An 81,021-nucleotide genomic window follows, 5' to 3' on the forward strand; every position below is an offset into this window, starting at 1 on the left:
CTCGTGCAGCGGATGCGCATCTACGCCCACCACGGCTACTTCCACCCCGACGAGATGGACGACCTCATCGAGGAGGCTCGCACCGCCGGCGTCGACGACGTGCCGAGCCGCATCCTGGCGAACTTCGTGCGCGAGTTCCGCTCGGCCTGAGAGGGCTCAGGGCTCCCGGTCGCGGGCGATCTGTTCGTGGTGCCGCACGACCTCGGTGACGATGAAGGTGAGGAACTTCTCGGCGAACTCGGGGTCGAGCCCGGCCTCGTCGGCCAGCCGGCGGAGGCGCTCGATCTGGCGACGCTCCCGGTCGGGATCGGCGGGCGGCAGCCCCCGCGTCGCCTTGAGGACGCCCACGCGCTGGGTGATCTTGAACCGCTCGGCGAGCAGGCTGACCAGAGCGGAGTCGAGGTTGTCGATGCTGGCCCGCAGCGCGGCCAACTCGGGCGGGACGTCGCTCATGGGCACACCCTAACCGCTGGTCCCGGCGCGAACACCGGGCGGAGGGCACAATGGAACGGTGGCAGGGCACAACGATCCGTTCTCTGACCCCGAACCGACTTCGCCGCTCTGGGTGATCCTCAACCCCAAGAGCAAGGACTACGTGCGCGCCCGCCGCGCCGTCCTAGCCGGCTGTGAGACATCCGGGCTGCCCATGCCGCACATCGTCACCACCACGCTCGACGCCGCGGGCGGCCCCCAGGCACGCGAAGCGCTCGCCGGCGGCGCCCGCACGGTCATCGTCGGGGGCGGCGACGGGACGGTCCGCGAGGTCGCCGGGGCGCTCGCCGGGTCGGGCGTCGAGCTCGGCATCCTTCCCATCGGGACCGCCAACCTGTTCGCTCACAACCTCGGCCTGCGCACGCGCGTGTTGCGCCTCGCCGTCCGGCGGGCCCTCACCCCCGGCGGCACGCCCACGGATGTCGCCTGGGCCAGTTGGCGCGCCACGGACGCCGCCGGCGCGGTCGCCGCGCCGTCACGCGAACAGCCGTTCCTCGTCATGGCCGGAGTCGGCCATGACGCGGCGACCGTGGACGCCACCGACCCGAAGAACAAGGACCGCATCGGCTGGCTCGCCTACCTGACCGCCGGCGTGGCGCGCCTGCGCGAGCGGCCCCTCGACATGCGCGTCTCGTTCGACATGACGCCCGCCCGGCGCATCCGCACGTGGACGCTGATCGTCGCGAACTGCGGCGCCATCCCGGCCGGTGTGCGGGTGGTGGCCACCGCGTCGCCGCACGACGGCGTCCTCGACACCCTCGAGGTGCCCCTGCAGTCGCCGACGCAGTGGGCGTCCGTGGCCGCGAAGGGCTTGCTCAAGCACTCGCGCGAGGTCGGGGCGCTGCGGTACGGGACCGCCCGGACGGTCTGGGCCGTCCCCGACCATCCGACGCCCCTGCACCTCGACGGAGACGTGGTGGGCGTCGTCGCCGACCTGCGTGTCCGCATCCAGGCGGGAGCACTGCTGGTCCGGCAGGGCTGAGCCTGCCGGACGCCGGGCGCGGCGTCTGCCAGAATCGGGAGCCATGAGTCAAACCCCCGCGACCCTCGACCGTGCCCTGTGGTGGCTGCTGCGTTCAGAGTGGCGCCGGTCGGCGGCGGCGAGCGTCCTGGCGCTGGTGGTGGCCACGGTGGTGGTCGTCGGCACGACGCCGCCAGAGGCGGGCGAGGTGTTCGCCAAACGACTCTCGCTCGCCTGGCTGGCGCTGTACCTGCTCTCGTACCTCGCGGTGACCTTCGTCCTGCTCCGGCAACCGTGGGAGCGGCTGGCACGGTGGGCGGAGACCTCACGCGACGCCTCCTGGGTGCGGCGCTACCTCCTGCTCCTCGAACCCGGCGCAGGGCTGGCCGTGCTCGTCGCGTTCCTGGCACTGTTCTACTCGGTCCTGCTCGTCGTGGAACGGACGACCGACGTCGTCCTCGTCTTCGGAACGGTCGTGCTCGTCGCCGCGAGCTGGCTGACGATCCTGGTGTCGTTCACGCTGGACTATGTGCGCACCGACGCCCGCCACGGCTGGTCGCTGCTCGACTACCCCGAAGCCGCCGACGGACTCCGCGGCGCGCGCATCGACGACTACCTGTACTTCGCAACCTCGGTGTCGACGACGTTCGGCACGACCGACGTCACCGTCCGCGGCTCGCTCATGCGCCGCCGCGTCGCCGTGCACGGCATCATCGCGTTCGTGTTCAACACCACCGTGATCGCCGTCGTCGTCAACGCCATGTCCGCGCTGGGATCGTGACCGGCGGCGTCCGGCCTGGTCGCTAGGGTGGCCCCCATGGCGTCCGAACCCACCCTCCTGCAACGCCTCCTCCGCGGCCGCACCGACCCGGCCGAGGAAGCGCAGGTGCTCGCCCTGCTGCGAACGGCGTCCGGGCGTGAACTGGACCAGATCCTGACGGAGACCGATGCGGCCGTCCTGATCGGCTCGCTCGACAACTATGCGTTCGGGGCACGCAACCGGGACGCCGTGCGCGAACTCCTGGTGGGGAGGCTGGGCGAACTGGGCATCCAGGCGCGGGCGAACCTCGCCTACGGGTTGCAGGCGGGCTGGACGACCGTGGCCGACGCCTTGGCCATCCGGGAGATCTTCTGGAGCGCGGGCGGGCTCGAGCTGACCAGGCTCAAGAACGCGATGAACATGCGCACCGACGCCCACGACCTGGAAGGTCTCGTGTACGCCGACGTCAAGAGCCCCGCGCTGCGAGCGGACATCCTGGAGCACATCGCGGCCGAGGCGTCCGGGTTGGAGGCGGCCGAGGCGAAGGTGTTGTGCGACATCGACGATACGGTCGTGTGCGCCCTGCACGACCGGCGCTACCCGCGCGGGACCATCTATCCCGGCATCCTGGCACTGCTGGACGCCCTCGACCGCGGCCCCGGCGACGAGCCGTTCTCGATGGGCGATCTGACGTTCGTGACCGCACGCCCCGGGGATGCGTTCGGGCTGATCGAGAACTACGCACGCGCGTCGCTGCGGCGTGCGGGAATCGCGCAGCACTCGGTGCTCACGGGCACCGTGCAGGCCATGTTCACCCTCGACTTGATGGCCGGTCGCAAGATCGCGAACATCCAGCACTACCACGCGCTGTTCCCCGAGTACCGGCTGGTGTTCATCGGCGACTCGGGGCAGGCCGACATCAAGGTGGGCGAGCAGTTGTGGCAGCGGCTCGAGCACGTCCTCGACCTGGTGTTCATCCACGACGTCGTGCACACCCCCGAAGACGAGCGGGGGCGCCTCCGCGGCGAGCGCATCCACCTGGTCGACACCTATGTCGGCGCCGCCCGGCTGGCGTACGAGCGACGGCTCATCAGCCGCGTCGGGTTCGAGCGGGTGATCGAGGAGTCCTTCGCCGCGCTGGAGCGGGTGCGCTGGTCGTCGCCGGAGCAGGAGCGCTCCACCCGCGCCCTCTTCGACGCGGACGCCTCCGTGCCGGCCTGAGCGCCGCGTCTCCCACCCGACGGCGTACCCTGCGGTCATGGAACCCCGCGCGGTCACTGCGTCCCCCGTGGTCACCGAGTCCCGTGTGATCCCCGTGCGGCGGTACCCGGTGAAGGCCATGGGCGGAGAGTCGCTGCAGCACGTCGAGGTGGACGCCCGCGGGCTCGTGGGCGACCGCTGGTTCGCGGTGACCGACGCCGACGGCAAGATCGCCACCGGTAAGAACAGCCGCCGCTTCCGGCGTCACGACGAGGTGTTCAGCTACGCGGCACGGACGGACGCCGAGGGCGTCCGGGTGCGTGGGCCGGGAGGCGAGTGGTCCGTGGGCGAGGCGGCGTTGGAGCCGCGCTGACCGCAGACCTGGGAACGCCGGTCCGGGTCCTGCCGGAGGGTGCGGTCCGGCACCAGGACGGCGGCCAGGTGTCGCTGGTGGGGACGGCGTCGCTCGCCTGGTGCGCCGAGCGGTGGGGGTTGGACGCCGACCCGCGCCGCCTGCGGGTGAACCTCCTCGTCGAGACCGACGAGCCCTTCGTGGAGGAGACGTGGGTGGGCGCCACGCTGGCGATCGGGTCCGCGCGGTTCGAGGTCTCCGAGCGCATGGTGCGGTGCCGGATGGTCGACGTGCCGCAAGACGGCGCGGCGGCCGAGCGCGGGCTCCTGAAGCCCTTGGGCGAGGAGCGGGACACGTCGTTGGCGGTCTACCTGTCGGTGATCGTGCCGGGCGAGGTCGCCGTCGGCGGCCCGGTGGTCGTCTCGCGGGCCAGCTGAGCGGGTCGAGGCGCGCGTAGCTCAGCGGGCGGCGGTCAGGAACTGCTGCGCCACGGCGAGGGCGTCGGCGGAGCCGCCGGGGGCGTCCTCGATGAACACCGCCAGCGCCAGATCGCCCTGGATCACCGTGACCCAGCCGTGGTAGCGCACCGGGCTCCCCCAGCTCGCCGTGCCCGTCTTCGCCGCCGGCTCGCCACCCAGCCCCTGCAGGGCCGTCCCCGTACCGGTGGTCACCACCCCACGCATCAGCCCCCGCAACACGGACGCCTCGTCCTGCGTCAGCGGGGTGGCCGGCGCGTGCGTGACGCGGCCCGGTTCGACCACCAGTACCGGATCGACCGTGTGCCCCGCCGCCACGGACGCCACCACCGTCGCCATGCCCAACGGCGACGCGAGCACCCGACCCTGCCCGATGAACGCCGCCGTCTGCTCGACGGTCGTCCCGTCCGTGGGCACCTGCCCGGCGAACGCCCCCACGACAAGGTTCTTCTCGACGATGAGGCCGAGGGAGCCGGCGGCGTCCGCCAGTTGCTCGGGCGTGAGCGAGCGCGCCTGCGCGAGGAAGGCGCTGTTGCACGAGTGGGCGAACGCGGTGCGCAGCGGCACGTCTCCCAGCTCGGTGGCCGGGTAGCCCTCCCAGTTGTCGAAGCGGTAGCCGTCGACGGTGGAGCCGTCGGTGCAGGGCACGAGCGTGTCGGGCGTCGCGCCGGCGCGCATCATCGCCAGGGCGGTCACGATCTTGAACGTCGAGCCCGGCGCATACTGGCCGAGCGTCGCCGTCGAGTAGCCCTCCGACGCCGGCCCCGACGCCACGGCCAGCAGCGCCCCGTCCGACGGCCGGATCGCGACGACCGCGCTCGCGGACGCCACCCCCGCCAGCGCCGCCTCGGCGGCCTCCTGCAGCCCCACGTCGATCGTGGTCAGTACCGGCGCTCCGGGCAGGGCGTCCACGCGGAAGAGTTCCAGCCCCTGCCGGTTCGTCATCACCTTCTCGACGACGAACCCGGTCGTGCCGCCGAGCACGTGCTGGCGCGCCTCCTGCAGCCCGCCGCGTCCGACGAGGTCGCCCGCGCGGACCGACCCTCCCGACGCGTCCACCTGCTCCGCCGTCGCCTCGGCCACCACCCCGAGGACCGGCCGCGCGAACGACGAGCTGAGCGCCAGCGGACGGGTCGTGTCGATCACCCGGACGCCGATCCAGCGCTGCGCCTGCTGCGCCAGCGCCGCCTCATCCGGCGTCTGGGCGCGCAGCACGCGCGCCTCGAGGAACGCCCGCGGCCCCGACCCGCGGATGCGCTCCACGAACCGGTCGGCGTCGATGCCCATCAGCTCGGCCAGCCGGGCGCCGGACGCCTCCGCCGTCGCCTGGTCCGTCAGCGTCTTGTCGATGCCGACGCGGTAGGCGGGCTGGTTGTAGGCGAGGTACAGCCCGCCCTGGCCGACGATCTCCCCCCGCGTGGCGGCCAGCCGGCTGGCGCGCAGCGTCTCGCCCTCCTGAAGCGTCGGCGCGACGGACGCCGGGGTGTACACCGCCTTCCAGTTCGGTCCGTCCGCGCGCGCCAGCGCGACGGTGGTGTCGTACGCCCACGACTGCTTGCCCTCGTGGATGACCCACTCGAAGTGCAGGTGCGCGGTCTGGGCGCTCCCGTCGACGGGCACGAGGTCGGTGAGGGTCACTGTCGGCCGCAGATCCCCCATCCCGCCGTAGACACTCGACAGCCGCTCGGCCGCCGGCTCGGTGAACATGGCGTCGTCGGCCACGCCCGACGCGAACGCGGACGCCACGGCCTCAGCCGTCGCACGCGCCCGCTGGCCGGGCTCGAACGCGAACCACCACGTGGCCACGCCGGCGCTCGCCGCGAGCAGGACGGCCAGCACCCACGCGACGACCTTCCCCCGGCGGCCCACGACGTCCTCAGGCGTGGACCACGATCTCGACGCGCTGGAACTCCTTCACCTCGGTGTAACCGGTGGTGCCCATCGCCTTCCGCAACGCGCCGACGAGATTCATCGTGCCGTCCGGCGTGTGCGACGGCCCGAGCAGGACTTCCTCCAGCGTGCCCGCCCGGCCCATCCGGACCCGCTCGCCGCGCGGCAGTCGCGGGTGCCAGGCCTCGGGGCCCCAGTGCCAGCCGCGTCCGGGCGCCTCGGCGGCCCGGGCCAGCGGCGTCGCGACCATGCAGGCGTCCGCGCCACAGGCGATCGCCTTCGCGATGTCGCCCGACCGGCCGAGCGCCCCGTCGGCGATGACCTGCACGTAGCGGCCACCCGACTCGTCCATGTAGTCGCGCCGCGCGGCCGCCACGTCGGCGATCGCCGACGCCATCGGCACCTCGACGCCCAACACGTGCCGGGTGCGGCCCGTCGCGCCGCCGCCGAACCCGACGAGGACGCCGGCGGCGCCGGTCCGCATGAGGTGCAGGGCCGCCTGATAGGTGGCGCAGCCGCCGACGATGACCGGCACGTCGAGCTTGCGGATGAACTCCTTGAGGTTGAGCGGCTGGGCGTCGTTGGACACGTGTTCGGCCGACACCGTCGTGCCCCGGATCACGAAGAAGTCCACCCCGGCCGCCTCGACCGCCGACGCGTACTCCTGCGTCTGCTGGGGGCTCAGCGCACCGGCGACCGGGACGCCGGCGTCCCGGATCTGCTTCATGCGCGCCGCGATGAGCTCGGGCTTGATGGGTTCGGCGTAGAGCGCCTGCATGCGCAGGGTGGCAGCCCCGCCGTTCTCGATGGCGGCCAGTTCCTCCAGCAGCGGCTCGGGGTCGTCGTAGCGAGTCCAGAGCCCCTCGAGGTTGAGGACGCCGAGCCCGCCGAGGCGCCCGAACGCGATCGCCGTCTCGGGCGACATGACCGAGTCCATCGGTGCCGCCATGAAGGGGAACTCGAACGTGAGGGCGTCGATCGTCCAGTTGAGCCGCACGTCCTCGGGCGACCGCGTGCGCCGCGTGGGCACGATCGCGATGTCGTCGAAGCCGTACACCTGCGTCGCGCGCTTGGCGCGGCCGATCTCGATCAAGTCAGTCTCCTCTGCGGTGCGTCCCCGGCCGTCACCGGTTGGACGAGTAGTTGGGTGCCTCGACGGTCATCTGGATGTCGTGCGGGTGCGACTCGCGCAGCCCGGACGCCGTGATGCGGACGAACCGGCCCTTCGCCTGCAACTCGTCGATCGTGCGGGCGCCGGAGTAGAACATGGACTGACGCAGCCCACCGACGAGTTGGTACGCGACGGCGGCGAGCGGGCCGCGGTAGGCGACCTGACCCTCGATGCCCTCCGGCACGAACTTGTCGTCGGTCGTGGCCGCGGACTGGAAGTAGCGATCGGACGCGTACGAGCCGCTGCGCCCCCGTGCCTTCATCGCGCCCAGGCTGCCCATGCCGCGGTAGCTCTTGAACTGCTTGCCGTTGATGAACACGAGCTCGCCCGGGCTCTCCTCGCACCCGGCCAGCAGCGACCCCAGCATCACCGCGTTGGCGCCGGCCACGATGGCCTTCGCGATGTCGCCCGAGTACTGCAGCCCGCCGTCGCCGATCACCGGCACACCGGCCGCCTTCGCGGCCCGCGCGGCCTCGTAGATCGCTGTCACCTGTGGCACGCCGACGCCGGCGACCACCCGGGTGGTGCAGATCGAGCCGGGCCCGATACCCACCTTGACGCCGTCGGCGCCGGCCTCGATCAGGCCCTTGGCGCCCTCGAAGGTTGCGATGTTGCCGCCCACGATGTCCACCCCGGACGCCCTCGGCTCGGCCTTGAGCCGGGCGATGAGCTCCATCTCGGCGCGGCTGTGGCCGTGCGCGGTGTCGGTGACGATCATGTCGACGCCCGCCTCGACGAGCCCCATGGCGCGCTCCCAGGCGTCGCCGAACGTGCCCACCGCCGCACCGACGCGGAGGCGTCCGTGCTGGTCTTTCGTGGCGAGGGGGTACTTGTCGGACTTCACGTAGTCCTTGAGGGTGATGAGGCCCGTGAGGCGACCGTCGGCGTCCACGAGAGGCAGCTTCTCGATCTTGTGCTTCGCGAGGAGCGCCAACGCCTCGTCGGGGGCGATCCCGGGATGGCCGGTGACGAGCGGCATGCGGGTCATGACCTCGCCCACCGGGCGGTTCGGGTCGTCCTCGAACCGCATGTCGCGGTTGGTGATGATGCCGACGAGTCTGTCGTCGGCGTCCACGACGGGCAGGCCCGAGATGCGGTAGCGGCCGCACATCTCGTCGACCTCGCCGATCGTCGCGTCGACCGTGGTGGTGATCGGCTGGTCGACCATGCCGGCCTCGGAGCGCTTCACCCGGTCGACCTGACCCGCCTGCTCCTCGGCGCTCATGTTGCGGTGCAGGATGCCGAGGCCGCCCTGACGGGCCATGGCGATAGCCATGCGCGACTCGGTCACCGTGTCCATCGCCGCCGACAGCAGCGGCACCTTCAGCGTGATGCGCCGGGACACCCGCGTGGAGGTGTCCACATCGGAAGGGTGCACGTCGGACTCGTTGGGCTGCAGCAGCACGTCGTCGAACGTCAGGCCGAGCGGGACGAACGGTTCAGGGACTCCGGCAGGGGTCAGATCCTCGAACGGCATGCGGCGCAGCACCTCTTTCTCGACCGTGAGCGGCCAGTGTATCCCCCGCCCCGGACAGTCTCCGTGGGCTCCCGAGGCACGGCGGACCCCGGCCTCAGCGGCGCGGCCCCACCCGTTCCAGGACGGCGGACCCCGGCCTCAGCGGCGCGGCCCCACCTGTTCCAGGACGGCGGCGATACGCTCCAATGCGGCCAGCATCACGGGGTGCGGCAGGGCGAACACGAACCGCACGTGCCCGGCACCCACCGCGCCACACATCGTGCCCTCCGTGCACGACACGGCCGCCTGTTCGAGCAGGAGCGGGCGCACCTCGGCGGGCAGGTCGTAGGCGCCCAGGTCGAGCCAGGCGATGTAGGTGCCCTCGGCGTGCGTCACGCGAGCGAGCGGCATCCGCTCGGCGACGAACCGTTCGAGGTCGTCGCGGTTGCGCTCGAGATAGGCGAGCACGTCGGCCAGCCATGGCCCGCCCTCGGTGTAGGCGGCGGTGGTGGCGCCAGGCCGAGGTTCGCGGCCCCGTGCATGGCGAGCATCCCCACGTCGAGCCAGGAGGCCTGGTCGGCGTCATTGGCCGTGATCAGCTGGGCGCACTTGAGGCCCGGCAGGTTGAACGCCTTGGACGCCGCCGTCGCGGTCACCGTGTGACCGGCGGCCACCGGCCCGATCGACGCGTAGGGGACGTGCGTGTGGCCGGAGTACACCAGTGGCAGCCAGATCTCGTCGCTGAACACGCGCCCGCCCCTGCGGTCCACGAGCTCCTCCAGGGCGGCCAGCTCGGCACGCGTGAAGACGCGACCCGTCGGGTTGTGCGGGTTGCAGAGGATCAGGAGGCGTCCGCCTGCGTCGAAGGCGCGCTCGATGGCGGCCAGATCGTGGCGGAAGGGGCGACCGACGGCGTCCGCAATCATCGGCACCTCGATGACCGCCCGACCCATCGCCGGCGGCACGAAGAGGAAGGGCATGTAGGCGGGCGTGGGGACGATGACCGCACCGCCGGGCTCGCAGAAGTGTTCGATGGCCGCCCGAAGGCATGCGATCACGTCGGGCATCTCGTGGATGCGTTCCGGAGGGACGTGCCAGCCGGTGGTGCGCTCGAGGAAGCCGACGCCGCCCGCTGCAGTCCGGTCCTGTACCGCGGCGGCAGGTAGGCGAACAGGCCCTCGTCGACGGCGGCGTGCAGGGCACGCGTGACGGCCGGCGCGACCCCGAAGTCCATCTCGGCGACGAACGCGCCCGTGGCACCCTCGTCCGTCGCCCATTTCAGGCCGCCCGACCTGCGCAACTCGTCCTCGGTGATGCGGTCCAGTTCTGCGAACGTGGGGATGACTGCCTCCTCTCACGCCGGCGCGGGAACGCCGTGCCACACGACGGTCTGGAAGGCGTTCCAGACCAAGAACGCGAGGGTGAACCCGGCGAGCCAGCCGAACTGGCGGCGGCTGAGCGGCACCAGACCGAGGAGGGCGAGGCTCCACGGCACGTACCACGGGTGCAGCGCCTGCCCGAGCACGGCGACCGCCAGCGACCCCCAGCCGACGGCTGCGACGGGCCGGTCGCTGAAGCGGACCACGATCCAGGCGAGCGCGACGAGCAGCACGGCATTCGACCCGAGGCCGACCACGGCGCGGAACCCCGCCGGATCGACACCCAGGGCCGCGAGGCCGGCGCCGCCCCACTGGCCCAGGATCGCGAACGGCGCCACCGTGCCCGCCCCACCCATGAGCGACAGCCACGCGACCCAGCCGAACCCCTTGCCCGTGACCACCCCGAGCGCCACGAACGTGGCGACCGCGACGGCCGTCACGCCGAGCGTGCGGACGCCGAGCCGCACCACTCGCCGCCCGAGCGGCAGGCGCTGGAGTTCGGCCAGGATCGGCAGGCCGGCGACGGCCAGCACGGTCAAACCGGCTTGCTGCTTGAGCGCCATCGAGACGCCCACCAGCATCGGCGCGACCAGCCACTGCAGCACGGCCGAGCGTTGCCGGACGCCGACGAGCACCACCCAGATCGCCAGCACCGAGCAGCCCACCATGAGCGCGTCGTTGTGGGCACCGCCGACGAAGTGCACGACGAGCAGCGGGTTGAGCAGCCCCCACCACCAGGCGCGCGCGGCGGCGTCCGGTTCCTCGGGCCACAGGAGACGGGCCACCCGGGGCAGAGCGAACGCGAGCAGGGCGACACCGGCGATCGCGGGGAGCCGCATCGCCAGCACCGACCCGTAGGCGGCATTGCCGGTCGAGGCCACGACCGCTTGGTTCACCAGAAGCGACAAGGGCGGATAGGCGACGCCTGTGCCCGACCACAACGGGTCGACGTACGGTGCGAACGGGCCGCCTGCGCTGGCAAGACCGTCGCGGTACACCGAGCCGTTGGCGTTCTCGATCCAGCCGGAGTCGGCATAGAGCACCGCGTCCGCGCTCAGCACGGGTGGGCACCACAGGAGCGGCACCGACCAGAGCGCCAGCAGCAACCCGGGTCGGTCGATCCCCCGGGCACCGCCGGTGGGCCGGAGTTGCCACCAGACCCAGCCGAGCAGGGCGACGCCGACGACCACAACGATGCGGTCGAGGGGGAGGACGGCGGCGAGTCCGACGGCGTTCACCCACCCAGCCGGCCAGCCGGCGCCACCGAACGCGAACTCCGGGTGCGCCGAGCCCCACGCAACCAGCGCACTGCCGAGGACGCCGAGTCCGGCGGCGAGGCTCCAACCCAGTCGGGGGCTCATCGTGTCGTGATCTCCTTGCGCAGCCGAGACCACCAACCTAGCCGCACCGGCGGGCCGGTGGGGGTCCCGGAAGGAGTGTCCGACGGCTTGGTTAGGGTGGTTCCCATGACGGACGACCGCCCGCACACGCCGCCCGCTCCACCCCCTCCGGTCGCTCAGACCGCCCTCCCAGCACAACCGTCGCACTTCGCTCCCGGCCCCTTCGCTCCCCCACCCCCACCGCCCTGGTTCCGGCCACCGGCGGCGTCGGGTCGCTCCCTGGCGCCCGACCTGGCCCGGGGCTTCATGCTGCTGCTCATCGCGGCGGCGAACTCCACGTACTACCTGTGGGGCCACGACGCGTCCCTCTACTCACCGCACCCCCGCGACGGGAGCCCGCTCGACCGGGCGCTGCAGTTCCTCATGTCCGTGGCCGTCGATGGCCGGATCTACCCCCTCTTCGCCCTGCTGTTCGGCTACGGGATGGTCCAACTCGCCCGCAGCAGGGTGGGCCGCGGCTGGCCGCCGGGCGCGATCCGCCGCGCCCTGAACCGACGCCATACGTGGCTGCTGCTGTTCGGGTTCGTGCACGCCCTGTTGCTCTTCGGCGGCGACATCCTCGGCGCCTACGGCCTGACCGGCCTGATCCTCGTGGCACTGCTGTTCAACGCCAAGGACGCGACGATCCGCATCGTGATCGTCGTGTGCGCGGCGCTCTCGCTCGGCGGGGGCCTGCTCTCCGCCGCCACCGCCCTCGGGCTCGGCCTGTGGTTGGCCAGCGACCCGGTGCTCGCCGCGGAAGTGGCGCAGAGCCTGGAGACGAACTGGTTCGGGTCGATGGCCGACAGCGTGTCGGGCCAGTCGAACTACGCGATCGCTGCACTCTTCCGCGTCGTCATGTGGCTGGTCAGCACGCCGGGCGTGGTCCTCGGCCTCACGGTGCCCGCCATGGTCCTGCTCGGTTGGCTCGCAGCGCGACACGGTGTCTTGGAGAACCCCGCGGCGCACCGCACGCTGCTCCGGCGCGTCGCTCTCTGGGGAATCCTGATCGGCTGGGCAGGGGGCGTCCCGATGGGCTTGGTCCACGCCGGTGTCTGGACCCTCTCCGACACCGTGGGCTGGGGCCCGCTCGTGCTCATGTATGCGCTGGGGCCGTTCGCGGGGGTCGGGTATGCGGCCGCCTTCGCCTTGCTGGCGCTGCGCCTGGGCGCCAAGCCCGGCCGCCTGGCGCCCGTCGCGGCCCTCGGCCGCCGGTCCCTGTCGGGCTACCTGGCCCAGTCGCTCGTCATGGCACCCCTTCTGGCAGCGTGGGGGTTCGGTGTGGGCACCCAGGTGAACACCACCGGCGGGCTCGCCATCGCTTTGGGAGTCTGGCTGCTGTCGGTCGGGTTGGCGTGGTGGCTCGAGTCCACCGGCCGCCCAGGGCCGTTCGAGACCCTCCTGCGCCGCCTCATCGGCCGTCCGGACGCCGTCGCTGCGCCTCCCGCGCCGCCCCCGCACCGGCCCGTGGCGGGAGGCCCTGCCGGAGCAACGGGCGCGTCCGGTAGCCGATGACCTCGCGCAGGTAGACGCTCGTCGACGTGCGCAGGATGCCGGGGCAGAGCCGGATCTCCTCGGCCACGCGGTACAGGTCGTCGGGGTCGCGAGCGGCGACGCGGACGAGCAGATCGGTGCTGCCTGCGGGAGCATGGCACTCGAGCACCTCGGGGATCTTCTTCAGGCCCTCGATGGCGGCGTCCAGGCTGTGCTGATCGAGTTCGGCCGCGACCGTGGCGTCCAGCCCGCGGCCGAGCGCCGACGGCGGCACGAGGGTACTGGCCAGCCGGAGCAAGCCCGCCGCGCGGTAGCGGTCCAGGCGCGCTTGGACCGTCCCTCGCGCCAAGCCCGTCCGCTGCGCGAGCAGCAACACCGTCATGCGCGGGTCGTGGTCGAGTTCGAGGAGGATGCGCCGGTCGGTGTCGTCCAGGGTGCACATGGTCCTCCTGCCCAGATCGCCCCCTGCGCGGCGGCCGGGATTGATCAGATTGATCACTGTTTCCACACACGATTGTGCACGACACGTGCTCTGGTGTGAACTGATGGTCATCGAGAGCTAAGGCCCCACAAGGGCCACAGCTCCGCCGAACGGCACGGACCGGCGATCCCGGCGGCCACGCGGAACGCGGAAGGGCCCCGCACCCTGATGGGTGCGGGGCCCGTCCGTCGATGGCGTGGACTCGGCATCGCTCGACCGCGGAGCCGCGGGTCGAGCCCGGCCAGATCCAGCCTCACTCAGTGCTGATGGCCGTGCTCGTCCTCGTCCTCGGGCTTGTCCACCACGAGGGTCTCGGTCGTGAGCAGCAGCGCGGCGATGGACGCCGCGTTGGCCAGCGCGGAGCGGGTCACCTTGACCGGGTCGATGACTCCGGCCGCGACCAGGTCGCCGTACTCGCCGGTGGCCGCGTTGTAGCCGTTGCCGGGCTCCAGCTCGCTCACCTTGGAGACGATGACGTAACCGGGGACGCCGCCGTTCTCGGCGATCCAGCGCAGGGGCTCGCCCAGCGCCTTGGCGACGATCTGGACACCCGCCGCCTCGTCGCCGGACTTGCCGAGGCCGTCGGCGAGCACGCGGCCCGCATGCACGAGGGCGGAGCCGCCGCCGGCGACGATGCCCTCCTCGATGGCCGCACGCGTGGCCGACACGGCGTCCTCGATGCGGTGCTTCTTCTCCTTCATCTCGACCTCGGTCGCGGCGCCCACCTTGATGACGCACACGCCGCCGGCGAGCTTCGCGACCCGCTCGGAGAGCTTCTCGCGATCCCACTCCGAATCGGTGCGGGCGATCTCGGCGCGCAGCTGCTCCACGCGACCCTTGACGGCTTCGGGATCACCGGCGCCGTCCACGATCGTCGTGTTGTCCTTGGTGACGACGACGGTGCGAGCGCGGCCGAGCACGTCCAGACCCACCTGGTCGAGCTTGAGGCCCACCTCGGGGGCGACGACCTGCCCACCGGTCAGGATGGCGATGTCCTCCAGCATGGCCTTGCGGCGGTCACCGAACGCCGGCGCCTTGACGGCGACCGACGTGAAGGTGCCGCGGATCTTGTTGACGACGAGCGTGGACAGGGCCTCGCCCTCGACGTCCTCGGCAACGACGAACAGGGTGCCACCGGCGCCGATGACCTTCTCCAGCAGGGGCAGGAGGTCGTTCATCGAGCTGACCTTGCCCGAGTTGATGAGGATGTACGGGTTGTCCAGCACGGCCTCCATGCGCTCGGGGTCGGTCACCATGTACGGCGACAGGTAGCCCTTGTCGAACTGCATGCCCTCGGTGAAATCGAGCTCGGTGCCGAACGTCTGGGACTCGTCGACGGTGATGACGCCGTCCTTGCCGACCTTGTCGAAGGCGTCCGCGATGAGGCGTCCGATCTCCTCGTCCCGGCTCGAGATGGTGGCGACGTTCGCCATGTCGTCGGTCGTCTCGACCTGCTTGGCGACGGCGGCGAGCTCGTCGCTGACGGCCTCGACGGCCGCCTCGATGCCGCGCTTGAGGCCGACCGGGTTGCTCCCGGCGGCCACGGCGCGCAGGCCCTCGTGGACGAGCGCCTGCGCCAGCACGGTCGCGGTGGTGGTGCCGTCACCGGCGACGTCGTTCGTCTTGGTGGCGACCTCCTTCGCGAGTTGCGCGCCGAGGTTCTCGAAGGGATCGGTGAGCTCGACCTCCTTGGCGACGGTCACGCCGTCGTTGGTGATGGTCGGGGCGCCCCACTTCTTGTCGAGCACCACATAGCGGCCCTTCGGGCCGAGCGTCACCTTCACGGTGTTGGCGAGGGCGTCCACGCCGCGCTCGAGCGAGCGGCGCGCCTCCTCGTCGAACTGAAGGATCTTGGGCATGGGTTGATCAGTCCTTACTTGGTGACGACGGCGAGGATGTCACGGGCGTTGAGCAGCAGGTACTCGTTCCCGTCGTACTTGACCTCGGTGCCGCCGTACTTGCTGAAGATGACGACATCGCCCTCGGCGACGTCGAGCGGGACGCGATTGCCGTTGTCGTCGATGCGGCCTGGGCCGGTGGCGATGACCTTGCCCTCCTGCGGCTTCTCCTTGGCAGTGTCGGGGATGACCAGGCCCGAGGCGGTGGTGGTCTCGGCCTCGAGGGGCTGGATGAGGATGCGGTCCTCGAGCGGCTTGATCGTGACGGCCACGATGGTGCCCTTTCCTTGTTCGATCGCCCGCCGGTCGGCGGACGGGATTCTTCACTTGTTGCGCCGCCCAGGCGTCGTCGCGGTGCCGCCGTGGGCTGGCAGACTCGGGTGTCGAGTGCCAACGTCGACGATATACCCGGGTTAGCACTCGTTCAACCTGAGTGCTAACGGGCAGCGGCGGTGTCCAGGATCGCGTCGCCGGACGCCGAGGACATCGCCCAACGAGACGCGCGGACCGAACCTCCCGCTGACCCCTACGGATCGGATTTAATGGAGTGCCAAGCCGCTGAAGGGACACCGATGACGGAACCGACCGCCGCCACGCAGCGTTTCACCGCGCGCCACGCCATGGCCCTGGCGGGCGCCGGCCTCCTCGTGGCCGCGGCGATGCTGTTCTTCATGAGCGGCAGCATCCTCCTGCCGCCGCTGGCCGCCGACCTCGGCGTGGGGCTCGGCCAGGTGATGCTGTTCGTCACGATCACGTTCGCGGTGTCGGCGGTCGTGATGAGCGTGGGTGGGCCGTTCTTCGACCGGTTCGGGGCACGGCGACTCGTCATCGTGGGCGGACTGTTCTCGGCGGCGATGTTCCTCGGGGTGTCGTTCGTCAACGGGCTGGGCATGCTGTACGCGTTCGCCGCGCTCGCGGGGGCACTGTTCCTCGCGTCGACGCAGATGGCGGCGACGATGATCGTCAACGCGTGGTTCCATGCGAACCGGGGCATGGCGATGGGCGTCATGCAGGCGCTCGGCGGCCTGGGCGGCATCGCCGCCGGCTCGCTGCTGCCCGTGGTGGTGCAGACAGGCGGCTGGCAGCTGGGGTTCCGGACGGCGGCCGGCATCGTGGCGGCCATCGCCGTGGTGGCTGGGCTGCTCGTGCGGTCGCGGCCGGCCGACGCCGGGCTGCACCCCTACGGTCTCGAGACGATGCCGACCGACGACGTGGAGGAGGTCGTCCGGGAGGATGTCGTCGAGGAAGCTCACGACGCTGGCATGGAGCCGGCAGACGCGCTGCGCTCACCGCGGTTCGCTGCCCTCGTGCTCGGCATCTTGCTGATCAACCTCGTGAACGCCATCCAGCAGCACTTCGCGCCACTCATGGAGGGCAACGGCCTCGATCTCACCGCGGCGGGCTCGCTCATCTCCATCCTCGCCATCGGGAACGTCGTGGCGACCCTGCTGCTCGGCACGCTCATCGACCGGTGGGGAGCCCTGCAGACCGCCCTGCTGTCCATGGCGCTCATGATCGGGGCCATGCTCGCCTTCTGGCTGACGACCGGCTACGGCGGCCAGCTCGCCGGCATCCTCCTGTTCGCCGTGCCGTCGGTGCTGTCCCCCGTGGTCGCGCCGCTGATCGTGCGCCAGGTGTTCGGCGAGCGGGCGTTCAACACCCTCATCGGCATCGGCATCGCCGCCATGCCGCTGGGCGTCGCCATCGGGTCGCCGCTGTGGGGCGTCCTGTACGACATGACGGGCGGCTACACCGTCCAGCTCATCGGCAGCATCGTGGCCGCGCTGCTCGCCTGCGTCTTGTTCGCGTTCACCCTCAGCGGCCACCAGGGTTCCGCGGGCCACGCCCGGGGCTGAGGCCCGCTCGGTCCCGCAGATGCGCCGGTTGGGCGCACAGACGCCACTTCGGCGCAGAAACGCCGGTTCGGTCCGCTCACACGCCGCTTGGGCGCAGAAACGCCGGGTCTGCGCGGCGTATGTGCGCCCAACCGGCGTGCCTGCCCGAACGCGGCCCTCAGCGCACCCGGTCGGCCACGATCGCCACGGCGCCGTCCGGGGTGGGCGTCAGGATCAGGGTCGCGGACGCCGCCCCCTTCGGCTTCAGCCGCCTCCGGAGCGCGGCGGGGTCGACGTCGACACCGCGCTTCTTGATCTCCAGGACGCCGACGCCCTCGGCTCGCACCCACGCCCGCAGCACCTTTTCGTCGAAGGCCAGCACGTCGCGCACCGCGAAGCACGTCGCGAACGGCGTCGGCATGACCCAGTCCGCGCTGAGATAGGCGAGGCCGGGTGCAACCCGGTGCCCGCGCACCAGGCCCGCCACCTCGTCGACCAGCCCGGCGCGCACCACGGCCCCGTCCGGCTCGTAGACGAACGCCCCGACCGGGCCCACCTCGGCCGGCGGCCGCCCGGAGGCGACCAGCTCCACCCCGTCCACCACCGCCGCGCGCCGGCCGGCGACGGTTCCGGGACCCGCCCACACCGCGCACTCCACCACGCTGCCGCCCTCGGAGACCCACTCGGCCTCCACGGCGTCCTCGAGCAGGTCGTGCGGCACGCCGGGCCCGAGCTTCACGCACGCAGGATGGCCCCCGCTCAGCAACGACTCCACGAACGGCCACGGAGGGCTCAGGTCCTCGACCCGCCACGAGCGGCCCGACGCCGTCCGTCGCGCCGGGTCGGCGAACACCCCCAACCCCGCGGCGTCCGGCCCGGACGCCGTCCGCTCGGCCCACCACGCTTGCGCGTCGGCCACCGCCACCGGACGCCCCAGGTTCGCTGCCGCCAGCACCGCGGTCGCCTCGTCCCGCTCGACGGCCTCCGCGGCGATGCCCGCGTCGATCAGCGCCAACGCGTCCGCGCCGAGGCCGCAGCCGAGGTCGGCCACCACAGCTGCCCCAAGCGCGGCGAAGCGGCGCGCCCGCCGCGCGGCGACGGAAGCCCGAGTGGCCTGCTCCAGCCCGTCGCGGGTGAAGAACAGTCCCTCGGCCCGCTCGCCGAACTTGGCCCGCGCCCGGCGCCGCAGCGCCACCTGCGTGAGCACCGCGGCGGCCCGGTCGGGTTCGACGAGCGCCCGCAGCCGGGTCGCGGCCCCCAGCGATTCGGGGTCGGCCTCGGCCGCAGCAGCGCGCAAGGCAGCACGGGCGTCGTCCGAGACGAGCCAGCGGGCGAGGTCGGGCTGCATCAGCCGACGATGTGGAGGACGACGACCCCCTCGGGGGACGCCGTCCCGCCCAACTCCCAGGCCTTGTCGACCAGCCCGGCGAGCTTCGCCCCGGCGCCGTACTTCGCGTGGATCGCGGACTTCACGGCCGCGAACTCGGGGGCGTCCTCGGCGACCAGGTGTCCACGGCCCTCGAGCACCGGCTCCTCGCGCAACGCCTTGCCGCCCCGGCCGGCGGCCTGCAGGGTCACGACGTCGGTCAACGCGAACCGCTCGGCCCACGGGGCGGCGTGCGGCGTCCAGAAGCCGACCGTGTCGTGGTCGACCTCGACGACCCACTCCGAAGAGACGGTCTGCGCGCCTGCGGCGTCGAAGGTGGTGACGACGATGCGGTCAGCGTCGGAGAGTTTCATCGGGCCTCGGGGCGATCCGGGTCGATGGCCGTCCGCTCGGCGGCGACGGCGCGGTTGCCGATCTCGTTGGTGCGGCGGGCGTTGGCCTCGTCGAGCGTCGCGCGGCGCACCTGGCCCGCGGTGCGCCCCGGCAGGCCGATGGCCAGCCCCAGCGCGAGTCCGGCGGCGGCCGCGATGCCGGCGATGAACGAGGTGGACTGGAAGGGATCCGGGATGGACCGGTCGGTGTACCGGGCCGCCGCCCCCACGAGTTCGCGCGCGTCGAGCGCGAACTGGGCGAGCAGCACCCCGGCGTAGACGACTCCGGCGACGGCCACGCCGGCGAAGAGCACCTTCAGGATCTTCATGCGGGCACTCTAGGGCCTGGCGAGGCGAATCACCCGCCCCCGCGCGGGCGACCAGCTCACGCGCAGGCGCGCACGAACCCCTCGGCGACGGCCCGGCCGACGGCCACGATCTCGGCATCGTTCGCCCGCAACCCGGCGACCAGCTCGGTCGTGTCGTTGCCGTCCGCCTCTTCCCAGCGACGCACGAGCTCGGGGCTGGCCTCGGGGTGGAACTGGACGCCGACCGCCGAGCCCACGCGGAAGGCTTGGTGGGGGTACTTCTCCGACGACGCCAGCAGCACCGCACCCTCGGGCAGGCGGGTCACGACGTCGTGGTGCGACTCGGCCACCGCCGTCCCTACCCCGGCTGCCGCAGCCAGCACGGGGTCGGACGCCGCCGCCTCGGCCCATACGACCTGGGTCGCCCCAGTCTCGCCTCCCGCCGGATCGGCGACCGTCACCTCACCGCCCAGCGCGTCGGCCAGGATCTGGTGGCCCAGGCAGATGCCGAGCACGGGCAGGTCGATCTCGATCACGTCCGCGAGCAGGTCACCGACGGCCGACAGCCAGGGGTGCTCGGCGACAGCGTGGGCGTCCATCCGGCCGCCGAGCACGAGCAGGCCGTCGCCCACGGCGTCCGCACTGGGAACCCCCCGCTCGGCCACCGGCACCACGCTCAGCCGGGCCCCCGCGGCCCTGAGCCAGCCCTCGAAACGGTCGAGGGGGACGGTGGGATCGAGCTGCAGGACGGTGATGCGTGGCATGGGACGAACCTACAAGAAAGGGGTTTCCTCGCCGTTACGCCCCGTCCGCGGTCCCGACGACGCTGGTTCAGCCTGTGCGTTGCTAGCCTGTCGGTGTCGGAAGGAAAGTCATGCGCGTGCTCGTCACCGGTGGCGCCGGATACATCGGCTCCCACACCGTCCTCGCCCTCCTGGAGACCGGGCACGATGTGCTCGTCGTGGACGACCTCTCGAACAGTTCGGAGGAGTCCCTGCGCCGGGTGGCCGAGTTAGCCGGGCGCGAGGCGCGCTTCGTGCAGGCGAACGTGCGGGACGCCGCGGCGCTCGACGCCGCCTTCGCCGGCTTCTCCCCCGACGCTGTCATCCACTTCGCCGGCTGGAAGGCGGTGGGCGAGTCGACGCAGATCCCGCTCACGTACTACCGCGAGAACCTGGGCTCGACCTTCACCCTGCTCGAGGCGATGGCCGCCCACGACTGCCACCAGATCGTGTTCAGTTCGTCGGCCACCGTCTACGGCGAGTTGTCCGAGCCGCCGTTCACCGAGGACTCCCCCACGGGCGCCACCAACCCCTACGGCCGCACGAAGCACATGATCGAGCAGATCCTGGCCGACGCAGCGGCAGCGGACGCCGAGCTGCGCGTCGCCGTGCTGCGCTACTTCAACCCCATCGGCGCGCACGCGTCCGGGCGCATCGGCGAGGATCCGAAGGGCATCCCGAACAACCTGCTGCCGTTCGTCGCTCAGGTCGCCACCGGACGCCGCGACAAGCTGATGGTCTTCGGCGACGACTACCCCACCCCGGACGGGACGGGACTGCGCGACTACATCCACGTCGTCGACCTGGCCGCCGGGCATCTCGCGGCCCTTGACTACCTGGGCGGGCACGGCGGCTTCCACGTGTGGAACCTGGGCACGGGCGACCCGAAGTCGGTGCTCGACATCGTCCACGCCTACGAGGGGGCCTCCGGGGTGGCGATCCCCTACGAGATCGTCGCGCGGCGTCCGGGTGACGTGGCGGCGTCCTACGCCGACGTCACGCGCGCCCACAAGGAGCTCGGCTGGCAGGCCCGGAAATCCGTCGAACAGGCGTGCGAGGACACCTTCCGCTGGCAGTCGGAGAACCCCGACGGCTTCGCCGACTCCTGATCAAGCCGTCAGTCGGAGAAGATCAGCTCCGGGTAGACCGGCTGCCACATGGCGTCGAACACCTGCTGGATCGGGTCGGTGAGCGGCCGCTCGGCGACGCCCTCGGCCTCGGCGGCGCGCGCCACCGCGATCGCGACGGTCGCGGAGACCCGCCGCAGGTCGCCCACATGCGGCAGCAGTGACTGCCCCGGGCGCGTGATGCGCACCAGGGACGCCACCGCGTGGGCGGCGGCGGCGATCATCGCGTCGGTCACCCGAGTCGCCCGGCACACGCTGACGCCCAACCCGATGCCCGGGAAGACGAACGCATTGTTGGCCTGCGCGACCGCATAGGTCGTCTCGTCGAGGGTCACCGACCCGAACGGCGACCCCGTCGCGACCAGCGCCCGGCCCTCGGTCCAGGTGAGCACGTCGGTGGGGGTGGCCTCGGCCAGGATCGTCGGGTTGGACAGGGGCATGATGATCGGCCGGTCCACGTGGAGCGCCATCTCCTTGATGACGGGCTCGGTGAACGACCCCGACTGCCCCGAGGTGCCGATGAGCACGGTCGGGTGCACGTTCCGCACGACGTCAGCGAGGTGGTAGGCGCCCGGCGCGTCGGTGGCCCAGCCCGTGAGCTCGGACGCCGCCCGCGCGTAGGGCCGCTGGAAGTCGCGGAACCTCTTCGTGGGCTCGTCGGTGACCAGCCCCCGGCTCGAGGTGGCCCAGAACCGCTGCCGTGCCTCCGCAGGTGTGAGCCCCTCGGCGACCATGAGGTCGACCAGGAGATCGGCGATGCCGATGCCCGCGGTGCCGGCACCGTGAATGACGACGCGCTGGTCCGAGAGCCGCTCCCCCTTCGCCCGCACGCCCGCGATGAACGCCGCCGCCACGACCGCCGCCGTCCCCTGGACGTCGTCGTTGAACGTGCAGATGCGCTCCCGGTAGGCGTTCAGGATGCGGTGGGCGTTGTCGGCGCCGAAGTCCTCCCAGTGGATCATCGCGTGTGGGAACACTCGCTGCGCGGCCTCCACGAAGGCCTCGATGAACGCGTCGTAGCGCTCACCGCGCACGCGGGCGTGCTGCAGGCCGAGGTAGAGGTCGTCGTTGAGGAGTTGCAAGTTGTCGGTGCCGACGTCGAGCACCACGGGCACCATCCGGTTCGGGTCGACGCCGCCGGCGGCGGTGTACAGGCTCTTCTTGCCGAGGCAGATCTGGACGCCGCCGACGCCTTGGTCGCCGATGCCGAGGATGCCCTCGGAGTCGGTGACGATCAGCATGTCGACGTCGTCGGGCTTGCGGTCGATCGAACGCAGCGCCTGCTCGATGCGATCGGGCGCCTCGATCGAGCAGAAGACGCCGGCGATGCGCTGGTACCACAGCGAGAACTCCTGGATGGCATCGCCGATGGTGGGCGTGTAGACGATCGGCATCATCTCGTCGAGATGCTCGCTCAGCAGGCGGTAGAACAGCACCGTGTTGCGGTCGCGCAGGCCCTGCAGGTAGGCGAACTTCTCCAGGTTCGAGTTCGCACGCAGGTAGCGCGTGTAGGCGCGGTGCAGTTGGGCGTCCAGCGGGGTGACCGCCTCCGGCAGCAGACCCTCCAGCCCGAGCTCGCGGCGCTCGTCGTGGGTGAACGCGGTGCCCCGGTTCAAGCGCGGGATGCGGAGAACCGCACTGCCCCGCGCGCGCACGCGGATGCGCTTGCCGTGGTCGCCGGGGAGGATGTCGTACGGACGTCCGGCCATGGCAGCAGGTTATCGGCCGGACGCCGCCGGTGCAGTCCGGCGTCCGGCTGGCTGACGAGTTCAGCCGTAGGTGCCGAACGCCATCGCGAGGATGGCGATGCACACGCCGGCGGCGATGATGGGCACCGCGCCGAGGGTGATGAGGATGCCGGCACCGGTGCGGCGGAGGTGCGGCTTCGAGATGAGCCAGACCGACAGCGTGACGACGCCCCCCAACCCCAGCACGGTGACCAGCCCGGACACGATCGCGGCGACCTCGGGGCTGACCGGGTCGAGCGCCGTTCCGATCGCGCCCGCCAGACCGAACGGCACCGGCCAGGCGACCAGGCCGATCAGCGCTCCGAGCAGGTAGGACCCGCCGGACTTCCGGGCAGGAGGGATCGGCGCCGGCCACGCCTGCGGGGGCGGCATCTGGCCCTGTGGGGGCGGCATCTGGCCCTGTGGGGGCGGCTCCGGGCCCTGTGGGGGCGGCTCCGGGCCCTGAGGCGGCGGCCCGCCCGGAGGCGTCGGCCCACCACCGGGGGGCGTCGACCAGGGCGGGGTGCTCGGTTGGGGGCCGAAGGGGTTCGGCTCGGGGGGTTGGTCGGACATCACTCACCTCCTGTTCGGGCGACGGTGCGGCATATTCTGGCACGCCGAAGGGCCAACGCATCGCGAATCACGCGCGTCAAGCGCCACACGAGCAGCGGTAGCAGGATGAGACAGAGCACCTGCGGCCCGCTCAACCCCAGCCAGAAGGGCTCGTTGCCGCGGACGAACTCGACGGCGAACCGGAACAGCGCGTAGGCGGCGACGTAACTGACGAACAGGTCGCCGGGGCGGGCGAGGCGTCCGCGCAGGCGCCACAGCACGGTGAACGCGACGGCGTGGAAGGCCACCTCGTAGAGCAGCGAGGGGTGCAGCCCGACCCCGGGACGCGCGCCGACCGCTTCGGCGTACGGGCTGGGCAACGTCATGCCCCACGGGCCGCCCGTCGGCGTTCCGGGCAGTTCGGTCAGAGCGCAGCCGAGGCGTCCGATCGCCATGGCGAGAGCGACCGCGGGGGCGAACAGATCGCCCGTCGACGGGACGTAGCCGGTGGCGCGCTTGCCCACGTGCACACCCACCCACGCGCCGAGCAGACCGGACAGGATGCTGCGGTTGCCCTCGGTCCACCAGTCCCACAGGGGGATGGTCGGATCGGAGAACCACGTGCCCAGGCGCGCGCCCAGGGCGCCGAACGCCAGCGCGCAGCCGGCCACAGCCCACAGGCGGTCGTCGTGGAGGCCGAGGCGACGCTTCTCGCGTGCGAACACGACCCCGGCGGCGACCAGCCCGAACGCCACGAACAGGCCGTGGACCCACGGGTTGCCCGGGAACGGGACCTCGATCATGCGCCGCCCTTCACGCCATGCCGGCGAGCCGCGCCACCCACCACCCGGCCCCGACCAGCCCGGCGACGGCCAGCACCGCCAGGTAGGCGAGAACGAGCCTCGTGTCACGCAGGTAGCAGCGCGACCGCGTCAGGCCGGCGCGGCGGGCTCGGGCGTAGCCGACGAACCCGATCGTGGCGAACACCACCAGCGCGGCCGGGCCGAACACCCACCCCAGCAGCGCGATCGTCGCGAAGATGCAGAGCCTGAGGGGGTCGAAGGGAGCCGGTCCGTCGGCGGTCTGCACGGTCTGGTCGGGTCCGTGTCCGGCGAGGAACGTCGACGGAGGCGGCCCGGCGGCGAACCGGCGGGCGTCCGCCTCGCCCGTGGGATGGGGAGCGCTCATGCCACCATTGTCCGCCCTCACCGCAGCCCGGCGAAGCCGAGACGCTGGCGTCCGAGCTCGGGCCAGGCCTGCACGGCGCAGAACGGGGCGCACTGGTGGACGCCGCCACCCGCCTCCGCGCGGACCGTCCCTACGTGGACACAACACTGGACGAGCCGCTCCTCCAGCAGGGTGTTGACGTCCATGAAGGGCTTGACGGTGATGCGCTTGACCCGCTCGGCGAGGAGTCGGCGCATGCGGTCCTCGCCGCCCGGGAGCTTGCCCGCCGCGAGGGTGGCCAGCGTGCTGATGCCGAGATCGCACGCCGTGCAGACGTTCTTCCAGAGCTCGAGGGTCCGAGGATGGGTGAGCGTGGCCTGCTCGCTCATCAGGTCGAGCAGCGAACTCTGCAGGGCGGTGCGCAGGTGGCGCGGCAGCTCGGAATCGGCGACACGGTTGGCGATGAGTTCGGGTTCGAGTTGCAGCCATTCGGCCAGCCGGTCGTGCCCGATGATCCCGACGAGCGAACGCCACGTGCCGTCGTCCCCGCGCAGCAGGTAGCCAACGGACGCGCAGTGGGGGTGCGAGCACGGCAGGCCGATGAGGTCGTGCCATCGCACGACGCCCCCGGTCTGCGGCTCCAGCCGGGCGAGGACGCCGCCGTGCGTGACCCGGTCGTCGGGGTCGACGCCGGGGTTGCGTCCCGACCCGAACACCGGCTGCAGGGCCACGCCACCGACGAAGGGCGTCTCCAGCGCGCGCAGCACCGTCGCCCCGATCGCGTCGTCGTTCACGCCCTTCGCGATCGTCATGACGAGCGTGGTGAACACGCCGGCCTCCGACAGCCGCGCGATCGCAGCGTCCTTGTGCCGGGTCAGGTCACCGCCGCGCAGCGTGGTGGACGCCGCGGCGTCCGCCCCGTCGTACTGCAGGTAGACCTCGACGCGCTGCCGATGCCGGCGGAGGACGTCGACGAGCGCGTCGTCCGTGGCGATGAGGAGCCCGTTCGTGTTGAGCATGATCCGCACGATGGGCCGCTCGGCGAGGGCGTCGAGCAGCTCGGGAAGCCTCGGGTAGAGGGTCGGCTCGCCGCCCGAGAGCATCAGCACGTCGATGCGGTTGCCCTCGCGGGCGAGGCGGGTGTCGACGTTGGCGAGCACGGCGTCAAGGTCGGCCACGCCCTTCAGCGTCGGCCCGGACGCTGTGAAACACGTGGGGCAGCGCAGGTTGCAGTGCTCGATGACGTCCTCGAGCAGGATGCACGTGTGCTGCGTCTGCGTGGGCGGCAGACCGTACTCATAGGCGGCCGGAACGGGCCGGAAGTTGGTCGGATCGTCGGGCACATGCTGCTTCGTCGGGGCCTGCCAGCGCTCGAGATAGGCCACGATGTGCGGTTCCTCGTCGTACAGCGTGCGGACGAGGCCGTGCCGCGGGCACCCACGCTGGAGCCAGAGGCGTCCCTCGGACTCCACGAGTGCGCCCGAGAGCCGCTGCGCCGCGGCGAGCGACGGGTCGTCGACGTGGCAGCGTGGGCACCAAGCGGTCACGTACCGATGGATGCGATCGGTCCGCAGTGGCCGGCCGGGTCCGAGAGGTGTGCGCATGCTCCTCCTTCAGGGCGTCGCCACCCTAGCCGAGAGGCGGTCTCGACAGGCTCGCCCAGCAGGTATGAGCCCACTCACCGACAGGTCACAGCCCGGCACGCTCCCGGCTGGCGCGCTCCTGGGCGCGGAACTGGCCGAACCGCGGCAGGAACTTGTCCCAGTCGATCGCGTGGCCGTCGATCTCGGGGCCGTCGATGCACGCGTGCTTGCGGGTCAGCTTGCCGTCCTCGGTGACCGGCACCATGCACGCGCCGCACATGCCCGTGGCGTCCACCATGATCGAGTTGAGGCTCGCCACGGTGTGGACGCCGTAGCCGCGGGTCAGCGCGCACACCGACTCCATCATCCGCGGCGGGCCGATTGTCACCACTTCGGCGAGGCGCCGCGTCGACGAACCGGCGGCGTCGGCGTCCAGCATCTGGCGCAACGGACCCGTGACCAGGCCCGGGACGCCGAACGTGCCGTCGTCGGAGGTGAACACGATCTCCACCTGGTCGCCGAACCGCTTCTTCAGCGTCTGGAGCCGCGCTGCCTCGCCGTTCCAGAACAGCAAGCTCTCGGACCGGAAGCCGACGATCAACGTCACGTGGTTGCCGAGTTCCAGGTGCGCCCTCGCGATGGGGTACACCGGCGGCAGCCCGACGCCGCCCGCCGTGAACACGACCGTCTCGTCGTCGCCCACCCGGCGCAGCTCGCTGGGTTGCCCGAGCGGACCGGCGATGCCCGCGTAGGTCTCCCCCACGGCCATCCGGTTCATCTTGAGCGTCGACGTGCCCATGCCCTGGATGACCAGCGTGATCGTGCCCGCCTCGGCGTCCCAGTCCGCCAGGGTCAGCGGGATGAGCTCTCCGTCGGGCCAGCCCAGCACCCGCACGAACTGGCCCGCCCGGGCCGCCCGCGCGATCACCGGCGCGTACACCTCGAACTCGACGATGCCCGGCGCCAGCGGCGTCTTCGCGACGATGCGCGGCTGCGCCGAAACCAGGTTCGTGTACCGCTTGGCGCGGCCCACCCGGTCGCGGATCTGGGCCGCCGGCATGGACGCCGCCAGCTGCGCCATCGCGCGCGCCGCGGCCTGGCCGTCGCCGGCCGCGCGGATGGCGGTCGACCCGCCGCGCGCCGCGTCGCCGCCGGAGTGGACGCCCGCGATCGACGTCTCCTGCGACCCATCGCTCACCTGGATCGCCCCGCGCACGGTGACGTTCAGGTCGGGCTGGCTGTCGCGGATGATCGGGTTCGACGTGTTGCCCAGCGCCATGATGACCAGATCGGCGGGCAGCGTCTCCCGCTCGCCCGTCCGCACCGGCGAGCGGCGGCCCGAGGCGTCCGGTTCACCGAGCTCCATGACGTCGCAGACGGCAGCCCGCACCCAGTGGGCCTCGGTGCCGACGAACTCGGCCGGGGAACGCAGCGGTGCCAGCCGGACGCCCTCTTCGAGAGCGTGGTGCAACTCCTCCACGCGGCACGGCATGGCGTCCTGCGTCCGCCGGTAGACGATCGTCACCCGGCCGCCGAGGCGCAGGGCTGTGCGGGCGGCGTCCATCGCGGTGTTGCCGCCGCCGATGACGAGCACCTTGCGCCCCGCCACGTCGGGCAGCGGCGTCTCGTACTCGGGCGAGCGCGCCCGCATGAGGTTCACGCGCGTGAGGAACTCGTTGGCGCTCATCACGCCGAGCAGGTGCTCCCCCGGCACGTTCATGAACTGCGGCAGCCCGGCGCCGGTGCCCACGAAGACCTGCGCGAAGCCGGCGGCCTTGAGGTCGTCGAGACCAGCGGTCTTCCCGACGACGAAGTTGGTCACGAAGCGCCCGCCGAGCAGCTTGATCGTGCCCACCACGTCGTCGATCAGCTCGTTCGGCAGCCGGAACTCCGGGATGCCGTAGCGCAGCACCCCGCCCAGCTCGTGGAAGGCCTCGAACACCGTCACGGGGAACCCGTCGGCGGCCAGCAGGAACGCGTTGATGAGCCCCGACGGGCCCGACCCGATGATCGCGATCGGCGGCTTCGTCGCCGCCGCCCACGGGTCCGGACGCCCCCCGTACCGCTTCGCGATCTCCTCCGGCGTGACCTTCTTCTCGCGCTGCGGCAGGAACCACTCCAGCTGGCCGATCTCGATCGGCCGCTGCTGGTGGGCGCACACGCCCTGGCACTGCAGCTCCTGCGGGCAGACGCGGCCGGTCACGTTTGGCAGCGGGTTGCACGCCTCGAGCAGCGCGAGCGCCTCGGCGAACTTGCCCTCACCGAGCAGGTCGAGCAGCGACGGGATGTGGATCTGCACCGGGCAGCCGCCCTTGCGGGTGCCGTTGTGCAGGAGCTCGCCCAGCTCGCACGGGCTGTCGGCGCACTGCTTGTCCCGGAGCGCCTCCAGCCACACGAACAGGTCCACCTCGCGCTGGCTGTACCCCTGCGTCAGGTAGCCGAGGTAGCCGGTGTTCACCAGCTCGAAGTCGCGCGCCCGCTCGGCCGCCGGCCGGATGAAGGGCCGCACGTTGTTGGCCGCGGGCCAGTTCTGGCTCAGCCCGGCGAACATCGGGTAACGGTCGCGCAGATGCTCGTCGAGACCCGCGACGAACCGTCGCTTGAGCCGCAGCGGCGCGCTCCACAGGAACCGCATCGCGACCCTGCTCGCGTCGTCGTCGCGCAGCAGCGTCGACCACAGCTGCCGCGTGAACGCGGCCGTCAACGGTCCCGCCGCGAAGGCCGCCGCCACCTGCTGGACGCCGTCGCGCAGGAACAGCTCCCGGAACTGCCGCGGGTTCGCCGCCAGCTGCCGCTTGAGCACCTCCACCTGCGCCTCGAACGCCCCCACCGCCGGGTCGGACGCCAGCGCCGCCAGTTGGGCTCGGGAGGCATCCAGGGCGGCCTGTGCGGCGAGGTAGGACTCGACTGCAGTCGTCATCGGATGATCTCGCTGTCGCAGTTGTCGATCACCTTGCGGATCCGCGCCAGGTTCTCGGGCGTCAGCGGCAGCTTCTCCAACGCCCCCGGAATCATCCGGGCCACATGGGTCACGTGCCCGTCCACGATGACCTCCTCGCTCTCGAACAGCTCCGGCATCTCCTGATAGCAGGTCTTGCAGTCACTGCACAGGGTCCTGTCGTTCTCGAGCAACTCGACCACGGCCGTCTTCTCCGCCTCCGCCAGCGCCTGTCGAGGGGCGCTCAGCGAGTCGAGCCCACCCGTGGAACGAGAGGGGGTCAACGACTCGAAGTGACCCTGCACCAGGGCGCTCGGCGCGCTCGTCGTGGGCGGCAGGGCGCCGGGCCCGGACGCCGCCAGCTCGCTCAGCGCGCGGGCGATGTCGTCGATGGAGGTCTCACGCTGTGCGCTGGCCTCGTCGAAACGGGCCTGCAGATCGGCGAGCGCCTTGGCGTGGTCGGCGCGCAGGTCGGCCTCGACCTGGCCCGACAGGTACTGCAGCAGCTCCCAGTTGCGGCGCCGGTCCTCGACGAGATCGACGATGCCCTGGGCGCACGCCACCTTCACGAGCCGCAGGTCGGCGTCCGTGGAGTACACGAACGGGATGCGGCCTTCGCGGTCGGCGGCGTCCAGGTCGACGTACTCGTCGATCACCAGGCCGGCAGCCTCCTCGTCGGCCCGCAGCGGCCGGAACTGCTTGGCGAACCGCACCTCGCCGAGAGCGAAGTCGGCGGGTGTGAGGGCCACGGACAACTGCTTGAGCGAGCCGTCGGCGTCCGCATGGTTGAGCTTCTGCGTCACCCAGAGCGCCCCGACCTCGGGGTTCCCGTCGATGCTGAACCGCTCGAACACCGTGTCGCCGCGGCGCGGATCGTGCACGAACAGCGGCGACATGCGCGACCGCACGGCGAGACGGCCGCGGTTGGCGGCCTGCTCGTCGGCGATGCCCTGCTCTCCCTGGCACGGCGTGTAGACGTCGAGGAGGGCCGCGCCGTCGGCGTAGGTGAGGAACTCGACGGTGTTCTTCAGGAAGTGCGCCTGCATCGCGGTGGCCGTCTGCACGACGAACACGTGCGGGTGGAAGGACGCGAGCAGACCGAGTTCCTTGCGGGCCTCCGTCTTGCCCGGGTGGGCACGCCCGGCACGGGCGAGGTCGGAGTCCTGCCCGATGAAGCTCGATGTGGACGCCTGCCCGCCGGTGTTGCTGTACACGCCGGTGTTCAGCACGAGTGCCTTGATGGGCGTGCCCGAGGTGAGCACGCGCGACAGCGCGCCGAAGCCGATGTCGTAGGTCGCGCCGTCGCCGCCGATGGTGAGGAAGGTGGGCAGCAGGTCCATCTCCTCGGGCGTGAACTGCTCCCAGCCCAGCAGCGCGAGCGCCTGGTCGTCGCGGCCCTCGCGGAAGCGGTCGTCGAGCTCCAGCCGGGCGGTGCGCAGGGCACGCACGGCGTCCAACACCTGGGCGGCGATGCCCTCGAATAGCCCTTTGGCCAAGGGTTGTGCGTCCTGGAACAGGCTGTTCACCCACGGGTCGTTGTACGGGTTGTACGGCATCGTCGACGCGTAAACCGACGAGCAGCCGGTTGCGTTGGCGATCACCGTCGAGGCGGGTCCCTCACCTGTCGGGCCGCCCTCCAGCAGGTAGAGATGTCGTTCCAGACCCGCGATCGCCTGGTCGAGGCGGGCGAGCCTGGCCGCATCTCCTGCTCCGACGGCGTCCCGCTTCGCGACCAGGCGGTCGAGCAGGTCGGACGCCTCGGCGATCTGGGCCGCCGTCCGCTTCTCGCCGAGCGCGTGGCTGGACGCGATGACGAGCCGGATCGCCGTGACCTCGCCACAACCGCGGCAGCCGCCATGGCCGCCCGTGGAGGCGTAGTAGTTCTCCCGATCCAGCAGCATGCGCTTGAGGTCGCCGCCTTCGCCCAACGCCGCGGCGTGGAACCGCTCGGGCGTGTTGGGCGTCTCGGCGAGGAACGCGAACCGGTCCTCCAGGACAGACCGCACGGCGGCGTCCTGCTCGGTCGCCACCAGCGCGTGCGGGCCGCAGATCTCGACGCACTCCAGACAGCCGGTGCACTTCCACGGGTCGATGGTCGCCGCGAACAGTCCGCCGGAACCCGGCTGCTTCTTCTCCAGCGCGTCGAAGAACGCGCGGCTCCGGGCGACCGGGTAGGTGCGAAGATGAGCCACCAGGGCACCCAGCGCGCCCGCGTGTTCGTCGCTCACGACGCGGGCGCCCGCCTCGGCGACGATGTCGGCGAACATGCGGTCGTCCTTCTTGGCGCCGAGGTAGGACGCCCGCACCGCCGCCGCCAGTTCGGGGACGGCCGCCTTCAAAGCGGCCTTGCCGTCGGCGTCCAGCACCGTGCCGCGGATGCCGGTGTGCAGCAGGTCGTCGAGCTCGAAGGCCGCATTGGGGATGGCGGCGTCCGGGCACACGAGGGCGCACTCCATGCACCCCGTGCACAGATCGGGCTGGAACATCGGCACGGTCCGCCGGAAGAGCCCCTTGTCCTTCGTGGCCGCCGTCCCCGGGGGCACGAACAGGCCCGCGCCCGGCAGCACCGGCGCCTCCCCGATGGTGCCGTCGCGGAAATGGCGGCCGCTCATCAGGTCGTAGTAGCTGTAGTCGAACAAGCCGGACGCCGAAGCGCACGTCGCGCCGCAGTCGGCCATCTGCGCCGAGAGGGCGACCGTGCGCAGCGGCAGCGGGGCGGCGAGGTCGCTGATGGTGGCCAGGTCGGGCCCGTCGTAGTCGACGGCCACGGTGGCGTCCGCCCCGTCGAGCACGACGGCCATGTTGGCGTCCATGATCGCCTCGCCCTTCGCACCCCACTTCTTGGCGATCTGGGCGCGCACCTTGGCCATGATCTCGTCGCGCGGCGCCCCGGCGGACACCTTGTCGACGTTCGCGACGACGGCACCGATGAACGCGATGCCCATCATGCGCGTCTGGAGCGCGGGATCCGGGGCGTGCTTCTTCGCCACGTCGAACGCGTCGATGACGTAGAACCGAATCCGCTTGTTCCGGATCGTGCGCCGGGCGCGGGTGGGCAGTTCGCGCCACACCTCGTCGGGGGCGAGGCTCGACTGGAGGATGAACGTGCCACCGTCGACGAGGCCCTTGAGCGGGTCGGCGTGGCTGAACACCTTGTGGTCGGGGCTGATGACGACCTCGACATCCTCCAGCTCGGCGTTGGTGACGAGCACCGGTTCGGGGCTCAGGGTGATGTAGTAGTTGGTCGCCGCGCCGGATTTCTCCGAGCCGTACTTGGGCGCCGACTTGGAATACATGCCGAGCACACCGGCCAGAATGTCGGTGAGCAGCTTGCCGGTCGCGATGGTGCCGTAGCCGCCGACCGAGTGGAAGCGAAGCCGCAGCGCGGCGTCCGGAAGCAGCGCCGGGTTGGGCTCGGTCTCCAGCGCCATCTGCGCGGTGAGCGGGTAGGCGGCCCGGAGCCGGTCCTGGATCTTCTTGAGCTCCTGGTCGGGGTCGGGGTCGAAGAACTGGCTGCCGAGGTAGATGAGCGGCGGCACCGCCTGAGCGTCGAGCGCCTTGAAGGCCGCCACGAGGTGCCGTGGCTGCAGATCGTGGCCGCCGAGGCCGAAGATCGCGCTGGAGAGGTCGGGCACCGGGTGCTGCATCGCCGGAATGCCGTCGTGGCGGACCTTCTCGATGTTGTCCTGCCCCTTGTAGACGGCTGCGGTCACGAACTGGGTGAGCGCCATCTGGTCGGACCGTTCCAGCACGAGCACCGCCTTCTTGCCGTCCAAGGCGGCGACGAGTTCGGCCTCGGGGAAGGGCTGGAGGCACTTCACCGACACGAGTCCGGCCTTGATGCCCAGGCCGCGCACGACCGGCAGGACGGCGCGCACGTCGTCCGTGACCGAGCCGAGCGCCACCATGACGACATCGGCGTCGTCGCAGTGATACGTCATGATCGGCGCGTACGCCCGTCCGGTGAGTTCGGCGTACTCGTCCATGGCGCGCCGGACGAGCCCGGGCACGTCGGCGGCGAAATGGGTCCGGTGGTCGACGGCCCCGGCCTGGAAGTCCGGCTGGTTCTGCACCGGGCCGGTGAGGCCGGGGTTGTGGGGGTCCACGAGCGCGGGCACCAGCTGGCGGGTGCCCTTCGCCGCGGCCTGGCGCCACTGGCGTCGCCAGGCGGCCTGCAGATCGGCCGGGATCCACCGCAGTGTGGCCCGGACGCCGTCGCCGGCGGCGTCCGCCTCGATCGCGTCGGCATTGGCCTCGAGGTGCTCGCGCAGGGCAGCCAGGGCGGCGGCGTCGAACCGACGGGCGCGGCGCGCTGCCCAGGCGTCCAGTTGCGCGACGCGCCCCTTGGCGCCGAACAGGATTTCCTGGGCGACCGTCGGGCAGGGGATGCGGCCGGCGGGGTCGCCGAGGTATTCGCGCAGCAGCGCGGGCTCGGGCAGGAACGCCTCGCTCATCATGTGGCTCGTGGAGAAGCCGTCCATGGCGTTGGCGACGGGGATGAGGCTGAGCGCCGAGGTGCGGTACGAGATGGCCGCGAGATCGGCCGCCTCCTGCGGGTTGGCGCCGAAGAGCACCGTGTAGCCGGACGGCAGCAGGGCGTACACGTCGTCGTGGCCGGCCATCACGTTGAGCGAGTGCTTGCTCACCACGCGCGCCGCCACCTGCAGGACGAACCCGCCCACCTTCTTGCCCACCGTCACGAAGTGGGACTCCATCGCGTAGAGAATCCCCTGGCTGGAGGAGGCGTTCGAGATGAACTGGCCACCCGTCAGCGCCGCCCCCAGCGCGCCCGACTGCGCCGAGTGTTCCCCCTCGGGTTCGAAGAAGAACGGGTGCTTCCCGAACACGTTGACGCCGCCGGCCGCCCGGGCCGCCTCGAACGTCTCCGCGATCTCGGTCGACGGGGTGATCGGGTAGCCGATCACGCCCCCGCAGACATGGCGCATGACGTGGGCGACCGCCCCGTTGCCATGGATGACCGACCTTGTCCCGGGGTACTTCGCTTCGCTCATGACCGTTCCTCACGCCGAGCACCGATGCTCTACTACGGGCCATAGTACGAGCGTCGGCGTCGCGATCGGTCGACGTCTCGTCCGTGGACGGCGCCGACGGCCCCCGCACCGTGCGACCCTCCGATTCGGACCTCCCGACTCCGTGCAGGTGCACCGGGTCGGGAGGTCCGAATCCGGCGGTCAAGAGCGGGCCAGCACGTACACCGCCCGGTTCTCTAGGTGCAGGACGCCGCCGCTGCCCGCTGCCTGCTCCCGGGCTCGTGCGCGGAAGGAGCGTTCGACGGCGGCGCGCACCGACGGCGTCTGGACGAGGTAGCACTGCCCCACCGTCGCGACGCCGCCCGCGATACCGGCCCAGCGGTTCACGCGCCCCATGATCGCGGCTCAGGCAGGCAGGATCGACACCTGCCAGCCTGCGGGCCGGCCGTCGGCGTACGGCATGACGCCGTGGAACTGCGCGACGGTCTCGTCGAAGACGAGACCGAGCCAGTGATGATCGCCCTCCCAGAGCGGCAGACCGGCCAGCTCGGCCTGCGGGATCCAGTGCAGGGTGCCCTCGTCGTTGGCGGCGGGCGGCTCGCCGGTGAAGGCGTCCACGACGAAGACGAACGCCAACACGCTCTCGCCGTCGGCGCCGAAGCCCGGCCAACTCACCGTGCCCCGCAGCCGCCACGCGCTGATCTCGATCCCCGCCTCCTCCCGGAGCTCGCGACGCAGCCCGGCTACGACGTCCTCGTCGGGCTCGAGCTTGCCGCCGAGGCCGTTGTATTTGCCGAGCGCGGGGTCGGCGTCCTTGAACGAGCGGTGCACCATGAGCACGTCGCCGCCGCGTCTCACGTACGCCAGCGTCCCGACCACGGGGGTGTAGGCCATCGGGTCCTCCCTCACTCGTCCCGCAACGCCGTGGACGGCGGCTCGGGGACCGGGACGAGACCCTCGCCCGCCCGCTCGGCGCGCGTGGGCACCTGCGCCAGCAGGATGCCCGCCATCATCAGCCCGGCGCCCACGAGACCGGTGAGGGTGAACCGCTCGCCGAGGAACAGCGCGCCGCCCACGGCGCCCCACAACGACTCCAGCGCCATGATCATCGCCGCGATGGACGCCTTCGCGTGCCGCTGCCCGACCACCTGCAGGGTGAACGCGACGCCGGTGGACAAGATGCCTGCGAACGCGACCGCCCCGAACGCGGGCCACAAACCGGCGAAAGCGTCCGGCTCCGCAAGCGACGCGAAGACGTGCGACAAGACCGCCATCACGACGAACTGCACCACCGACAGCCGGATCGGGTCCACCTGCTTCGCGAACCGGCCCACGCCGAGGATCTGGAACGTCCAGAACAGCGTGCCGACGAGCACCAGCAGGTCGCCGACCCCGATGCCGCCCCCCGTCCACGTCAGCAGGAACAGCCCCGGCACGGCCAACGCGATGCCGAGCCAGGTGAACAGGGTCGTCCGGTGTCCGAACAGCACACCGGCCAGGGGCACGAGCACCATGTACAGCCCGGTGACGAACGACGCGTTGCCCGCGGTCGTCTGCTCGATGCCCAACTGCTGGAGCGTCTGCCCGCCGGTCAGCATGACCCCGATGAACGCGCCCGGCCTCACCACGGCGCGCCACGCCTGCAGGCGTTCGTGCGGGCTGCGGGCGGCGCGGGCGTCCAGGAACCAGATGAGCGGCAGCAACGCCAGCACACCGAGATAGCCGCGCGCCGCGTTGAACGCGAACGCGCCGAGGTGCTCGGCGCCGAACCGCTGGGCCACGAACGTGAACCCCCAGATCAGCGAGCAGCCGAGCAGGAGGAGGTAGGAGCGGGTCTCGACGCGCACGGCTCGCCCGGATCAGACGAGCACGGTCGAGACGGGCAGGCCCGGGTCGGCGCCGATGTCCAGCGAGCTGGGCCGGTGACCCCGGCGGACCACCTCGGCGCCGAGCGCAGCCATCATCGCGCCGTTGTCGGTGCACAACCCCGGCCGGGGGCGGCGCACGACCACGCCGACGGCGTCCGCCCGCTCGGACAGGAGCCCGCGCAGCCGTGAGTTGGCCGCGACGCCCCCGCCGAGCAGGAGCGTGTCCAGCCCGAAGTGGTCGCAGAGATCCATGGCCTTCGCGGTGAGCACGTCGGCCACGGCCTCTTGGAAGGACGCCGCGACGTCGGCCACCGGCACCTCCAGCCCGTCGCGGCGCCGGAGCTCGACCCACCGCGAGACGGCCGTCTTGAGTCCCGAGAACGAGAAGTCGAAGCGGTGCTGGGCGAGGTCGCGGGCGCTGGTCAGCCCGCGCGGGAACGCGATGGCCCGCGGGTCGCCGCCGGACGCCGCCGCGTCGATCACCGGCCCGCCGGGATAGCCCATGCCGAGCAGGCGGGCGACCTTGTCGTACGCCTCGCCGGCGGCGTCGTCGATGGTCGCGCCGACCTCGGTGATCGAACTCGTGATGTCGTCGACGACGAGCAGGCTCGTGTGCCCGCCCGAGACGAGCAGCGCGCAGAACCGCTCGGGCAGCGGGCCATGGTCGAGCAGATCGACGGCTACATGGCCGACGAGATGGTTGAGGCCGTAGAGCGGCTTGTCGAGCGCCACGGCCAGGGCTTTGGCGGCCGACAGGCCCACGACGAGGGCCCCCATCAGCCCCGGACCGGCGGTGACGCACACGCCGTCGATCTCGGTGAGGTCCACATCGGCGGCCGCACAGGCGCGCTGCAGCGTCGGCACCATGGCCTGCAGGTGCGCCCGGGAGGCCACCTCGGGCACCACCCCGCCGAAACGGACGTGCTGCTCGACCGAGCTGGCGACCTCGTTCGCGAGCAGCTCGTGGCCCCGTACGAGCGCGACACCCGTCTCGTCGCAGCTCGACTCGATCCCGATGACGAGCGGTTCGCTCATGGGTTCACCTCCATCACGAGGGCGTCCTCACCGGCGCCGTAGTAGTGGGCGCGGCGTCCGATGACCCGGAAGCCGCGATCCTCGTACAGCGCCCGCGCGGGCGCGTTGGCCTCGGCAACCTCGAGCAGGACGCGCTCGGCGCCGGTCTCCCCGGCCCAGGCGAGGCCAGCGTCCACGAGGCGGCGGCCCAGCCCGGAGCGCTGGTGGTCGGGTCGGACGATGACCCTGTCGAGGTCGACGACCTCGGCGACGCCGCTCAGCGCGATGACGCCCACGACCTCGCCGGCCGCGCGCGCGACGAGCACGTCGGTGCGCGGCGAGTCCAGCTGCTCTGCCCACGCCTCACGGCTCCAGCCGCCGTCGAACGCCTCCGCCTCGAGGGCGGCGATGGCGCCCAGATCGACGTCGGAGACCGGCAGGACGGTGATCTCATCAACCACGCGGCCCCCCGAACGACAGGCGCGCCTGGGGCAGTGCCGACTTGGGCGCGCGGGGCACGTCGGCATCCGGACGCCGCAGGTACAGCGGCTCGTGGCCGGCGTCGGGCAGGTCGAAGCCGTGGGCGGCGAGGATTCCGGCGTCCAGGCCGGTCGGGCCGCTCGGCTCGCCGACCAGGTGCGCGCCGGGGCCGGCGAGCGGCAGCGGTGGCACGTGGCCGGGCGCAGTGACGTGCGGCCCGTCCACACGGGCTCCGCCCGCGTAGCGCGCCCAGTAGACCTCGCGCCGGCGGGCGTCCGACACGACGACGAACTCGCGGGGGGACCGGCCCGAGCCGGCCCATTGGGCTGCCACCACGTCGAGCGAGCAGACGCCGCGCACGGGCACGCCGAGCACCTCGCCGAGGGTGAGGGCAGTGACGACGCCGACGCGCAGGCCGGTGAACGGGCCGGGGCCGACGCCGACCGCGATGCCCGTCAGGGCGGCGGTCGTCAGACCCCCGTCGTCGAGAAGTCGTCGGACGAGCGGCATGAGTTCCTCGGCGTGGGCGCGGGTGTCGTCGACGGCGACGTGGGTCGGCTCCCTGCCGGTGACGGCGAGGCCTGCCGCCACGACGGTGGAGGTGTCGAGTCCGAGGACGGCGTTCATGCGGGCTCCTTGACGGCAGCGACGAGGGCGGCGCGGTCGAAACGCGCGCCGATGGGCGTGACGAACACCCAGCGGGTCTCGTCGGCCGGGTCGAGGCCGCGGCGGATGTCGATCTCGAGCCGTTCGGACGCCAGCGGCTCGGCCACGCCGGCCCCCCACTCGACGAGCGTGACGGAGTCGGCCAGGGAGGCGTCCAGGTCGAGGTCCTCGAGTTCGGCGAACGAGCCGAGCCGGTAGGCGTCGACGTGCACCAGATCCGGGCCGCCGACCGCCGAACGGTGGATGCGGGCGAGGACGAACGTCGGCGAGATCACGGGGCCCTCGACGCCGAGCCCGGCACCGAGGCCCTGGGTGAGCGTCGTCTTGCCGGCACCGAGATCGCCGGTGGCGATGATCAGGTCGCCGGGGCGCAGGACGCCGGCCAGTCGCCGCCCGAGGGCGCGCATGGCGTCGGCGTCCGGAATGGACGCCGCGACGGCGAGCGGGCGGCGCATGACGTGGCAGTCGCCCTCGGTGCCGTCGACGGCGAAGCCGTGCCGCTCCCACCAGCGGCGGATCTGCGGGTACTCCTGCCGGGCGAGCAGATGCACCTCGGTCTCGCCGCGGGCGGAGAGGAGGTCGAGGATGACGGAGACCAGGAACGACGCCACGCCCTGCTCGCGGTGCTCGGGCAGGACGCCCACGCGGCCGATGCGCAGCGTGTCGTCGTCGCGGCGGGTGACGAGGGTGACGCCGACGGGCTCGTCGTCGATGAGGGCCAGGTAGCCGCCCCCGCGGGCGGCGGCGTCGGCGACGTCGGTGACGTCATCCCGCAGCGCCTGGGGCTGCGCGCCGATGACGGGACGCGCCTTGAACGCCTTCTGGATGATGCCGTAGGCCACCCCGGCGTCGTCCGGTCCCAGCGCCCGCACCGCCAGCCGGCGCCCGTCGGCCAACGTGGCCGCGGCGAGATCAGGGGCAGCGTCGAGGGTCACGGGAGTCCTTCACGGGCGGCGGGAGCACAACTCGTCCATGCTACCGCGCCTGCGGGAAGCCCCGGACGTCGGCCTGGCCGGCCCCGGCCTCAGCCCTCGCAGACCACCATCGCGACGGCGACCCCGGCGTCGTGGCTGATGGACACGTGCAGCCGGTTGACGCCGAGTTCGTCGACCCGATCGCCCACCGTGCCGGTGACGATCAGCGAGGGGCGTCCGGTCTCGTCCGAGAGCACCTCGCAGTCGGACCAGCGCAGCCCGAGCGGTGCTCCGAGGGCCTTGGCGAGCGCCTCCTTGGCAGCGAAGCGCCCGGCGAGGGTCTGCGGGCTGCCCTGCTGCTCGGCGAGGGTGAACACGCGGTCCACGAAGCCGGGCCGCGCGCAGGCGTCCGAGATGCGATCGACGGCGCACACGTCGACACCGACCCCGAGGATCATCGCGTCACTCGACCGTGACGGACTTGGCGAGGTTCCTCGGCTGGTCGACGTCGTGGCCGGCCAACGTGGCGATCTCGCAGGCGAAGACCTGCAGCGGGATCGTGGCCAGCAGCGGCTGCAACAGCGTCGATGCCCGCGGCAGCCGAAGGATGACATCGGCGTACGGTTCCACCTCCACGTCGCCGTCCTCGGCGAGCACGATCGTGCGCGCCCCACGGGCCCGCACCTCCTGAATGTTGGAGATGACCTTGTCGTGCAGTTGATCGCGGCCCTGCGGCGGCACGATGACGAACACCGGGGTGCCGTCCTCGACCAGCGCGATCGGGCCGTGCTTCAGCTCGCCGGCCGGGAAACCCTCGGCGTGGAGGTAGGCGATCTCCTTGAGCTTGAGAGCCCCCTCGAGGGCCACCGGGTAGCCGACGTGGCGGCCCAGGAACAGCACCGACCGGGCGCCCCTCAACTCGGCCGCCAGAGCCAGCACCCGGTCCTGACGGTCGAGCACCTCCTGGATCTTCGCCGGCATGGACTCCAGTTCGGCCATGACGGTGGCGATCTCGTCGCCGAACTTCGTGCCGCGCACCTGGGCGAGGTACAGGCCGAGCAGGTAGCAGGCGGCCACCTGCGTCAGGAACCCCTTGGTCGACGCCACGCCGATCTCGGGGCCGGCGTGCGTGTAGAGGACCGCGTCCGACTCGCGCGGGATCGTCGACCCGTTCGTGTTGCAGATGGCGACCACCTTGGCGCCCTGCTGGCGCGCGTGCCGCACAGCCATGAGCGTGTCCGCGGTCTCGCCCGATTGCGAGATGGTCACGACGAGCGTGCGGGGGGTGATGATCGGGTCGCGGTAGCGGAACTCGGAGGCGATCTCGACCTCGCAGGGGATGCGCGTCCAGTGCTCGATGGCGTACTTGGCGACCAATCCCGCGTAGAAGGCCGTGCCGCAGGCGACGATGACGATCTTGTCGGTCGTCTTGAGCTCGACCTCGCTGATGCGCACCTCGTCGAGGGTCAGCTGGTGGTTCGGGTCGAAGCGGCCGAGCAGCGTGTCGGCGACGGCCTTCGGCTGCTCGAAGATCTCCTTGCGCATGAACCAGTCGTAGCCGCCCTTCTCCGCGGCGGACAGGTCCCAGTCGACGTGGTAGGGCTTGCTGGGCGCAGGAGCGCCGTCGAAGTCGGTGACCGCATAACCGTCCGGGTTCACGTCGACGACCTCGTCCTGACCCATCTCGACGGCCTCGCGGGTGTACTCGATGAACGCCGACACGTCGGATGCCACGAACATCTCGCCCTCGCCGACGCCGACGACGAGAGGGCTGTTGCGGCGCGCCGCCACGATGCGGTCGGGCTGTTCGGCATCCAGCGCGACGAGCGTGAACGCCCCCTCGAGGCGTTTGCAGACGGTGCGCATCGCGTCGGCCAGATCGGCGCCGCCGTCCACCTCCCGGCCGACGAGTTGGGCGGCCACCTCGGTGTCGGTCTCGGAGTCGAAGCCGACGCCCTCGTCCTCCAACTCGGCGCGCAGCGCCGCGAAGTTCTCGATGATCCCGTTGTGGACGAGGGCGACGCGCCCGGACGCCGACAGGTGCGGGTGCGCGTTGCCGTCGGTCGGCCCGCCGTGGGTCGCCCAGCGGGTGTGCCCGATGCCGAAGGACGCCGACGCCAGCGGCTGGGCGGTCAGCTCGGTCTCGAGGTTGGCGAGCTTGCCCGCCTTCTTCCGTGCCTGGAGCCCCTGCTCGCCCACGACGGCGATACCGGCGGAGTCGTAGCCCCGGTATTCCATGCGTCGCAAGCCGTCAATCACGACCTTCTGGGCCTCGCGGGGGCCGACATAGCCGATAATGCCGCACATGGGCCGAAGCCTACCGTCGGAGACGACCGCCACGGACTCGCCCCGCGGGGCGGCTCGGATCGACGAGTTCGGCCCCTACCTGCGGGCCGATCGTCCTGTCTGGGCCAAGCTGGCGAGCGCCATGCCCGTCGAACTCACCGAGGAGACCGTCGACCGCGTCCGTTCCCGGCTGGACACCATCGAACTCGAGCAGGTACGCGAGGTCTACCTGCCGCTCACCGAACTCATCAACCACTACGTCGAGAACACCCGCCAGCTCTACTCCGACACCCACGACTTCCTCGGCGTCCACACCGACCGGACGCCCTTCGTGATCGGCGTCGCCGGCTCCGTCGCCGTGGGCAAGTCGACGACGAGCCGCCTCTTGCGCGAGTTGTTGGCCCAGCTGCCGGGACGCCCCCACGTCGAGATGGTCACGACCGACGGCTTCCTCCACAGCAACGCCGAGCTGATGCGCCGCGGAATGATGAATCGCAAGGGTTTCCCCGAGAGCTACGACCGCTACGCCCTGCTGCGCTTTGTCATGGACGTGAAGTCGGGCGCCGAGGAGGTCTCGGCCCCCGTCTACAGTCACCTCACCTACGACATCGTGCCCGGCGAGCGCGCAGTCGTGCACGCCCCGGACATCCTCATCGTCGAGGGTCTCAACGTGCTCCAACCGGCGCGGCGGCGTCCGGACGGCAGCATGGCACTCGCCGTGAGCGACTTCTTCGACTTCTCCGTCTACGTGGACGCCGACCCGGTCGACCTGCGCGCTTGGTACCTGCAGCGGTTCATGCGGCTGCGCGAGACCGCCTTCCGCGACCCGCGATCGTACTTCGCCCGGTATGCGGCCATGGCGGAGCCGGACGCCGTGGCCTACGCCGAGAACATCTGGGACACCATCAACGGTCCCAACCACGTGCAGAACATCTTGCCCACGCGCGGCCGGGCGACCGTCATCCTGCGGAAAGACGCGAACCACGACATCGACTGGATCCGCATCCGGAAGGTGTGACGCTCAGGCGCGGCGGCTCTCGACCATGTTGACGAGCACCAGTGGCAGACCGGCCAGCACGACCGCTACGAACTGGGCCCACCACGGGTCGAACACGTCGGTGGTCCCCTTCGCGATGATGCAGGCCCAGATCACCAGCGACCCCCAGGTGAGGGCCATCCAGTGCCGCATCCGCCACGTGTGCGAGGCGCGGGCCAGACCGTGCGTCATGAGGCTGGTCACGCCCAGCGCGACCGTCGTGAGCACGGCGATGATGGACGCGGTGATGAGCGGCCCACTCACCGCGTAGGCGGCCACCATGAGCGCCGCGCCGACGAGGAACGTTCCCCTGCGGCTCTCGTCGTCGTCGCCGACGACGGGGCTGGTGCGCAGGTTCGGGTCGGCCTTGAATCCCACCACGAGGAACGGCAGCGCGGCCGCGCCGGCGGCGATGAGGGATGCCCACCAAGGCAGCTCGAGGCCGGGCACGACGGCGGTGATCAGCATGAGCGCGCCGTAGGGCACGAGCGACCAGAGGCCGAAGGCGGCCCGCCACGGCCGGAACAGCGCCCGGCCGAGGTTGGCCAGGTGCCCGACGCCGGCCGCGGCCGCCCACACGAAGAACGGCATGAGCGCCGGCAACTGGGACTCGAAGCGGAACTCGTGCAGCGTCGCGATGAGGCTCGACGTGAGCACGAACGCGAACACGAGGATCGCGGCGAGCACCCCCACGACGGTGGGCAGCAACGTGCGCTCGCGGGGCATCCGCACCTCCGGGGTCTCGGCGGGGGTCACAGGCTCAGCCGGTCGCGCACCACGTGCGCGAGGAGTTCGGCCACCTCGGTGGCCTTCTCCGCGGTGGCCGCCTCGACCATAACCCGGACGAGCGGCTCGGTCCCGGAAGGACGCAGCAGGACGCGGCCCGTGTCGCCCAGCTGGCGGCTGGCCTCGGTGACCGCGGCCGTCACTCCGGGATCGATGCCGGCGCGCGCCTTGTTCACCCCCGGCACGTTGATCATCACCTGCGGCAGGCGGGTCATCACGGACGCCAACGCGGCCAGCGGCTCACCACTGGCGGCGACCCGAGACGCCACGTGCAGCGCCGTCAGGACGCCGTCGCCGGTGGTCGCGTACTGGCTCATGATCACGTGCCCCGACTGCTCGCCGCCGAGGGTGAAGCCGTTGGCGTTCATCGACTCCAGCACGTACCGGTCCCCCACCTTCGTGGTGTCGACGCGGACGCCGTGGGCGCGCATCGCCTGCAGGAAGCCGAGGTTGCTCATGACGGTGGCCACGACCGTGTCGGAGTGCAAGGCGCCGGCGTCCTTCAACGCGAGGGCGAGAATGGCGAGGATCTGATCGCCATCGACCACCGTGCCGCCGGCGTCGACGGCGAGGCATCGGTCGGCGTCCCCGTCGAACGCGAAGCCGAGGTCGGCGCCGTACTGGAGCACGGCGGCCTGCAGGCCCTGCATGTGGGTCGAGCCGCAGTTCTCGTTGATGTTGAGGCCGCTCGGCGACGCGTGGATCGCGATCACCTCGGCGCCCTGCGCCTCGAACGCCGCCGGACCGGTCATGTGCGCCGCCCCGTTGGCGCAGTCGAGCACGACCTTCAGCCCGTGCAGGCTGCCGGCGTCGCCCAGCGACGCCACCAGGTGGGCGACGTACGCCTCGACCGCCTCGGGGCGGTCGCTGACGCGGCCGACGGCCGATCCCGTGGGACGGGTCCAGTCGGCGTCCATGCGCGCCTCGATCATGTCCTCGAGGTCGTCGTCGAGCTTGACCCCGCCCCGGCTCACGAACTTGATGCCGTTGTCGGGCATCGGGTTGTGGCTCGCGCTGAGCATGACGCCGAGGTCGGCGTCCAAGTGGCTGACGAGGTAGGCGAGGCCGGGCGTCGGGACGACGCCGAGCCGCACCACGTCGACGCCGGCCGACGCGAGGCCCGCAACGACCGCCGCCTCGAGGAACTCGCCGGAGGCACGCGAGTCACGCGCAACGAGGGCCACCGGACGGTGACCCTCGAAGAGCCCGGCCTCGCCGAGCACGTGCGCGGCCGCCACCGAGAGCTCGAGTGCGAGCTCTGCGGTGAGGTCGACATTCGCCTTGCCCCGGACCCCATCGGTTCCGAAGAGACGCGCCATGGCTCAGCGCTTGCTGTACTGCGGAGCCTTGCGGGCCTTCTTGAGACCGGCCTTCTTGCGCTCCTTGGCGCGGGCGTCACGCGTGAGCAGCCCCGCCTTCTTGAGCGCAGGGCGGCTGGCCTCGGCGTCGATGGCGTTGAGCGCGCGGGCGATGCCCAGGCGCAGCGCGCCGGCCTGGCCGGTGATGCCACCGCCGACGATCTTCACGATGACGTCGTAGGAGCCTTCGACCCCGGCCGTCACGAACGGCTCGTTGATCGTCTGCTGGTGCAGCTTGTTCGGGAAGTAGTCCTCCAGCGTGCGGTCGTTGATGGTGAACTGGCCGGAGCCGGGCACCAGGCGGACACGCGCCACGGCCTCCTTGCGGCGGCCGGTGGCGGCACCGGGCGCCACGACGGCGGGCCGCTCGCCGGGAGCGGCGGACGTCGGCGTGGCCTCGGAACGGTAGGCGATCTCGCGGTCACCCTCGGTGAACGGAGCGGCCTCGACCTCGACGGTCTCTTCGGTAACGGTGTCAGACACGGTGCTTCCTGTCACTGGGCGATCTGGGTGATCTCGAACGGCTGGGGCTGCTGCGCCGCATGCGGGTGCTCGGGGCCGGCGTAGACCTTGAGCTTCTTGATGACCTGGCGGCTGAGGCGGTTCTTGGGGAGCATGCCCCAGACGGCCTGCTCGACCGCCTTGCGCGGATCCTTGGCGATGAGCTCGCCCATCGGGACGGCCTTCAGGCCACCCGGCCGCCCGCTGTGGCGGTAGGACATCTTGGCGGTCGCCTTGTTGCCCGTGAGGGCGATCTTGGAGGCGTTGACGACGATGACGAAGTCGCCGGTGTCGACGTGGGGCGCGAAGATGGCCTTGTGCTTGCCGCGCAGCAGGGTGGCGGCGGTCACGGCCAGGCGGCCCAGGGTCACATCGGTGGCGTCGATCACGTGCCAGGCACGCGTCACGTCGGCGGCCTTCGGACTGTAGGTGGTCATGAAACCCAACCCATCTGTCATCGGGGAGCTGATCGAAGCCAGCACCCGGCGCCTCCCCGGACACGCGCGGGCACAACAGCGTCAAACCTTACCGGCGCGGCGTCCGGGAGGTCAAAACAGGGCCGACCCCCGGGACGGCAACGACACACTGTAGGAGACGGCGCCGTCAATGCGCGACACGGTGGGCGCGGGCGCGGTTTTGGTGGCAGGGTGTGCGGCATGAGTTCGAAGATGAACAACACGACGGTCCAGGTGAACACCCCGGACGACGTGCGCAACGTGGTGCTGATCGGGACGGCGGGGTCCGGCAAGACCTCTCTGTTCGAGAATCTGCTGCGCGCGCGCGTCCCCGGCTACAGAGGAGAGAAGGACGATCCGGAGCGCCTCTCGCAGCTCTACCTCGCCTCGCTCGTGCAGGGCGACGTGCAGGTCAATCTGCTGGACGCCCCCGGCCACCCCGACTTCGTGGGTGAGTTGCGCGCGGGCATCCGGGCGGCGGACGCCGCCATCTTCGTCATCAGCGCCGCCGACGGGGTGGATCCGGCCGCCCAGGCGTTGTGGGAGGAGTGCGCCGAGGCCAACCTGCCCCGCATCATCGCGCTGGCGAAGATGGACGCCGCGCACGCCGACTTCGACACCGTCCTCGCCGAACTGCAGGGCGCGTTGGGCGAGGGCGTACTGCCCACCCACATCCCCGTCGGGTCGGGCACGGGTCTCAACGGCACCGTCGGCGTCCTGTCGCGGCGGTTCCGCGACTACGCGGGTGGGTCGACGCCGACCCTGACCGAAGGCGACGACAGCCACGCTGCGCTCATCGAGCCGTATGTGGGGCCGCTCATGGAGGGTCTCATCCAGGAGGCGGACGACGCCGAGCTCATGGAGAGCTACCTGGAAGGCAACGATCCGGGCCGCGACTACCTGCTCGACGATCTGATGAAGGCGTCGGCCGGTGCAAACCTGTACCCGGTCGTGCCCGTGGTCGCCACGAGCGGCGTGGGCACCGAGGAACTGCTGAGCCTCATCGAGCACGGCTTCCCGACGCCGAGCCTGCACCCGAACCCGACCATGGTGAAGCTCAACGGCGACGAGGTGGGCCCAGCGCCGTGCGATCCGTCGGCACCGCTGGTGGCGCAGGTGATCCGGACGACGACCGACCCGTTCGCGGGGCGGCTCTCGATGGTGCGCATCTTCTCGGGCACCCTCGCGGCCGACTCGACCGTGCACGTGTCGGGCCACAAGTCGTTCTTCGGCGGCGACGAGACGGCCGCCGCCACCGACCACGACGGCGACGAGCGGGTCGGTCAGATCCAGGTCGCGATCGGCTCCGAACTCGTGGGCAAGCCGAAGGCGATCGCCGGCGAGATCGTGATGCTGCCGAAGCTCGCGACCGCCGAGACGGGCGACACCCTGTCCTCGAAGGACAACGTGGTCGTCATCCCCAACTGGCGCACGCCCGAGGCACTGCTGCCGCTCGCCATCAAGGCCGCCACCCGCAACGACGAGGACAAGCTCGCCTCCGCCCTGCAGCGGCTCGCCGTCGAGGACGCCACCGTGCGGCTCGCGCGGGGGGCGTCCGACCAGCTGGTGCTGTGGACGACCGGCCAGGCCCATGCCGACCTGCTGCTCGGCCGGCTCAGGGACCGCTACGGGGTCAACGTCGCCCAGGAGGACGTGAAGATCGCCCTCAAGGAAACCTTCGTGGCCCCGGCGGCCGCGCAGGGGCGCCACGTCAAGCAGTCCGGCGGTCACGGGCAGTACGCGGTCGTGCAGATCGAGGTCGCGCCGCTCGAGCGCGGCGCCGGCTTCGCGTTCGTCGACAAGGTGGTGGGCGGCGCGGTGCCGCGCCAGTTCATCCCGAGTGTCGAGAAGGGCGCGAAGGCACAGCTCGAGAAGGGGCTGGTCGCCGGCTACCCGATGGTGGACGTGCAGGTGACGCTCGTCGACGGCAAGGCACACTCGGTCGACAGCTCCGACATGGCGTTCCAGATGGCGGCGTCCGCGGCGCTCAAGGAGGCGGCGGCCAAGCCGGGGACCACGGCGCTGCTCGAGCCGCTCGACCTCGTGGAGGTGACCGTGGGCGAGGATTACATGGGCGCGGTCATGACCGACCTCACCGGACGCCGCGGGCAACTCCAGGGCACCGATCAGGTGGGGCGCAAGATCGTCATCAAGGCGCTCGTGCCGCAGCTCGAACTGGCGCGCTACGCGATCGACCTGCGCGGCCTGGCCCACGGGTCCGGTACGTTCACGCGTGAGTTCAGCCACTACGAGTTGCTGCCGTCCAACCTCGTCGCGAGCCTGACGCAGAAGGACTGACCAACAAGGCGCCGACCGGCGGCCACCTCGTGGTGGCCGCCGGTCGCTTTGTTCTCGGTCGCCGGCGTGGAACCTGAACCGCTCAGGCGGGCGTCACCGGGTCCTGCTGGGCGGCGAGGTCGGCACGGACACGCGGGAACACCCACAGCCGGAGCATGAGATAGATGTAGATGCCCTCGCAGCACGCCGTGACCACGCGGGCCACCATCACGTGGATGCCGGTGGGCTGGAGCAAGGACGCGAACCCGACGATCCAGATGAGGTAGTTGCTGATGATCACGAGCACGTACTTGCCGGACTGCTTGCCGAGGTCGCCGTGCTCACGGAAGTTCAGGGTGCGGTTGAGGAAGAACGCGTACACCGACGCGAGGGCGTAGCCCATCGAGAAGGCGACCCCGTACGGCAGTGCGAAGAAGTGCGTGACGATGGCGAGAAACCCCATGTCCAGCAGGAACGCCGAACCGTTGATGAGCGCGTAGCCGATGAAGGTCTTCGGCAGGAGCCGGCGCAGTGTCTGCGGCAACGCGGCGTGCACGCGGCGGATGAACGCGGCGAACCACAGGGCTGCTGGTCCATCGACTCCGGTGCGCATGGGGTTCAGTATTCCTCGCGCCCCGAAACCGTCGCCTCCTGCCCGAGGTGCGGATGGGTGCGACTTCGGTCTCGACTTCCGCCGGTCGCGCCCGCCGCCGGTCGAGCGGTCGGGAGACGTCAGACGCTGAAGACCGGAACCGTTCCCGCGGGGATGGCGTCGGAGTCGACGATCTGCTTGCCGAACGGGAAGCAGGTGACGGGGATCATCTTGATGTTCGCGATGGCCAGCGGGATGCCGACGATCGTCACGGCCTGGGCAGCCGCCGTCGTCACGTGCCCGACCGCCAACCAGACGCCGCCGATGACGAACCAGATGCCGTTCATCAGCGCCGATCCGAGGCCCGCGCTCGGCTTGGCGACGACCGTCTTGCCGAAGGGCCACAAGGCGTAGGCGGCCATGCGGAACGACGCGACGCCCACGGGAATCGTCACGATCAGCAGGCACGCGAGGAGACCGAAGAAGAAGTAGCCGATCGCGAGCCACAGCCCGCCGAAGAGAAGCCAGATGATGTTGAGCAGGGTGCGCACGGTGTCTCCTGTGGATTGCAGCGTGGTTCGGATCCCGTCCAGCCTACGCCCGCCGCGTCGGGGTGGGTCGTGGAGCACCGACCTCGCGCAGGGCGACTTCCCTTGCGCAGGGCGACTTCCCTTGCGCAGGGCCACTTCTCTTGCGCATGGCGGCTTCCCTTGCGCAGGGCGGCTTCCCTCGCGGTGCAGCGCGCGGGAAGTGGACGCCGCCGAGGAAGGTGGGCGTCCGGGCCCGATAGGCTCGCGGCGTGCCGCGCTCCGAACACCGGGTCCACCGTGAGGTGGTGTCCTACGTCCGGCGCAGCGCCCGGATGAACCCCTCCCAGGCCAAGGCGTGGGAGAGCCACGCTTCGCGCCTCATCATCCCCGTGCCCCAGCGGGAACTGTCGGCCTCTGTGCACCCGGAGGCGCACGTCGACTGGGACGCCGCGTTCGGACGCCGCGCCCCCCTCGCTGTCGAGATCGGTTCCGGACGCGGCGAGGCGCTCGTCGCTCTGGCCGAGCAGCACCCCGACTGGAACCTCGTGGCGTTCGAGGTGTTCCAGCCCGCCGTCGCCTCCACCTTGAGTCGCATCGCCCGCCACGGCGTCGAGAACGTCCGGATCGTCCTCGCCAACGGCGTCGAGGGCCTCGACCGTCTCTTCGCGCCCCACAGCATCATCGAGCTCTGGACGTTCTTCCCCGACCCCTGGCACAAGCCGCGCCACCACAAGCGTCGTCTCGTCAGCCCGGAGTTCGCCGCGCTCGTGGCGTCCCGGCTGACCCGCGACGGTGTCTGGCGCCTCGCGACCGACTGGTCCGACTACGCCGAGGCGATGCGCGAGGTTCTGGACGCCGCGCCCGGGCTGGTCAACCCTCACGCCGGCTGGGCACCCCGCTTCGCCGAGCGCCCCGTCACCAAGTACGAGGCGCGCGGCCTCGCCGCCGGGCGCGCCGTCCACGACCTCGAATACCGGCCCGTGCCGCGCGTCGGCGATCTGGTCCACCGAAGGCCGCATCCCGGCCCGCGCACCGAGGTTCCCCTGTGACCGGCTCGACGCGCTACCGCCTCGACCTCGCCTACGACGGCGCGGCCTTCCACGGCTGGGCGAGTCAAGACGGCCTGCGCACGGTGCAGGGCGAGCTCGAACACTGGCTCACCACCGTCCTGCGCCTCGAGTCCCCCGCCCAACTCACCGTCGCCGGACGCACGGACGCCGGCGTCCACGCCCGCGGCCAGGTCGCCCACGTGGACCTCCCCGACGACGACCTCCCTTCCGACGCGTATGCCGACCGCCTCACCCGCCGGCTGGCCCGCGTCCTGCCGGCCGACCTCACCGTCCGCAGCGTGACCGTCGCCCCGCCCGGATTCGATGCCCGCTTCTCCGCCATCTGGCGCCGCTACGTCTACCGCCTCGCCGAGACGACCGGCGACCCCCTCCACCGCGGCCTCGTCCACCGGGTCGGCCGCCCACTCGACGTCGAGGCCATGGATGCCGCCGCCGCGGCCCTCGTCGGCCTCCACGACTTCGTGGCCTTCTGCAAGGCCAAGCCGTTCGCGACGACGATCAGGCGGGTTCTGGACTGCGGTGTGACGCGGGTGGACGCGGGCGAGTTGGCCGGCACGGTCGCCGTCGAGATCCGGGCGGACGCGTTCTGCCACTCGATGGTCCGCTCGGTCGTCGGCGCGCTGGTCGGCGTCGGCCTCGGCCAGCACGATGCCGCGTGGCTGGAACGCCATGTCAGCGCCGCCCAGCGGGCCCGCGACATCAAGGTGATGCCCGCTCGCGGGCTCGTGCTCGAGGAGGTCGGCTACCCCGCCGACGACCAGCTGGCCGCGCGCGCCGCCCAGGCCCGGACACGCCGCGACGAGCAGCCCCTCCCCCTGCAGCCAGCCATCGAGGAGCAACCGTGACCCACTACTTCGCCACCCCGGACGGCCCGGAGCTGCGGCGTCAGGTCGGCGTCCGCTTCTGGGACACCGACTGGACCTTCACCACCGCCAACGGCGTCTTCTCGGCCGACGGCCTGGACCTCGGCACCGGTGTCCTGCTCCGCACGCACACCCCGGACGCCGGGGCTCGCCGCCTGCTGGATCTCGGCTGCGGCTACGGCGTCCTCGCCGTGGCGCTCGCCACCGCCAGTCCGCAGGCCCAAGTGGACGCCGTCGACGTCAACCAGCGTGCCCTGTCCCTGACGGCCACCAACGCCGCGGCGCACGGCGTCGGCGACCGCGTCCACGCGTTCACCCCGGACGCCGCGGACGCGGGGGCCCGCTACGACGAGATCTGGTCCAACCCGCCGATCCGGATCGGCAAGGACGCCCTGCACGACCTGCTGCTCACCTGGCTGCCCCGCCTGGCCCAGGGCGGCGTCGCTCGGCTCGTCGTGGGGCGCAACCTCGGCGCCGACTCCCTCCAGCGGTGGCTCGTCACCCAGGGTTACCGGTGCGACAAGACGGCGTCCGCGAAGGGATTCCGGGTCTTCGCGGTCGCTCCTCTTGGAAACCAAACCTGCGCCGACTAGCGTTGACGCACGAGCTCGGGCGTGCCGACTCAGAGAGGAGTTCCCATGGGTGCCGGAGACAAGATCTCGAACAAGGCCGAGGAGTTGGGCGGCAAGGCCAAGGAGGCCTGGGGCGACCTGACCGACAACGAACGCCTCGAAGCCGAGGGCAAGGCCGAGCAGGCCGGTGCCAAGGCGAAGCAGGCGGGCGAGAACGTCAAGGACGCCGCCAAGGACGTCGCCGATGGCGTCAAGGACGCCTTCAAGTAACGCTCGGTCATCACGACGACCCAACCGGGGTGCGGGACTCGTTCCCGCACCCCGGTTGCGTGTCCAGGTCGACGATCTCGCCCGGCGTCACCCGATCCCACGCGACGTCCCGGTGGCCGCGCCCGGCGAGCACGGCCCGCAGCACCTGGATGGTGCCCTCGTGGGCCACGACCAGGACGGTCCCGCGCACCGTGTCCTGCTCGACGGCGGCGACGAACGCCCGCAGCCGCGCGTGCACGTCGGCCACCGACTCCCCGCCACCCCACCGCACCTCGGTGATGTCCACGCCGTCGGGAACCGGCTCGGCAGCCAACTCGGACGCGAGGCGTCCCTCCAGGCTGCCGAGCGCCTGCTCCCGCAGCGCCGGGGTGAACTCGACGGGGCGAGCGAGCGCGTCCGCGATGATGGCGGCCGTGGCACGGGCCCGCTCCAGGTCGGAGGAGACGATCCGGTCGACGCTCTGGGCCATCAGCTGTGACGCCGCGGCGTGCGCCTGGGCGCGGCCGCGAGCGGTGAGGGGCACGCCGCTACGCTGTCCCTGGATGCGACCCTCGACGTTCCATTCGGACTCCCCGTGCCGCACCGCCAACCACCGGATCACGACCGTGCAGTCTAGGCGCGGCAGCAGCGAGAGGGAGCCATGGCGACGCGGCTGGTCATCGGTGGGGCGCGGTCGGGCAAGTCGCGTTTCGCGGAGAGCCTGCTCGCCGGGGCGCCCGCGGTCGAGTATGTCGCCACCTCCGATCCTCGCGCCGACGACGCCGAGTGGGTCGAACGCGTGGCCGTGCACGTGGCCCGGCGGCCGCCCACGTGGAGCACCACCGAGACGCTCGACCTGCCCGCCGTCCTCGCCCGCGCCGACGCGATGCCGGTCCTGGTGGACTGCCTGACCGTCTGGCTGACCCGCGTCATGGACGCCGCCGGCGCGTGGCGAGAACTCCCCGGACACGATCCGGACGCCGCCGCCGCGGTGGAGGCGCGGGTCGTCGACCTGGTGGCGGCGCTGCGCGGCACCGGGCGCGAGGTCGTGTTGGTGACGAACGAGGTCGGCCAGGGGATCGTGCCGGCCACGGCGTCCGGGCGGCTCTTCCGGGACACCATGGGCGTCCTCAACGCACGGGTGGCGGCCGTCTGCGACGAGGTGTGGCTGGTGGTCGCCGGTCTGCCGCTCAGGCTGGCATGAGCGGGCAGCGACCGGCCCTGCTGCTCGCCCTGGGCCTCTTCACGACGCTGCCCGCACCCGCCGCGGACCTCGACCGTGCTGCCGCCGCCCGGGCGATGCGCGCGATGCCCTGGGTGGGGCTGCTGGTGGGTGCGGTGGCCGGCGCGGTGGCGGCTGCGGCGTCCGCGCTCGGAGGCGGGTCGCTGCTGGCGGCGGCGTCCGGCGTGGCCGTGCTGGCGCTGCTGACGGGCGGCATGCACCTCGACGGGCTGGCCGACACGGCCGACGGCCTCGCCTCGCGCCGCCCGGCCGAGACCGCGCTGGCGATCATGAAACGCTCCGACGTGGGGCCGATGGGCGTCGCCGCGCTGGTCCTCGTCTTGGTGTCGGACGCCGCGGCCCTCGGCTCCCCCTCGCTCGCGGGCCGGGGACCACTCGCGTTGCCCGCGGCCCTGGCCGTGGGCGCTATGACCGGACGCCTCCTTGCCCTCGCCGGCACGACGCCCGACGTGCCGCCGGCACACACCGGCGGTTTCGCCGGCCTGGTGGCGGGGGTGACGCCGGCTCGCGTGGTGACGATCAGCGGGCTCGCCGTGGCGGGCGTCGCGCTGGGCTGCGGCTGGCTGACGGCGGGAGCGACCGGCCTGGTGGCGTTCGGGCTGGGCGTCGCGGTCGCATGCGTCGTGGGCTGGACGTGGCGGCGACACCTCGTCCGCCGACTCGGCGGCCTCACGGGCGACTGCTGGGGCTCCCTCGTCGAACTTGGCCAGTTGGCGTGCTGGCTCGTGATCGCCTTGGCCCTCTGACCTCGCGCCGACGCCTGCAGCCCCGAGCGCCACTCGCACCGCTGCCGCCGTCGCGAAGCGGACTCATTCTCGTATCCGGGTGTGAGTTCACGCCCGGATCCGCGAATGAGTCCACTCCGCGCCAGGAGGTTGCGGTTTCGCCTACCCCGCCGTCACGCCGCTGGATCAGGCCTCGGACACCCCGGCGTCGTCGAACGTGGCAACCTCGCGCAGCACCCGCGCGGCGGCGACGACGAGCGGGTAGGCCAAGACGCCGCCCGAGCCCTCGCCCAACCGCATCCCGAGGTCCAGCAACGGCGTCAACCCGAGGGCCGACAGCGCAGTCGCCGAACCGGGTTCAGCCGACCGGTGACCGGCGATGAGCACGTCCACGGACGCCGGCGCCAGAGCCGCCGCCACCAACGCCGAGGACACCGAGATCACCCCGTCCAGCACCACCGGCACCCGCAGCTCCGCCGCTCCCAGGATGAGCCCCACCGTGGCGGCGTGCTCCAGCCCGCCCACCGCGGCCACCACCCCCACGGGGTCGGAGACCGACGGCGTGTGCAGCGCGAGCGCCCGCTCCACGACGGCTACCTTGTGCGCCAGCATGGCGTCGTCGATGCCGGTCCCGCGCCCGGTGACGCCGGCCGCCGCCGCCCCCGTCAACGCGGCGATGAGCGCCGCCGACGCGGTCGTGTTCGCGATGCCCATGTCGCCGGGGAGGAGGCAGCGCCGTCCGGCCGCGACCTGCTCGTGGGCCAGTGCGATGCCGAGCTCGATCGCGGCGATCGCCTCGTCGCGACGCATCGCGGGCTCCACCGTCATGTCCGCGGTCCCGGACCGGATCCGCCGGCGCAGCAGCCCGGGATGGTCGGCCACCTCGCCGGCCACCCCCACGTCCACGATCACCGGCGAAACGCCCGCGGCCGGCGCGAGCGCGCTCACCACGGCGCCCCCCGCGAGCAGATTCGCCACCATCTGCACCGTCACCTCCTGCGGCCACGGCGTCACACCCTGGGCGTAGACCCCGTGGTCGGCGGCAAAGACCACCACCGCGGCCGGCTCAGGCAGCGGCGGCGGGCACTCCCCCGCGATGCCGGCCAGCCGCACCGACACCTCCTCCAGCACCCCCAGCGAGCCCGGGGGCTTGGTGAGCCGCACGTGCCGCTCGGCGGCACGAACTGCGGCGGAGGTATCCGCCGGGCGGATGGCGGCGAGGGTTTCGGCGAGCGTCATGGACCTTCCCTTCGTGAGGTTCAGGGGTCGAAGCGGTGCCCGGGACGATCCCGCCGCCGAGTGTGCCAGAGCCTGTCGGTGCCCGCTGGTAGCGTGACCCGCGCGCCCGGCGGACCCCGGGTGCGCGTCGACACGAAGGACGAACGCGTGAGCCGATCGCTGGGCCTGGCCCTCGGCGTCCTCCTCGACGCCGCCTGGGGCGATCCGCGCCGGGGGCATCCGGTCGCGCTCTTCGGCGCGTGGGCAGCGGGCGTGGAGCAGCGTCTGTACGCCGACTCGGTCGGCCGCGGCGTGGCCCACCTCGGCCTCACCGTCACCCCGGTCCTGGCCCTCGGCGTGGCCGCCGAGTGGGCCGGACGCCGCCGCCCGCTCCTCCACACCGGACTCGTCGCCGCCACCACTTGGGCCGTCCTCGGCGCCCGCTCGCTCGCCACCGAGGGCGTCCGGATGGCTGACGCCCTCGACGCCGGCGACCTGCACGCCGCCCGCGCCACCCTGCCCAGCCTCTGCGGCCGTGACCCGACTGCCCTGGACGCCCCCGAACTGGCCCGGGCGACCGTCGAGTCTCTGGCCGAGAACACGAACGACGCCGTCGTCTGCTCGCTCTTCTGGGGGGCGGTGGCGGGCATCCCGGGGCTCGTGGCCCACCGTGCCGTCAACACCCTCGACGCGATGGTCGGTCATCGCACGCCACGCCATGGACGCTTCGGCGCGGCGTCCGCCCGCACCGACGACACCCTCGCCTGGCTGCCCGCGCGCCTGACTGCGGCGCTCGCTGCCCTCGGCGCACCGCTGGTCGGCGGGTCGACCGCCCCCACTTGGGCCACCGTGGCGCGGGACGCCGCCGACCACCCCAGCCCCAACGGCGGCTGGTGCGAGGCCGCGTGGGCAGGCGCCCTCGGCGTCCGGTTGGGAGGAACGAACACCTACGGCGACCGCGTCGAGGTCCGCGGCACCCTCGGCGAGCCGGACGCCCCCCGCCCCGGCGCCGACGCCGTGCGCCGGGCGGTCCGCCTCTCCCGCTGGGTGACGGCGGCGGCCACCGTCCTCGCCGTGGGTTTGGCGCGCCGATGACCGGCATCTTGATCGCCGGCACCGCGTCGGACGCTGGCAAGTCGCTCGTGGTCGCCGGCCTGTGTCGCGCGCTCGCCCGCCGCGGCATCGACGTGGCGCCGTTCAAGGCCCCGAACATGTCGAACAACTCGGCGGGCTGCACCGATGGCAGCGAGATCGGTCGCGCCCAGTACCTGCAGGCCCAGGCGGCCGGCGTCGAGCCGTCGAGCCTGCTCAACCCGGTCCTGCTCAAGCCCGGCACCGACCGTCGCGCCCACGTGGTGGTGCGGGGGCGTCCGGCAGGGACGCTCGAAGCCGGCGAGTACGCCACCGGTCGCGTCCACCTGGCCGAGGCCGCCTTCGACGCCTACCGTGAGCTCGCCGCTGCCCACGAGCTGATCGTCGTGGAGGGCGCCGGCTCCCCGGCCGAGATCAACCTCCGCGAGGGCGACTACGTCAACCTCGGCCTCGCCCGCCGGTTCGGCCTGCCGGTGGTCGTCGTCGGCGACATCGATCGCGGCGGTGTCCTCGCCGCCCTCTACGGCACGTGGGCGCTCGTCTCCGCGGCGGACCGCGCCCACCTCGCGGGCTATGTGGTCAGCAAGTTCCGCGGTGACCGCGCCGTGCTGGAGCCCGGCCTGGCCGAGCTCAGCCGCCGCACCGGGCTGCCCTGCCTCGGCGTCCTCCCGTGGCTCGAGGAGGTGTGGATCGACGGCGAGGACGCGCTGGACGTCGCCCGCTGGAAGCGCGCCGGCCTCGCCCCGGAGCGTCCCGACCTCGTCGTCGCGGTCGTTCCGCTCCCCCGGATCTCGAACGCCACCGATGTGGAGGCTCTGGCTCGCACCCGCGGCGTCCGCGTCGACATGACGGCCGCTCCGGACGCCTGCGCCGCCGCCGATCTGCTGGTCCTTCCGGGCACGCGCGCCACGATCGACGACCTGGCCTGGCTCCGCGCCCGCGGCCTCGACGCGGTCGTCGCCGCCCGCCACGCGACGGGGCGACCCACCCTCGGCATCTGCGGCGGCTACGAGATGCTGGCCCGCACGATCACCGACGGCGTCGAGTCCGGGCATGCGGACGCCGCCGGCCTCGGCGTCCTCCCCGTCGACGTGCGCTACGGCACCAAAGTCACCGCCCGCACCACCCACGCGTGGCGTGGTCTCGCCGTGCCCGGCTACGAGATCCACCATGGCCACGTGACCCTCGCCGGCGACGCCGAGCCGTTCCTCGATGGCTGCCGCGTCGGCGTCACCTTCGGCACGATGCTTCACGGCGCCTTCGAGGACCAGCCTTTCGCCGACGCCTTCCTCGCCGAGGTCGCGGCCCACACGGGCTCGCGGTGGACGCCGACGCCCGGTCCCGCGCACGCTGCCGCCCGGGAGTCGATGCTGGACGCCGTCGCCGCCGCCCTCGAGAGCCACGTCGACCTGGACGCCCTCGTCGCGCTCGCCCGGGCCGGCGTGGTGTCGGGTGAGGCCGCGCATCCGATAGGCTGTCGGATGCTCCCGCACCTGCGGGGGCGTCGTGGATCCCAGTGAAGTCCGGTGAGAGCCCGGCGCTGTGCCGCAACTGTGAAGCCGACCTCGTGTCGGACGAGCCAGGTCATCTGCCCACGACCGCGTTCTGGTCCTCGGACGAAGGGCCGTCCGCGCGCACGGGCCCTCCCCGTTGCGGCGAACGACTTCGTCCTCCGCAACGAAACGGAGGATGCTGGTGATCCAGCAAGGCAAGCCCCGCACGACCCCCAAGACCCCTCGTACTCCCGTCACCGTCGCCTCGCTCGGCGTCCTGCTCGCGCTGCTGCTGTCCGCGTGCGGCGCACCGACGGCGTCCACTGCCCCGGCGGCGAGCGCCGGCCAAGGCACCCCGGCCGCGTCGGCCGGGAGCTTCCCGGTCGACGTCGTCACCGGCACGGCCGACAGCACCGAGACGGTGACGATCGAGACGTCGCCCGCGGCGATCGTCTCGCTCAGCCCGACGGCCACCGAGACCCTGTTCGCCATCGGCGCCGGGTCGCAGGTGAAGGCCGTCGACGACCAGTCGGACTACCCGGCGGACGCGCCGCGGACCGACCTGTCCGGCTATACGCCCAACATCGAGGCGATCCTCGGCTACGAGCCCGACCTCGTGGTCACCTCGACCGCCGACGCCGACCTGGTCGCCAGCCTCGCCAAGGCCGGCGTCCCGACGCTGGTCCTCCCGTCGGCCCAGACGCTGACCGAGGCATACGGTCAGATCGAGCGGCTCGGCACGGCCACCGGGCACCTCGCCGACGCGAAGGCCGTCGCCGCCCAGATGAGCGCTGCGATCGACGCCGCGGTCGCCAGCGCCCCGGGCGCCAAGGGGCTCACCTACTTCCACGAACTCGACCCGACCCTCTACACCGTCAGCGGCAAGACGTTCATCGGCGAGATCTACGGCCTGTTCGGCTTGACGAGCATCGCGGACGCCGCCGGCTCGGCGGACCTGTACCCGCAGTTGTCGGAGGAGTACGTGGTGCAGGCCGACCCGGACCTCATCTTCCTGGCGGACGGGCAGTGCTGCGGTGTCACCCCCGAGACGGTCGGGCAACGCGCCGGCTGGTCCGGGCTGAAGGCCGTCACGTCCGGGAACGTCACCGTCCTCGACGAGGACGTCGCCAGCCGCTGGGGGCCGCGTGTCGCGGACTTCGCCCAGAGCGTCGCCCAGCACGTCGCGACCGTGGAGAAGGCGAACGCGTGAGCACCGCCGACACGACCCAGGCCACCCGCGTCGAGCCGATCCCGGCCGTCGCGGGCACCCAGCCACGCCGGCGCGGCCTCGGCCGTCACGGCAGCTGGGTGTTGGCCGGGGTCGTGCTCGGTGTCGCCGTCCTCGTCGGCGTCGTGACCGGCCCGGCCGGCCTCACTCCGGGAGCGATCCTCACCGAACTGGCCGGCAGCCTGCCCGGCGTGAACCTCGACTCGGGCCTGTCGGCCACCCAGCAAGCCATCCTGTTGCAGATCCGGCTGCCGCGCGTGGTGTTGGGCGTCCTCGTGGGCGCCACGCTCGCGGTGGCCGGCGCCACCTACCAGGGCGTCTTCCGTAACCCGTTGGCCGACCCGTACCTGCTCGGGGTGTCGGCGGGGGCGGGGCTCGGGGCCACGATCGCCCTCACCCAGGGCGGCAGCATCGGCGCCTTCGGGGTGCCACTGCTCGCCTTCGCGGGCGGCCTGGCCGCCGTCGCCGCCACGTACGCGCTGGGCGCGACGGTCGGCGGGCACCGCAGCGCCACCGTCATCGTCCTCGCTGGCGTCGCCGTGGCCGCGTTCTTCAGCGCCATCCAGACCTTCGTGCAGCAGTTCTTCGACGACTCCCTCCAGGCCGTCTACAGCTGGATGCTCGGCCGGCTGAGCACCAACGGCTGGTCGGACATCGTCATGATCCTCCCCTATGTGGCGCTCAGCTGGGCCGTGGTCCTGCTGCACCGGCGCACGCTCGACGTGTTGGCCGTCGGTGATGTCGAAGCGGCCAGCCTCGGCGTCGACGTGCCCCGGGTGCGCCTCCTGTTGGTCCTCGCCGCCACGCTCGGCACCACAGCGGTGGTCGCCGTCAGCGGCCTCATCGGTTTCGTCGGCATCGTGGTGCCCCACGCCGTCCGGCTCGTGTTCGGCACGTCGCACCGCGCTTTGCTGCCCTTGTCGATGCTGCTCGGTGCCGCCTTCCTCGTGCTCACCGACACGGCCGCGCGCATGGTCGTGGCCCCCGCCGAACTGCCCATCGGCGTCGTGACCGCACTCGTCGGTGCGCCGTTCTTCCTGGTTGTCCTGCGTCGGAACCGGGCCATCTCATGAGCCTGTTGGAGTGCCGCGGCCTCGGCGTCCGGCGCGGGCCGGTCGAGGCCATCCGCGACCTCGATCTCGCGGTGTCCGCCGGCTCCTGGGTCGCCGTCGTCGGGCCGAATGGAGCCGGCAAGACCTCCCTGCTGCACGGCGTCACCGGGCTCGTCCCGGTCACGGGTCACCTCCGCCTCGACGGCGCCGATCCCCGCCGCCTCTCCCGCCGACAGCTGGCGGGTCGCGTGGCGCTGATGGCGCAGCAGCCGGTGGTGCCGCCGGGCATGACGGTGCGCGAGCTCGTGGCGCTCGGCCGGACGCCGTTCCTGCGGCAGTTCGGGACGGAGACGAAGCACGACCGGGCGGTGGTCGACCGGGAGCTCGCCCGCCTCCAGCTGGCCCCGCTCGCCGGCCGGGCCGCCGATCGACTTTCGGGTGGCGAGTTGCAGCGCGCGATGCTCGCGCGGGCGCTGTGCCAAGAGCCACGTCTGCTGCTGCTCGACGAGCCCACGAGCGCGCTCGACATCGGCCACCAGCAGACCGTCCTCGACCTGGTGGACGCGCAGCGGCGCGAGCGCGGCCTCACCGTGCTGGCCGCGATGCACGACCTGACGCTCGCCGCCCAGTACGCCGACCGGATGGTCCTGCTGGACCGTGGGCGGCTCGTCCACGACGGCGACCCGCGGGCCGTCCTGCGGCTGTCGCTGCTCAGCGACACGTACGGGGCGCGCGTCGAGGTGCTCGACCGGCCGAGCGGCCCGGCCGTCGTCCCGGTCCGGCCGGCGTCGGCGACTGGCTGAGGGGGCGTCCGCGTGGTGCTGCTTGCGCCTGGGGAATAGGCTTCCCACCTGAGCAGTTGTCACGGATGCCAACCCAGCGAGAGGACGAAATCCCATGGCGTACACCCTTCCTGACCTCGACTACGACTACGGCGCACTGGAGCCGCACATCTCGGCCCAGATCATGGAGCTGCACCACAGCAAGCACCACCAGGCCTACGTGACCGGCGCCAACACCGCCCTCGAGAAGCTGGCCGAGGCACGCGAGAAGGGCGAGTTCGGGGCGATCAACAAGCTCGAGAAGGACCTGGCCTTCCACCTGGGCGGCCACGTGAACCACTCGGTGTTCTGGAAGAACATGTCGCCGGAAGGCGGCGGCGAGCCCGACGGCGACCTCGCCGCGGCGATCGAGGAGTTCTTCGGGGGCTTCGAGGGCTTCCAGAAGCAGTTCAACGAGGTGGCGAACGGCATCCAGGGCTCCGGCTGGTCGATGCTCGTGTGGGACACCCTCGGCCAGCGGCTCAACATCAACCAGCTCTTCGACCAGCAGGGCAACCTGCCCGTCGGCCAGCTGCCCATTCTGCAACTCGACATGTGGGAGCACGCGTTCTACCTGCAGTACAAGAACGTGAAGGGCGACTACGTGAAGGCGTGGTGGAACGTCGTCAACTGGGCCGACGTGGCCAAGCGCCTCGACGCCGCCCGCGCGGCGCAGATCGCGTACTGACCCACATCCCTGCGGGTCCCGCACGGGCGGGTCGCCCGATCCCCTGTGTGGCAGTTGGGGCTCACGCTTGGGGCGTTGCAGCGCCCCAAACGTGAGCCCCAACTGTCACACAGGGGTGGTTCCCAACCGTCGCACGCAGGGAGCCGCCCCGGGCCGGACGTGGCAACCTGACGGAAACCTGAGAATTGAGTTGTGATTCCTTAAGGATCGGCGCAATCTGGAGGAGTTGAGTTTTCTCTCACGTACCTCAGGAGAAGTTGAAGTGCCGATCTCGAACAAGCTGATTGCCGTGGCGACGAGCGCCGTCGTCCTCGTGGGCGGTGGCACCGCCCTCGCCCTGAACCCCGGTCAGGTCACGGCCCCCGCCCCCGTCACGGTCGCCACCCCTGCTGCCGCCGAGACCTACTCCGTCCACGTGACCGCCAACGGCGCCACGAGCGATGTCGAGGTCCAGAACCTCTCGGTTGCGTCCGCCCTGGTCGCCGCCAACGTCACCCTGAACGCGAACGACCGGGTGTCCCCCGATCTGGGCTCCACCCTCTCCGAGGGTGACACGGTCACCGTTCAGTCCGTCCGCCAGACCACGTGGACCAGGACCACCACGCTGGAGTTCTCCACCACGCAGGTCAACGATCCGACGCTCGAGAAGGGGCAGACGAAGGTCAAGACCGCCGGCGTCAACGGCGAGAAGGTCGAGACGATGGTGACCACCACTGTCGGCGGCACCGTCGAGAGCATCAATGTGGCCAGCGAGGAAGTGACCCGCGAACCCGTCAACAAGGTCGTCCTCGTCGGCACGAAGGCTCCGGTCCAGGTGACCTCGCGTTCGTCCGAGCGGCCCTCGACCAGGTCGTCCAACTCGTCCTCCTCGAGCAGCAGCTCGTCCTCCAGCAGCTCCTCCTCCAGCAGCTCTTGGTCGGACAGCTCTTCGTCCGACAGCTCTTCGTCGGACAGCTCGTCCTCTGGCGCCGGCCTCGACCTGTCTCGTGCGGCGATGTGGGACCGCATCGCCAAGTGCGAGTCGGGCGGCAACTGGTCGATCAACACCGGCAACGGGTACTACGGCGGCCTGCAGTTCAATCTCGGCACGTGGCGTTCGGTCGGTGGCACGGACTTCGCGGCCTACCCGCACCAGGCTTCGCGCGCCGAGCAGATCACCGTGGCGAACCGCCTCTACGCCCAGCGCGGCCTGCAGCCGTGGGGATGCCGCCACGCGGCCTGATCCGCCGCCACCACTCCGGACGCCGGCCCCGCGCGTTGTTTCGCGCGGGGCCGGCGTCCGTCTGCGACATCCCCGGTCAGAACTCCATCTGGGAGCCGATGACGACCGTCCGGTCGGGCGGCAGATGGAAGATGCCCGTGCGACGGGCCGCGACGCTGTTGAGGGCCATGAACAACCTGCGGCGCCATTCCCACGGGCGCCATGGCCCGTCGTGCTGCAACCGCACCACCGACAGGAAGTAGCGGGCCTCGTCGGGGTCGAGGAGGAGTTCGGGAACGAGCCCGGAGCCCCAGTAGACGGCGCGCGGCACGTCCTGGGTGTCATTGAAGCCGACGTGGTACTCGAGGTACACGATTCCGTCGTCGGCCGAGCCGAGGTCGTTGGCGCGCGCCCGATCGATGTGCCGGATGTGCGGAACCGGCTCGTTGACGATGCTGACGATGACGATCGTCTCGTGGAGAACCTGGTTGTAGTCGACGTTCTCCTTCAGTGCGAGCGGCACGGTCTGGCGATCGGGGTGCGGGTAGACCGAGACGCCGGGCACGCGCGGGATGCCCGAGGCGGTGATCTCGGCGATGAAGTCTTCCAGGGGGCCCTCGAGCACGGCCCGCCGGCGCGCCACCTCGGCCGAGCCGTCGCGCCACGTCGTCATCACGAGCAGAAGCGTCGCCCCGATGAGCAGCGGCAGCCACCCGCCTGAGGGGATCTTGATCACGTTCGCCGCGAAGTAGATCATCTCGAGCCCACCGATGACGACGGCGATGGCCACCAGCCGCCACAGCGGCCAGCCCCACACCTCCTTGGCCAGCAGCAGGAACAGCGCCGTGGTGAGGATGAGCGTGCCGGTGACGGCCAGGCCGTAGGCGTTGGCGAGGTGCACCGAACTGCCGAAGGCCAGCACCAGCACGACGACGCCCACGTAGAGCATCCAGTTGATGGAGCCGATGTAGATCTGGCCGCCCTCGACCTCCGAGGTGTGCTTCACGTGCAGGCGGGGCAGGAAGCCCAGTCGCGTCGCCTGCTGCGACACCGAGAACGCCCCCGAGATGACGGCCTGCGACGCGATGACCGTGGCCAGCGTGGCCAGGATCACGAGCGGCAACCGCGCCCAGCTGGGGGCCAGGTGGAAGAACGGGCTGTCGATCGTCGAGGGGTCGTTGATGATCGTGGCGCCTTGGCCGAGGTAGTTGAGCATGAGGCACGGGAAGACGACGAAGAACCACGACAGCCGGATGGGGCGCGCGCCGAAGTGACCCATGTCGGCGTACAGCGCCTCGGCGCCGGTGATGGTCAGGACGATGGCCCCCATCGCGATGAACGCGATGAACGGGCGCTCCACGATGAACTCCACCGCATACCAGGGCAGGAAGGCCTGGACGATCGTCGGATGCGCGACGATGGCCGGCAGCCCGAGCACGCCCAGCACGCCGAACCACACCACCATGACGGGGCCGAAGGCGCGGCCGACCTTCTCCGTCCCCCACCGTTGCGCGGCGAACAAGACGGTGAGCACGGCGATGGACGCCGGGACCACGAGTTCCTCGGCGTCCGGGTTCACCAGGGCCAGCCCCTCGATGGCCGACATCACCGAGATGGCCGGCGTGATGACGCTGTCGCCGTAGAACAGGGCCGCACCGGTGATGCCCAGCAGGGTCGCGACGGCGAGCCGGCGCGGCTTGTTCGCCATGGTGTGGCGCAGCAGGGCGACCAGGGCAAGGATGCCGCCCTCCCCGTCGTTGTCGGCCCGCATGACGAACGCCACGTACTTGACCGACACGACGAGCGTCACCGACCAGAAGACGAGCGACAAGATGCCGTAGACGTCGGGCGCGTCGGGCGCCACGGCGTTGTGGTCGGCGCTGAACACCGTCTGCAGCGCGTAGAGCGGGCTGGTGCCGATGTCGCCGAACACGACGCCGAGCGCCGCGAGCGCCAAGGGGGCCAGGGGCCCGTGCCGGTTGTCCTCCGGCTCGGGCGGGATCACCGGCATGGCGAACCCAGCCGGGTGTTGCCCTTCGGCGTCTGATGGTTCAGGCATGCGCACCATGGTGCACCCGTTGCGGACCGGACGGGCGGCGTCCGGATGAGAAACGCCCGATCCCTTGCGGGACCGGGCGTTCGCGCTGGTGGAGGGCGGCTCAGGCCTCGGCCTTCTCCTCCTCGGCGACCTCGGCGGCGGGAGCCTCGACCGGTTCCTCCGCCTTGGTGGCCTTCTCCGCCCGGGCGGCCTTCGGCGCCTTCGCAGGCTTCTTCGGCTCGCTCTTGGACGCCGCCGGCTTGGCCTTGGCCTTCGCCTTGCGGGAGTCCTCAACCGACTCGGTCACGATCTCGATGACCGCCATGGGCGCGTTGTCGCCCTGACGGTTGCCGATCTTCGTGATGCGGGTGTAGCCCCCCGGACGGTCGGCGACCTTCGGCGCGATCTCGGTGAACAGGACGTGCACGACGCCCTTGTCGGTGATCGTCTTCAGCACGACGCGACGGCTGTGCAGGTCACCGCGCTTGGCCTTGGTGATGAGCTTCTCGGCGAGCGGACGGACGCGCTTGGCCTTCGTCTCGGTCGTGGTGATCTTGCCGTGCTCGAACAGCTGACTGGCGAGGTTGGCCAGGATGATCCGCTCGTGGGACGGGCTCCCGCCCAGACGGGGACCCTTGGTGGGCTTGGGCATGATTCGGTTCTCCTCGCGGTGTCAGTACTGGTCGGTATCGTCGTCGGCGTACTCGACCTCGTCGTAGCTGCCGAGCGCGGCGAGCGGGTCGAAGCCGGGGGCGCTGTCCTTCAGGGAGAGGCCCATCTCGTGGAGACGGAGCTTGACCTCCTCGATGGACTTGCTGCCGAAGTTGCGGATGTCGAGCAGGTCCTGCTCGGAGCGGGACACGAGCTCGGACACCGTGTGGATGCCCTCGCGCTTGAGGCAGTTGTAGCTGCGCATCGTGAGCTTCAGCTCCTCGACCGGCAGGGCGAGGTCGGCGGCCAGCTGCTCGTCGACCGGGGACGGGCCGATCTCGATGCCCTCGGCGTCCACGTTGAGTTCCCGGGCGAGGCCGAAGAGCTCCACGAGGGTGCGGCCGGCGGACGCGACGGCGTCCCGCGGGGTGATGGCCGGCTTGGTCTCGACGTCGATGATGAGGCGGTCGAAGTCGGTGCGCTGCTCGACACGGGTCGCCTCGACCTTGTAGGTCACCTTGAGGACGGGGCTGTAGATCGAGTCGACCGGGATGCGGCCGATCTCGGAGTCGACGCCCTTGTTCTGCGCGGCGGACACGTAGCCGCGGCCACGCTCGACGACCAGTTCCATGTCGATCTTGCCGTTCTCGCCGAGGGTGGCGATGTGCAGCTCAGGGTTGTGGATCTCGACGCCGGCAGGCGGGGCGATGTCGGCGGCGGTGACAGCGCCGGCGCCGGCCTTCCGCAGGTACATCACCACGGGCTCGTCCTCCTCGGACGAAAGCACGAGCTCCTTGACGTTCAGGATGATCTCCGTCACGTCCTCGACCACACCCGGAAGGGTGGAGAACTCGTGGGCGTTGCCCTCGATCTTGATGCTCGTCACGGCTGCGCCCGGGATGGACGACAGCAGCGTGCGGCGCATCGAGTTGCCGAGGGTGTAGCCGAATCCCGGCTCCAGCGGCTCGATGACGAACCGGGAGCGGAAGTCGTCCACGACCTCCTCGGTCAGCGCGGGGCGCTGTGCGATCAGCATGTGTTTCTTCCTTTCCACCGCCCACTATTTGACGGCGTCCAGAGGGCCCGGCACGGTGCCGGACCCGATGGGGATCTGCGCGGGCAGGCGTCCGGGGCGGCCGATGGACCGGCCGCCCCGGACTCCTCGCTCACTTGGAGTAGAGCTCGACGATCAGCTGTTCGGAAACGTCGATCGTGATCTGGTCGCGGGTCGGCAGTTGGTGCACGAGGATCCGCATGCGGTTCGGGCGCACGGTGAGCCACGCCGGGACGACGCGCTCGTGGTGCAGCTCGCGGGCGATCACGAACGGATCCGCGTTGATCGACTTCGGCTTGACATCGATGATGTCGTAAGCCGACACGCGGTAGCTCGGGATGTTGACCTTCTTGCCGTTGACCAGGAAGTGGCCGTGGACGACGAGCTGACGCGCCTGGCGGCGGGTCGACGCGAAGCCGGCGCGGTAGATCACGTTGTCGAGACGGCTCTCGAGGATCTGCAGCAGCACCTCACCGGTCTTGCCGGGCTTGCGCACGGCCTCCTCGTAGTAGCGGCGGAACTGCTTCTCGAGGACGCCGTAGGCGAAGCGGGCCTTCTGCTTCTCCTTGAGCTGGAGCAGGTACTCCGACTCCTTGATGCGCCCGCGGCCGTGCTGCCCCGGGGGGTACGCGCGACGCTCGAACGCCTTGTCGTTGCCCACCAGGTCGGTGCCGAGCCGGCGGGACTTCTTGGTGATGGGTCCGGTGTAACGGGCCATGGTTGATCAGTCCTTCTCTTTCTGCTCGGTCAGACGCGACGACGCTTGGGCGGGCGGCAGCCGTTGTGCGGCACCGGGGTCACGTCGGAGATCGGACCGATCTCCAGACCCAGAGCGCCGAGGCTGCGGATCGCGGTCTCGCGGCCCGAGCCCGGGCCCTTGACGAAGACGTCCACGCGCTTCATGCCGTGCTCCATGGCGCGGCGTCCGGCGGCCTCGGCGGCCATCTGGGCGGCGAACGGCGTCGACTTGCGGGAGCCCTTGAAGCCGACGGTGCCGGCGGACGCCCAGCTGATCACGGCGCCGTTGGCGTCGGTGATCGAGATGATGGTGTTGTTGAACGTGCTCTTGATGTGCGCCTGGCCGGCGGTGACGTTCTTCTTCTCCTTGCGGCGGACCTTCGTCTTCGCCGCGGCGGCGGACTGCGCCTTGGTACGGCCTGCGGTAGCCATGTGTCAGTTCTCCTTTAGCCCGAGGCGCCGCGTCAGCGGGCCTTCTTCTTCACGGCGACAGCCTTCTTGCTGCCCTTGCGGGTGCGCGCGTTGGTGCGCGTGCGCTGGCCACGCACGGGCAGGCCCATGCGGTGGCGGCGGCCCTGGTAGCTGCCGATCTCGATCTTGCGGCGGATGTCCGCGGCGACCGTGCGACGCAGGTCGCCCTCGGTCTCGTAGTTGGCTTCGATGAAGTCACGCATCGCGACGAGTTGCTCGTCGGTCAGGTCCTTCACGCGGACGTCGCCGCTGACTCCGGTGGCGGCGAGGATCTCCTTGGCCCGGGTGCGACCGATGCCGAAGATGTAGGTGAGGCCGATCTCGGTGCGCTTCTCGCGCGGGAGATCGACTCCGATGAGTCGTGCCATCAGGCGTTCCTTTCGTCTCTCCGGCCGTCCGGGCCGGCGAAGGTGTGTGGCGTGACGCGTCCCGTGCGCCTGAGCGCGGGCCCCGGCCTTCGTCCGGAGGTGGAACCAGTCGGGTTGGCTTGCGGGCTCACGCGCCCGCCCCGGCTGGGGCTGCTGTCACGTTCTCTGTCACCGCTCGCCGCGGGGGCTGGTGTTCGCTCCCGCTCACGCTCGGTTCATTCAGTTGTCACCGCTTGTGCGGTGTGGGGATCGCTCCCCGCCCCGCCCCAGGGGCGTCAGCCCTGGCGCTGCTTGTGGCGCGGGTTCTCGCAGATCACCATCACGCGACCGTGCCGGCGGATGACCTTGCACTTGTCGCAGATCTTCTTGACGCTCGGCTGAACCTTCATCGAGCTACTTTCTCTGCTGTGTCCGGGCGCGGCGTGGCCGTGCTCGGACGGGGACGGACATCGACGTTCGGGTGAACGCGACTACTTGTGCCGGTAGACGATGCGGCCGCGCGTGAGATCGTAGGGGGACAGCTCGACGACCACTCGGTCGGCGGGAAGGATGCGGATGTAGTGCTGCCGCATCTTGCCGCTGATGGTCGCCAGAACCTTGTGCCCGTTCCCGAGTTCCACCCGGAACATCGCGTTGGGCAGCGCCTCGACGACGGTGCCCTCCATTTCGAGGGCGCCTTCCTTCTTGGCCATGATCTCCTAAGTCGTTCGGACGCAGTTGTCACCTGGACACAGGTGACCGACAGTCCATATTACTCCAGCCCTACAGCGCGCTCAAATCGGCGGCGTTCGGCTCACAGCAGGGTGAGGAGCACCAGGATCACGACGACGAGGAGCGCCATCGCGGCGGCCGCCCCGACCATGACGGTCATCAGCACCGGGAACGGACGCGGACCGCCCGAAGGCGTCAGCTCGCCGGGCTGGCCGGATCCGACGGGGACGATGGCGGGTGTGTCGTGGGTCGCCAGGGGGGGCAGTTCGGCGACGATGCCGGCGACCTCCCCCAGCCGGCTCGCGGAGAACAGGGTGTCGAGGTGCGCGCGGTAGGCGTCGGCGGCCACCTTGCCGTCGCCGTACGCCTCGTTGAGGCGGGCGATGAGGCGGTTTCGCTCGGCCTCGTCGAGCGGCGCGTCCGGCGTGGACACGTACTTCGACGACCTGGGCAGTTCGGGCATGGCTTCACTGTAGTTGCTTCCGCCACGGCGGACCTCCCGCCGAAGCGGCGCCGGTTGCGCCGAACGCCCCTAGAACAGCCCCACCACCCGGCCGTCGGGCGCGAGGTCCATGTGCGTGGCGGCGGGGTTGGCGCCCAGTCCCGGCATGGTCTGCATGGTGCCGGCGAGGGCGTAGACGTAGCCTGCCCCCGCGGCCAGTCGCACCTCGCGGATCGGCAACACCCAGCCGCCGGGGGCGCCCAGCGCCTTGGGGTCGGCGGTGGTCGAGAGGTGCGTCTTCGCAACCAGCACCGGCAGACCCCCGAACCCGAGCTCTTCCGCACGCGCCAGCTGCCGCGCGGCCTCCGGCGCGATCTCGATGCCGTCGGCGCCGTACACCTTGGTGGCCAGCGCGGTCAGCTTGGCCCGGATCCCCGCTTCCAGCGGGTAGGTGAAGCGCAGGTCGGTGCCGTCCCCGCACGCCGCCAGCACCGCCTCTGCGAGCGCTGTCGCACCGGCTCCCCCCTCAGCCACGAAGGTGCCGACCGCGCACCGGACGCCGCGGGCGGCGGCGTACTCCTCGATCACGCGGTGCTCGCTTCCGTGATCGCCGGGGAAGGCGTTGATCGCCACGACGGCCGGCACCCCGGCGCCCCGCACCACGTCGAGGTGGTGGCCCAGGTTGGCCAGGCCGGCACGCACCTCCTCAGGGTTCTCCGCCAGCATCGCCTCGGGCAGCGGCTTGCCCGCGACGATCCGGTGTTTGCCGGAGTGCAGCTTGAGGGCACGCACGGTGACCACGACCACGGCGGCGTCCGGGACGAACCCCGACGTGCGGCACTTGACGTTGACGAAGCGCTCGAAGCCGAGATCGGCGCCGAAGCCGGCCTCGGTCACGACCACATCCGACCGCGACAGCCCGACGTGGTCGGCCACGATCGAGTTGTTGCCCGTCGCGATGTTGCCGAAGGGTCCGCCGTGCACCAGCGCCGGCTGGCCCTCGAGCGTCTGGAGCAGGTTCGGCCGGATCGCATCGCGCAGCAGCACGCCCATCGCGCCGCCGGCCGCCAGGTCGTCCGCCGTCAGGGGGCGTCCGTCGCGGGTGAACCCGATGACGACCCGGCCGAGGCGGGCGCGCAGGTCCTCCAGCGAGGTCGCCAGCGACAGGATCGTCATCACCTCCGAACTGGCCGTGATGTCGAACCGCGACTGCCGCGGCACTCCGTCGAGCCGCCCGCCCAGTCCGATCACGATGTTCCGCAGCGCCCGGTCGTTCATGTCGAGCACGCGGCCCCACGCGATCGAGTGCGGGTCGACGCCGAGCACATTCCCCTGCTGCAGGTGGTTGTCGACGAGCGCCGCCAGCAAATTGTGGGCCGACGTCACCGCGTGGAAGTCACCCGTCAGGTGCAGGTTCATCGTCTCCATCGGCAGCACCTGGCTGTACCCTGCCCCCGCAGCGCCACCCTTGATGCCGAACACCGGCCCCAGCGAGGGCTGCCGCAACGCCACCGAGGCGTTGAGCCCGAGGCGTCCGAGCCCTTGGGTCAGGCCGATCGCGGTGGCGGTCTTCCCTTCGCCCAACGGCGTCGGAGTGATCGCCGTGACCACCACGTACTTGCCGCTCGGACGCCGGGCCCCCAGAGCCTCCAGCTCCACCTTGGCGGCGTGGCGGCCGTAGGGTTCGAGGTCTGAGTCGGTCAGGCCGAGTCGTTCACCGATCTCGGGCAGGGGCCGCGGCGTTGCGGACTGGGCGATCTCAAGGTCGGACGGCACCCTTCGTTTGTAGCAGCCCCGCTCGGGTCGCCACGCCGGTTCGGCCGCCGCGGTCGTCGTTCAGTGTCAACTCGGACGCCGCCGGCGCCGGCTCGGCGTCAGTCGGCCAGCGGACCGAAGGGGAGGCCGCGGGCGACGAGCTCCGACTCACCGCCGTCGAGGGCCGTGAGCACCCACAGACCCTTCGGGGTGACCGTGATCGTGTGTTCCCAGTGCGCGGCACGGGAACCGTCGGAACTGGCCACGGTCCACTCGTCGTCCAGGACGACGCCCTCGGATGAACCCCGCGTCACCATCGGCTCGATGGCCAGCGCCATGCCCTCCACGATCCGCGGCCCCTTGCCGGCGCGGCCCTCGTTGGGGACGTCGGGCGGCTGGTGCATGGCCGAACCGATGCCGTGACCGCTGTACTCGCGCAGCAGCCCGTAGTTCTCGGGGTGCGCCCGGACGCTCGCCTCGACCGCGGCGCTGATGTCGCCGATGCGGCCGCCGAGGCGGGCCGCCCCGATGCCGGCCCACAGGGACTCACGCGTGACCTCCGACAAGCGGGCGTCGGCCGCCGCCAAGTCACCTACCCCGAACGTGACCGCGCCGTCGCCGTGCCATCCGTCGACGATGGCGCCGAAGTCGACGCTCACGAGATCGCCGTGAGCGAGCACGCGGCCGCCGGGGATGCCGTGGACGATCTCCTCGTTGACCGAGATGCAGGTGACGGCCGGGTAGGGCGGGTACCCCCAGCCGGCGCCGTAGCCGAGGAAGGACGACTGCGCTCCGCGGCGGGCGAGGACGTCGCGGGCCAACTCGTCGAGGTCGCGTGTGGTGACACCCGGCGCGGCCGCGTCCGTGAGCGCGCGATGGACTTCGGCGACCACCTGCCCCGCCCGGCGCATGAGACGCAACTGGTCGGGGGTCTTGATCTCGATGCCGCGGCGTCCGATCACAGCGCGTCGAGGCCGGACGTGATCCGGTCGCGCACCGCGTCGACGGTGCCCACGGCGTCCACGTCGACGACGAGGCCGCGCTCGCGGTAGACGGCGACCACGTCGGCCGTCTCGGCATGGTAGACTTCGATGCGATGACGGATGGACTCCTCGTTGTCGTCGGCCCGGCCCTCCAGCTCCGCACGCTTGAGCATGCGGGCCACGAGAGCATCCGGGTCTGCGTTCAGCGCGATGACGCCGTCGAGCTTGGTCTTCGTCTCGTCCATCATGATGTCGAGCGCCTCGACCTGGCCGAGGGTGCGCGGGTATCCGTCGAGCAGCCAGCCCTTCCAGCAGTCGGGCTCGGCGATCCGGGAGAAGATCAGCGAGGTCGTCAGCACGTCGGGCACGAAGTCGCCGCGGCCGATGATCTCGACCACTCGGTCACCCAGCGGCGTGTGCCGCTTGATGTTGTCACGGAAGATGTCGCCGCTCGAGATCGCCGGGACGCCGTAGCGCTGGGCAACCGCCGTGGCCTGCGTCCCCTTGCCCGCCCCTGGCGGGCCCATGATCAACAGCCTCATCGCAGGAACCCTTCGTAGTTGCGTTGCTGGAGCTGACTCTGGATCTGCTTAACGGTATCCAATCCGACGCCCACGATGATGAGAATCGACGTACCGCCGAAGGGGAACTTGCCGGAGGTGCCCAGCGCGAAGAACGCGAGGGCCGGGATCATGGCGATGAGCGCGAGGTAGAGCGAACCGGGGGCGGTGAGGCGGCTCAGCACGTGGCTCAGGTACTTCTCGGTCGGCTTCCCGGCACGGATGCCGGGGATGAAGCCGCCGTACTTCTTCATGTTGTCGGCCACTTCTTCGGGGTTGAAGGTGATGGCGACGTAGAAGTAGGCGAACGCGATGATCAGGATGAACTCGATCACGTTGTACCAGAGGCTCTGGCCGGGCAGCATGTTCGCCCCGATCCACGCGGACATCGGGGACTGGGGGAAGAACTGGCTCAGCATGATCGGCAGATACAGGATCGAGCTCGCGAAGATGACGGGGATGACGCCCGCCTGGTTGACCTTCATCGGGATGTAGGTCGTGCTGCCACCGACGAGGCGACGGCCGACCATCCGCTTCGCGTACTGCACCGGGATGCGGCGCTGTGCCTGCTCGACGAAGATGACGCCGAGCATGACGACCAGGCCGATGGCCAGCACGGCCAAGAACGCCATCCAGCCGGCTGAGTTCGGCAGCGTGACGCCGTTGACGTCCTGGGTGCCGCGGCTCAGCGCGATGCCCCACATCTGGGCCGGGAAGGCGGCGGCGATCTGGGTGAAGATCATGACCGACATGCCGTTGCCCACGCCGCGCTCAGTGATCAGCTCGCCCAGCCACATGACGATGCCTGTGCCCGCCGTCATGGTGAGGATCATCACGATCATCGGGAAGAGCGACGTGTCGTAGATGACGGGCAGGGTGCAGCCCTGGAACAGCTGGCCGGTGACGGCCATGGTCACGAAGGCTGTCGACTGCATGACTGCGAGCACGATCGTCAGGTAGCGCGTGTACTGCGTGATCTTCTGCTGCCCGGCTCCGCCCTCCTTCTTCAACGCCTCGAGCCGTGGGATCACGACGGTCAGCAACTGCAGGATGATGGACGCCGTGATGTACGGCATGATCCCGAGCGCGAAGATGGCGAGGTTGAGCAGCGCGCCGCCGGAGAAGAGGTTGACCATCGAGTAGAGACCCGCGGCATCACCGGTGGTTGCCTGGACTCGACACTGGTCGATGTTCTCCAGGTTCACGTTCGGCGCAGGGGTGACCGATCCGATACGGGCGACCAGCAGGATGCCGAGCGTGAACAGGATCTTCCGGCGTAGGTCGGGCGTCCTGAGCGCGTTGGCGAAAGCGGAGAGCATCCGGTTCCTCTTTGTGAGTGCCTCGTTGGGCACCTCACCCAACCTTGCAGACTCTACCAATCATCGGTCCCCACCCCCACATCGGTGCCCCGGGGGTCCGGAAGACGAGCGGGCAACCCTCAGCCTGCGGGCACCAGCAGTTCGGGTCCGTTGTTGCGCACCGCGTTGACCGCCGTGCCGACGCGGTACACCGTCACGTCGGCGCCGGCGTCCACGCTGAGCAGCACGAGCGCGGCAGCCGCGTCGGTGAGGAGCGGGTCGAGCCAGGCGTCCCAGGCGTCGGGCCGGATCACCATGGGCATGCGGTCGTGCAGGTGACCGAGAGCGTCCGTCGCGCTCGTCGTGATGATCGAGCAGGTGGTGAGCCACGGAGCGTCCGGACCGAGGGAGCGGTCGCGCCAGAACTCGTAGATACCGGCCATGACCATCGGCCCTCCCCCGGCCGGTCGCACGAACCACGGCAGCTTGGCCGGCTTGCCCGAGCCGGACGCCGCCGGTGCGGTCTCCCACTCGTAGAAGCCGTCGGCGGGGATGAGGCAGCGGCGCGCGGCGAACGCCTTCGCGAACGCGGGCTTGGTCGCAACAGTCTCTGATCGGGCGTTGATCATGCGTGCGCCACCCGAGGCGTCTTTCGACCACGAGGGCACGAGCCCCCAGCGCGGTGTCACGAGCTTGCGGACGACCGCGTCGGACGCCTTGTCGATGCGTTCGACGACGGCCGCGACGGGGTCGGTCGGCGCTGCGTTCCACGTGGGCGACGGCGCATCGATGACCTCGTCGATCGCGAAGGTCTCGACAATCTCCTCGGTGCTGGCCGAGGCGGCGAAGCGTCCGCACATCATGACTCCTCAGGTGGTGAAGGCGTGGACGGCGACCACCACGGAGCCGTCTTCGGCGGTGACGCGCACGTAGCGCAGGTAAGGGTTCGTGGCGCCCGTGACCTCGGCGCAACGGCGATCGGTGCCGCGGCCCTCCAGCCCGGTGCAGCTGGCCGGGTTGGTCTCGGTGTACTCGTCGACGGACGCCGCCCACGCGGCCACCTGCCCGCGCGGGACGACGAAGGTCGCCTCGAGCGACCAGTCCTGGAAAGCCGTGTACGTGCTCGACTCGACAACGGTGCCCTCCGGCAGGTCCATGCCGCTCACCGCCTCGACGTCGGCCGCCGGCACGTCCGTGCACGACACCCCAAGGCGCACCCCGCAACCGTCGTCGTCTGCGGGTGGACCGAACATCGCCCCGTAGAGCCCGACGACCACCGCGCTCATCGCGGCCAGCGTCACGACGAACCACAAGACGGCGGCGACGACCAGAGCCCGGCCCCAGGCGGGCCATCGCTGTCCGGGGTGCAGGGTCATCTCAGTCGACAGAAGTCTTCGACCACGTCGCGACGGCCCGACACAATGAGTTCGTCCCCGGCGAGGGGCACCGTCTCAGGAACCGCATAGATGAACTCCTCCCCGGTGCGCTTCAGCCCGACGACCGTCACGCGGTAGCGCGTCCGGACGATCGACTCCCGAAGGGGGACGCCGATCGTCACGCGTGGCGCCTGCGTGCGTGCGATCGCGAACCCGTCTTCGAACTCGAAGTAGTCCACCATGAAGCCGCTGAGGGCGTGGCCTACGCGCTCCCCTGCCGACCGCTCCGGGTAGACGACGTGGTGGGCCCCGACGCGCGTGAGAATCTCACCATGGGTGCGCGAGACGGCTTTAGCCCAGATCTCGCCGACGCCGCCCTCGGCGAGGTGGAGGACGGTGATGATGGACGCCTCGACGTCACCGATCGCCACCACGGCCCGCGCGAAGTCCGCGGCACCGAGCTGGCGCAGCGCCTCGACGTCGGTGGTGTCTGCCTGCACGACGTGGGTGAGTTCCTCGGCGTAGCGCGCGACGAGGGCAGGGTTCGCGTCGACGCCCAGCACCTCGATGTCGAGGTCGACCAGCGTCTGGGCAGCCGCCGAACCGAAGCGCCCCAGCCCCAGGACGATGATGGCGCCCGGCCCCACTTTGCGACCGCCGGGAAGCAACCTATCCAACAAGGGGGTCCTCCTCAGGGTAGGCGTAGTGGCGATGTCTCTGCTGCAACGTGAGTGCGGTCACGACGCTCAGGACCCCGACTCGTCCAAGGTACATGAGCGCCATCAGGGTGGCCCACGCAGCCGGAGGAAGGGTCGGGGTGAGGTTCATGGAGAGGCCCACGGTGCCGAATGCCGACACCACTTCGAAGATCGCCTGCGGGAGCGGGGCGCCACTGGTACCGAGGAGCACCAGAACGCCCGCTGCCACGACGACGAGCGCGAGCACCATGACCGTGAAGGCCTGGCGTTGGGCGGGGACCGAGACCGCTCTCCCGGCAAGCGTCGTCCGCGTCTCGCCGCGCAACTCACCCCAGGCCGCGGCCAGGAGCACGAACACCGTCGTGATCTTCACACCGCCGGCGGTGCCGGCGGAGCCGCCCCCGATGAACATGAGGAGGTAGTTGACGAAGATCGTCTGGGGAGTTGCCGCCGCGTAGTCGATGGAGTTGAAACCCGCGGTCCTGGGGAAGACCGCGCCGCCGAGCGCGCCGAGCAGCCGGCCGGTCACGTCGGTCCGACCGAGGGTCCCGGGGTTGGTCCATTCCCACGCGACGAACGTCGCGTAACCGAGGGCCAGAAGGAGGAGCGTGCCTGTCACGGTGAGTCGCGCGTGGACGCTGAGGCGACGACGCGGCGTCTCGGCCCCACGCAGCAACTCGGAGACCGATGCCGTCGTGACGGTGCGGCCGGCCGCCGAGCCGCGAACACGGCGTCCCCCCCGGGGGAAGAGCTCGATGTAGATGGGGAACCCGAGGCCACCGAGCACGACGGCTGCACAGATCGGGATCATGATCCACGGATCAGCGTTGAAACCGATCAGATTGGTCGAATAGAGGCTGAACCCGGCGTTGTTGAACGCCGACACCGCGTGGAACAGCCCTTGCCACGCCGCCTCGCCCCACGATCCGGTGTACATACGGAAGCGGACCACCAACCAGGTGGCCACGCACGCTTCCGCGACCAGCATGGTCGCGAGAATGCGGAGGGGGAGGCCGCGGAGGTCGCCGAACGAGCGTGCCTTCGTCTCACCGATCGCCATGAGCGACTGCGACAGCGTGGCTCGTCCCCCGACGAGCTGCACCATGATGAGCGTCGACAGGGTCATGATGCCGAAGCCGCCCACCTGAATCAGCAGCAGGATTACTGCCTGACCGAAGAAACTCCAGTGGGTCGGAGTGTCCACGATCGCGAGGCCGGTGATGCACAGCGCAGACATCGAGGTGAAGGACGCCTCCCACCACCCTGTGGTGCGCCCCGGCTGGGTCGAGATGGGCAACATCAGCAGCCCCGTCCCCACGAGCCAGCCGGCCGCGTACGCCGTCGGCGCGACCCGCACCGGGTGCCAGCCCCACCGGACGAATCGACGCATCACCCGGACACCCTAGCCCGAGACGACCGTGCGGCCGACACGCGCAGCGGCGGGCACCCCGTTCGGGTACCCGCCGCCTCGTGTTCAGCAGGGAGAGCTCAGACCTGGGTGGCGGTGCCGCCCGCGGCCTCGATCTTCTCCTTCGCGGAGCTGGTGAACGCGTTGACCTGGACGTCGAGCTTCACGCTCACGTCGCCCGAGCCGAGCACCTTCACGAGCTTGCCCTTGCGGACTGCGCCGACCTCGACCAGATCGGCCACGGTCACCGTGCCGCCCTCGGGGAAGAGCTCAGCGAGCTTGCCCACGTTGACGACCTGGTACTCGACGCGGAACGGGTTCTGGAACCCCCGCAGCTTCGGCAGCCGCATGTGCATCGGCATCTGGCCGCCCTCGAACGCCGGGGAGACGTTCTTGCGCGCGCCGGTGCCCTTGGTGCCACGACCGGCGGTCTTGCCGCCCTTGCCGCCCTCACCGCGGCCGACCCGCTTGGCCGCGCTCTTGGCCCCAGGGGCCGGGCGCAGGTGGTGTGCCTTCAGCGCCATGTCAGTCAACCTCCTCGACGGAGACGAGGTGGATCACGGTGTTGACCATGCCGCGGTACTGCGGGAGGTCTTCCTTCTCCACAACGTCACCGATCTTCTTCAGCCCGAGCGTGCGCAACGTCTCGGCCTGGTTCCTCTTCACGCGGTTCGCGCTCTTGATCTGGGTCACCCGTAGCGTGGCCATCAGGCAGCTCCCTCCTTGCGCGCCCGCAGCAGGGCGGCCGGGGTGACGTCCTCGACGGGCAGGCCGCGGCGACGCGCCACCTGCTCGGGCTCCTCCAACTGCTGGAGCGCGGCCACGGTGGCGTGCACCACGTTGATCGCGTTCGCGCTGCCGAGGGACTTCGCGAGCACGTCGGAGATACCGGCGCACTCAAGGACGGCGCGAGCCGAACCGCCGGCGATCACGCCGGTACCCGGCGAGGCCGGGCGGAGCAGCACGACGCCAGCCGCCTTCTCACCCTGGACGGGGTGCGGGATGGTGCCCTGGATGCGGGGGACGCGGAAGAAGCTCTTCTTCGCCTCCTCGACACCCTTGGCGATCGCCGCGGGCACCTCCTTGGCCTTGCCGTAGCCGACGCCCACGGTGCCGTCACCGTCGCCCACCACGACGAGCGCGGTGAAGCTGAACCGACGGCCACCCTGCACGACCTTCGCGACGCGGTTGATCGCCACGACGCGCTCCAGGTACTGGCTCTTCTCCTGCTGGGCGTCGCCCCGGCCACGACGATCTTCGCGTCCGCGACGCTCGCCACCGCCAGCGCGCCCCGCGCGCTGGTTCGAGGCGTTTTCGTTCGCCATGAGATTTCCTTTCCGCTTCGATCAGAATCCGAGGCCGGCTTCGCGCGCACCGTCAGCCAGCGCGGCGATCCGTCCGTGGTACTGGTGGCCGGCGCGGTCGAACACGACGTTCTCCACACCCGCCTTCTTCGCACGCTCGGCCAGGAGAACGCCGACCTGCTTGGCCTTGGCGCTCTTGTCGCCGGACGCCGCCCGCAGGTCGGCCTCCATCGTGGACGCCGACGCGAGGGTCACTCCGCGGGTGTCGTCGATCACCTGCGCGCCGATGTGGCGGGCGCTGCGGGTCACGACGAGGCGCGGACGCTCCGGGCTGCCGAAGATCTTCTTCCGGCCGCGAGCCTGACGGCGCAGGCGCGCCTTCGTGCGGGCAGCCATGCCCTTGTTCTGGGACAACGAGATGCCCATCGTCACTTACCAGCCTTTCCGACCTTGCGGCGCACGCGCTCGCCGGCGTAGCGAACGCCCTTGCCCTTGTAGGGCTCCGGCTTGCGGAGCTTGCGGATGTTGGCGGCAACTTCGCCAACGACCTGCTTGTCGATGCCCTGCACGCTGAACGCGGTCGGCTTCTCGACCGTGAAGGTGATGCCCTCCGGAGCGTTGATGACGACCGGGTGGCTGAAGCCGAGGTTGAACTCGAGCTGCTGGGGGCCCTTGGAGATCACGCGGTAACCGACACCGACGATCTCGAGCTTCTTCTCGTAGCCCTCGGTGACACCGATGACCATGTTGTTCACGAGGGTTCGCGTGAGGCCGTGGAGCGCGCGATTCGAGCGCTCGTCGTCCGGCCGGGTCACCTCGATCTCACCGGCGTCGTTGCGGGCGACGCTGATGGGCTCGGCCACCGTGAGGCTCAGGGTGCCCTTGGGGCCCTTCACCTCGACCTGCTGGCCGTCGAGCTTGACCTCGACACCGCTGGGGACCGTGATGGGGAGCTTGCCGATTCGGGACATGTGTTCAGCTCCTCTCGATCACCAGACGTAGGCGAGGACTTCCCCGCCGACGCTCTTGATGGATGCTTCCTTGTCGGTCAGCAGGCCCTGGCTGGTGGAGATGATCGCGATGCCGAGGCCGCCGAGGACCTTGGGCAGCGCGGTGCTCTTCGCGTAAACGCGGAGGCCGGGCTTGCTGATGCGGCGCAGGCCCGCGATCGAACGCTCGCGGTTCTGGCCGTACTTGAGGGTGATCTTGAGGGTCTTGGCGACCTCGCCCTCGGTCGGCTCGAGCACCTCGAAGCCGGTGATGTAACCCTGCTGCTGCAGGATCGCGGCGATGCCCGCCTTGATCTTGCTGTGCGGCATGGTCGTGGAGTCGTGGTACGCCTGGTTGGCGTTCCGCAGACGCGTCAGCATGTCTGCGATCGGATCGGTCATGGTCATCTGGGCGGTTGCCCTTTCTCGAGCGGTTTCCCGCCGGGTACACCCGGCCGGGACCTTCTCGTTCGTTTCTTCTCCGCACCGCGCCGGCGGTGCACCCGGGCCGTCAGGGCCCGCGGTCCGGCGCGTCGGCGCCGGGGCTTGTTCAGTTGTCGCGCGAGCGGAGCGCTTTCCGTTCCGCGGGGGCGAGCGAAGGCGTCGCGGTGCTTACCAGGACGACTTCGTGATGCCCGGGAGTTCGCCGCGGTGGGCGAGCTCACGCAGGCAGATGCGGCACAACCCGAACTTGCGGTAGACCGACTTCGGACGCCCGCAGCGGTTGCAACGGGTGTACGCACGGACCGCGAACTTGGGCGTGCGGCTCTGCTTGACCTTGAGTCCAGTCTTGGCCATGGTCAGTTCACCTCCTGCTCAGCTGCTTCTTGATCTGGCTCTTGGAACCCGTGAAGGCACGCTTGCGCACGGTGGCCTTCTTGGGGTCGTTCTCGGGCGCCTTGAACGGGAACCCGAGCGCACGCAGCAGGGCGAGGCCCTCGGCGTCCGTCGTGGCCGACGTCACGAACGTGATGTCCATGCCGCGGGTGCGATCGATCTTGTCCTGGTCGATCTCGTGGAACATGACCTGCTCGGTGAGGCCGAAGGTGTAGTTGCCCTGGCCGTCGAACTGGTGCGCCGAGAGGCCGCGGAAGTCGCGGATACGCGGCAGCGCCAGGGTGAGCAGCCGGTCGGCGAACTCCCACATGCGGTCGCCGCGCAGCGTGACGTGGCAGCCGATCGGCATGCCCTCGCGCAGCTTGAACTGGGCGATCGACTTACGGGCCTTGGTCACCTGCGGCTTCTGACCGGTGATGGCGGTGAGGTCGCGGATGGCGCCGTCGATCACCTTCGAGTCACGCGCAGCCTCGCCGACACCCATGTTGACCACGACCTTCACCAGGCCGGGGATCTGCATGACGTTGGCGTAGGTGAACTCGGCGTTCAGCGCATCACGGATCTCGTCGCGGTACTTCTTCTTGAGGCGGGGCAGTTCCTTGACAGCGGTCTCGGCCATCTCAGATCTCCTTCCCGGTCTTGCGAGCGATGCGGACGCTGCGCTCGGCGGTGTACTGGGAGCCGTCCGGACGCCGCTTCGTCACCTCGACCCGCTTGTAACCGACGCGGGTGAGCTGGGCATTCTTACCGGCGCCCACCACGAGCTGGACGTTCGACGCGTGGATCGGCGCCTCGGTCTCGATGATCCCGCCGTCGTTGCGGCGGCCGTTCGGGTTCGCCGGGGTGTGCTTCTTGACGATGTTCACGCCCTCGACGATGACCTTGTTCTCCTTGGGGAAGACCTT

The 81,021-nt window shown here is 71.0% G+C and carries 88 protein-coding genes and 1 riboswitch; of the genes, 23 read left to right on the plus strand and 65 right to left on the minus strand.

Annotated features, from left to right (window positions below; genetic code table 11):
* Positions 1 to 156 precede the first annotated feature (156 nt).
* The gene (locus tag Q1K57_RS08490; RefSeq protein ID WP_300080948.1) at positions 157 to 453 is read right to left on the minus strand and encodes a chorismate mutase; all 297 of its coding nucleotides are present in this window, start codon (positions 451 to 453) and stop codon (positions 157 to 159) included.
* A gap of 58 nt (positions 454 to 511) precedes the next feature.
* On the opposite strand from Q1K57_RS08490, the gene Q1K57_RS08495 reads away from it, so the two are divergent.
* Genes Q1K57_RS08495 through Q1K57_RS08515 form a run of 5 tightly spaced genes read left to right on the plus strand, consistent with a single transcriptional unit; the run spans position 512 to position 4,202 of the window.
* On the plus strand, positions 512 to 1,474 hold the full coding sequence (locus Q1K57_RS08495) for a diacylglycerol kinase family protein (protein WP_300080951.1): 963 nt from the start codon (positions 512 to 514) through the stop codon (positions 1,472 to 1,474).
* 43 nt (positions 1,475 to 1,517) lie between these two features.
* A complete protein-coding gene (locus Q1K57_RS08500) occupies positions 1,518 to 2,234 on the plus strand; it encodes a DUF1345 domain-containing protein (protein ID WP_300080954.1) in 717 nt (238 codons plus the stop codon).
* 36 nt (positions 2,235 to 2,270) lie between these two features.
* A complete protein-coding gene (locus Q1K57_RS08505; RefSeq protein WP_300080957.1) occupies positions 2,271 to 3,434 on the plus strand; it encodes a phosphatase domain-containing protein in 1,164 nt (387 codons plus the stop codon).
* A 37-nt stretch (positions 3,435 to 3,471) separates the two neighbouring features.
* A complete protein-coding gene (locus Q1K57_RS08510; RefSeq protein WP_300080959.1) occupies positions 3,472 to 3,786 on the plus strand; it encodes an MOSC N-terminal beta barrel domain-containing protein in 315 nt (104 codons plus the stop codon).
* On the plus strand, positions 3,750 to 4,202 hold the full coding sequence (locus Q1K57_RS08515) for an MOSC domain-containing protein (RefSeq protein ID WP_300080962.1): 453 nt from the start codon (positions 3,750 to 3,752) through the stop codon (positions 4,200 to 4,202). Before Q1K57_RS08510 ends, Q1K57_RS08515 begins: the two co-directional genes overlap by 37 nt.
* A gap of 21 nt (positions 4,203 to 4,223) precedes the next feature.
* On the opposite strand, the gene Q1K57_RS08520 is transcribed toward Q1K57_RS08515, so the two are convergent.
* The 7 genes from Q1K57_RS08520 to mptB all read right to left on the minus strand — a co-directional run bounded on the left by Q1K57_RS08520 (position 4,224) and on the right by mptB (position 11,498).
* Positions 4,224 to 6,110: a penicillin-binding transpeptidase domain-containing protein gene (locus Q1K57_RS08520; protein ID WP_300080965.1), complete on the minus strand. Its 1,887-nt coding sequence runs from the start codon at positions 6,108 to 6,110 to the stop codon at positions 4,224 to 4,226.
* 7 nt (positions 6,111 to 6,117) lie between these two features.
* On the minus strand, positions 6,118 to 7,224 hold the full coding sequence (locus Q1K57_RS08525) for a GuaB3 family IMP dehydrogenase-related protein (RefSeq protein WP_300080968.1): 1,107 nt from the start codon (positions 7,222 to 7,224) through the stop codon (positions 6,118 to 6,120).
* Positions 7,225 to 7,255: 31 nt separating this feature from the next.
* Positions 7,256 to 8,779: an IMP dehydrogenase gene (gene guaB, locus Q1K57_RS08530; protein ID WP_300080970.1), complete on the minus strand. Its 1,524-nt coding sequence runs from the start codon at positions 8,777 to 8,779 to the stop codon at positions 7,256 to 7,258.
* Between the two features lie 138 nt (positions 8,780 to 8,917).
* Complete coding sequence (locus tag Q1K57_RS08535) at positions 8,918 to 9,226, minus strand: hypothetical protein (protein WP_300080973.1); 309 nt, start codon at positions 9,224 to 9,226, stop codon at positions 8,918 to 8,920.
* Positions 9,151 to 9,825, minus strand: a complete 675-nt coding sequence (locus Q1K57_RS08540) for an aminotransferase class I/II-fold pyridoxal phosphate-dependent enzyme (protein ID WP_300080976.1) — start codon at positions 9,823 to 9,825, stop codon at positions 9,151 to 9,153. Before Q1K57_RS08540 ends, Q1K57_RS08535 begins: the two co-directional genes overlap by 76 nt.
* On the minus strand, positions 9,813 to 10,058 hold the full coding sequence (locus Q1K57_RS08545) for a hypothetical protein (protein ID WP_300080979.1): 246 nt from the start codon (positions 10,056 to 10,058) through the stop codon (positions 9,813 to 9,815). Before Q1K57_RS08545 ends, Q1K57_RS08540 begins: the two co-directional genes overlap by 13 nt.
* A 54-nt stretch (positions 10,059 to 10,112) precedes the next feature.
* The gene (mptB, locus tag Q1K57_RS08550) at positions 10,113 to 11,498 is read right to left on the minus strand and encodes a polyprenol phosphomannose-dependent alpha 1,6 mannosyltransferase MptB (RefSeq protein WP_300080982.1); all 1,386 of its coding nucleotides are present in this window, start codon (positions 11,496 to 11,498) and stop codon (positions 10,113 to 10,115) included.
* A gap of 105 nt (positions 11,499 to 11,603) precedes the next feature.
* On the opposite strand from mptB, the gene Q1K57_RS08555 reads away from it, so the two are divergent.
* Positions 11,604 to 13,031 (plus strand): DUF418 domain-containing protein, encoded by a 1,428-nt coding sequence (locus Q1K57_RS08555; RefSeq protein ID WP_300080985.1) that lies wholly within the window; start codon positions 11,604 to 11,606, stop codon positions 13,029 to 13,031.
* Here Q1K57_RS08555 and Q1K57_RS08560 read toward each other — a convergent pair.
* The 3 genes from Q1K57_RS08560 to groES all read right to left on the minus strand — a co-directional run bounded on the left by Q1K57_RS08560 (position 12,928) and on the right by groES (position 15,661).
* Positions 12,928 to 13,452 (minus strand): Lrp/AsnC family transcriptional regulator, encoded by a 525-nt coding sequence (locus tag Q1K57_RS08560; protein ID WP_300080989.1) that lies wholly within the window; start codon positions 13,450 to 13,452, stop codon positions 12,928 to 12,930. The two genes, Q1K57_RS08555 and Q1K57_RS08560, sit on opposite strands and share 104 nt — an antisense overlap.
* 296 nt (positions 13,453 to 13,748) lie before the next feature.
* Complete coding sequence (groL, locus tag Q1K57_RS08565) at positions 13,749 to 15,350, minus strand: chaperonin GroEL (protein WP_300080992.1); 1,602 nt, start codon at positions 15,348 to 15,350, stop codon at positions 13,749 to 13,751.
* A 14-nt stretch (positions 15,351 to 15,364) separates the two neighbouring features.
* Complete coding sequence (gene groES / locus Q1K57_RS08570) at positions 15,365 to 15,661, minus strand: co-chaperone GroES (protein WP_300080995.1); 297 nt, start codon at positions 15,659 to 15,661, stop codon at positions 15,365 to 15,367.
* 300 nt (positions 15,662 to 15,961) lie between these two features.
* Here groES and Q1K57_RS08575 point away from each other — a divergent pair, with 300 nt between their 5' ends.
* Complete coding sequence (locus Q1K57_RS08575) at positions 15,962 to 17,245, plus strand: MFS transporter (RefSeq protein ID WP_300080998.1); 1,284 nt, start codon at positions 15,962 to 15,964, stop codon at positions 17,243 to 17,245.
* 157 nt (positions 17,246 to 17,402) lie between these two features.
* Here Q1K57_RS08575 and Q1K57_RS08580 read toward each other — a convergent pair whose 3' ends face one another.
* The 4 genes from Q1K57_RS08580 to Q1K57_RS08595 are packed head-to-tail and all read right to left on the minus strand — an operon-like array spanning position 17,403 to position 20,054.
* The gene (locus tag Q1K57_RS08580; protein WP_300081001.1) at positions 17,403 to 18,572 is read right to left on the minus strand and encodes a class I SAM-dependent methyltransferase; all 1,170 of its coding nucleotides are present in this window, start codon (positions 18,570 to 18,572) and stop codon (positions 17,403 to 17,405) included.
* Entirely contained in the window at positions 18,572 to 18,964 is a 393-nt protein-coding gene (locus Q1K57_RS08585; RefSeq protein ID WP_300081004.1) for a hypothetical protein, read from the minus strand. Before Q1K57_RS08585 ends, Q1K57_RS08580 begins: the two co-directional genes overlap by 1 nt.
* Positions 18,961 to 19,311: a hypothetical protein gene (locus Q1K57_RS08590; protein ID WP_300081007.1), complete on the minus strand. Its 351-nt coding sequence runs from the start codon at positions 19,309 to 19,311 to the stop codon at positions 18,961 to 18,963. The genes Q1K57_RS08585 and Q1K57_RS08590 overlap by 4 nt, the downstream gene beginning before the upstream one ends.
* Before the next feature lie 56 nt (positions 19,312 to 19,367).
* Positions 19,368 to 20,054, minus strand: a complete 687-nt coding sequence (locus Q1K57_RS08595) for a type 1 glutamine amidotransferase (protein WP_300081009.1) — start codon at positions 20,052 to 20,054, stop codon at positions 19,368 to 19,370.
* A 110-nt stretch (positions 20,055 to 20,164) separates the two neighbouring features.
* Here Q1K57_RS08595 and galE point away from each other — a divergent pair, with 110 nt between their 5' ends.
* A complete protein-coding gene (gene galE, locus Q1K57_RS08600) occupies positions 20,165 to 21,181 on the plus strand; it encodes a UDP-glucose 4-epimerase GalE (RefSeq protein WP_300081012.1) in 1,017 nt (338 codons plus the stop codon).
* A gap of 8 nt (positions 21,182 to 21,189) precedes the next feature.
* On the opposite strand, the gene Q1K57_RS08605 is transcribed toward galE, so the two are convergent.
* The 16 genes from Q1K57_RS08605 to glmS form a co-directional block, all read right to left on the minus strand.
* Positions 21,190 to 22,908, minus strand: coding sequence for an NAD-dependent malic enzyme (locus Q1K57_RS08605; protein ID WP_300081015.1), 1,719 nt, complete (start codon positions 22,906 to 22,908; stop codon positions 21,190 to 21,192).
* A gap of 60 nt (positions 22,909 to 22,968) precedes the next feature.
* Positions 22,969 to 23,340: a hypothetical protein gene (locus Q1K57_RS08610; RefSeq protein WP_300081018.1), complete on the minus strand. Its 372-nt coding sequence runs from the start codon at positions 23,338 to 23,340 to the stop codon at positions 22,969 to 22,971.
* Between the two features lie 158 nt (positions 23,341 to 23,498).
* Entirely contained in the window at positions 23,499 to 24,281 is a 783-nt protein-coding gene (locus Q1K57_RS08615) for a prolipoprotein diacylglyceryl transferase family protein (protein WP_300081020.1), read from the minus strand.
* 10 nt (positions 24,282 to 24,291) lie between these two features.
* A complete protein-coding gene (locus Q1K57_RS08620) occupies positions 24,292 to 24,666 on the minus strand; it encodes a hypothetical protein (RefSeq protein ID WP_300081023.1) in 375 nt (124 codons plus the stop codon).
* 17 nt (positions 24,667 to 24,683) lie between these two features.
* The gene (locus Q1K57_RS08625) at positions 24,684 to 26,249 is read right to left on the minus strand and encodes a radical SAM protein (protein WP_300081025.1); all 1,566 of its coding nucleotides are present in this window, start codon (positions 26,247 to 26,249) and stop codon (positions 24,684 to 24,686) included.
* An 85-nt stretch (positions 26,250 to 26,334) separates the two neighbouring features.
* Positions 26,335 to 29,148 (minus strand): sulfide/dihydroorotate dehydrogenase-like FAD/NAD-binding protein, encoded by a 2,814-nt coding sequence (locus Q1K57_RS08630; protein ID WP_300081028.1) that lies wholly within the window; start codon positions 29,146 to 29,148, stop codon positions 26,335 to 26,337.
* Positions 29,145 to 34,178 (minus strand): 2-oxoacid:acceptor oxidoreductase family protein, encoded by a 5,034-nt coding sequence (locus Q1K57_RS08635; protein ID WP_300081030.1) that lies wholly within the window; start codon positions 34,176 to 34,178, stop codon positions 29,145 to 29,147. Before Q1K57_RS08635 ends, Q1K57_RS08630 begins: the two co-directional genes overlap by 4 nt.
* A 180-nt stretch (positions 34,179 to 34,358) precedes the next feature.
* Positions 34,359 to 34,544 carry a hypothetical protein gene (locus Q1K57_RS08640; RefSeq protein WP_300081033.1) on the minus strand — a complete coding sequence of 62 codons (186 nt, stop codon included), beginning with the start codon at positions 34,542 to 34,544 and terminating at the stop codon, positions 34,359 to 34,361.
* Positions 34,545 to 34,562: 18 nt separating this feature from the next.
* Entirely contained in the window at positions 34,563 to 35,051 is a 489-nt protein-coding gene (locus Q1K57_RS08645) for an 8-oxo-dGTP diphosphatase (protein ID WP_300081036.1), read from the minus strand.
* 11 nt (positions 35,052 to 35,062) lie between these two features.
* Entirely contained in the window at positions 35,063 to 36,004 is a 942-nt protein-coding gene (locus tag Q1K57_RS08650) for a DMT family transporter (protein WP_300081039.1), read from the minus strand.
* Positions 36,005 to 36,016: 12 nt separating this feature from the next.
* Positions 36,017 to 37,060: a tRNA (adenosine(37)-N6)-threonylcarbamoyltransferase complex transferase subunit TsaD gene (gene tsaD, locus Q1K57_RS08655; protein ID WP_300081042.1), complete on the minus strand. Its 1,044-nt coding sequence runs from the start codon at positions 37,058 to 37,060 to the stop codon at positions 36,017 to 36,019.
* Entirely contained in the window at positions 37,057 to 37,500 is a 444-nt protein-coding gene (locus Q1K57_RS08660) for a GNAT family N-acetyltransferase (protein WP_300081045.1), read from the minus strand. Before Q1K57_RS08660 ends, tsaD begins: the two co-directional genes overlap by 4 nt.
* Positions 37,493 to 38,146: a tRNA (adenosine(37)-N6)-threonylcarbamoyltransferase complex dimerization subunit type 1 TsaB gene (gene tsaB, locus Q1K57_RS08665; RefSeq protein ID WP_300081048.1), complete on the minus strand. Its 654-nt coding sequence runs from the start codon at positions 38,144 to 38,146 to the stop codon at positions 37,493 to 37,495. Before tsaB ends, Q1K57_RS08660 begins: the two co-directional genes overlap by 8 nt.
* Positions 38,143 to 39,120 carry a tRNA (adenosine(37)-N6)-threonylcarbamoyltransferase complex ATPase subunit type 1 TsaE gene (gene tsaE / locus Q1K57_RS15735; RefSeq protein ID WP_366525358.1) on the minus strand — a complete coding sequence of 326 codons (978 nt, stop codon included), beginning with the start codon at positions 39,118 to 39,120 and terminating at the stop codon, positions 38,143 to 38,145. Before tsaE ends, tsaB begins: the two co-directional genes overlap by 4 nt.
* 89 nt (positions 39,121 to 39,209) lie before the next feature.
* Positions 39,210 to 39,557 carry a holo-ACP synthase gene (locus Q1K57_RS08680; RefSeq protein WP_300081051.1) on the minus strand — a complete coding sequence of 116 codons (348 nt, stop codon included), beginning with the start codon at positions 39,555 to 39,557 and terminating at the stop codon, positions 39,210 to 39,212.
* A 4-nt stretch (positions 39,558 to 39,561) separates the two neighbouring features.
* A complete protein-coding gene (gene glmS, locus Q1K57_RS08685; RefSeq protein WP_300081054.1) occupies positions 39,562 to 41,406 on the minus strand; it encodes a glutamine--fructose-6-phosphate transaminase (isomerizing) in 1,845 nt (614 codons plus the stop codon).
* Here glmS and coaA point away from each other — a divergent pair.
* A complete protein-coding gene (gene coaA, locus Q1K57_RS08690) occupies positions 41,405 to 42,403 on the plus strand; it encodes a type I pantothenate kinase (RefSeq protein WP_300081057.1) in 999 nt (332 codons plus the stop codon). The genes glmS and coaA overlap by 2 nt on opposite strands.
* Before the next feature lie 3 nt (positions 42,404 to 42,406).
* Here the strand turns inward: coaA and Q1K57_RS08695 are convergent, their stop codons facing one another.
* From Q1K57_RS08695 to rplM, 4 genes are read right to left on the minus strand one after another with little or no spacing between them, the layout of a single operon-like run.
* On the minus strand, positions 42,407 to 43,177 hold the full coding sequence (locus Q1K57_RS08695; RefSeq protein ID WP_300081060.1) for a hypothetical protein: 771 nt from the start codon (positions 43,175 to 43,177) through the stop codon (positions 42,407 to 42,409).
* Positions 43,174 to 44,526 (minus strand): phosphoglucosamine mutase, encoded by a 1,353-nt coding sequence (glmM, locus tag Q1K57_RS08700; RefSeq protein WP_300081063.1) that lies wholly within the window; start codon positions 44,524 to 44,526, stop codon positions 43,174 to 43,176. The genes Q1K57_RS08695 and glmM overlap by 4 nt, the downstream gene beginning before the upstream one ends.
* 3 nt (positions 44,527 to 44,529) lie before the next feature.
* Positions 44,530 to 45,048 carry a 30S ribosomal protein S9 gene (gene rpsI / locus Q1K57_RS08705; RefSeq protein ID WP_300081066.1) on the minus strand — a complete coding sequence of 173 codons (519 nt, stop codon included), beginning with the start codon at positions 45,046 to 45,048 and terminating at the stop codon, positions 44,530 to 44,532.
* Between the two features lie 11 nt (positions 45,049 to 45,059).
* On the minus strand, positions 45,060 to 45,503 hold the full coding sequence (rplM, locus tag Q1K57_RS08710) for a 50S ribosomal protein L13 (protein WP_300081069.1): 444 nt from the start codon (positions 45,501 to 45,503) through the stop codon (positions 45,060 to 45,062).
* Positions 45,504 to 45,722: 219 nt separating this feature from the next.
* Here rplM and Q1K57_RS08715 point away from each other — a divergent pair, with 219 nt between their 5' ends.
* Positions 45,723 to 47,819 (plus strand): elongation factor G-like protein EF-G2, encoded by a 2,097-nt coding sequence (locus Q1K57_RS08715; protein WP_300081072.1) that lies wholly within the window; start codon positions 45,723 to 45,725, stop codon positions 47,817 to 47,819.
* A gap of 82 nt (positions 47,820 to 47,901) precedes the next feature.
* On the opposite strand, the gene Q1K57_RS08720 is transcribed toward Q1K57_RS08715, so the two are convergent.
* Both Q1K57_RS08720 and Q1K57_RS08725 read right to left on the minus strand, forming a co-directional pair.
* The gene (locus Q1K57_RS08720) at positions 47,902 to 48,411 is read right to left on the minus strand and encodes a GtrA family protein (protein ID WP_300081075.1); all 510 of its coding nucleotides are present in this window, start codon (positions 48,409 to 48,411) and stop codon (positions 47,902 to 47,904) included.
* Positions 48,412 to 48,530: 119 nt separating this feature from the next.
* Positions 48,531 to 48,941, minus strand: a complete 411-nt coding sequence (locus tag Q1K57_RS08725; RefSeq protein ID WP_300081078.1) for a YccF domain-containing protein — start codon at positions 48,939 to 48,941, stop codon at positions 48,531 to 48,533.
* 248 nt (positions 48,942 to 49,189) lie between these two features.
* Here Q1K57_RS08725 and trmB point away from each other — a divergent pair, with 248 nt between their 5' ends.
* The 4 genes from trmB to Q1K57_RS08745 are packed head-to-tail and all read left to right on the plus strand — an operon-like array spanning position 49,190 to position 51,695.
* Entirely contained in the window at positions 49,190 to 49,969 is a 780-nt protein-coding gene (gene trmB, locus Q1K57_RS08730) for a tRNA (guanosine(46)-N7)-methyltransferase TrmB (RefSeq protein ID WP_300081081.1), read from the plus strand.
* The gene (truA, locus tag Q1K57_RS08735; RefSeq protein WP_300081084.1) at positions 49,966 to 50,835 is read left to right on the plus strand and encodes a tRNA pseudouridine(38-40) synthase TruA; all 870 of its coding nucleotides are present in this window, start codon (positions 49,966 to 49,968) and stop codon (positions 50,833 to 50,835) included. Before trmB ends, truA begins: the two co-directional genes overlap by 4 nt.
* Positions 50,832 to 51,446, plus strand: a complete 615-nt coding sequence (locus Q1K57_RS08740; protein WP_300081087.1) for a methyltransferase — start codon at positions 50,832 to 50,834, stop codon at positions 51,444 to 51,446. The genes truA and Q1K57_RS08740 overlap by 4 nt, the downstream gene beginning before the upstream one ends.
* A 45-nt stretch (positions 51,447 to 51,491) precedes the next feature.
* The gene (locus tag Q1K57_RS08745) at positions 51,492 to 51,695 is read left to right on the plus strand and encodes a CsbD family protein (protein ID WP_300081090.1); all 204 of its coding nucleotides are present in this window, start codon (positions 51,492 to 51,494) and stop codon (positions 51,693 to 51,695) included.
* Positions 51,696 to 51,705: 10 nt separating this feature from the next.
* Here the strand turns inward: Q1K57_RS08745 and Q1K57_RS08750 are convergent, their stop codons facing one another.
* Positions 51,706 to 52,296 (minus strand): histidine phosphatase family protein, encoded by a 591-nt coding sequence (locus Q1K57_RS08750; RefSeq protein ID WP_300081093.1) that lies wholly within the window; start codon positions 52,294 to 52,296, stop codon positions 51,706 to 51,708.
* Positions 52,297 to 52,335: 39 nt separating this feature from the next.
* On the opposite strand from Q1K57_RS08750, the gene cobU reads away from it, so the two are divergent.
* Together cobU and Q1K57_RS08760 are read left to right on the plus strand one after the other, a co-directional pair.
* A complete protein-coding gene (gene cobU / locus Q1K57_RS08755; RefSeq protein ID WP_300081096.1) occupies positions 52,336 to 52,878 on the plus strand; it encodes a bifunctional adenosylcobinamide kinase/adenosylcobinamide-phosphate guanylyltransferase in 543 nt (180 codons plus the stop codon).
* Positions 52,875 to 53,663, plus strand: a complete 789-nt coding sequence (locus Q1K57_RS08760; RefSeq protein WP_300081099.1) for an adenosylcobinamide-GDP ribazoletransferase — start codon at positions 52,875 to 52,877, stop codon at positions 53,661 to 53,663. Before cobU ends, Q1K57_RS08760 begins: the two co-directional genes overlap by 4 nt.
* A gap of 165 nt (positions 53,664 to 53,828) precedes the next feature.
* Here Q1K57_RS08760 and cobT read toward each other — a convergent pair whose 3' ends face one another.
* A complete protein-coding gene (gene cobT, locus Q1K57_RS08765) occupies positions 53,829 to 54,881 on the minus strand; it encodes a nicotinate-nucleotide--dimethylbenzimidazole phosphoribosyltransferase (RefSeq protein WP_300081102.1) in 1,053 nt (350 codons plus the stop codon).
* A 147-nt stretch (positions 54,882 to 55,028) separates the two neighbouring features.
* On the opposite strand from cobT, the gene Q1K57_RS08770 reads away from it, so the two are divergent.
* The 7 genes from Q1K57_RS08770 to Q1K57_RS08800 all read left to right on the plus strand — a co-directional run bounded on the left by Q1K57_RS08770 (position 55,029) and on the right by Q1K57_RS08800 (position 62,456).
* Entirely contained in the window at positions 55,029 to 55,955 is a 927-nt protein-coding gene (locus Q1K57_RS08770; protein WP_300081105.1) for a cobalamin biosynthesis protein, read from the plus strand.
* On the plus strand, positions 55,952 to 57,472 hold the full coding sequence (locus tag Q1K57_RS08775; protein ID WP_300081107.1) for a cobyric acid synthase: 1,521 nt from the start codon (positions 55,952 to 55,954) through the stop codon (positions 57,470 to 57,472). Before Q1K57_RS08770 ends, Q1K57_RS08775 begins: the two co-directional genes overlap by 4 nt.
* A riboswitch (cobalamin riboswitch) is annotated at positions 57,435 to 57,563 on the plus strand. Its footprint overlaps the gene before it by 38 nt.
* A gap of 84 nt (positions 57,564 to 57,647) precedes the next feature.
* Positions 57,648 to 58,655 (plus strand): ABC transporter substrate-binding protein, encoded by a 1,008-nt coding sequence (locus tag Q1K57_RS08780; protein ID WP_300081109.1) that lies wholly within the window; start codon positions 57,648 to 57,650, stop codon positions 58,653 to 58,655.
* A complete protein-coding gene (locus tag Q1K57_RS08785; protein WP_300081112.1) occupies positions 58,652 to 59,746 on the plus strand; it encodes an iron ABC transporter permease in 1,095 nt (364 codons plus the stop codon). The genes Q1K57_RS08780 and Q1K57_RS08785 overlap by 4 nt, the downstream gene beginning before the upstream one ends.
* Positions 59,743 to 60,528, plus strand: a complete 786-nt coding sequence (locus Q1K57_RS08790; RefSeq protein WP_300081115.1) for an ABC transporter ATP-binding protein — start codon at positions 59,743 to 59,745, stop codon at positions 60,526 to 60,528. The genes Q1K57_RS08785 and Q1K57_RS08790 overlap by 4 nt, the downstream gene beginning before the upstream one ends.
* A gap of 94 nt (positions 60,529 to 60,622) precedes the next feature.
* Entirely contained in the window at positions 60,623 to 61,234 is a 612-nt protein-coding gene (locus Q1K57_RS08795) for a superoxide dismutase (protein ID WP_300081118.1), read from the plus strand.
* A 262-nt stretch (positions 61,235 to 61,496) separates the two neighbouring features.
* Complete coding sequence (locus Q1K57_RS08800) at positions 61,497 to 62,456, plus strand: resuscitation-promoting factor (protein WP_300081120.1); 960 nt, start codon at positions 61,497 to 61,499, stop codon at positions 62,454 to 62,456.
* 76 nt (positions 62,457 to 62,532) lie between these two features.
* On the opposite strand, the gene Q1K57_RS08805 is transcribed toward Q1K57_RS08800, so the two are convergent.
* From Q1K57_RS08805 to rplX, 26 genes are all read right to left on the minus strand, one after another.
* On the minus strand, positions 62,533 to 64,401 hold the full coding sequence (locus tag Q1K57_RS08805) for a KUP/HAK/KT family potassium transporter (RefSeq protein ID WP_300081191.1): 1,869 nt from the start codon (positions 64,399 to 64,401) through the stop codon (positions 62,533 to 62,535).
* 193 nt (positions 64,402 to 64,594) lie between these two features.
* Positions 64,595 to 65,125 (minus strand): 50S ribosomal protein L17, encoded by a 531-nt coding sequence (gene rplQ / locus Q1K57_RS08810; protein WP_300081123.1) that lies wholly within the window; start codon positions 65,123 to 65,125, stop codon positions 64,595 to 64,597.
* Positions 65,126 to 65,146: 21 nt separating this feature from the next.
* Entirely contained in the window at positions 65,147 to 66,160 is a 1,014-nt protein-coding gene (locus Q1K57_RS08815) for a DNA-directed RNA polymerase subunit alpha (RefSeq protein WP_300081125.1), read from the minus strand.
* A gap of 130 nt (positions 66,161 to 66,290) precedes the next feature.
* On the minus strand, positions 66,291 to 66,896 hold the full coding sequence (gene rpsD, locus Q1K57_RS08820; RefSeq protein ID WP_300081128.1) for a 30S ribosomal protein S4: 606 nt from the start codon (positions 66,894 to 66,896) through the stop codon (positions 66,291 to 66,293).
* Between the two features lie 29 nt (positions 66,897 to 66,925).
* Positions 66,926 to 67,348 carry a 30S ribosomal protein S11 gene (gene rpsK, locus Q1K57_RS08825; protein WP_300081131.1) on the minus strand — a complete coding sequence of 141 codons (423 nt, stop codon included), beginning with the start codon at positions 67,346 to 67,348 and terminating at the stop codon, positions 66,926 to 66,928.
* Between the two features lie 32 nt (positions 67,349 to 67,380).
* Positions 67,381 to 67,755 (minus strand): 30S ribosomal protein S13, encoded by a 375-nt coding sequence (gene rpsM / locus Q1K57_RS08830; RefSeq protein WP_300081134.1) that lies wholly within the window; start codon positions 67,753 to 67,755, stop codon positions 67,381 to 67,383.
* Positions 67,756 to 68,030: 275 nt separating this feature from the next.
* On the minus strand, positions 68,031 to 68,144 hold the full coding sequence (gene rpmJ / locus Q1K57_RS08835) for a 50S ribosomal protein L36 (RefSeq protein WP_020575560.1): 114 nt from the start codon (positions 68,142 to 68,144) through the stop codon (positions 68,031 to 68,033).
* An 81-nt stretch (positions 68,145 to 68,225) separates the two neighbouring features.
* Positions 68,226 to 68,447, minus strand: coding sequence for a translation initiation factor IF-1 (infA, locus tag Q1K57_RS08840; protein WP_125172108.1), 222 nt, complete (start codon positions 68,445 to 68,447; stop codon positions 68,226 to 68,228).
* 101 nt (positions 68,448 to 68,548) lie between these two features.
* On the minus strand, positions 68,549 to 68,929 hold the full coding sequence (locus Q1K57_RS08845) for a DUF1707 domain-containing protein (protein WP_300081140.1): 381 nt from the start codon (positions 68,927 to 68,929) through the stop codon (positions 68,549 to 68,551).
* A gap of 69 nt (positions 68,930 to 68,998) precedes the next feature.
* A complete protein-coding gene (locus Q1K57_RS08850) occupies positions 68,999 to 70,684 on the minus strand; it encodes a formate--tetrahydrofolate ligase (RefSeq protein WP_300081143.1) in 1,686 nt (561 codons plus the stop codon).
* A gap of 98 nt (positions 70,685 to 70,782) precedes the next feature.
* Positions 70,783 to 71,625, minus strand: a complete 843-nt coding sequence (gene map, locus Q1K57_RS08855) for a type I methionyl aminopeptidase (RefSeq protein ID WP_300081146.1) — start codon at positions 71,623 to 71,625, stop codon at positions 70,783 to 70,785.
* Positions 71,622 to 72,188 (minus strand): adenylate kinase, encoded by a 567-nt coding sequence (locus tag Q1K57_RS08860; protein WP_300081149.1) that lies wholly within the window; start codon positions 72,186 to 72,188, stop codon positions 71,622 to 71,624. The genes map and Q1K57_RS08860 overlap by 4 nt, the downstream gene beginning before the upstream one ends.
* Positions 72,185 to 73,525, minus strand: coding sequence for a preprotein translocase subunit SecY (gene secY / locus Q1K57_RS08865; protein ID WP_300081152.1), 1,341 nt, complete (start codon positions 73,523 to 73,525; stop codon positions 72,185 to 72,187). Before secY ends, Q1K57_RS08860 begins: the two co-directional genes overlap by 4 nt.
* Before the next feature lie 119 nt (positions 73,526 to 73,644).
* The gene (locus tag Q1K57_RS08870; protein ID WP_300081155.1) at positions 73,645 to 74,364 is read right to left on the minus strand and encodes an SOS response-associated peptidase; all 720 of its coding nucleotides are present in this window, start codon (positions 74,362 to 74,364) and stop codon (positions 73,645 to 73,647) included.
* Between the two features lie 9 nt (positions 74,365 to 74,373).
* Positions 74,374 to 74,880, minus strand: coding sequence for a hypothetical protein (locus Q1K57_RS08875; protein WP_300081158.1), 507 nt, complete (start codon positions 74,878 to 74,880; stop codon positions 74,374 to 74,376).
* Positions 74,877 to 75,560, minus strand: coding sequence for a TrkA family potassium uptake protein (locus tag Q1K57_RS08880; protein WP_300081161.1), 684 nt, complete (start codon positions 75,558 to 75,560; stop codon positions 74,877 to 74,879). The genes Q1K57_RS08875 and Q1K57_RS08880 overlap by 4 nt, the downstream gene beginning before the upstream one ends.
* The gene (locus Q1K57_RS08885) at positions 75,550 to 76,968 is read right to left on the minus strand and encodes a potassium transporter TrkG (RefSeq protein ID WP_300081164.1); all 1,419 of its coding nucleotides are present in this window, start codon (positions 76,966 to 76,968) and stop codon (positions 75,550 to 75,552) included. The genes Q1K57_RS08880 and Q1K57_RS08885 overlap by 11 nt, the downstream gene beginning before the upstream one ends.
* A 98-nt stretch (positions 76,969 to 77,066) precedes the next feature.
* Positions 77,067 to 77,510, minus strand: a complete 444-nt coding sequence (gene rplO / locus Q1K57_RS08890) for a 50S ribosomal protein L15 (RefSeq protein ID WP_300081167.1) — start codon at positions 77,508 to 77,510, stop codon at positions 77,067 to 77,069.
* 1 nt (position 77,511) lies between these two features.
* Positions 77,512 to 77,694 (minus strand): 50S ribosomal protein L30, encoded by a 183-nt coding sequence (gene rpmD / locus Q1K57_RS08895; RefSeq protein WP_300081170.1) that lies wholly within the window; start codon positions 77,692 to 77,694, stop codon positions 77,512 to 77,514.
* The gene (gene rpsE, locus Q1K57_RS08900) at positions 77,694 to 78,311 is read right to left on the minus strand and encodes a 30S ribosomal protein S5 (protein ID WP_300081173.1); all 618 of its coding nucleotides are present in this window, start codon (positions 78,309 to 78,311) and stop codon (positions 77,694 to 77,696) included. The genes rpmD and rpsE overlap by 1 nt, the downstream gene beginning before the upstream one ends.
* Positions 78,312 to 78,332: 21 nt before the next feature.
* A complete protein-coding gene (gene rplR / locus Q1K57_RS08905; protein ID WP_300081194.1) occupies positions 78,333 to 78,716 on the minus strand; it encodes a 50S ribosomal protein L18 in 384 nt (127 codons plus the stop codon).
* Between the two features lie 2 nt (positions 78,717 to 78,718).
* On the minus strand, positions 78,719 to 79,261 hold the full coding sequence (gene rplF, locus Q1K57_RS08910) for a 50S ribosomal protein L6 (RefSeq protein ID WP_300081176.1): 543 nt from the start codon (positions 79,259 to 79,261) through the stop codon (positions 78,719 to 78,721).
* An 18-nt stretch (positions 79,262 to 79,279) separates the two neighbouring features.
* The gene (gene rpsH / locus Q1K57_RS08915; protein WP_300081179.1) at positions 79,280 to 79,687 is read right to left on the minus strand and encodes a 30S ribosomal protein S8; all 408 of its coding nucleotides are present in this window, start codon (positions 79,685 to 79,687) and stop codon (positions 79,280 to 79,282) included.
* Between the two features lie 204 nt (positions 79,688 to 79,891).
* Complete coding sequence (locus Q1K57_RS08920) at positions 79,892 to 80,077, minus strand: type Z 30S ribosomal protein S14 (RefSeq protein WP_300081182.1); 186 nt, start codon at positions 80,075 to 80,077, stop codon at positions 79,892 to 79,894.
* 7 nt (positions 80,078 to 80,084) lie between these two features.
* Entirely contained in the window at positions 80,085 to 80,735 is a 651-nt protein-coding gene (gene rplE / locus Q1K57_RS08925) for a 50S ribosomal protein L5 (RefSeq protein WP_300081185.1), read from the minus strand.
* 1 nt (position 80,736) lies between these two features.
* Positions 80,737 to 81,021, minus strand: a 285-nt coding sequence (gene rplX / locus Q1K57_RS08930) for a 50S ribosomal protein L24 (protein ID WP_300081188.1), incomplete at its 5' end; no start/stop codon positions are given.

Source organism: Propioniciclava sp. (assembly GCF_029977985.1).
Taxonomy (GTDB): domain Bacteria; phylum Actinomycetota; class Actinomycetes; order Propionibacteriales; family Propionibacteriaceae; genus Propioniciclava.

Coding starts and splice junctions, on each gene's coding strand:
- Q1K57_RS08490 (WP_300080948.1), bottom strand. CDS start 453: ATGAGCGACGTCCCGCCCGAGTTGGCCGCGCTGCGGGCCAGCATCGAC.
- Q1K57_RS08500 (WP_300080954.1), top strand. CDS start 1,518: ATGAGTCAAACCCCCGCGACCCTCGACCGTGCCCTGTGGTGGCTGCTG.
- Q1K57_RS08505 (WP_300080957.1), top strand. CDS start 2,271: ATGGCGTCCGAACCCACCCTCCTGCAACGCCTCCTCCGCGGCCGCACC.
- Q1K57_RS08510 (WP_300080959.1), top strand. CDS start 3,472: ATGGAACCCCGCGCGGTCACTGCGTCCCCCGTGGTCACCGAGTCCCGT.
- guaB (WP_300080970.1), bottom strand. CDS start 8,779: ATGCCGTTCGAGGATCTGACCCCTGCCGGAGTCCCTGAACCGTTCGTC.
- Q1K57_RS08540 (WP_300080976.1), bottom strand. CDS start 9,825: ATGCCCGACGTGATCGCATGCCTTCGGGCGGCCATCGAACACTTCTGC.
- mptB (WP_300080982.1), bottom strand. CDS start 11,498: ATGAGCCCCCGACTGGGTTGGAGCCTCGCCGCCGGACTCGGCGTCCTC.
- Q1K57_RS08555 (WP_300080985.1), top strand. CDS start 11,604: ATGACGGACGACCGCCCGCACACGCCGCCCGCTCCACCCCCTCCGGTC.
- Q1K57_RS08560 (WP_300080989.1), bottom strand. CDS start 13,452: ATGTGCACCCTGGACGACACCGACCGGCGCATCCTCCTCGAACTCGAC.
- groL (WP_300080992.1), bottom strand. CDS start 15,350: ATGCCCAAGATCCTTCAGTTCGACGAGGAGGCGCGCCGCTCGCTCGAG.
- Q1K57_RS08575 (WP_300080998.1), top strand. CDS start 15,962: ATGACGGAACCGACCGCCGCCACGCAGCGTTTCACCGCGCGCCACGCC.
- Q1K57_RS08580 (WP_300081001.1), bottom strand. CDS start 18,572: ATGCAGCCCGACCTCGCCCGCTGGCTCGTCTCGGACGACGCCCGTGCT.
- Q1K57_RS08585 (WP_300081004.1), bottom strand. CDS start 18,964: ATGAAACTCTCCGACGCTGACCGCATCGTCGTCACCACCTTCGACGCC.
- Q1K57_RS08590 (WP_300081007.1), bottom strand. CDS start 19,311: ATGAAGATCCTGAAGGTGCTCTTCGCCGGCGTGGCCGTCGCCGGAGTC.
- Q1K57_RS08595 (WP_300081009.1), bottom strand. CDS start 20,054: ATGCCACGCATCACCGTCCTGCAGCTCGATCCCACCGTCCCCCTCGAC.
- galE (WP_300081012.1), top strand. CDS start 20,165: ATGCGCGTGCTCGTCACCGGTGGCGCCGGATACATCGGCTCCCACACC.
- Q1K57_RS08605 (WP_300081015.1), bottom strand. CDS start 22,908: ATGGCCGGACGTCCGTACGACATCCTCCCCGGCGACCACGGCAAGCGC.
- Q1K57_RS08610 (WP_300081018.1), bottom strand. CDS start 23,340: ATGCCGCCCCCACAGGGCCAGATGCCGCCCCCGCAGGCGTGGCCGGCG.
- Q1K57_RS08615 (WP_300081020.1), bottom strand. CDS start 24,281: ATGATCGAGGTCCCGTTCCCGGGCAACCCGTGGGTCCACGGCCTGTTC.
- Q1K57_RS08620 (WP_300081023.1), bottom strand. CDS start 24,666: ATGAGCGCTCCCCATCCCACGGGCGAGGCGGACGCCCGCCGGTTCGCC.
- Q1K57_RS08625 (WP_300081025.1), bottom strand. CDS start 26,249: ATGCGCACACCTCTCGGACCCGGCCGGCCACTGCGGACCGATCGCATC.
- Q1K57_RS08630 (WP_300081028.1), bottom strand. CDS start 29,148: ATGACGACTGCAGTCGAGTCCTACCTCGCCGCACAGGCCGCCCTGGAT.
- Q1K57_RS08635 (WP_300081030.1), bottom strand. CDS start 34,178: ATGAGCGAAGCGAAGTACCCCGGGACAAGGTCGGTCATCCATGGCAAC.
- Q1K57_RS08645 (WP_300081036.1), bottom strand. CDS start 35,051: ATGGCCTACACCCCCGTGGTCGGGACGCTGGCGTACGTGAGACGCGGC.
- tsaD (WP_300081042.1), bottom strand. CDS start 37,060: ATGAGCGAACCGCTCGTCATCGGGATCGAGTCGAGCTGCGACGAGACG.
- tsaB (WP_300081048.1), bottom strand. CDS start 38,146: ATGAACGCCGTCCTCGGACTCGACACCTCCACCGTCGTGGCGGCAGGC.
- Q1K57_RS08680 (WP_300081051.1), bottom strand. CDS start 39,557: ATGATCCTCGGGGTCGGTGTCGACGTGTGCGCCGTCGATCGCATCTCG.
- coaA (WP_300081057.1), top strand. CDS start 41,405: ATGGGCCGAAGCCTACCGTCGGAGACGACCGCCACGGACTCGCCCCGC.
- glmS (WP_300081054.1), bottom strand. CDS start 41,406: ATGTGCGGCATTATCGGCTATGTCGGCCCCCGCGAGGCCCAGAAGGTC.
- glmM (WP_300081063.1), bottom strand. CDS start 44,526: ATGGCGCGTCTCTTCGGAACCGATGGGGTCCGGGGCAAGGCGAATGTC.
- rplM (WP_300081069.1), bottom strand. CDS start 45,503: ATGACCACCTACAGTCCGAAGGCCGCCGACGTGACGCGTGCCTGGCAC.
- Q1K57_RS08715 (WP_300081072.1), top strand. CDS start 45,723: ATGAGTTCGAAGATGAACAACACGACGGTCCAGGTGAACACCCCGGAC.
- Q1K57_RS08720 (WP_300081075.1), bottom strand. CDS start 48,411: ATGCGCACCGGAGTCGATGGACCAGCAGCCCTGTGGTTCGCCGCGTTC.
- Q1K57_RS08745 (WP_300081090.1), top strand. CDS start 51,492: ATGGGTGCCGGAGACAAGATCTCGAACAAGGCCGAGGAGTTGGGCGGC.
- cobU (WP_300081096.1), top strand. CDS start 52,336: ATGGCGACGCGGCTGGTCATCGGTGGGGCGCGGTCGGGCAAGTCGCGT.
- Q1K57_RS08760 (WP_300081099.1), top strand. CDS start 52,875: ATGAGCGGGCAGCGACCGGCCCTGCTGCTCGCCCTGGGCCTCTTCACG.
- cobT (WP_300081102.1), bottom strand. CDS start 54,881: ATGACGCTCGCCGAAACCCTCGCCGCCATCCGCCCGGCGGATACCTCC.
- Q1K57_RS08775 (WP_300081107.1), top strand. CDS start 55,952: ATGACCGGCATCTTGATCGCCGGCACCGCGTCGGACGCTGGCAAGTCG.
- Q1K57_RS08790 (WP_300081115.1), top strand. CDS start 59,743: ATGAGCCTGTTGGAGTGCCGCGGCCTCGGCGTCCGGCGCGGGCCGGTC.
- Q1K57_RS08795 (WP_300081118.1), top strand. CDS start 60,623: ATGGCGTACACCCTTCCTGACCTCGACTACGACTACGGCGCACTGGAG.
- rplQ (WP_300081123.1), bottom strand. CDS start 65,125: ATGCCCAAGCCCACCAAGGGTCCCCGTCTGGGCGGGAGCCCGTCCCAC.
- Q1K57_RS08815 (WP_300081125.1), bottom strand. CDS start 66,160: ATGCTGATCGCACAGCGCCCCGCGCTGACCGAGGAGGTCGTGGACGAC.
- rpsD (WP_300081128.1), bottom strand. CDS start 66,896: ATGGCCCGTTACACCGGACCCATCACCAAGAAGTCCCGCCGGCTCGGC.
- rpsK (WP_300081131.1), bottom strand. CDS start 67,348: ATGGCTACCGCAGGCCGTACCAAGGCGCAGTCCGCCGCCGCGGCGAAG.
- rpsM (WP_300081134.1), bottom strand. CDS start 67,755: ATGGCACGACTCATCGGAGTCGATCTCCCGCGCGAGAAGCGCACCGAG.
- rpmJ (WP_020575560.1), bottom strand. CDS start 68,144: ATGAAGGTTCAGCCGAGCGTCAAGAAGATCTGCGACAAGTGCAAGGTC.
- infA (WP_125172108.1), bottom strand. CDS start 68,447: ATGGCCAAGAAGGAAGGCGCCCTCGAAATGGAGGGCACCGTCGTCGAG.
- Q1K57_RS08845 (WP_300081140.1), bottom strand. CDS start 68,929: ATGCCCGAACTGCCCAGGTCGTCGAAGTACGTGTCCACGCCGGACGCG.
- Q1K57_RS08860 (WP_300081149.1), bottom strand. CDS start 72,188: ATGAGGCTGTTGATCATGGGCCCGCCAGGGGCGGGCAAGGGGACGCAG.
- secY (WP_300081152.1), bottom strand. CDS start 73,525: ATGCTCTCCGCTTTCGCCAACGCGCTCAGGACGCCCGACCTACGCCGG.
- Q1K57_RS08870 (WP_300081155.1), bottom strand. CDS start 74,364: ATGTGCGGACGCTTCGCCGCCTCGGCCAGCACCGAGGAGATTGTCGAG.
- Q1K57_RS08875 (WP_300081158.1), bottom strand. CDS start 74,880: ATGACCCTGCACCCCGGACAGCGATGGCCCGCCTGGGGCCGGGCTCTG.
- Q1K57_RS08885 (WP_300081164.1), bottom strand. CDS start 76,968: ATGCGTCGATTCGTCCGGTGGGGCTGGCACCCGGTGCGGGTCGCGCCG.
- rplO (WP_300081167.1), bottom strand. CDS start 77,510: ATGGCGCTGAAGGCACACCACCTGCGCCCGGCCCCTGGGGCCAAGAGC.
- rpmD (WP_300081170.1), bottom strand. CDS start 77,694: ATGGCCACGCTACGGGTGACCCAGATCAAGAGCGCGAACCGCGTGAAG.
- rpsE (WP_300081173.1), bottom strand. CDS start 78,311: ATGGCGAACGAAAACGCCTCGAACCAGCGCGCGGGGCGCGCTGGCGGT.
- rplR (WP_300081194.1), bottom strand. CDS start 78,716: ATGGGCATCTCGTTGTCCCAGAACAAGGGCATGGCTGCCCGCACGAAG.
- rplF (WP_300081176.1), bottom strand. CDS start 79,261: ATGTCCCGAATCGGCAAGCTCCCCATCACGGTCCCCAGCGGTGTCGAG.
- rpsH (WP_300081179.1), bottom strand. CDS start 79,687: ATGACCATGACCGATCCGATCGCAGACATGCTGACGCGTCTGCGGAAC.
- Q1K57_RS08920 (WP_300081182.1), bottom strand. CDS start 80,077: ATGGCCAAGACTGGACTCAAGGTCAAGCAGAGCCGCACGCCCAAGTTC.
- rplE (WP_300081185.1), bottom strand. CDS start 80,735: ATGGCCGAGACCGCTGTCAAGGAACTGCCCCGCCTCAAGAAGAAGTAC.